Below are 113,458 nucleotides of genomic sequence, written 5' to 3' on the forward strand. Positions count from 1 at the left end.
CGTGGAACGGATATTGCGCCGACTTGGTGAAGGCGCCACCGAGAATGAGCAACAGGATCGGCATGTAATAGGGGTTGGCGCGCAAGAGATCGCCCGATTGCAGCAGCACCGACAGATCGGAGGCGCCTGTCGTGCTCCAGATCATCAGCAGGCCGGCCAGCAACAGCAATCCGCCGCCACCGGTGATGACGAGCGCCTGCAGGGCGGCGCGGCGCGAGGCCTCGCGGCGATGATCGAAGCCGATCAGCAGGAAGGAGGTGATCGACGTCAACTCCCAGAAGACGAAGAGCATCAGGAAATCGTCGGAGACGACGAGGCCGAGCATCGCGCCCATGAACAGGAAGATGAAGGAGAAGAAGCGGCCGAGATCGGGATGGCCCTTGAGATAACCGCCGGCATAAAGCACGACCAGCGCGCCGATCCCCGTGATCAGCAGCGCGAAGGTGGTGGACAGGCCGTCGAGCATCCAGGCGAATTCGAGACCGAGGCTCGGCACCCAGGCATAGCCGCCGCGCACGACCATGCCCGCCGCGATCTCTGGCAGCAGGCCCGCGAAGCGGGCAAAGGACAAAAGCGGCAAGAGCGCCAGCAGCCAGGCGGCATTGTGGCCGAATACACGGACGAGAAACGGCGCGAGGACGGCGCCGAGAAATGGCAGGCACAGTGCCGCAAACGTCAATGCCGCGCCATCGGCCATCCACTCTCCCTTACCCGTTGAAATCCGCGAATCCGAAACAAATCAGATATGCTAAGGGTTTAGAAGAAGAGCGCCGCCATCTCAAGCTTTGATCGGCCAAATGAGGGTTTGGACGCATCGCGCGCGGGGACGGATGGCGGCGCAAAGAGGATTGATCAGCGGGTGCGGCCGAGACGCGGCATCCGCCTCGGCGACAGCACCGCGTGCAGGAAAAACGCGGTCAGCATGAGCGGCCAGAGCGAACAGGCGGCAAGGCCGGCGCCTCGCGCCAGCGTCCAGCCGCCCCTGATGGCCCAGCCTTCGAGCGCGGTCATCAGCATGAACACGGTCGAGATCGCGCAATAGACGCTGACAACAATGGATTCAGTCATTTCAGCATCCCCCGATGCTTGCTTCGCATCCACTATAACCGGGATCCGCGGCGACATTAGCTGTCTCTTATGATGAGCCGGCGCTCATCCGAACGGGCGATGCGGAGAGAAAGACGCGCGGGACATGGCGTTTCGTGATAGCCTCATGACTTTAGCAAATGCCGATCACCATCAAGGGAGGATGAGGCGATGCTGGAAGCGGACAGGATCTTCGCCGGCTCCGTGCCGGAAAACTACGACCGCCACATGGTACCGCTGATTTTCGCGTCCTATGCCGCCGACCTCGCGCGGCGGGCCGCCGCCTTCAAGCCCAGGGCGGTGCTCGAGATCGCCGCCGGCACCGGCGCCGTCACCCGGGCGCTGGCGCCGTTGCTGCCGCCCGGCGCGACCTATATCGCGACCGATCTCAACCAGGCCATGCTCGACTACGCCCGCTCGCGGCAGCCGGCGGAGGACCGCGTCGTCTGGCGGCAGGCGGATGCCATGGCGCTGCCCTTCCAGGATGCGACCTTCGATCTCGCCTGCTGCCAGTTCGGGGCGATGTTCTTTCCGGATCGACCGGCGGCCTATCGCGAGGCACGGCGGGTGCTCAGGCCGAACGGCAGGCTTCTGTTCAGCGTCTGGGACCGGATCGAGGAAAACGTGTTCGCCGACGACGTGACAAAGGCGCTGGCCAGCGTGTTTCCCGACGACCCGCCGCGTTTCGCCGAACGCACGCCGCACGGCTATCACGACCGCGACCAGATCCGCGGCGACCTCGCGCGCGCCGGCTTCAAGGAGATCGACATCGACACGCGCGCCGAGATCAGCCGCGCGCCATCGGCCCGCGAGGTGGCCGTCGCCTACTGCCAGGGGACGCCTTTGCGCGGCGAGATCGAGGCGCGGGACCCCAACAGGCTCGAGGCAGCGACCAAGGCGGCGGAGGCGGCGCTGACAAGCAGGCACGGGAACGGCGAGATCGCCGCCAAGATCCAGGCGCATGTGATTCTGGCGTCGGGGTAGGAATCCCGGTTGCATTTCGGCTGTTCGAAAGGCCGGTCGCGGGGCGTCCGGCGCGGTCGATCGGGCCTTCCAGCTGTGCACAGCCCCTGCCCCACCCTTGATCGTTTGGCCGAACAGCACCACATTCCCGAGGAGATCAAAAACACTCCCCAAACCAGGGACGTGACAAGAAGGGCGTGACCACAAGGGCGCGAAAGGAGCATTCCATGGCCGATACGACGATCGCCAAGGTTCACAAGACGGATGCCGAGTGGAAGGAACAGCTGACCCCCGAGCAGTACCGCATCACCCGCCAGCAGGGCACCGAGCGTGCCTTTACCGGTCCCTACTGGGACTCGTTCGAAACGGGGCTCTACAGCTGCGTTTGCTGCGACGCGCCGCTGTTTCGCTCCGACACCAAGTTCGACGCCGGCTGCGGCTGGCCGAGCTATTTCGAGCCGGTCTCGCCAGAAGCGGTGACGGAATATCGCGACAGCAGCCACGGCATGGTGCGCACCGAAATCCGCTGCGGCAATTGCGACGCCCATCTCGGCCACGTCTTCCCCGACGGCCCGCCGCCGACAGGCCTGCGCTACTGCATCAACGGCCATTCGATGGTGTTCACGCCGGAGAAGTGAGCGGCGATCGGATTGATGACGCCCGCCGCGGGAGACCGTGGCGGGCGTTTTGCGTTTGTGGTGTGGCTCAGCCGGGCACCCGCAGTTCCATGAAGGTCAGGTCCAGCCAGCGGCCGAACTTGATGCCGACTTCATGGAAGGTGCCGCCGTTGCGGAAGCCGAGTTTTTCGTGGAGGGCGATGGAGGCCTGGTTGCCGGCCTCGATGCCGGCGATCATGACGTGGATGCCGTTTTCGCCGGCGCGCCCGATCAGCGCCGTCATCAATTGCTTGCCGATGCCGGCGCCCTGGTGGTCCTTTTCGACGTAGACCGAATGCTCGACCGTGTGACGGAAGCCTTCGAAGGCGCGCCAGTCGCCGTAGGAGGCGTAGCCGGCGATCTTGTCGTCCTTCTCGGCGACCAGAACCGGGAAGCCGCGGGCGCGGCGCATCGCGAACCATTCGCGGCGGTTGTCGAGATCGACCACGGTCTCGTTCCAGATCGCCGTCGTATGCTCCACCGCGTGGTTATAGATATCGCGGATCGCGGGGAGATCGGCCTCGGTGGCGTCGCGTATGAGGGTGACTTGCGTCATGATTATTCATCCACTATAAATTCACTATGTCCACTATATCAGACAATTTCGACCGCTGTCTAGGTGATCGCGTCCGCACCGAGCGGGAATTGCGGGGATGGTCGCTGAGCGACCTTTCAGACCACTCGGGCGTTTCGCGGGCGATGATCCACAAGGTCGAGCGCGGCGAAAGCAGCCCGACGGCCTCGCTTTTGGGCAAGCTCTGCGGCGCCTTCGGGCTGACGGTGTCATCGCTGATCGCGCGCGCCGAGGCGGGAAGCCGGCGGCTGAGCCGGCATGACGACCAGCCGTTGTGGACCGATCCCGAGACCGGCTATACGCGGCGCCACGTTTCGCCCGATGGCAGCCCTTTCGATATCGTCGCGGTCGAGCTGCCATCGGGTGCGCGCGTCGCCTACCCGGCCGCCTCCTTCGTGTTTCTTCGGCAATGCATCTGGGTTATCAGGGGGGCGCTGACCTTCGTCGAGGGCGAGACGGTTCACGCGCTTGAAAGCGGCGACTGCCTGTTGCTCGGGCCGGCGGTGGATTGCGAATTCCGCAACGACAGCGACGAGACCTGCCGCTATGTGGTGGTGCTGACGAAGACCGGGTAGAAACCTTTCGATCTCAGACCGGGCTCATGCTGAGAGAGGTGAGCACCGCAGTATAGTGGACGGCGGCGGCGACGACGACGAAGCCGTGCCAGATGGCGTTCTGGAAGCGCAGCTTTTCCCAGACGTGGAAGATCACCCCGAGCGAATATATGATGCCGCCGATGACGATCAGGAGCATCGAGGCATAGGGGATGCGTTCGGCCACCGGCCCGGCGACCATGACGCCGCTCCAGCCCATGGCGAGATAGAGCAGGATCGCCAGCCGGTCGTAGCGGCCGGGAAAGACGCATTTCAAGAACACGCCCATCAAGGCCACGGCCCAGATGCCGACAAGCATGCCCATAAGCAGCGGATTGTCGGCGCCGCGCTCGAGAAAGGGGGTATAGGTGGCGGCGATCAGGATGAAGATCGAGGAATGGTCGAGCCGGCGCAGGAACCACTTGGTGCGCGAGACCGGCCAGGCATTGTAGGAAAACGAAATGCCGAGGGTCAGCACCAGGCCTATGCTGTATATCCACGCGGCGGCGAGCTCGCCTTGCGAGGACCAGACAGTGGCGTAGAAGATGAGCACGGTGGCGCCCACCAGCGCGAGCGCAAGCCCGACCCCGTGGACGATGCCATCGGCGATCAGCTCGTATTTGTCATAAGCCCAGCGGATGCCGTTGAACTCGCCCATCAGGAAAACGCCCCTTGTTAGACCGGGATCGTGGCATCGAAACGCGTTGCGCGCAACACAAGCGCTGTGTGGGGCGGATAAATCTTCGTGAAGCCGGGTCGATACGGGAGGTCGCGGCGACCTACCGTATCCTCCCCTCCCTTTTGCAAATCGGCGTCACCCCTTGCGACGATCGACCAGCACCGAGCATTTGGCGTGGCGCACGACGCGGTCGGCGGTGGCACCGATGAAGTAGTTGCTGAAATCGGGCATGTGCGAGGACAGGATGATGAGGTCCGCCTTGTTGGCCTCGGCCGAAGCGATGATGCCGCTGGCCGGCCGGCCATGGCTGATCTCGATACGGGCGGGAATGCCGGTGGCGACGATCAGCCTCTGCAGCTTGTCCTCGGCGTCCCTGGCGGCGTTTTCGACAAGATCGACGGGAATATCGACGCCGAGATAGGTCGGCACGTCCTCGACGACATTGAGCAGGATAATCTCGCCATTGCTATCGAGCAGCGAGGCGGCCTTGCGGAAGGTCGCTTCCCCGTTGGCGAGCGCGCCGATTTCGACGGCGACGACGATCTTCCTGTACATGATGCAACTCCTCTATGACTGCATGCAACGGTGACAATATCCTCCCGAAAAACATATGGCGCTTTGATCAGGATCAAGCTCACGCTTTGATCGGGATCAAGTCGGCGCCTTGATCGGGATCAAGCTCACGCCTCGATCGGGATCAAGTCGGCGCCTTGATCGGGATCAAGTCGGCGGCTCGATAGGGATCAAGTCGGCGCGTGGAGGTCGTCAACGAATATCGAACGCTTCATCGTCAAAAACGGGGCTTCTGTGAACAATCGCGATGCGCCATATAGACCAAAGGTACAGTGGCCAGAGGACAGATCACGCGCATGAACCGGCGGACATTCCCTGGCATTGCCATGGGCAGCAATACACCGCCGGCGCCGGTACGCCCTCCATTACCCGGGCAGGAGACCCACAGATGACCACCGAACAGACTTCCTACGCGCTGACGCGCCCCGCCTATGTCGATCACTCGCATCTTGTTGTGACCGACCTGGCGACCGTTTCGGCCTTCTACCAGTCGATGCTCGGGCTTGATGTCATCGAGAAGACGGCGAGCGGCGAAGTGCTTGGCGTCGGCGAAACGCCGCTTCTGACGTTGACGACGGGCAAGGATGTCCGCGCCGCGCCGCGCAATGCCGCCGGCCTGTTCCACACCGCCTTCCTGATGCCATCACGCACCGAGCTGGCGCGCTGGCTGCGCCATGCCGCGCACAACAATGTCGCTCTCGACGGCGCGTCCGACCATCTGGTCAGCGAGGCGATCTACCTCTCCGACCCAGAGGGCAACGGCATCGAGATCTATTCGGACCGCTCGCCGATGCAATGGAAATTCCACCAGGACGGCCAGGTGGAGATGGCGACCCACCGGCTCGACCTGCAGGCGCTCTACGAGAGCGCGCCACAGGATAGCTGGACCGGCATGGCCGAGGGCACGGCGATCGGCCACATCCACCTGCAGGTCGGCAACATTCCCGAGGCCGATCAATTCTATCGCGACGTTCTCGGCCTGACGATCATGGCGCGCTATCCGGGCGCCAGCTTCTTCGCCACCGGCGGCTATCACCACCACGTCGCCGCCAACATCTGGAACAGCCGCGGCGCGGGTGCGCGCACCGAGGCGATGACCGGGCTTTCGGATTACGCGCTGCGCTTCAACGACCGGCAAGCGCTCGACAAGGCCGTGGCAAAGCTCGACGAACTCGAGATCAAGAGCGAAAAGCGCGATGGCGGCGTGTTCCTGCGCGATCCCTGGGGTATCGGGCTGACGCTGTCGGCGTGATTTTCTCTCCGCCAACGTCCTTCCGGCGCCCACCTTGCGGTGGGCGTTCTGCTTTCTGGGGATCATCGGAAAACGCCATCCAACGGCATCTGGCAGGGCCGCGACGGTGCTCCGATCGGGCACGAAACGCAGCGGCCCTGCCTCCCCGCCGTTGCGTGCTGAACAATGCGCCGGAGATGCGGCGAGAATTCGGCATTCCCACTTTGAAACGGAAGGAACCGGAACGAGTTTCGCCGCGTTCTAGCTGCGAAGCAAAAGGGCTTCCGGGGAACGACCATTCATGGGCATTGCCAACGGCATTCGCAAACAGGCGAGCAAGATCGCCATCGGAGAGCGTCGCGTCAGCTCGTGGGCGCAAAACATGACGGCGGCGGAAGAGGCTGCGGCGCAGGCGCCGGTGCGGCGCGTGGAGAAGGATGGCCTGGACATCACCATGGCCTGGGCGATCATCGGCATCTTCGTCATCCTCGGTCTTTCGGCCGTCTACATGATGTCGCTCATCCTGATCCCGCTGACGCTTGCCGTCGTGATCGGCATGATCCTCGGCATGCTGGCGGAGAAGCTGACGAAGCTCGGCGTTCCCCGCATCACCAACGCCGTGATCCTGTCGTCATCCGTGACGCTCGTCATCTTCCTGGTCGCCAATTCGCTGGCCGGGCCGCTGATGACGCTCGCCAACGAGGGGCCGGCCTTCGCCGAGAGGACGATGACCCGGCTGATGCCCTATCTCGAGCGCATCAAGTGGCTGCATATCACGCCGGAAACCTTCCAGAGCGGCCCGATGTCGGCCGACAAGCTGCTTGAGAATACCGGCAACATCCTGCGTCTCGTCACCGCCAACCTCACCCCCGCCCTGATACAGGCGCTGATCTTCTTCGCGGCATTGCTGCTCTTCCTCGTCGGCCGCGTCAGCCTGCGCAAGTCGATCATCATGGTGTTTCGCGAGCGCTCGCAGCGGCTCACCGCCATCCGCGTCATCAGCGGCGTCGAGCAGGTGCTCGGCTTCTACTTCGCCACCGCCTCGGTGATCTATGCCTGCCTCGGCGTCATCATGACCATCATCGCCTATGCCGGTGGGCTGTCGGCGCCGGTTCTGTGGGGGTTCTTCGCGTTTCTCTCGAGCTTCATCCCCTATCTCGGCATCACCCTGATGACCTTCGCGATCGCGGTGGCGGGCATTCTCACCCATGACGGGCTTCTGATCGGGCTTATCCCGGCGGCGGCCTTCTTCACCGTCCACCTCGTCATGGAAAACCTGATCTTCCCGGCGGTGATGGGACGGCGGCTGGAGATCAACGCCTTCGTGGTGTTCCTCGCCATCCTGTTCTGGACCTGGATGTGGGGCGCCGTCGGCGCTATGCTGGCGCTGCCGCTGTCGCTGATCGCCATGACCATCATCGACGAGCTGTTCATCGAAGAAAAGCAGCTGCCGCAACTGCCGAAGTGAGGCCGCCATGTCCGAGATCGAGCTGAAGAGCCTGAGCCAGGATCGATTGACCAGCGGCCTTTCGCCCTGGGGCCATGGCGCGGGACGGCCCATGTTCGCGCCGCTGACCGATCATTTGCAGGTCGACGCGCTCGTCATCGGCGGCGGCGTGACCGGCGCGCTGATGGGCCAGCATCTGGCCGAGCGCGGCCTGTCGGTCGTTATCGTCGATCGCGAGCACCCGGGGCTCGGAAGCACGGCCGCCAGCACCGCGATGCTGCAATGGGAGATCGACAGGACGCTGACGGAACTCGAGCAGTTCTACGGCTTCGAGCGCGCCGCCGGGATCTATCGCCGCAGTGCTGCCGCCGTGTCCGGCCTCGCCAAGCTGATCGCCGCGCACCGCATCGACTGCGCCTTCAGGCCGCGCCGTTCGCTCTATCTAACCCGCAACCATGAGGGCGCGCGCGATCTCGCCGCCGAGGCAGAACTGCGGCAGCGCGTCGGACTGCCGAGCCGTTATCTCGAACATTGCGATCTCTTCACCGAATTCGAGATCGACCGCGACGCCGGCATCCTGTCGCGCGGCTCGGCGGAGGCCGATCCGCTGCTTCTGACATGGGCGCTGCTGCGGCTGGCGGCCAGGGACGGCGCGCGGCTCATCGACGCCTCCGTGACGAGAGTGCACAGCGAGGGCGGCCGCGTGACGGCGGAGACGGATGGCGGCTTCGTGATCGAGGCGAAGACGGCGGTGCTGGCGACCGGCTACAGCCTGCCCGATATCGCGATGCCGAAACTGCACCGCACCACCTCCAGCTGGGCGATGGCGACCGTGCCGCAGGAGCCGGGAACGCTGTGGCGCGACCAGGCGCTGATCTGGGAGGACAGCCACCCCTATCTCTACATGCGCACGACGGATGACGGCCGCATCGTCGTCGGCGGCGAGGACGACCACACGGTCGATCCGGCCAGGCGCGACGCCAAGGCGCCGGAAAAGATCATGACCATCCGCGAAAAGATGAAGCTGATCTGGCCTCGCGCCGACACCCGCGTCGCCACCGCCTGGTGCGGCACCTTCGGCGAGACCGCGGACGGCCTGCCGCTGATCGGCCCGGTGCCATCGCTGCCGCATGTCTACGGCGCCTATGGCTACGGCGGCAACGGGATCACGTTTTCCTATCTCGCGACGCAGGTGATCGGCGCGATGATGTCGGGGACCTATCGCGAGTGGTTCGACGATTTCGCGATGGATCGCGATGGGCCGGGCGGCGGTTTGCGTCGAGATGAGGCGGCGCGGGTGGAGATGGCGGTGCGGTAGAGTGGGTTGGCGCTGGCTTAGCTTGTGCGCGTGGCCCCCTCATCCGCCTGCCGGCACCTTCTCCCCGGTGGGGAGAAGAGACTTGTGGCGAGCCGCTCGCTCCATCTTCCCTTCTCCCCAACGGGGAGAAGGTGGCGGCAGCCGGATGAGGGGGCCACGGGCTCGGCATCTACCGTTACGTCACCACTCGGCACAACGTTCACCGTTATGCCACATGCCTCTCCCTACTCCGTCGTATCGTCATCCCCGCTATCCTCGACATCCTGCAGCCGCACGAACTGCGTGCCCCTGGCCTTCAGGTCGAGGATGGCCCTGGCGACGCCCTCGCCGGCGGAGCGGGTGGGCTGGTTGATGTGGGAGATGACGACGTCGCCGTCCCTGGCTGCGGAGATGCGCTTCTCGGCGGCGGCGGCGGGCAGCAGCGAGCCGCCGTCGCCGTTTACCGAATAGCCGGCGATGCGGTAGCCCATGGCGCGGATCTCGGCGATCGCGGAACGGTCGTACTTGGCTGTCGAGCCGCGAAACCAGCGCGGCGCCGGAATGCCGGAGGCGAGCATGGCGTCGACGCCGCCCTGGACTTCGAGGCGCACGGCCTCGGGAGAGCCCGCCGAGGCGATGCCGTAGATCGACACCGGCTTGTCGACGGCCGGAATATGGTTCTGGCCGTGATTTTCCAGTTCGAACAGATCGGGATTGGCGAGCATGACCTGCAACGCCTGAGGATTGCGCTTCAGCCAGCGGGCGGTGACGAAGATCGTCGCCGGAATGCGTTGCGAGACCAGCACCGAGAGAATGCGTTCGTCCGCCTTGCCCATGCAGGCGTCGAAGGTGAGCGCGACGCGGGCACGGCCCTTGATACCGGAGCGGGCGACGCGCAGCTGCGGCTCGACGAGCTTCGGCGCATCCGCCTTCGGAACGGCCGGCCCACCTGGATACGGCACGGCAGCGACTTCCGGCAATGGAGCGGCCGGAGACGTGGGTGCAGCGGTTGCCGGCGCAGCGAACGGCGACGCGCCCAGGATGGAAAGAAGAAGCACGGGAGCGAGGATAAGGCGATTCATAACAGTGCGATGCCGTTGAAAATTCGAGCGCTGCATAATGCAAAGAGAGGCGACGCGCCAGAGGATTGCCGCCGGGGCCACGGGCTCAATCGTAGAGGTAATACTTGGTCCAGGTGTCGCGCGGAACCTTGTCGCCGATCGTGTAGCTCAGTTCGCGCACATTGATGTGCTGCGGGCCGGTGATGCAGTTGTAGGACAGGTGATACCAGTCGCCCTTGCTGCGGAACACGGCGCCGGGGCTTCCAGCCGGTCGTCGCCGGGAATCGGGTCCTTGAAGGTGTAGGCAATCACCTTGTCGGGCTTGTAGCCGGTATCGTCCTTGTTGATTCGGCTCATCAGCTCGGTGTCGCAGCTCTGTTCCAGGCGGGTCGCGGGGTCGAGCTTTTCGAGCTGCTTCTTGATCGCCGGATCGACGGCGAATGCGGTAGGCACAAAGGCGGATGCGGCAAGGCTGAGAGCGGTCAGAGCGAGGGCGATACGTTTCGGCATTACGGGAGAAGTCCTTTGCAAGCTCATTGCGGAACGCCGCGCGGCGGGAGCGGCCAAGGCCGTCTTCGGGCCAGCCGGCTATGGCGGAATTCCGCAGGATGAGTGCGGACTTTCTTAAATATTGTGGTCACATCAAGGCAAAACGGGCATTCCCCGGGTTTTGCACGGATGCGGTTCGCCAGGGACCGCCCGGGATCGCGCGGCGCCTTCGCATGGCGCTCTCGTGGGCGGCTTTTGGCGCTTGATCGGCGGCGCCGGCGTCTCTATCTCTTCACAACCTGAAATCCGACCCCGGAGCTTTCCTTGTCCGTCTTCAAAGATCTGCCGAACCCGCCCGTCGCACCGAAGAAGCCGCGTTCCGATACGCGTCACGGCATTACCCGCACGGACGATTACGCCTGGCTGCGCGCCGACAACTGGCAGGCGATGTTCAAGGATCCCTCGATCCTCGACCCCGAGATCCGCAAGCATCTGGAGGCGGAAAACGCCTATATGAACGCGGCGATGGAAGACACCAAGCCGCTGCAGAAGACGCTGTTTGCCGAGATGCGCGGGCGTATCAAGGAAGACGACAGCTCGATCCCGATGAAGGACGGGCCTTTCGCCTACGGCACCTTCTTCGTGACCGGCGGCGAGCAGCCGCGCTATTTCCGCATTCCGCGCGACGCCGACATCAAGGATGAGAGCCAGCGCACCGTGCTGCTCGACGGCGACAAGGAAGCCGAGGGCAAGGCCTACTTCCGGCTGGCCGGCATCGACCATTCCACCGACCACGATCGCGGCATCTGGGGCTATGACGACAAGGGCTCGGAGTTCTACACGCTGAAGGTTCGCGACCTCAAGACCGGCGAAGACCTGCCCGATCTGATCGAGAACACCGGCGGCGGCGGCGCCTGGGCGCCCGATGGCAAGAGCTTCTTCTATTCGGCGCTGGACGAGAACCACCGCCCCTCCAAGGTGTTCCACCACATCATCGGCACGCCGCAATCGGAAGATCGGCTGGTCTACGAGGAAGAGGACGCGGGCTTCTTCATGGGCGTCGGCGGTTCCCTGCTCGACGACTTCATCTTCATCGACATTCACGACCACGAGACCTCGGAATATCTCTTGATCCCGACCGGCGACCTGACCGCCAAGCCGAAGCTGGTGGCGGCCCGCGAAGAGGGTATCGAGTACACGCTGACCGAGGGCGGCGATGTGTTCTACATCCTCACCAACGACGGCGAGGCCAAGGATTTCAAGATCGTGGAAGCGCCGGTTGACAATCCCGGCAAGGAAAACTGGCGCGAGGTGGTTCCGCACAAGCCGGGCACGCTGATCATCAGCCACATGGCCTATGCCCGCCACCTGCTGTGGCTGGAGCGCAAGGACGGCCTGCCGCAGATCATGATCCGCGACCGGGCGACCGGCGAGGAGCACGCGATCGGCTTTGCGGAAGAGGCCTATTCGCTCGGCCTGCAGGGTGCCGCCGAATATGACAGCGACGTGATCCGCTTCTCCTACTCCTCGATGACCACGCCATCGCAGCTCTACGACTACAACATGGTGACGCGCGAGCGCACGCTGTTGAAGACGCAGGACGTGCCGTCGGGCCACAATATCGACGACTATGTCACCCGCCGCGTGTTCGCGCCCGGTTGGGACGGCGTCGAAGTGCCGGTGACGTTGCTCTATCGCAAGGACACGCCGCTCGACGGCTCCGCCCCTTGCCTGCTCTACGGCTACGGCGCCTATGGCGTGACCATTCCGGCGAGCTTCAACACCAACTGCCTGTCGCTCGTCGATCGCGGCTTCGTCTATGCCATCGCCCATATCCGCGGCGGCAAGGACCGGGGCTTCGCGTGGTACGAAGATGGCAAGATGGAGAAGAAGACCAACACCTTCAAGGACTTCATCGCGGCGGCCGACTATCTGAATCAACAGAAGTTCACCTCCTACGCAAACATCATCGCCGAGGGCGGCTCGGCCGGCGGCATGCTGATGGGGGCGATCTCGAACATGGCGCCGGAAAAATTCGCCGGCGTCATCGCCGCCGTTCCCTTCGTTGACGTGTTGAACACCATGCTCGACGACACGCTGCCGCTGACCCCGCCGGAATGGCCGGAATGGGGCAACCCGATCGACAGCCGCGAGGAATACGACCAGATCGCAGCTTACTCGCCCTACGACAATGTGGAAGCCAAGCCCTACCCGCCGATCCTGACGCTGAGCGGCCTGACGGACCCGCGCGTGACCTATTGGGAGCCGACCAAATGGGTGGCGAAGCTGCGCGACAAGTCGACCGGCGGCGCGCCGGTGTTGCTGAAGACCAACATGGACGCCGGCCATGGCGGCGCATCCGGGCGCTTCCAGCGGCTGGAGGAGGTTGCGTTCGAGTATGCGTTTGCGGTGAAGGTGGCGGGGAAGATGTAAGGGGGGCGGGTGTGGCTGGGTGGAAACGGCGGCGCTTGTAGCCCCCTCATCCGCCTGCCGGCACCTTCTCCCCGTTGGGGAGAAGAGACTCGTGGTGGACCGCTCGCGCCAACCTCCCCTTCTCCCCCACGGGGAGAAGGTGGCCCGGAGGGTCGGATGAGGGGGCTCCGGGCTCCGTAAGGCGCTGTTTTAATTGCCCAGTACGAACGAGAGAGCACAAATGCCCGTCTACAGCTGCGATGGAAGACGGCTGACCGCACTCAATGCTCGGCGTGCGCTGCCGCCTTGTTGCCGCCGTGGCCGCTGATGTCGGCGCCGGCGGTGCGGGAGAAGCGCAGGTTCCAGAAGGTGGCGGTGAGCGAGACCGCGGTGACGAACAGGAAGGCGGCCGAGAAGTCGCGCAGTTGCGGCGTGTCGCCGCTGCCGGTTACCGTCATCGACACATGCAGCACGAAGGCGCCGACGCAGATGCCGAGCGACAGCATCAGCTGCTGGAAGGTGGTGTAGAAGCTGGTGGCCGCGCTCATCCGGTCGCGCTCGATCGCGTCATAGGCGACGGTATTGTAGGCGGTGAACTGGAACGACATGAAGAAACCGCACATGACGAGCACGGCAAAGATCAGGCCGAGCGGCCAGTCCGGCCGGAAGAAGGCGCAGAGCGCATAGCCGAACGTAGCGGTAAAGCCGTTGAAAATGAGCGCGTTGCGGAATCCGAAGCGGCGCAGGATCCTTGGCGCGAAGGCCTTCATCGCCATCGAGCCGATGGCGGCTGCCGTCACCAGCTGGCCGGCCTTGGCGGCGGAGAGGCCGAAGCCGAGCTGGAAATAGAGCGGCAGAAGGAAGGGTTGCGCGCCCTGCGTGATGCGGGTCAGCGAACCGGCGATAACAGAGGTGCCGAAGCTCGGCACCTTCATCAGCGAGAAATCCATGATCGGCGCGGGGTGCTTTCGCGCGTGCCTGAGATAGGCGATGCCGAAGAGCAGGCCGATCGCGATCAGGAACAGCGCGAACATCCCCTCGCCCGGACGGCTGGAGCTCTCGAAGCCGAAGAGCAGCGAGCCGAGCGCGATGCCAGAGAGGATGAAGCCGACCGTGTCGAAGCGCTTCTTCGTCTCGCCCTTGAAGTTCTCGATGAAGATCGAGACCAGGATGAAGCCGAGGATGCCGATCGGGACGTTGATGTAGAAGATCCAGCGCCAGTCGAGATAGGTGACGATCATGCCGCCGACCGGAGGGCCGAGGATCGGGCCGATCAGCGCCGGCACCAATAGCCACGACATGGCGTTGACCATGTCCTTGCGGGCGACGCTGCGCAGAAGCACGAGACGACCGACCGGCATCATCATGGCGCCGCCGAGCCCCTGCAGCAGGCGGGAAAGAACGAGAGACCAGAGATTGGGCGACAGCGCGCAGCAGATCGAGCCGACGACGAAGACGGCGATGGCCGAGCGGAAGACGGTGCGCGAGCCGAAGCGATCGGCAATCAAGCCACTCGCCGGAATGAAGATGGCGAGGCTGAGCAGATAGGAGGTGAGCGCGATGCTCATCGACGGCGCGGAGACGCCGAAATCGCGCGCCATGGTGGGAAGTGCTGTGGCCAGAACCGTGGCGTCCAGCTGTTCCATGAACATGGCGCTGGCGATGATCATCGCGACGACGCGGAAATTGGGCTGGGGGCGGCCAAGGGCGGCCGCCTGGTAGATCTGATCCGACATCGTCCGGGATCGCTCGCGAATACGCGGCTCAAGCGCAGAGGCAATCGCCGCGGCATGAAATGGCTTGGCGCCAAGGGTGAATGAAGTTTTTATATACGCCCGCAAATGTGGCGGGGTTATGCTTAAATGGCAAGGCTGATGTGACCTCAGCGTATGGGTGTCTCAGCGGTGATCACGCATCAGCGTCTCGTAGTCGCGACCGCCGGAGAAGATGTTGGTGATGACGATCCTGTCGTCCTCGACGCGGTAGAGGATGACGATGCTGCGCTCGAAGACCGCAAGACGCAAATCAGCGCCGAGATCAGGTCGCGCCACGCCGCCGAATGGGGCATCACCTATGCGTCGGCAGCGATCCCGCAATCGCTTGAGATACAACACGCTCGTTTGCCGGCTGCCGCTTCTCTCTAATACATAGTCGAAGATCGTCTTGAGGTCGCGCTGCGCCGCTCCGCGGAACGTGACACCGTAGGTCTTCATCGCGGGCTCGGCTCGACCGCAAGCGTCTCCAGCCAGTCATCGATTTCCTCGAGGCTCAGGCTCGGCCTGGGATCATCGAGCGATTCCCGCACGCGCGCCCTTATGGCGGCGATGCGTTCCTTGTGCTCTTCCTCCTGGCGCATCCAGGCGCGCATGGCGGCGCGGATGACTTCGCTGGTCGAGGCGAAGGCGCCGGCGTCGATCTCGGCATTGATCACATCGACCATTTCAGCCGGCAGGGTGATGCTGAGCTTTTCCATGTTCGTCTCCCGCGTCCTGGCGTCTGGAGGTACGATTTTATCCTACCACCCCGGCCAGCCCGCAGCAATCGGGGCGCGGCCTACCTCCTATGTCCGAATTGCCTTCGCCGCCAAGGCGCTCAAGCTCGCATCGAGGAGCGCCGACGCGCCAGGGCCGCCGGCGAAAACGAGAGCGGGGGCACATGCGTCTATATCTCATCACGGCAACCGCCGTTCTTATCTCGGGCAGCGCGCAAGCCTACCAGAAATGCGGTGGCAGCCCGTCGGTCGACGTCTCCTGGGAGACATCGGTGCTCAGCGTCAACGGCACCTTCTATCAGATGAAAAGCGAGAGGCTGGGCAAGAGGAGTTCGCGGCTTGTCGGCCACGACATGGTGTTCGTGCGAAGCAAGGGCAGCCAGGTCCTGATCCGCAACGGCGGCAGCACGCGCTACGACTGCAAAAAGGCCGAGGGCGAGCTGCAGGCGGCGAACATCGTTCCCTATCGCGCCAACACGATCGTCAAGTCCACGTCGCCGGTCGAATTCCCCGACGACACCGGCACCAGCGCGCAAGCGTCTTCCCGTGACGGCAGCAAGGGTGGCGGTGGTGGCGGCAAGGGCGGCGGCGGCAAGGGCGGCGGTGGTAAGGGCGGAGGCGGTGGCGGCAAGGGCGGCGGCGGTGGCGGCGGCGGCGGTGGTGGCGGCGGTGGTGGTGGCGGTGGTGGTGGCGGTGGTCGCAATCGATAACGCCTGGCGCGCGCAAGGCACTTGGGCGCTTGCGCCGGGCGTGGCCGAGCCCTACCTAATGCCTATGACCATTCTTTCGGATGCACCCACGTCCCGCCCCTTTCCCTTCGACAACAGCTATGCGCGGTTGCCGCGGAACTTCTTCGCGCGGCAGGCGCCGTCCTCGGCCGCCGAACCGTGGCTGATCAAGCTCAACGAACCGCTGGCCGAAGAACTCGGGCTCGACGTCGAGGCTCTGAAGCGCGATGGCGCCGCGATCTTTTCCGGCAATCTCGTGCCTGAGGGCGCCGATCCGCTGGCCATGGCCTATGCCGGGCATCAGTTCGGCAGCTTCGTGCCGCAACTGGGCGACGGGCGGGCGATCCTGCTTGGCGAGGTGATCGACAAACACGGAAAGCGCCGCGACATCCAGCTGAAGGGTGCCGGGGCCACACCGTTTTCGCGGCGGGGCGACGGGCGCGCGGCGCTCGGGCCGGTGCTGCGCGAGTATGTCGTCAGCGAAGCCATGCATGCGCTCGGCGTGCCGGCGACGCGGGCGCTGGCCGCCGTCTCCACGGGCCAGCCGGTCTATCGCGAACAGATCCTGCCGGGCGCCGTCTTCACCCGCGTGGCGGCGAGCCATATCCGGGTCGGCACCTTCCAGTTCTTCGCGGCGCGCGGCGATACCGAAGGCGTGCGGGCGCTCGCCGATTATGTCATCGACCGGCATTATCCGGAGCTGAAGGACGGCGCCAATCCCTACATCGCGCTGTTCGAGGCTATCGCCGAACGGCAGGCGGCGCTGATCGCCAGGTGGCTGCATGTCGGCTTCATCCATGGCGTCATGAACACCGACAACATGACCGTTTCGGGCGAAACCATCGACTTCGGCCCCTGCGCCTTCATGGACGCCTACGATCCCGGCACGGTGTTCTCCTCGATCGACCAGAACGGCCGCTACGCCTATGCAAGCCAGCCCGGCATCGGCCAATGGAACCTGGCGCGGCTCGGCGAAACGCTGCTGCCGCTGATCGACGCCGATCAGGAGAAGGCGGTGGAGATCGCCAATGTGGTCATCAAGGATTATGGCGAGCGCTTCCAGCTGCACTGGATGCGGGGGATGCGCGAGAAGATCGGTCTTGCTGATGTGGAAGACGACGATCTCTCGCTGATCCAGTCGCTGCTTTCCACCATGCAGGCCGGCCAGGCCGATTTCACGCTGACCTTCCGGCGCCTGGCGCATCTGGCCGTCGACGACGGCGCCGAACACGCGTTCCTCAAGACGTTCAGCGACGGCACGGCGGCGAAAGAATGGCTGGTGCGCTGGCGCGAGCGACCTGCGCGCGAGACGACCACCGGCACCGAACGCGGCGTCGCCATGCTTGGCGTCAACCCCGCCGTCATCCCGCGCAATCACCGCATCGAGCAGGCGATCGTTGCCGCTGTCGAGGATGCGGATTTCTCGCTGTTCGAAGCGCTGCTCGACGTGCTCGCCAAACCCTATGAGGAGCGCGCGCAATTCGCCGCCTATATGGAGCCGCCGAAGCCCGAGGAGCAGGTTCTGCAGACATTTTGCGGAACGTGAGTTGTGTCGCAAAATAAAAGCACTCATAAGCAGAGCTCCTGAGGCCAGTATCACAGAACGGCGGAGTGTATTTATGGGTGGGATCGGACGATACGGTCTATTGATAATACACGCCCTCATCTGGGTGATTTTGATGGGCGCGGCCTACGCAAAGGCGGGGCCCTATAAATTCGCAAGCTGTTGGCAAATCATTCCGATTTACTTCCCGCCGTTGGGTATGGTGATGATGGCCATTGGCGCATTTGGCGCTTTTGTCCTTCTCCTCTCGGTCGTCATTAAACCAATCCGCAGCAAAGGATATTTCCGTGCAGCCCGACACGCGGTTATTTTCACGCTCGGCTGGAACGGTTGCAGCCTCGCTGCCTACATGGCCGTTGGCCAGGTGAGCTGTCTTTAAATGTTTACCGCTGGCGAGACCGCGGCCGCGCTCGAGATTGTGGCGGTTGAAAGGCAGATCGGGCCGCTCTATTTCCGCTGATGATGCTTTCGGCCAAGACGATTTTGTCGCCGTTTGCGTGCATTCCTGATCGCTCCCCATCCCCACGGGAGCTCGGTGCATTTCAGTTGGAGACCGGCCTCATGGCGATCGTCTTGACATCCCTCCTTTTCGTTCTGATCGGACTGGCACTCGGCGGCGGCGGGCTCTGGCTCGTGCTGCTCGGCGGCAACTTTTTCTATCTCTTCGCCGGTATCATGTTCCTGCTGACGGCGGCGCTGCTTCTGAAGCGCAAGGCGGCGGCGCTCTGGGTCTATGCGGTGCTTGTGATCGCCGCGCTCGTCTGGGCGATCTACGAGGTCGGCTTCGACTGGTGGCAACTCGGGCCGCGCGGCGGCCTGATCATCCTTCTCGGCCTGTGGCTGCTGACGCCGTGGATCCGCCGGCCGCTCGGCTTTTCCGGCACGACCGGCACGCCCTACCCTGCCAGCCCATGGCCGCTCGCCATTCCTGTTCTCGCCGCGATCGCGGTCGCCGGCTATTCGATGACGACGAACCCGCATGACCAGAACGGCAGCCTGCCGACGGCCATGACCGGCACCCCGACATTCGGCGGCACGGTGACCGACGGCGAGTGGCACCAGTATGGCCGCACACCCTTCGGCCAGCGCTATTCGCCGCTGGATCAGGTCAATGTCAGCAACGTCAAGGAACTGAAGGAGGTCTGGCGCTACCAGACCGGCGACGTGAAGCGACCGGATGACGTCGGCGAGACGACCTACCAAGTCACGCCGCTCAAGGTCGGCGACACGCTCTATCTGTGCACGCCGCATAACTGGGCGATCGCGCTCGACGCCAAGACCGGCAAGGAGAAGTGGAAGTTCGACGCCAATTCCGGCATGAACCCAGACCGGCAGCACCAGACATGCCGCGGCGTCACCTACTATCACGATACGGCGGCGGCCGGCGGCGCGCCATGCGTCGACCGCGTCTACCTGCCGACCTCGGATGCCCGGCTGATCGCGCTCGACGCGCTCGACGGCAAGGTCTGCACGGATTTCGCCGACCAGGGCACGCTGCGCCTCGAAAAGGGCATGAAGTACAATCCGTCGGGATACTACTACTCGACCTCGCCGCCGGTGGCGATCGACGGCAAGCTGATCATCGGCGGCGCGGTCAACGACAACTACTCCACCAAGGAACAATCCGGCGTCATTCGCGCCTTCGACATCCGCACCGGCGAACTGGTGTGGAACTGGGATTCAGGCAACCCCGACGTGACGACGCCACTGCCCGAGGGCCAGACCTACACGACGAATTCACCAAACAGCTGGTCGGTTCTGTCAGCCGACGAGGGCCTCGGGCTGATCTACGTGCCGCTCGGCAACCAGGTGCCCGACCAGCTGGGGATGGGAAGAAGCGCCAATGTCGAGAAATTCTCGTCGTCGGTGGTGGCGCTCGACATGAAGACCGGCCAGCTGAAATGGGTCCAGCAGTTCGTGCACCACGACCTGTGGGACATGGACGTTCCCGCGCAACCGGTTCTCTTCGACATGAAGAAGGCCGATGGCACGGTCGTTCCGGCGCTGGTGGCGCCCACCAAGCAAGGCGACATCTACGTGCTCGACCGGCGCACCGGCGAGGCGATCATTCCGTTCAAGGAAATCCCGGCGCCGCAGGGCACGATCCCCGAGGACCGTGCCGCGCCGACGCAGCCGATCTCCGACCTCACCTTCTCGCCGCCGCCGCTTCAAGAAAAGAACATGTGGGGCGTGTCGCTGTTCGATCAGCTCGCATGCCGCATCCAGTTCCACCGCTACAAATACGAGGGGCGCTATACGCCGCCATCGCTCGAGGGATCGATCATCTATCCGGGCAATTTCGGCACCTTCAACTGGGGCTCGGTCGCGGTCGATCCGGAACGGCAGATCATGTTCGGCATGCCGACCTATCTCGCCTTCACCTCGCGCCTGGTTCCCGCCGCCGACATCCCGCCGAAGGGACAGGACGAAAAGGGCAGCGAACAGGGCCTGAACCGCAATGACGGCGCGCCCTACGGCGTGTTCATGGGCCCGTTCCTCGGGCCGCTCGGCATTCCCTGCCAGGCGCCGCCCTGGGGCTATGTCGCCGGCGTAGACCTCGTAACCGGCAAGACCGCCTACAAGCTGAAGAACGGCACGGTCCGCGACATGACCCCGCTGCCGCTGCCCTTCAAGGTCGGCGTTCCCGGCATCGGCGGACCTGTTATCACCAGGGGAGGCGTCGCCTTCCTCGGGGCCGCCGTCGACAACTACCTGCGCGCCTATGACGTGACCGACGGCAAGGAGCTGTGGCAAGCCCGCCTGCCAGCCGGCGGCCAATCGACGCCGATGACCTACACGACGTCGGACAACAAGCAGTATGTGGTGATGGTGGCCGGCGGGCATGGGTCGATCGGCACCAAGCCGGGTGATTACGTGATCGGATACACGCTGCCGTGAAGCGGTTAGAAGGGCCATGAAGATGGTAGCCTGCTGGCAATCTTGCGTTCCGGCGCGACGGCATCCGAGGGTCGATCGCGTACTATGACGATTATGACAGCGAAAGGCTGGCGCAGGCTTTCGCTGCAATTCTCCCGTGCATTGTCTCAGGAGGAATTTCCATGAAGATCGGCGATAGCATTTCCAGCGCCTATGGCATCGGCGGCCTGTTCCAGCAATCCGGCCAGCGCAACAAGCAACAGCCACTTGTGATCGACGACGTCGTTCGTCAGGGCGGCGCATCGCTCGCGCCCAGCACGACGCCGCCATCCATATCGAACACCATGTGGGCGCTGCAGGCGACCGACGAGAGCCAGACGATGTCGGGCACCGAAGAACCCGGCAAAGCCCGCCGCGACGCCGTCATCAAGGAATTCCGCGACCTCGCCGACATGTCGCTCGCCGAACGCATCCGCCAGCAGATGCTCGACAGCATGGGCCTGACCGAAGGCGACGTGGCGGCGATGTCGACGGACGACCGCATGGCGTTCGAGAAGCAGGTCGCCGAAGAGGTCAGGCGCCAGCTGACCGGCGATGACAGCAAGGACAAGAGTGCGGCCGAGGATATTGCCGCGGCGTGAAGGCGCGGCGGGTCACAGACTCTGCCCTCATTCCTGTCCTTGTGACAGGAATCCAGCCACGGCGCGTCTGCGCCGTGAATGACCTGCTCCCACCATTGGGCCGAAGAAGAATCCCCTCGCCGCGCGGACGCGCGTCGGCTGGATTCCCGCCACAAGGGCGAGAATGAGGGAGAGGATGGGGCCGCTTCGATTGATGGTCAGCCTTGGTGCCCAGGGTTAAGAGATCGATTCAACGCGATGTGAGCAAGATTCATGTTCTTGCCCTATCCTTATGAAATATCTTACCATTTCCGGAAGTCAGGCGGATTCCACGTCCGTCAACGCAAAGTCATTTCCCTTGTAGAGCAAGGGCATCCCGTTCCCTTTCGCACAAGCATAGGCAAAGCAGTCGCCAAAATTCAGTGCTGCCGGATGGCGCGATTTTCCGTAACGCTCAAATGCCTGAATTGCCAAAAAGCGAGTTTCGGCAGGTATCGATACGACCGTGATCGCCGCGAGGGTAACGAAGCCTTCGACAGCCTCGTGAGCAGCATGGACAGGCAGTTTAAGTTCGCGCGCAACGGCGATGACCGTTTCCCATATCGCCATCGGCGAGGTCACGCGATGCGGGTGCCTGTTCAGTCGCACAAGCAAGTCATGGGCGTCACCTTCCTCGACGAGAATTGCCGTGAGCGCCGATGCGTCCACGAACATCGGCTACTCCTCGTATAGGCTGTCGATGAATGCCTTGTCGGCAGGCGGACCTCGATCCGCACCGGCACGTGCCCTCAGTGCCCGACCATAGGCCAGTCCGCGCTCCACGAGTGACACCCCGGCCTCCTCGCGTTCGATCTCGCGCAGGAGAGCTTGCCTTACCACTTCGGTCTTGCTTTGCTTACGGGACGCAGCAAGCTTTTCCGCAAGCTTGTCGATGTCGTCGTTCTTGATGTAAAGCGGCATGGATATCCCTCCATATACTCCAATATAATCTCGGGATATCCCTTCAGCAAGCCGCCCGCCGCCTCACACCATCTCCGCCACGATACGCCCCACCTCGCCGAAGACGGGATTGATCTCGGCGGTCGGGACCGTTGCGTCGGTGATGTAGACGACGATCAGGATGGGGCCGCGGCGTGGGGGCCAGCAGATGGCGATGTCTGCGGCCGAGCCGTTCTTGCCGGTGCCGGTCTTGTCGCCGATCTTCCAGTCCTCGGGCAGGCCGGTGCGCAAGCGTTCGTTGCCCGTGGTGTTGGCAACCATCCATTCGATCAGGGTTTTCTGCGAGGGCTCCGAGAGCACCGAGCCGAGCGCGACGTTGCCGAGCGTGTCGAGCATGGCATCTGGCGTGGTCGTGTCGCGCGGATCGCCCTTGGCGACGTCGTTGAGATCGGGCTCGATGCGGTCGAGCCTGGTCGAACCGTCGCCCAGCGTGCGCAGCCAGTTGGTCAGCTCCTTCGGGCCGCCGAGGCTTTCGAGCAGGAGATTGGCGGCGGTGTTGTCGCTGAGCGTGATCGCCGCCTTGCAGAGATCACCGACGCTCATGCCCTCGCCGCCGACATGCTTCTCGGTCTCGGGCGAGTAGGTGATGAGCTGCTCCTTGTCGTAGACGACGCGGCGTTCGAGATTTTCCTCGCCCTTGTCGACGCGCGACAGCACCATGGCGGCGGCGAGCACCTTGAATGTGCTGAACATCGCGAAGGTCTCGGTTTCGCGATAGCCGAAGGAGACGTTGGTCTCGGTATCGATGACGGAAACGCCGATGCGCCCGCCGATCTTCTTTTCCAGCGCACCGATGCGGCGGTCGATCTCGTCCCCGCCCTCCTCGGCGCGGGCGACAGCCGGCAGGAATAGCGCCGGGGCGAGCAATGCGGAGCCGAGAAGCGCTCGGCGGCGGATCGAAAAACGATGCATGAAAGGACCTCTGCCAGAATCGGTGAAGACAGAGCTAAAGCGGGAATGTGGCCCGCATGCGTCTTCGGCCGGGATCAGCTTTAGCGCGACAAGCGACACAAGGTCCATAATGGACGGCGGGGCGCGCGCGAAAAACGAGGCATGACCGCCGTGCGCCGCGATCGAAACAAATGGCAACGCGGACGGGGCGCTTGACAAGACGAGAATTTGGGAAGATGTATTGCGCCATGATCAAGAACGCGCACATCAACCGCTCTTATTTTTGGCTGTACCTGTAAAGGGCGGCTGGACAGATCTTATTGTCAACAAGCCGCCGTCAGGCGGCTTTGTTGTATCTCAAGCGTCCTGACGGCAGATTACCACGAAACGCCAGACCGGGACGCAAGACATGACCGACATCGAAGACAGCGAAATCTCATTGATCCGCCCGCCCGTGATCAATATCCGCACGGCCAAGCCGCGCGACCTGCCCGAACTCAACGACATGATCGCGCTGCTGGCCAGGCACCACGGCGACGCCGCCGGCTCGACGCCGGAGCAGCTCGAGCGCGACCTTTTCGGCCCCCTGCCCTGGATCACGGCGCTTGTCGCCGAGACCGACGAGGGGCTGATCGGCTACGCCATTCTGGTGCCGCTCTATCGCGCCCAGGAAGGCGCGCGCGGCATGGACCTGCACCATCTCTTCGTGCGCGACGGCCATCGCGGCCACGGCGTCGGCCAGCATCTCGTCAACCGCGCCCGCGACACCGCCCGCAATGCCGGCTGCGGCTACCTCTCGGTCAGCGCCGCGACGGGCAACATACAGGCGCACCGCTTCTACGAACACATGGACTTCATTCCGCGCCCGGTCACCGGCATGCGCTATCTGCAGGCGCTGGCTTAGGCGGCAGTCACCGCTTTATTGCGCCCCTAACCGCTCGGCGGCTGCGCTCGCTAGCGCAGCACCGGTTCGCCATGGAAGCGGCGGCGGGAGGGTTTGGAGACGCCGAAGCCGATCTCCATCATCAGGCGCGGCTTTTCGGTGGCGACGGTTCCCATGTGGAAGCCGAAAGGGTCTTCCACGAAACCCGAGCCGGCCTTGCCGGTCAGCGTCACCGGGCTGTCCTTGCCGTAATAATCGATGATCTCGTCGGCCGGGTGGCCGACCAGCAATGTCAACTGATGCTTCATGCGGCGCTTGTTGTGGCTGCCACGGACGAAGACGTGCGGGCCGGTGCCCTTGTCGACATCCACGAGATAGAAGAAGAACTTCAGCATCCGCCAGTCGTCGAGATCGAAATGATACTTGTCGAGCGAGGCAAGGCTGCGGTCGGCTTCGCTGGCCTTGGTCGGGAAGCTCCACCATGTGCGCGTCGTGATCAGCCGCGCCTGGGCGCCGAGATAGCGGCGGGCGATCTCCGACAGGAGCGGGTCGCGCTGGACGGTGCGCACCGCCGGGCACTCCAGCGCCCGTTCGAAATGGTGGCCGGATAGGATCGGGCGACCGAGCCTGTCCTCGGTGGCGCGGTGGTCCGATGCCGCGAATTCTATCTTCCGGTCGAAATTGCCGAAACATGGGGTCTGGTGCCCGAAGGCGGATATCTCCTCGGTGATATCCGGCGGCAATTGCAGGTCCGGGAAGATGCCGTCGCGCTTCAATGCATCGACGGCGGTTTCGGCGTCCACGCCTGTAAAGATCGTCGGCAGGTTGTCGATCGCGCCGTTGCTCTTTCTTGCCGTCAGCCAGTGGGCGCGACGCCCCGCGATGGTGCGGGCGAGCAGGAACATCGGCAGCCAGGCCGGGTTCTCGCGGATATCGGCCATGTAGGTGGGGATGCGGACCGCCATGCGCTTGAGCTTGCCGCCCTTGCGCGCGACCGCTTCGAGATCGTCGGCGGAGGCGTTGGCGACATCACGGGCGGGAGATACTGATGGGCTGTGCATTTCAGCTGGCCTTTCGCAAGACGTTTGAGGATCGTCATTCGGCGGCGGCGTGGCCGCTGCGGGGCATTCAGTCGAATATGCTAATAAATGCTGCAATGCGGCGATTTTGGGGTATTTCTACCACTGAGACATTCCTAACGCGACGGCACCGCCTTCAGGTAGGCGGCAATCGCCTCCAGATCAGCCTTGGGTAGATGCGCGAGGTTCTGCTGGACCTCGGTCATCGATCCGCCGACCGAATCGAAATCGGGCGTGAAGCCGGTTTCCAGGTAATTGGCGATATCCCCCTCGCTCCATCCGCCGATAGATTTCGAGCCCGGCGTGATGTTGGGAATGGTGCCCTTGCCCTCCGGATTGGGGGCGCCGGCCAGCCACATGTCCGGCTTCAGGCCGCCCAGCGCATCGCGCGGGGTGTGACATTCGCCGCAATGGCCGGGACCCTCGACCAGATACTGGCCGCGCTTGACCTTCTCGTCGGCATTGGCAAGCACGACGCGCGCGCTGTCGTTGAAATAGAGGAACTTCCAGCCGCCGAGCGCCAGCCGGACGTTGAACGGAAAGGGCAGATCATGCGGCGGCGCGACGTTGCCGCTCTTCGGCAGGGTCTTCATGTAGGCGTAGAGGTCGTTGACGTCCTTGTCGCTCATGCGGCTGTAGGAGGCATAGGGGAATGACGGATAGAGGTGCGCGCCATTGGGCGCCACGCCGCGCTTCATGGCATTGCCGAACTCAGCCAGCGTCCAGTTGCCGATGCCCGCCTGCTCGTCCGGCGAGATGTTGGGGGGTAGAAGGTGCCGAAGGGGCTCTTCAGCGCCAGCCCGCCCGAGAGCGTCAGCCTGGCATCGCCTTCGGAACCCGGCGCGGCATGACAGCTGACACAGCCGCCGGCCCAGAAGACCATCTCGCCGTTCTTGGCATCGGGCGCGCCGAGGTTGGCCCAACTGCTTTCGGGCATCGGGTTGGGCGCGGTCACCAGGTAGAAGACGGCGCCACCCAGCACGGCGACGCCGACAAGACAGAGGACAAACCTGACGAACCGACGAACCATGCACCGCTCTCCCATCGCCTTTCCGGCTCTCTGGACATAAAGCGATCCGCCGCGTCGGCAAGGCCACGGCGGATCGCCTGTTCAAAAGAGGAGCGGGACTATTCCTTCTTGACCCGATAGTTCTGGTGACAGCCGCTGCAACTTGCGCCGAGCGTCTTCAGGCCGGCGCCGACGCCGGCGGCATCGGCGGGCAGCTGGGCGAGCAGCATGTCGGCATCGGAACCGAGCTTTGCCGCGCGAGCCTTGAAGTCGTCCATGTTCTCCCAGATCTTCGGGCTTGCTTCAGAATCGGCGGACGCGTTTTCCGTGCCGGCCTTGAACTGATCCGGAAACGCCTTGGCGGTTTCGGAAATGGTGGCGAGCGCCGCCTTCACGGCTTCGGCGTCGTAGGGCTTCTCACCCTTGGCCACCCCCGCCAGCGCACCCGTGGCGCCGCCGATCTTCTTCATCATGGCAACGCGTGCGTCATGCGTACCGTCGGCCGCAAACACGGTCGTGACCCCCATGCCGGCGACCAGCACAGCCGCGACGATTGATTTCATTCTCATATCGCTACTCCTCTTCAATACCGAGATTTTCGAAGCCCGGCGCCTCGTTCTTACCCCGGCATGATGGCAAATTAATCTCGGCTAAAAAGTAACAAGTGGGTGAGACGGCAATCATTTCAGGAATTTGCACTTTTCCTCGCTTTTCATGGACGGCGAGGATTGTTTGGCGCTCAGGACCGGAGCGCCAGCACCCTGCTCTCCTCGCGTCCGAAGCCGCGGATTTCGATACGGTCGCCGTAGAGGTCGACAATGGCGAAGGTGTTTTCGCTCTCGGTATCGACCATGCCCTTGAAATTGACGAAGTGGCAGCCGTCGACCACACCGTAATTGCCGACATGGTTGTGGCCGTTGAAGTAGGCCATGACGTTGGGGCTTTCGGCCAGCAGCGCGATGATGCGCTCGCGGTCCCAGCAGTCGTGCTGGTTGGGCGGATAGACCGGGTAATGGTTCATGACGATGACGCGCTCGCCGCCTTCAGCGGCGTCGGCGATTTCGGTTTTCAGCCAGTCGAACTGGCGGTCGCTGATCATGGCGTTCCAGGCTTCGGCATTGATGGCGCCGGCGGCCTTCAGTTCGGCGAGCTTTTCGGCGGCGATCTCGCGATAGGGATGGCCGACCGGCGGCGCGAAGGTGCTGACTTCGTTGCCATCGAGCACGATGAAGCGCCAGCCATGCTTGGCGAGGCTGTAATAGGGCGCCGGCATGCCGAGGCGGGCCGCGACGCTTTCCAGATGTTCGGGCGCGACGGCGAAATCGTGGTTGCCGAGCAGGAAGAGATTGTCGTGCTTCAGGGCGTCATAGGCATCGAGGATGGCGTCGAAGCTTGCGAAATCGCGGTCGATGAGGTCGCCCAGCGTGATGACGAAGCTCAGATCCTCGGCGTTGAAGACCTCGATCGCGGCTTTGAGCTTGGCGGGGCTGTTTTCATAATAGCGATCCATGCCGGCATGCGGCTTGCGCGCGGCGTATTGCGGATCGGCGACGATGCCGAAGCGGAACAGGGGGAGAGGATGGGTCATGGGCGTCGGATTAGGCGGGGTGGGTGACAGGGATGTGACACAAACAAAAACACCCGGCGTCTCCACCGGGTGTTCTCGTCAGTCTCTAGAAAACCGCTTACTTGGTTGCGGCTTCGTAGCGTTCCAGGACGTAATCCCAGTTGATCAGGCTGTCGACGAAGGCTTCGAGGTACTTCGGACGGGCGTTGCGGTAGTCGATGTAATAGGAGTGTTCCCAGACGTCGACGCCGAGGATCGGGGTGGCGCCGTGGACGAGCGGGTTTTCGCCGTTCGGGGTCTTGGAGATTTCGAGCTTGCCGTTCTTGACGGAAACCCAGGCCCAGCCGGAGCCGAACTGGGTGGTGCCGGCGGCGACGAAATCGGCCTTGAACTTGTCATAGCCGCCGAGATCGGAATTGATGGCCGCTTCGAGCTTGGAAGGCAGCTTGTTGCCGCCGCCGCCCTTCTTCATCCACTTCCAGAAATGGACGTGGTTGTAGTGCTGGGCAGCGTTGTTGAAGAGACCGGCATTGGTGCCGAAGGACTTCTTGACGACTTCTTCGAGCGAGAGGTCGGCGAGACCGGCTTCCGCCGCGAGCTTGTTGCCGTTGTCGACATAAGCCTTGTGGTGCTTGTCGTGGTGGAACTCCAGGGTTTCCTTCGACATGAAGGGCTGCAGCGCTTCGTAGTCGTAGGGAAGTTCAGGCAATTCAAAAGCCATGGTCGTCTCCTTTTGGCAATAGTTTGCGTAATCGGCAGGTGTGCGGGAACATAGGAGCGCAAGCTTGGTGAGGCAACCTGCGAAATGTCAAAAAACACAGGTACGGCGGAAAATTTGCCCGCGCTAAGGGCTTGGCACGCAAGGGGCAAATCGATCATGATGACGGTGCTTGTGACACTGCTTCGAGACAGCGCCTCTAGCGCTTCGCCGCGAGGACTGAAAAGCATGCGAGGGCTTGGCATGAGGCTTGGCATAGGGCTGGGCATGACAGGGAACCCCGTGCTCCACCTGATCGGCGGCGCGGCCATCACCGTCGCGGCCGGCACCGCCTCTGCCTCCTCGGGCGATGCCTGGAAGGATTTCGCAGCCGAGGTGCAGGGAAAATGCGAAATGGCGGCGCGCGCGCAGGTCGAACTGCCGCATGCCGTGGTCGATCCCTTCGGCAGCGAGAATTTCGGCATGGCGCTGGTGACGGGCAAGCCGAAAGGCGCCAACGGCTTCGTCAGCTATTTCTGCATCTACGACAAGAAGACCAAGGCGGTCGAACTCGGCACGGAGCTTGAGACCGAACGGATGGGGATCTTGCCGGACGAGTGAGCCCCCGCGTACGCCGTCGTGCTCAGCCCGCGCGGCCCCGTCGATTGCAATCATTGATTGCAGGCGATTTGTGTACGCACAACCCTTCTTTCGATAGCCTTCCCGGGCCGGCCCATCTTGGCGCGGCATGGGAGGATGTCATGTTTCATTTCAGCAGCGCATCGCTTGCCGCCCTTTCGAAATGCCATCCGCATCTGCAAGCCATCGCCCAGGCGGCGATCCTCGAAATCGATTTCAAGGTGCTCGATTCAACCCGCGGGCGCGATGCGCAGGAGCGAGCCTTCAATGGCGGCTTCTCGAAGGTGCATTTCGGCGATTCAGCCCACAATTACGTTCCGGCGATCGCCTTCGACTTGTTTCCGGCCCCTTATGACTGGAACAACAAGGACGCCTTCATCCGCCTCTCCGAGGTGATCCTGGCGCTACCCAAGAAGCTCAAGCTGAAAGGGCTGGACGGCAAGCCGCTGAAGCTGCGCTGGGGTGGCGACTGGGACATGAACGGCGACATCCGAGACGGCTGGGACATGCCGCATTTCGAGCTGCACCCCTGGCGCGACTGGGCGAAGAAATCGAAGCTTTACGAGGATTGATCGCCGTTGCCGGTCTGAGCAGTGACCGGGCGGACGGTATCGGCCCGACGAATGATACCCTGCCGCCTGTTGCGCAAATCCCACATGATCCCGGGCAAACAATTGCCGGCCGCAACAAGACTGTTGATTGTCATCATCCGTCTTTTGACAAAAACATATAGCCCTTTCACGATGCAACTCAGGGCATCGTTTTTATGAGCTATTCGCAATCTTCGATAGAGATCGCTTGATTAGTCGAGAGGCATATTTCGGATGCGCCCGTGGTGTGGTGTTTGGGGACACGAGATATGGTCATGAGCTTTTTTCGTCGCGGGGAAGACGGCAGGGTGGTGCCGGCTTCGGGGCAGCAACAGGCGTCGATCGCCGACAGCAGACCGGGCACGGTGGAGCGGCCCGGCTATGCGATGCCCGACATACAGGATCTGTCGGCCTTCGGCTCGGCGATCGAGGAAAACCAGCGCAGTTCCGACGACCTGCTGTCCAGCCTGACCGCGCTGCAGGACCGCGTGGCGACGCTGATCGGCACGCATAGCCAATCGCTGAACGAGACCGGCTCGCTTCGCGCCGAATGCGCGCGCATCGCCTCGCTGCTCGACTATGAAAGCAGCGCCCGCGAGAAGGCCGACCAGGAAAACGTGCGGCTTGCCGGCGAGAACAAGACGTTTCGCGCCGACAACGGGCAATTGCGCACCGAAAGTGCGGCGCTGCGCGAGGAACTGACCACGCTGCAGGGGCTGCACGAGATCGCGCTCGAGGAATTCACCATCGTCGAGACACGGCTGCTCGATGCCGAACGCGAACTGAACGACCGGACGATCCAGTTCGACGAGGCATCGACCCTGCTGAAGCGGGCGCAGCAGGATGTGGATCAGCGCGGCCGCGAGCTGGCGGCGACCAAGGCGCGCCTCGACAGCGAGACGACCGCGCATGAGCTTCTGATCGAGACCTCGCGGCGCGACAACGGCGTCCACAGCCGCGAGATGGCGCGGCTGACCGAGGAGCGCGGCCACCTGAAGCGCGGCCTGACGGAACAGGAGGCGCTGGTGCGCAACCTGCAGACCGCGTCGGCGGGGATGAAGCAGGAGCTGCTGCTGATCGAGGAACGCCACAAGCGGCTCGAGGTCGAGTTCGAGACGCTGCAATCCTCCTCGGCACTGGAGATCGCGCATCTGACCACGCGCCATGACGCCATCGGCTCCAAGGCCGAGCTGATGGAAAAGCTGCTGGTGACGGCGAATGGCCGCAACCGGATGACCGACGAGGAGCTGCAGGCGGCGCGCAACGAGACCAAGCGCGTGAAATCGGAGCTGGTGACCGCCCTTTCGCGGGCCGAGCGGCTGGACGAGGAGCTGCAGCGGGCCCGCGCCACGGGCACCGAGAGCGAGACGGCGCGGCGCGAGCTCGCCACCGAGAACAACGAGCTGACGATGAAGCTCCGGGAAAGCGACAGCCTGCGGATCCGCCGCGACCGGGATGCCGATGCACTGCGCCGCGACATGGATACGCGGCTGGATTCAGACCGTCACGAAATCAGCCAGCTGCGCACCAGCCTGGAGATCGCCAAGTCGGAAATCCGGCAGCTGCGCGCCGAACGCGCCATCATGAACGGCCAGCTGGAAGCCGCGCGCGGCGAACGCGGCGCCGCGATCACCCTCGAGACGAGAGACGACAGAGCGGGCGAGGTGCGGATGCCGGCCGCCACCTATTCGCCGCTGATCGACATTTCCGAAGCGTCGCTGCTGCAGGCAAGGACGGGTGGTGGTTCGGACAATGGCGAGATCGTGCGCATTCCACCCGCGGAGTGACATGATCGCGGCGGCCCGGTGCATGAGGTGCCGGGCCGCTTTCGGACAAAGCCGATGTTCACGGCTTCGGCCGGCCGGCGCCATCTTGGCAGGCGGCCCGCCGATTGTTCGCCGATAGAGGTCCACCGGCGGGGCCATGACCAGAACCTCAACGCACGGGCAGCGCCTGTTTCAGACCGCAGCACCGAGGCACCCCTCCCGCAGTCCGCGACGCCCCCGCCCGTCGCGACGCTCACGTTTGCGTGCACCCCGTTGACGACCGACCAACTAGTCGGTAGATATCGGCTCATGGCATCGGATACATACACACGCATTCTCGACAGCGCGCAGTCGCTGATCGTCAGCCGCGGCTACAACGCCTTCAGCTATGCGGATATCTCCGCGGTGGTCGGCGTCGGCAAGGCGACGATCCATCACCACTTTCCCGGCAAGGCCGACCTCGTTGTCGCGGTGATCGCCCGTTACCGGCAAGCGACGGAGGATGGAATGGCGGCGATGGCGGCGCATGAGCCGCGCGCCGACCGGCGGCTTGCCGGCTATGTCGGCTTCTGGGAACAATGCATCCGAGACAATAGCGCACCCTTCTGCATCGCGGCCCTTCTGGCCGCCGAGCTGCCGAGCCTGCCGCCGGAGGTCGCCGCGCAGGTGAAGGCGCATTTCGACGAGTTGACCGCGAGGCTCGCCGGCTTCATCGACGAGGGGCAGAGCAAAGGCGAGTTGGCGAGCGCCGAGGACGCCCAGCTCGGCGCCCGCATTCTCGTCGCCACCGTGCACGGCGCCATGCTGGCGGCACGGGTCGCGGGCGGCGACGCGGAAGTCTACGCAAGCATCACCCGGCCCGCGCTCCGGAGGCTGACCGGTTAGATCGCCTTTCCAACAGACGTGCATGCGCATTTCTTTGCCCCAAAAACCGACCGACTAGTCGGTTCACAAAAGGAAACAGACATGGCCAATCCGCTTTCGCTTCTCGGCGAGATCCACACCGCCATCAGCATCGTCCCGGCCATCGCCGGGCTCTACAGCTTCGCCAAATATCGCTCCATCCGCCCGGAAACATCGGTCGGCAAGGTCTATCTGGCGACGCTGGCGCTTTCCGCGATCAGCGCCTTCGGGCTCTCGTCCACCGGCGGCTTCAACCCCGGCCATGCGCTTGCCATCATCGTGCTTGTCGTTTCCGCCATCTGTCTCGTGCTGCCGAAGCTCGGCTTTCTCGGGCGGCTGATCCCGTATCTCAGGAACCTCGGCTTCTCCTTCACCTATTTCCTGCTCTGGGTGCCCGGGATCAACGAAACCCTGTCGCGGCTGCCACCCTCCAACCCGATCGGCAACGGCCCGGATTCGCCGCCGGTGCAAACGGCGCTCCTGATCTGGGTGGTGCTGTTTTCGGCGGGAAGCCTGGCGCAGGCCTTCCTGGTGTCGCGCGGACAGGCGCGGCGCGTGGCGGCCTAGTCGGGCGCCTGAAGCCTCAGGCCTCGCGGCCAAAATAGACCTCGACGGCGGCAAGCCTGTCGCCCCTGAAGCGGAGCGTCTCGATGTTGCGGAACGCTCCGCCCTCACGCTTGACCGCGCGATAGCGCACCACCGCCTCGTCATCGGCAAGGCCGAGATACTCGATCTCCATGTGTTCGAAGGGCGGCGGTGTCGGCCAGCACCTGTCGAAATAGGCGTCGCGGTCGATATGGTCGTCGCGCGGGCTGGAGAAGGTGAAATCCTCCGTCAGCATGGCGGCGACGATATCCTTGCGGCCGTCGATATAGGCGGCGTAGAGGGCGCGGACCGTTCCGGCCCGCCGGGCGTCGTTTTCGTCGGTCATGGTGTTTAGCCTCCTCTTATGGAAACTGCCGCCCGTCCGGCAAAAGGCCAGCTCCGCGAGGCGGAATCCGACGTCGAGCGAACCGAATGGCCCCCTATCCGTCCTTGATGGCCCATCGACGGCGGGACTATATCAATGGTTCGCCACCGGAAACGGAACGCCCTCCTGTCCCTCCTCACCTCCCCGCCCCGGCTTTCGCCCGGGCCTGAGCGGTCTTGATCGACTTCAGCGCCGCCTTTCGTTCCTATGGGGAGGTTCGATGATGAAGAAGGCCATGACATGAGCGACAAGACCGAGGATGCCGGCGCGGCCGCGCCAGGTTCGATCTACTGGAAGCGCAATCTGGCCGTTTCGCTTGTCGGCTCGTTCACGACGATCGTGGCGATGACGCTGCTTCTCCCCTTCCTGCCGCTCTATGTCGAGGAACTCGGCGTCAACGACCCCGCGGCGATCGTGCAGTGGTCGGGGATCGCCTATGGCGCCACCTTCTTCGCCGCCGCCTTCGTCGCGCCGCTCTGGGGGCGGCTCGGCGACATCTACGGGCGCAAGCTGATGCTGGTGCGCGCGAGCCTCGGAATGACGGTGGCGATCTCGCTGATGGGCATGGCCGGAAACGTCTGGCAGCTGGTGGCACTGAGGCTCTTCGTCGGACTGGCGGGCGGCTATTCGTCCGGCTCGATGGTGCTGGTGGCGACGCAGACGCCGAAGGACCGCTCGGCCTGGGCGCTGGGCACGCTCGCATCCGGGATCATGGCGGGCAATCTGGTCGGGCCGCTGATCGGCGGCGTGCTACCGGCGTTGATCGGCATTCGAGGCACGTTTCTCGCGGCCGGCGCGATGATCTTCCTCGCCTTTCTCGCCACGCTCTTCCTGATCAAGGAGGAGAAGTCCCCTGCCCGCAAGCAGGCCGCCAAAGAAAGCGGCGGCTGGGCTTCGATACCGGACAAGGGACCCGTCATCGCCATGCTCTTCACCGGCATGCTGCTGATGCTCGCCAACATGTCGATCGAGCCGATCATCACCGTCTATGTCGCGCAGCTGGTCGAGGACCCGGCGCGGGTGACCATCGTCGCCGGCATCGTCATGTCGGCGGCTGCCCTCGGCAGCATCCTTTCGGCCTCGCGGCTGGGCAAGCTGGCGGACAGGATCGGCCACTGGCCCGTGATAGCTGGCGCGCTCGGCATCGCCGGCCTACTCCTGATCCCGCAGGCCTTCGTCACCTCGTCATGGCAGCTGATCGTGCTCCGCTTCCTGATGGGCGTGGCGCTCGGCGGGCTGCTTCCCTGCATCTCCGCCGTCATCCGCCACAGCGTTCCCGACAGCGCGGCCGGCAGCATTCTCGGATGGTCGGTGTCGTCGCAATATGTCGGCCAGGTCGCCGGCCCGATCCTCGGCGGCTTCATCGGCGGGCATGTCGGCATGCGGGCGGTGTTTCTGGGCACCTGCGTGCTGCTCATCGCCGGGGCGGCTTATTCGTGGATGGTGCGGCCGAGGGCGGCCGCGGCGGAGCGTTGAACGCAGGGAACCACGGGCACCCTCTCTCCTGGGCGAGAGGAGAATCGGTGACGCCGCGGCGATCCGCATTCTCCGCCTCGATCCAAACTCAGCTGTCGCCCGTGCTGCGACCGAAGGCCCAATTCATGTAGAGTTCCAGCGCCTTGCGGGTCACCGGGCCTTCGTGCAGTTCGCGGCTGTCGAGGCGGTTGACACCGACGACCTTGGAGTAGTTGCCCGAGGTGAAGATCTCGTCGGCCGCCATGAAATCGTCGACCGAGAGCGTCTCCTCGCGAACCTCGAAGCCGGCCTGGCGCAAAAGGCCGATGACGCGGGCGCGGGTGATGCCGGCGAGGAAGGTGCGGTTGGCGACAGGCGTCTTGACGATGCCGTCCTTGACGAGAAACACGTTGGAGGATGCGGTCTCGGCGACGTTGCCGTTCATGTCGCGCATCAGGGCGTTGTCGAAGCCTCGGCCTTTCGCTTCGGCGATGGCGCGGCCGCTGTTGGGATAAAGCGAACCGGCCTTGGCGTCCGTCATCGCGGTCTCCGGCGACGGGCGGCGGAAGGGCGAAACGGTGAGCGAGTTCGTCTTGCCGTTGCCGAGCGGGGCTTCGAACAGGCAGAGCGCGAAGCGCGTGCTGTCGCCATCGACGGCGACGACGCTGAAGGGCGAACCATGCTCGCCCCAGTACATCGGCTTGATGTAGATCGGCGTCTTGCCGTCGAACTTGCCGATGCCTTCCCAGGCGAGCGCCTCGATCTCTTCCGATGTCTTCGTCGGCTTCAGGCCCATGTTGACGGCAGAGCGGTTGATGCGCTGGCAATGCAGGTCGAGATCCGGCGCGATGCCATCGAACCAGCGGGCGCCGTCGAAGACGGTGGAGGCCAGCCACATAGCATGCGAGGTCGGCCCGATCAGTGGCGGGTTGCCGGTCAGCCACTCTCCCTCGACATAGGTCCAGGTGCTCGAACGGGGCGATGTATCGACGGCCATGCGTTTCTCCTTGAAGACGATGCAGGGAGAGAAAAGCCCGCGCGCGGGCCGGGTCAAGCGGAAATATGCCACGCAAGGGGCTAAGCAAGAAACGGGATGTGGCCGCCGTCCCAACGGCAATATTCATGCGCGACCGATGCAGCGCGCGCGATCGATACATCAGCGAAAATCATGGGTGGAACGGTTGGAGGCGATCGCGACCGCGTGCCATTATACGGCAAAGACGACGCCCGGGACCGGGGCGCGACCAGCAGGAGCGAGACCAATGAAAGCCATGTTCTACGACGCCTTCGAAAAGGCTCCCGAGATCGCCACCCTGCCCGATCCGACGCCCACCGAAGACGGCGTGGTGATCGCCGTCGGCGCAACCGGGCTTTGCCGCAGCGACTGGCATGGCTGGATGGGGCATGATCCCGACATCAAGCTGCCGCACGTGCCGGGCCACGAGCTTGCCGGCAAGGTGGTGGCGACAGGCAAGGGCGTGATGCGCTACAAGGTGGGCGACCGGGTGACGGTGCCCTTCGTTTCCGGCTGCGGCCGCTGCGGCGAGTGCCATTCCGGCAACCAACAGGTCTGCCCGGACCAGTTCCAGCCGGGCTTCACCCATTGGGGCTCGTTCGCCGAATATGTCGCGATCGATTACGCCGACACCAATCTCGTGCACCTGCCAGAAAACGTCGACGACGCGACGGCCGCCAGCCTCGGCTGCCGCTTCGCGACCTCGTTTCGCGCCGTGGCCGACCAGGCCCGCACGGGACCCGGCGAATGGATCGCCGTGCATGGCTGCGGCGGCGTCGGGCTTTCGGCGATCATGATCGCCACCGCGCTGGGAGCGAATGCGATCGCCATCGACGTGTCGGACGAGAAACTGGCCTTCGCGCGGGAATGCGGAGCGGTGGCGACGATCAACGCGACAGCGGTCGCCGATGTGCCCGAGGCGGTCCGCGAGATCACCAAGGGTGGCGCGCATGTCTCGATCGACGCGCTCGGTCATCCCGTCACCTGCTTCAATTCGATCAGGAACCTGCGCCGCCGGGGGCGGCATGTGCAGGTGGGGCTGATGCTGGGCGAGCATTCGACACCCGCGATCCCGATGGCGCAGGTGATCGGCCATGAGCTGGAGATCTACGGCAGCCACGGCATGCAGGCCTGGCGCTACGACGCGATGCTGTCGATGCTTGCCGCCGGCAAGATCGCGCCGCAGAAACTGATTTCGCGCAGGATCGGGCTTGCCGAGGCGATCCCGGCGCTGATGACGCTCGACAGGGCGGAGACAACAGGGATCAGCGTGATCACCAGCTTCTAGGCGCGCGCAACCGGCTTCAACCAGGGCGCGCTTTTCAGTTTGTTGCAATCCTTGGTTTAAACACCATACTCCCCTCAACCGGATGAACCGGCATGGAGGGGAGCATGGCAAAGCGTTTTATTCTTTCGATCGACGGCGGCGGCATTCGCGGGATCATCCCGGCGGCCATCCTGGTGAACCTCGCCGCGCGGCTGGACGGGCTGCCGCTTCACAAGGCGTTCGACATGATCGTCGGCACATCGACCGGCGGCATCATCGCCGCCGGGCTGACCTGCCCGCATCCGGATGATGCGAAGAAAGCGGCGTGCACGCCGGCCGATCTTCTCAAGCTTTACGTCGATTACGGCGCCGAGATCTTCAAGAAGCCAACCGGGGCCGCGGTGTTCAATCCGTTCGGGATAAACGATCCGCGCTATAAGCCCGACGTGCTCGAAAACAGGCTGCAAGAGAAGCTCGGCAAAGCCACGCTCGACCAGGGTCTGTCGAAAGTGGTGATCACGGCCTACGACATCGAGAGCCGGGCTGCTCTCTTCATGTCGAATGCCGACGCCGAGAACAGCAAGTTCCGTTTCTGGGAAGCGGCGCGGGCGACCTCGGCCGCGCCCACCTATTTTCCGCCGGCGCTGATCGAACGGATCGGTGAGACAGATCGCCAGGCGCAGCACGTCGCCCTCATCGATGGCGGTGTCTTCGCCAACGATCCCATTCTTGCCGCCTATGTCGAGGCGCGCAAGCAGGCGTGGCAGGATGATGAGCTCGTCTTCCTGTCGCTCGGCACCGGCCAGCAGAACCGACCCGTTCCCTATCAGGAGGCCAAGGAATGGGGTATCGTCGGCTGGATGCAGGTGTCGAACCACACACCCCTGATCTCGATCCTCATGCAGGGACAGGCAAGCACAGCATCCTACCAGGCCAACAAGCTGCTCAACCCGCCCGGAACGAAACTCAACTTCTCCACCGTCGTCACCAAGGAAAACGCGGCGACGCTCAGCTATTTCCGGCTCGATCAACAACTGACGAACGCACAGAACGATGCGCTGGACGACGCCGAGAAAAAGAATATCAAGCAGCTCCAAGCAATCGCCGCGTCGATCATCAAGGATAACGCGCCGGCGCTCGACGAAGTCGCCAAGCGCATCCTGGCCAACAAATAACGGCCAAACACGATGCGGTGATCACGCCGCCGAAAACCCGCTGACTGCGTGGGTTCCGATATGTGCATCGGAGCCTTGCATTTTAGCGGGTTGCCATTCTCCGGCTAAAGGTCTATCGCGCTCGCCGCTAAGAAAAAGAAAAGCGAGACATCATGTCCAACTCATTTGTGAACACCCATGCGCCCGATGGCGCACAGGCCGGCTTCGTGCCGGAAGGCCAGCTCGAGCGGCATACGCGGCTCGAGGGAACATGGCTGAACGTCTTCGACGTAACCGTACCCGCGGGCGGCCGCACGCCGCTGCATCGCCACGCCAGCCCCGAGATCCTGCGCATCATCGAAGGCTGTCTGATCATCCGCCGGATGACGGACCAGGGCCTGGAAGAGTTCGAAGCCACGGCCGGCGATATCGTCCGCATCGATGCCGATCAGGCGCATGGCTACTCCAATCGCGGCCCCGACGTCGCCCGGTTTTCGGCGACCATCGACAGCGACATGTCGGACTTCTTCGAAGCCGCGGAAGCGCGCACCCGCGATTTGCTGACTGTTGTCGCCAACAGCGACAGCACACGCATCCTGGCGGCCTGATCAGGCCGCGACGGCGCGGGTCAAGCCCGGGCCGTCAGTCTCTTATGACCTCGGGAAGCCGCAGCTCCTCGGGCGTGAATACCGAGCCATTGGGCCGGATAAGCGTCGAATGTCCCGGATTGCCGGCCGGACGCGGAACCCCTTCAGGAAGAACGAACCTGACCTGGTGCGCACCGTTAAGGCCGGCGGGGAAGCGGGCGATCGGCTTGTCGATCGTATAGAGCCCCGGCTGCTGCGTCCGCAGTGATCCGCTCATCAGCAATTGCAACAATCCTGCCTCCTGCGGCAGGACTTCGTAGCGTTGCGCCTTGCCATCGGAGACCACGTCGGCGGGATCGATCCTGATCAGGCCGGAGGGACTAAAGCGCATGAAGGAGCGATATGTATCGGCATCGACATTCTCCAAGCCTCCCGCCGAAAATGCGACGGTCGAGCGCAACGCCGCGTTTCGCCCCGGCTTCAGATCGCGCGGCGCGACGCCATCCGACGGAAGCACCGCCTTCGGCAACGTATAGGCGTCGATGATCGCGTCCACCGGCTTGCCGAGTACCTTGCCCAGCGCGGCCAACTGCTGGCTTCCCGACGCGACGGCTGCCGACTGATAGCGCAGGCAGCCCTGCGAGCGGATGGACGTCACCTTCTCCTTCGGCAAGCCGACGGCACCGGCGCCGGCCGGAGAGGACACGACGATGCGGCTGACGCGCCCCACATGACCCGTCACGCGCCAGATCATCGCCGTGTAGGAGGATGCGACGATGTAAAGCGGCGTATCGCCGGCCTCGATGTTGAGCTCGCTGGTCTCGGTGACGCCGTCCTGCCCGGCGACGGTGACATCGGAAAGAGCGCCGGCCTCATAACTGCGAACATTGAGAATGGTATCGGCAGCGCCGGCACGCGGAAGGCTGCATGACGCCAACAGTTCTTCGGCCGCGCGCTCGCGAAAGCTGTCGGTCCTGGCGGTCGCCAGCGCCCGCGTTTCGGTTGCCGACAGCGCGCCGTCGCCATCTCTATCGTAGTAGGCAAAGGCCGCGCGGGCCTGCTTTTCCAGTTCGTCGGCCGTCAGCTTCCCATCCTTGTCGAGATCGAGAGCAAGCAGGCCGATCAGTATCGCACCGACGCCGTAATCCCGTGCCTGCGCAGGGCCGATCCTTGCAGCCGCATTCGCCTCCTCGAGGGTGACGACGCCGTCATCAAGGGCGCCCACGACATCGAACGGTGACACTCCCGGCCGGTTCCGATTGACCGCCGCCATTTCCTCGAGGGTGACACGGCCGTCGTCGTTGAGGTCGGCGGCAAAGAATTCCTTCATCACGCCTGCGCGCGCGGCCGCCGCCCCAATGTTACGCGCCTTTTCGATATCCTCGGCCGTCAGGATCTGGTCCGGGCCGCTATAAGTGCGAAACGCAGAGAAGACCTGCGCGAGGTAGGCTTCGCGAGAAGCACGAATGCTTTCGATAAGCACGCTGGGCGGCATCGTTGGCGGCGTCGTCGTTTGGGCCGCGGCATCGGCAAGGCCTCCCAGGGCGGTGCCGACCAACGACACGATCGCGGAAGCTTTCCGCAGAGAGGGCTGATAACGTCGGGTCATTGCAATCCTCGCACGATGTTCTCCATGTTTTGTAACTACCGATAGATGAAATTTCCCTTGCGCAAATCGCTAGGAATTCGGTGAAATCGCTTAAAAAGAGCCCGGGGAAGATAGGCATGGGCATCGTCGGCGGCCATGCATCTCCACTGTTTCGGGCGATAATTTCCGGCGAGGCCTCTTGCGCTTGGTCACGTTAGCCTTCAAAACTGAAGAATGCCCGACAGCGACCCTTCCAGTACCAGTTCCGCCCCGTCTTCCCGCGACATATCCGCGAACGACGATGGGGATGGTTGTAGACGGTGCACCGTTTACAGCGTCGGCGCCAAGCCTGACATAGCCGCGTTCAGGGCGGCTCTTCTCTTGTCCATCGCGGAAATCGATCGCCGGCCGTCTGTCGCCGTCGCCGTCCGCCTTTCCTATTTTCATCGCAGAAGGAGCGGTCCCGTCGACGTGGCCGCATTACAGCATTGATGTTTTTCGACTGGATGTCCGACCCCTCCGCCTGGGTGGGTCTCGCAACCCTTATCGTGCTCGAGATCGTTCTCGGCATCGACAACCTCGTCTTCATCGCCATTCTCGCCGACAAGCTGCCGCCGCACCAGCGTGATCGCGCGCGCCTGATCGGCCTGGCGCTAGCCCTCATCATCCGCCTGGCGCTGCTCGCCTCGATCGCCTGGATCGTGACGCTGACGACGCCGCTCTTCTCGGTCATGGAGTTCAGCTTCTCCGGCCGCGACATCATCCTGCTCGTCGGCGGCATGTTCCTGCTCTTCAAGGGCACAATGGAGCTGCACGAGCGGCTCGAGGGCCATGTCGAGACCTCCGAGAAGAAGGTGGTGCATGCGGTCTTCTGGCAGGTGATCGTGCAGATCGTCGTACTCGACGCGATCTTCTCGCTCGACAGCGTGATCACCGCCGTCGGCATGGTGCAGCACCTTCCGGTCATGATGATCGCCGTCGTCATCGCCATCGGCGTCATGCTGCTCTTGTCGAAGCCGCTGACGAGTTTCGTCAACAAGCACCCGACGGTCGTCATCCTCTGCCTCGGCTTCCTGATGATGATCGGCTTCTCGCTGATCATCGAAGGCTTCGGCGTGCATCTGCCCAAGGGCTATCTCTACGCCGCGATCGGCTTCTCGGTCATCATCAGATCGCTGAACCAGCTGGCGCGGCACAATCGCGAACGGCTGATCACGCCCACCAACATCCGCGAGCGCACCGCCGACGCCGTGCTCGGCCTTTTGGGCGGCAAGAGATCGCAGGTGACGCTCGGCCCGACCGCCGACCATATCGCCGAACAGGTGGCCGAGGAGGCGGTGTTCTCCAACGAGGAGAAGGACATGATCCACGGCGTGCTGACACTGGCCGACCGCTCCGCCAAGTCGATCATGACGCCGCGCATCGATATCGACTGGCTCGACCTCGACGCGCCGCAGGACGAGTTGCAGCGGCGCATCGTCGACGTCGGCCATTCGCGCTTCCCGGTGGCGCGGGGCAGCCTCGACAATTTCATCGGCGTCGCCAGCGCCCGCGATCTCCTGCGCGACCTGATCGTTGATGGCTCGATCAATGTCGAGCGCTCGATCCGCGAGCCCTTCGTGGTGCATGAGAGCATCAGCGCGCTGAAGCTGATGGAACAGCTGCGCCATTCCAGCGAAGCGGTCGCCATCGTGCTCGACGAGTACGGCGCTCTCGAGGGCATGGTGACGCCCACCGACCTGCTCGAAGCTATCGCGGGCGAGTTTCCCGACGAGGACGAGGAGAAGCTTTCGATCGAGCGCGGCGAGGACGGCTCGCTGACGGTCGACGGCTGGATCGATATTCGCCATGCCTCCAAGCTTGTCGACGTCGATCTGGTCGACGAGACCGACCGCTTCTCGACACTGGCGGGCTTCATCCTGTGGCGGCTCGGGCATCTGCCGCAAAAGGGCGAGACGATCCGCTTCGAGGAACTGACATTCGAGGTGGTATCGCTCGATGGCCGCAACATCGACAAGATCAGGATCAAGCGTATCGAAGACGCGGATTGAAAGAGGAGCGAGAACCAACATGGCATGGTCGGCAAGCCAATATGTGAAATTCGAGGACGAGCGGACACGCCCGGCGCGTGATCTTCTGGCGCAGGTGCCGATGGAGCGCATCGAACGCGCCGTCGATCTCGGCTGCGGCCCGGGGAACTCGACCGAGCTGATCATCGACCGCTACGGCGCCGCCGGCGTCAGCGGGCTCGACAGCGATCTCAACATGCTGCAGGCGGCGCGCAAGCGGTTGCCCGGCACCGATTTCGTCGAGGCCGATCTTTCCACCTGGCAGCCGAGGCAGCCGGTCGATCTGCTCTTCGCCAACGCCGTCTTCCAGTGGCTGCCCAATCATCTCGATATCTTCGAGCGGCTGATGGATGGCCTGACGCCCGGTGGCGCGCTTGCCGTGCAGATGCCCGACAACCTCACCGAGCCGACGCATCTCCTGATGGAAGAGACCGCCCATGCCGGCCCCTGGAAGGCCGCCTTCGAGGCCAAGGGCGTGCGCCGCGCGCCCCTGCCCGCACCCTCCAGTTATTATTCCCGGCTGATCGGCAAGGCCAAGCGGGTCGATATCTGGCACACCGCCTACAACCACCCGATGGCGGACGCGGCTGACATCGTCGAATGGGTCAAGGGCACCGGCCTTCGCCCGTATCTCGACCATGCCGGCGAGGCGCACCGCGAGGCGTTTCTGGCGGATTACCTGGCGCGGGTGGAGAAGGCCTATCCGAAGATGTCCGACGGACGGGTCTTGCTGCGGTTTCCGCGGATATTCGTGGTGGCGGTGAAGGGGTAGAGTTGGGAGATGTCCGAGGCGACTTAGGCCACGGCATTTCAATGGGTTACCGGCGATCGCCGACACTTCGACGTCATCCTCGGGCTCGTCCCGAGGATCTAAGCACGTCTTCACAAGTTCAACGGCGCCGGTGCTTTCGACGACCACCAAGCGATGCCCGCCCGCGCTTTGGTCGATCCATCCACGTCGAGCGCGTTGCTGCGTGATTAGATCCTCGGGACGAGCCCGAGGATGACGGCGAGAGAGTGGATACCTTTTTATTCCAATGATTTACGGGCGGCAGACCAGCTCTCCGGCGTTATTCTCGGCCTTGTGCCGGGGATCTAAGCACGTCTTCACAAATCCAACGGTGCCCGTGCTTTCGCCGACCTCCCGTTCCTCTGTTTAGCCGCCCACGTCGGATGCATTGCGAAGTCACGACTGCCATTATATCGTCTGCACACAGATGGAGGTGACCGTGCCCAAGGATACCATCGCCACGCCTGAGATCGGGCCTTCCCCGCCGGGATATGTTGAATTTCTCGAAGCCAAGGTCGCGTTAGCCAGGCAATCCGTGGCATCCGGCGAGGGGCGCTCCAACGACGACGTCGAGGCCTCGTTCGGCGCGCTTCGCAGGCAAATCGAAGAGGCCAATCGTTGATGCTGGCGGTGGTGCGACCGATTGTACATCGCACCAAATCCATATCGACGCACCGCACTGACCTCCCCACCCCCGCTTGGCACCCCATCCACCCGCTCTATCTTCCCCCTCCCATATCAAGGAGATCATCATGGACGCAGCTCCCAGCCCGCCGGTCACGCTTGTCATCTTCGGGGCCACCGGAGACCTCACGCGGCGGCTGCTTGTTCCCGCGATCATCAACCTGACGCAGAGCGGGCTGACCGGCGAGGATCTCGGTATTCTCGGCGTCGGCATCGAACCCGGCGACGATCAGATGCTGGTGACGCGGCTCGACGATTTCCTGAAGACGCTCGACGATGGCGGGGCGCATGCCGAAAGCGACGGCTGGAAGAGCCTTCGCCAGCGGATCGCCTACACGTCGGGCGATTTCACCAGGGACGAGATCTATCTCGACATCAAGGCGCGGCTCGAGAAGGCGCCTGGTGGCAATGCCGCCTTCTATCTCGCCGTGCCGCCGCAATTCTTCGGGACGATCGTGGAGAAGCTCGCCGAACACGGGCTGACGAAGGAGACCGGCAGCGCGTTTCGCCGGATCGCCATCGAAAAGCCGTTCGGGACGGATCTTGCATCGGCCAAGGCGCTCAATGCGCGCATCCTCTCCAAGGTCGCGGAAAGCCAAGTCTACCGGCTCGATCATTTTCTCGGCAAGGAGACGGTGCAGAATATCCTGACCACGCGCTTCGCCAACATGATGATCGAGGCGCTGTGGAACAACAATTATATCGACCACGTACAGATCACCGCCGCCGAGACCGTCGATGTCGGCAGCCGGGGAAAGTTCTACGACGCGACGGGCGCGCTGCGCGACATGGTGCCGAACCATCTGTTCCAGCTGCTGGCGATGATCGCCATGGAGGCGCCGAACGGTTTCGGGGCCGAGGCGATCCGCAGCGAGAAGAGCAAGGCGCTCAGCGCGCTCAGGATCTACACGCCCGACGAGGCAGCCGAGCATGGGGTGCGCGGCGTCTATACGGGCGGGCCGCTCAACGGCAATCCGGTCACCGCCTTCCGCGAAACCAAGGATGTGTCGCCCGACACAAGGACGGAGACGTTCGTGGCGCTGAAGCTCTATGTCGATACATGGCGCTGGGCGGGCGTGCCCTTTTATCTCCGAACCGGCAAGGCGATGAAGGCGCGCGACACGGAGATCGTCGTCACCTTCCGGCAGGTGCCCTTCGCGCAGTTTCGCGAGACCGACATCAAGCGCAGCCTGCCGCCGAACCGGCTGGTCATCCAGGTGCAGCCTGATGAGGGGCTGAGCGTCGAGCTGTCGATCAAGTCGCCGGGGCTTTCCGTCGACACCGTGCCCGTGTCGCTCGACTTCCGCTATGCCGACAAATTCGATATCGGCAAGATGACCGGCTACGAGTCCCTGCTCTACGATCTCTTCATCGGCGACCAGACGCTGTTCCAGCGCGCCGACGGCATCGAGGCCGGCTGGGCCGCCGTGCAGCCCTTCCTCGATCTCTGGGGCAAGAGCGACGAGCAGCCGGAACCCTACCTGCCTGGAAGCATGGGACCGACCTGCGCCGACGAGCTGATCGCGCGGGATGGCCGGCAATGGCACGAGCTGGGCGTCATTCTCCACAACCAAAAAAGCGCACGCCAATAAAAATACACTCTTATGTTAGTATATCCTTGTTCATGGAGCGCCTTCATCGCACTGCGAAAATAAACCCATAATAACTTACGGGTAAACGCTCGCTTCGCCGCTGAAAGGCGGTACCAAGTACAAAAAAGGTAGAAGTTGACCGGTTACTTGCCTCCATCCAAGCTTTTACTGCTGACGGCGTTGCTTTTCCAGTGCGACAAAGAAGGCGGGGGCCCGTCACACCCCGACGGGCCCTTCTCGCCTTCCTAGTTGTTTTTTTGCTCATGTCAGGCAAAAAAAGCGAATTGTTAATGAGCGATTAACATATTTACTTGCGCTCTTCAGCGGCCTTGCTAAATCTACCCTCTAATCTGGGGTATTGATGATGACGGATATTCAGTCTTCCAAGAATCGATCCAATTCAGACCAGCGAATGGAGACCTGCCGGTCCGAATTCGAGCCCATGCTCTTCGAACTGATCCGTGACGGGGAAAAGAGAGGGTGGAAAGCCGCCGAAATCGCCATGGCTCTCGCCGACGCGGCTGACGACGTCATCCTGAAGCTTGCACGCGAAACGAAAAGCAAGCACTGACCCCCATCCGGTCCGATTGCGCCAGGATCGATTTTCCGAGCCGAAACCCACTTTCGGCGAGCGGCGATAACACATACATTCACAGCTGATTTGGCCCGAGGTGATTCATCGTGCGATGCATCTTTCCGGCCGTGTTGTCGCGCAACGAAGGAGGCGATATTGCAGTGGTTTGCCGCGGCACTTCTGGCTTGTGGATGCGTCAATCTGGCCGCATTCGCCAACTTCCCGCCAGCCCGGGATTATCTCGCCACGACTTCGTGCAGCCTCAGCGCCACGCCCGCTGCCTGCCGCAACACCCGGGCCGCCTGGGTGGCGACCTATGCGAGCGCGGTGGGCGGCGCCTATGACAGCCAGAAGGCGGTGGCGCAGTGCTTCAGCACCGGATGCGACAAGGCGATCGTCGAAGAGCGGGTTCTCGGCTGCGCGTGGCGGCATGTGATCGTGGGTTCCAAACACGCAACGACCGCCGATGCCGACCGTGCGTCGGTGGAAACGTTCTGCGGCGGTAACGCACTCGACGAGGCCGACCGGCAGACGGCGCGCGATCAGGCGGCTGTGTGGATGCAGTTGGTTGGCGTGACGCAGTAGGGATTGTTTGTGGTTTGGGTGGTGGCTGGCATTTGCGCGTGTGGCCCCCTCATCCCCGGTGCAGCAAGCTGCACCTGAATCCTTCGGGCCACCTTCTCCCCGTTGGGGCGAAGGGAAGATGGAGCGAGCGGCCCGCCACGAGTCTCTTCTCCCCAACGGGAGAAGGTGCCGGCAGGTCAGGTGCAACTTGTTGCACCGGGGATGAGGGGGCCGCCAGCACACCACCCACCCGACAGCAAAACGGGCGGAAATTCCGCCCGTTGTCGTCACTCGTCAAACCAAGCCGATCAAACGAACTGGCTGAGACCCGGCACCGAGGCCACGACCTCGTCGACGACTTCCTTGCCGGCATATTGTTCGGCGATCGCGATGGTTTCCTTGGCGAGCGCGGTGATCTCGCCCATGCCGAGACCTTCCGACATGAGCTGCTGGCCGAGCGCCATGATGCCGCCGCCGCCGAGCGCGCCCATGAGGCTGCCGAGAAGGCCGCCGCCACCGCCTTCGCCGGCGCCGTTATACTGGGCCACCAGATCGGATGCGCCGGGAATGGCTTCGATCATCTTGGCGACCGGGCCATCGGCCGCTTCGCGCTGGAGAAAGCCAAGCATCATGCCGAGCGACTTTTCGGCCACTTCCGACGGAATGCCGACCCGCGCGGCGATCTGATCCACGATTTCATTCATCGTCATCCTCCTGGTTTTATTGACGTTAACGTCAACGTTAATCGACTTTGTGTGGCAACTCAAGGCGTCCGCGACGCGATGATCGCTTATCCAGTTTTCCTTTTAATGCAGACAGTTGTCGGCATTGCGGTCCCTGCTTATAACAGTCAAAGCATATTACAATGAACATGCGGATGATACGCACCGCATTTCGACGCAATCGGCTTTGGTCGCCGGCAGGGAGACATTTCGCATGCTCGAGGATGGCAAGATCTACATCGGTACCAGCCGCAACCCTGATGACAGCATCAACACCCCCGAATATCTGGAGCTCAAATACGGCAACCGCCACGGGCTGGTGACCGGCGCCACCGGCACCGGCAAGACGGTGACGCTGCAGGTGCTGGCCGAAGGCTTCGCGAGAGCCGGCGTTCCGGTCTTCTGCGCCGATATCAAGGGCGATCTCTCCGGCATTGCCATGAAGGGCCAGCCGCAGGACTGGATGACCAAGCGCGCCGAGCAGATCGGCTTCGGCGATTACGAAGCGGACCAGTTTCCCGTCATCTTCTGGGATCTGTTCGGCGAAAAAGGCCACCGGGTGCGCACCACCATCGCCGAGATGGGACCGCTGCTGCTGGCGCGGCTGATGGATGCGTCGGAGCCGCAGGAAGGCGTGATCAACATCGCCTTCAAGATCGCCGACAAGGGCGGCCTGCCGCTGCTCGACCTCAAGGATTTCTCGGCGCTGCTCAACTACATGGGCGAGAACGCCACCGAGCTTTCCAGCCAGTACGGGCTGATCTCCAAGGCCTCGGTCGGCTCGATCCAGCGCGCGCTGCTGGTGCTCGAGCAGCAGGGCGCCGAGCAGTTCTTCGGCGAGCCGGCGCTGAAGATCACCGACATCATGCGCACCAACGATCGCGGCTACGGCCAGATATCGGTGCTGGCCGCCGACAAGCTGATGATGAACCCGCGTCTCTACGCCACCTTCCTGCTCTGGCTGCTGTCGGAACTCTTCGAGGAACTGCCAGAAGTGGGCGATCCGGAGAAGCCGAAGCTGGTGTTCTTCTTCGACGAGGCGCATCTGCTCTTCAACGACGCGCCGAAGGTGCTGACCGAGCGTGTCGAGCAGGTGGTGCGCCTGATCCGCTCCAAGGGCGTCGGTGTCTATTTCGTCACCCAGAATCCGCTCGACGTGCCGGAAACGGTGCTGGCGCAGCTCGGCAACCGCGTGCAGCACGCCCTGCGCGCCTATTCGCCGCGCGAGCAGAAAGCGGTGAAGACGGCGGCCGATACGTTCCGTCCCAACCCGGCCTTCGACTGCGCCACCGTGATCACCACGCTCGGGACCGGCGAGGCGCTGGTTTCGACGCTGGAGGCCAAGGGCGCGCCATCGATCGTCGAGCGTACGCTGATCCGGCCGCCATCCGGCCGTGTCGGGCCGCTGACGGATCAGGAGCGCCAGCAGGTGATGGACAAGAGCCCGGTGCTCGGCCTCTACGACGAGGATATCGACCGCGAATCCGCCTTCGAGATCCTGGCGGCGCGGGCGCAGAAGGCGTCGGATTCGGATGCCGCCAAGCAGGCGCAGCCGACACAGCCGACGGAAGGAAGCGCATCCGGCCGCTGGACGCTGCCCGGCTTCGGCGATGACAGCAAGGACGAGAAGCAGGCGCAAGCGCGCCCCCGCTCCGGCGGCTACCAGCGCGAGACGGTGGTGGAAGCGGCGATGAAGAGCGTGGCCCGCACCGTGGCGACCCAGGTCGGGCGGGCGCTGGTGCGCGGCATCCTCGGCAGCCTGAAACGGTGACCGTAACCCCCCAACTCTTTTCGGAAGCGACCGCGTGACGTTGATTTGGAGAGAGTTGAACCCCGCGGAAAAGCAGATCATCCAGCGACTGGCGCGACACGCCGCGCGCGGCGAGGTGCCGCCAGCCTGGGACTGCGACCACTACCGCGCCGCCGAGATCGACGCATCCGGCTCGCTGCGGCTTCGCCCGCGCGACAGGCTTGAAGCGGCCACCGAACTGCCGGCGCACCCCGTCGCTTCGGGCTATTTCGACGACAAGGAGGTCGCCGATCCCTATGGGCCGCTTGTCGATATCATCCTGTTTTCGGCCAACGGGATGCTCTGCGAGCTGCAGATCTACCGCAGCGACGGCGGCGCGATCCTGAAGGCGATCGAGGCCGACGCGATCTTCCTGATCACGGTGCACGAGCATCACGGTTGAATTTTCGTACAGCAATCTGTCAGCGCCTAAAATTGGCGCCCGAAATACGCCGGTGAAAAGCTTTGGATGGACTGAACAAACTTAGCGCCTTCATATCCTGGATCGCCTCGATACCCACGGAAGTTTGGGTGGGTTTTGGCGGCGTATTGCTAACCGCAGTTCTGACCGCGATCACGAGTGCCCATTTCGCAGGACGTGAGTTTCGGAAGCAACGGAGAAGCGAAGCGATTGCTGTGGCACTGAAGGTGTCCTTGATTGCCAATGACTTCGCGGAGAAGCATCGGGCATACCAAGATGCGCGAAATAAGCATAAAGCTCACAACGATCCGCGTCGTCCTTTTTGGAGCTTCATCGGGGTTAAAGCCGGGCGACATGAGCGGATCACTATCGAGCCGAACGAGCTGCTAGTCTTCATCGAAGCGCGTGAATACGAGATAGTAAGGCAACTTGCCGTTCTCGATATGCGTCACAAAGCTGTGTGTGATGCACTCAACGAGTTCGCCGACCTTAAGCGTGAACTTCGTTCGCGCATGACAGGGCCAACATCGATCGGCGATCACGTGCTGAACATCGCGGACGTTTTCGATGAACCCACGCAAATTATACTCGTTCAAATGGGGGCCCTGAGCCAGTCGACAGCGGACCTTTTACCAACCTTCTCTGCCGAAGCGCTTGCGTTGTGCAGTAGCATCACCCCAGCGCTCCGACGACACCTGAAAGACAACAAAATCCCGTTCTTCGCAAAGCCGCCCAGCTGAGTTGGACGATCACCTGATCTGGGCGGAGCCATTGAGCGAACCTATTTCCTCGACCGAGCATCACGGTTGAATTTTCGCGGCCGCAATGCTATCGCTGGGATACTTGAGAAAGGAGGGTTGCGCGTGACGATATATTTCCGATTCAATCGCCAGCGTGGCCCCGTCAACGCCCTGCAGATGCGTTTGCAGGGCTGACCAGAGACCGTTTCTCGACACCTCTTCCTGGTCCGCCCCTCGTGGCACTGCAAGTGTGAGCATTTTGCTCGCCTGCATGTTTCTAGATCCCCGAGCTTGAGCATACGCGCGCGATGAAGGCTGATGCCCGCGACGCGCCTGTGCCTGCTCGCAAGACCAGAGCAAGATCATGACGACAATCCATATCCGCAATCTCGGCATCACTCTCGGCAACCCGCTGTTTTCCAACCTCACGCTTGCCATCGGCGCGGGCGACCGTATCGGCCTTGTCGCCGCGAACGGGCGCGGCAAGTCCACGCTGCTGCGCTGCCTTGCAGGCACTATCGAGCCGAGCGAGGGCGACATCATCCGCTCGCGCGGGCTCACCATCGGCCATGTCGAGCAGGACGTGCCGCCTGCCCTGCTTTCGCTGCCGCTGCACGAGGCGGTGCTGAAGGCGCTGCCGGAGGACCAGCAGCTCAACGAGAGCTGGCGGGTCGATATGGTGCTGGCCGGTCTCGACATGCCGGAAGAGATGCGCGAGCGGCCGGTGGGCCAGCTCAGCGGCGGCTGGCAGCGGCTGGCGATGCTGGCGCGGGTCTCGGTGACCGAGCCGGACGTGCTTCTGCTCGACGAGCCGACCAACCATCTCGACCTCGGCAAGATCGCCCGGCTGGAAGCGTGGCTCGACGCGCTGCCGCGCGACATGCCCGTCATCATCTCCAGCCACGACCGCGCCTTTCTCGACGCCACGACGAACCGGACGCTGTTTTTGAGACCCGAGCAATCGGCGCTCTATTCCCTGCCGTACTCCGAGGCGCGGGCAGCGCTCGACGACAGCGACGCGGCCGATGCGCGGCGTTACCAGCGCGACATGAAGACGGCGGAGAAGCTGCGCCAGCAGGCCGCCAAGCTCAACAATATCGGCATCAACTCCGGCAGCGACCTGCTCGTCGTCAAGACCAAGCAGCTGAAGCAGCGGGCGGAGAAGCTGGAGGACGCGGCCAAGCCCGCGCATCTGGAGCGCTCCTCCGGCGCGATCCGGCTCGCCAATCGCGGCACCCACGCCAAGGTGCTGGTGACGCTCGACGACGCAATGGTGGCGCGGCCCGACGGCACGCCGCTCTTCAGGACCGGCAGGCAGTTCATCTGCCAGGGGGACCGCATCGTCCTCCTCGGCGCCAACGGCATGGGCAAGAGCCGGATGGTGACGATGCTGCGCCGCGCGATTCTGGAAGCAGACGGCGCCGTCGAGGGCATCAAGACAACGCCGTCGCTGGTGCTCGGCTATGGCGACCAGGCGCTCAACGAGCTGATCGACGAGGAGACGCCGATGCGGATGATGCTGAGGCGCTTCGATGTCGGCGACGCGAGGGCGCGGGCGCTGCTTGCCGGCGCCGGCATGACGATCGAGATGCAGGGCAAGCCGATCGGCCGGCTCTCGGGCGGGCAGAAGGCACGATTGGGGATGCTGGCGCTGCGGCTGACCAACCCGAACTTCTACCTGCTGGACGAGCCGACCAACCATCTCGACATCGAGGGTCAGGAAGCGCTGGAGAGCGAACTGATGGCACGGCAGGCAAGCTGCCTGCTGGTCTCGCACGACCGCGACTTCATCCGCAATGTCGGCAACCGCTTCTGGCTGATCGACGGCAAGCGACTGGTGGAAGTGGAAAGCCCGGAATCGTTCTTCGCCGCGGCCGCGTCGGCGGGCTGAACGGGACGCGGGGCAGGCATCGGAACGAGGACGGCGTCAGAACGAGGCGGGCGCGGTGGCGAGCACGTTGATCTTGCCGCCGCCGATGGCATAGAGGCTCAGGCGCCGCTCGACCTGGCCCGATGGCGACAGGCGAAACAGTCCGGTGACGCCGCGGAAGCCGACCTTGCTGGTCAGCGTCTCGGCATTGAGGCCCGTGGCGCCCTTGCTGCGGATGATGCCGGATGCGATCGCGATGGCGTCGTAGCCATAGGCGGCGTCGGTGGAGAGCGGGCGCTTGTAATGGCGCTGGTAGCGGTCCGCGATCAGCGTCGCCGCTTCCGGTTCCACCATGGCGATCAGCGTGCCGTTGGCGGTCGGCTCGCGATAGGTCTGCGGCGGCCAGGCGCTGGTGCCGACGAAATTGAGGCCGGTCTGACCGCCCGCCTTGATCGCCCCCTCGATGGTGGTGGTGATGGCGGTGCGGCCGAGGATGAGCACGGTGTCGGCGGTCTGCAGCTGCGGCTTGGCCGTCTGCACGGCGGCGGCCGCGGCGGCATCGGTGAGATCGTAGCGGGCGATGCCGACGAAGGTGCCGCCCGAGGCGCGGATGGCGTCGGCCAGCCTTTGATCGCTTGCCGGCGGCAGATCGCGCTGGGCGAAGACGAAGACCTTCTTGCGGCCGCTGGCAAAGGCGGCGCGCACGCCTTCCAGCGCGCTATCGATCTCGCCGGAAGCGAGATTGTAGACGTTGCCGGACGTGGCGGGCACGGCCGCGCCGAGATTGAGGAGCGGCGGGCGCTGATCCGACGGCATGGCGGCCACGGCGGCGGTGGTCGCCGGCGGCAGGTAGCTGACGAGAAGCGCCGAGCTTCTGGACTTGGCGGCGGCGACGGCGGCGGATGCCGCGGCCGGGCTCGTCACATCGACGACCTTGACGAAGGCCTGGTTGGCGCCGAGCTCGCCGATGCCAAGGGCGGCGGCATCCCTGATATCGCGCGACGGCCCTTCGAACAGCCCGCTCGATCCCTTCTGCATCAGCAGCGTGATCTCAGCGCCGTTTTCGCCAAAGCTCTCCTCCACCTCGCTGGAGGGCGGCTTGATGTCGTTGGTCTTGACGTTCTTGGCAATGCCATCGACGCCGGACTGGCAGGCGGCCAGCGCGGAGCAGGAAAGAACGACGGAGAGAAGCAGAAACGACCGCGCGGCGCGCGCGCCGTTGCAGACCCCGCGAAAGGCGCCACGTAAACCATGCGCGCCACGCGCCTCATCCCTGTCCTTCACGATCACTGCTTCCCCCAAACTCCATAGGCCGTCTGCAGCGGCCATTTCGCGGCCTCATATCTGCATAGGCACTTCGCGAAAGCAAACCCTTCCCCCAAACTTGGTTGACGGAAAAGCTAAAATTTTCAGCTTTTTTGAGTGGATAACTTTGTTCAAACTTATCCACGCTTCCAAACCCGATGTTTATGGCTGGCGTGTAGTTTTCTCTCAACAAGTGGAGAAACTAAGCCCGTGACCCAAAGAACAAAAACAAACAAAATCGCTTTCATTGCACTTCTTTCGGCATTTTCTTCTTTTTCTTACAATGGCGCACTCGCATCTGCTCCTTACAATACACAGAGCATCGGCACTTCTTACTCCATCTTTACTTCAGCAGGCATAGCCGGGCAGGCAGCGAACGCTGTCAGCGCTGGCGGCGTGGCGCGGCTGCTCAATCTGGCCGGACGCGGTATCGCGCAGGCCGTCGGCTCGATCGATCTTGCCGCGCTGAAGGCCACGGCACCGGTCGCGGCGCCCGCGTGGAGCCCGGAGACCACCGCATCCATCAAGCCGGCGACCCGCCCTTCGATCGCCGCGCGTCCCGACAATAACGGCGTGTTCGGCTCCGTCGCCATCCCCTTCAAGCGCCTTGCCGCGCTGAAGAAACTGGCGCCTTCCATCGACGAGATGACCAGTGGCACCGCCATTTCCTGCGGCGCCGGCAAGTGCACGGACACCGTCACCACGATCAAGGCGGCGCTCGCCAAGACGTCGGAAGCATCGCTGCGCGACAAGATGAACACGGTCAACGCCACGATCAACCGCACGATCCGCTATGTTGGCGACACCGAAAACTCCAGCGAAGCGGATTACTGGGCGACCCCTTCGGAAACGCTGAAGCGCCAGGAAGGCGATTGCGAGGACTTCGCGATCCTGAAGATGGCTGCGCTCTATGCCCAGGGCGTCGATCCGAAGGACATGGCGATCGTCGTTCTGTACGACCAGAAGCGCAAGTTCTACCATGCCATTCTCTCGGTTTCGGCCGGTGGCAACCGTTATGTGCTCGACAACATGCGTGACACGGTTCTCACCGACAGCCGTCTGCCGGACTACAAGCCGCTCTATTCCATTGCCAACGGCAAGGGATATCTGCATGGTTCGCGCGCCGGCAACAACCAGATGGCATCGGCCATGCCGCTCGAGAAGATTGCTCCGGGCGAAGGTGTTGCCTTCTGACAGGAAGGCAATGGCGAGGGCGGGACCAACCACCCTCGCATCCCGCTTCGATACCGAAGCGAAGCCGCCGGCCCTGCATTGCCGGTGGCTTTTTCTTTGACCTCACCGCAGTCAGCCAAGACGGGTTGAGAGTTCTCAGGAGTTGCGATCCAGCCTAAACTCGATCGAGTGGAGCTCAGGAAGGGAATCTGGCCGCCCGCCCCGAAACCTTCGCGCGGCGCCGTCGTTTTGGCTGCGACGTTTCATGACGGAGGAGATGCCCGATGACCGAGTTTACCGGAGGATGCCTATGCGGCCGCGTTCGCTTCGCGGCATCCGGCGCGCCTTATCGGGTCGGCATCTGTCATTGCCTGGATTGTCGCAAGCATCATGGGGCGCTGTTTCATGCTTCGGCGATCTTCCCCAAGGATGCGGTGCGGGTTGAGGGGGAGACGGGTGAATACAAAGGACGATGCTTTTGCCCGCGCTGCGGCTCGCCGGTTTTCGGGTTGAGCGGCGACGAGGTCGAGATCAATCTCGGATCGCTCGACGAGCCCAACCGGTTGCAGCCGACCTATGAGCTGTGGACCATACGCCGCGAGGCCTGGCTTCCCGAATTTCCGTTGAAACACCGATACGAGCGCGATCGCGACGCGGCGGGCCGTTTCGAGGACTGAGGCGGCGGCCGGCACGAGCCGGGCCTTTTTTTCAGTAGCGGGAGATATAGCCGATCAGCATCGACTTCTCGTGCGTCGGCGCCAGCGCCAGGTTGATCTGGCCCTTCATGCTCTGGGTGCCGACGGTGATGGTGAAGCCTGTCGCGAGCGTCTTGCCCTTGTTGCGCGACAAGGTGGCGATGGCTTCCTCGATCTGGGTATCGATTGAGAAACGCAGGCTCTTGGTCAGCTGCGCGAGATCGCCGAGCGGCAGGCGCTGGCGCAGCATCGACAGGAAGGCGTCGTTGAAGAGCTGTACCTTCTTCTCATGCGTCAAAAGGATGGCCGGCGACGGCGAGGCCTGGATGATGGCGTTGACATTGGCGAGCGACGAGATGTCCTCGACCGTATCCAGCCGGCGCAGCGCCCATTTGAGGCTGAGCACGCGCAGCAGCGAGGCGAGATTGCCGGATTCCGGCATCTGCGAGGCGGTGTAATGCACGAGATCGGCGGTCGACATCTTGCCCGAGGCGGACATGCGGCCAAGGCCGTCCCAATAGATGCGCTCCAGCCGGATGCCGCGACGCTCGCCGCCACGACCCGCCACTGCCCGGAAACGCGGCTCGATCTCCTCGGCGTCGATGGCGGGCAGTTGCTCGTCGGTCGGCTCCAGATCGGATGCGTCGTTGGCGCCGGGCTTGACGATCAGCATGGTCAGCGCTCCGTCAGCGCTTCGGTGCGCGCCTTGTTGATCGGCTTCATCAGATAGCTGAGGACCGTCTTGCTGCCTGTCATGATCTCGACCGAGGAGACCATGCCCGGGATGATCGGAAAGGTCTTGCCGTTGCGCGTCAGCTCCGACTTGTCGGTTTTGACCTGGACGAGATAGTAGGTCTCGCCCTTCTCCTTCTCCACCAGACTGTCGGCCGAGATGTTTTCGACCACGCCCTCGAGCCCGCCATAGACCGAAAAGTCGTAAGCGGTGATCTTGACGATGGCCGGCTGGCCGCGGCGGATGAAGGCGACGTCGCGCGGCGAGATCTTGGCTTCGACGAGCAGCGTATCGGCGGTCGGGACGATGCCGGCGATGACGCGGCCGGGATCGACATAGGCGCCGATGGTGTTGACCTCGAGCGTGTTGACGATGCCATCGACAGGCGAGCGGATATCGGTGCGCTTGACGCGATCGGACGCGCCGCGCACGGTCTCGTCGACGACCGACAGCTCGGCCAGCGCCTGGGCCTTGTCCGTCAGCGCCTGCTGGCGCAGCCCGAGCGCGAGGTCGCCGAGCTGCAGGCTGGCTTCCTGCACGGCCGCCTGAAGACGATCGATGCTTTCCTGATAGACCCTGAGCTGGCCCTTCTGGTCGGTGAGCTCGCGCTCGGTCTTCAGCACCTCGGTCTCGGCGATGAGCTTCTTCCTGGCGAGCGGGCTGATGAGATCGTACTGGCGCTGGGCGCCATCGATGTTCTGCGTCAGACGGTCGATATTGGCGCGCGCCTCGCTGAGCTCGTTTTCACGCTGGCGCACGCGCTCCTTGAGCACGCCGAGCTTGTTCTCATAGCTGGCGCGACCGGCGGCGAAGAGCTGGGCTTCGTTGGCGCAGACGTCCTTGGCGACGGCCAGGATATCCTCGGGACAGGCGTAGGGCACGTCATACTTGCCCTCTTCCTCGAGCTTCAGGCGGGCAACCTTGGCGCCCAGAGCGCGGGCCTTGGCGACCGATTCGCCGAGTGTCGAGGTGGTGGTGGTGTTGTCGAGCTGGACGATCAGCTGGCCCTTGCGCACGACCTGGCCGAGAACGACGGCGATCTGCTGGACGACGCCGGGTTCGGACGACTGGATGATCTGCGTCTTCGAGACGGGAATGACCTTGCCCTCGCCGCGGGCGACCTCGTTGATCTTGGCGATCGCGGCCCAGGCGACGAAGCTGGCGATGACCAGAGCCACGAGGCCCAATATGGCGCGGGCGAGAAAGGGCGGGTTGTCGTACTGGTTGCTCATGACGCCTTCACCGTGTGATTGAGCGGGGTCACATTGGCGACGGGCGCCGGATCAGTGACGACCTGCGCCACCGGCATTGCCGAGGAGCCCGCGGGGGCCGGCGCGACCGAGGTGACGGGTGCTACGGACATGGCGACGGGCGTGACCGGCACGGGGCCCGGGGCGACGGCGACAGGAGCGCCGACGACCGGCACCACCGGAGCCTGTCCGGGGGCCGGCGTGCCCGGCTTGCGCTGCATGGCCTCAATGACGGCCTGCTTCGGACCATCGGCGATGATGCGGCCCTTGTCGATGACGATCAGGCGGTCGACCAGTTCCAGCATGCTGTAGCGGTGCGTGGCGATGAGCAGCGTCGTCTTGCGGTCGAAGGCCTTGGACAGGCGCAGGATCAGATTGCGCTCGGTCGCGAGGTCCATGGCGCCGGAGGGCTCGTCGAGGAACACGACCTTGGGGCGGGTGAGCAGCAGTCGGGCGATGGTGAGCGCCTGCTTCTGGCCGCTCGACAGATTGCTGCCGCGCTCGCCGACCGGCATGTCGAAGCCGCGCGGATGATTGCCGACGAATTCGTCGACCCCGGTCATGCGGGCGACCTCGAGCAACTCCTCGTCGGTGGCGTCGGCGCGGCCGAGCAGCAGATTTTCCTTCACCGTTCCCGAGAACAGGTCGGAGGACTGGCCGGCGACGGCGACGCTGGCGCGCACTTCGGCCATGTGATACTGGCGGATATCGACGCCGTCGATCAGGACACGGCCGCCAGAGGGCGTAAAGAGACCATCGAGCAGGCGCCCGAGCGTCGTCTTGCCGGAGCCGATGCGGCCAATGATGCCGATGCGCTCGCCGGGCGTGACGTTGAAGGACAGCTTGTTGATGACGGGATAGTCGGAACCCGGATACTGGAACGAGACATCCTGGAAGCTGAAGGCGCCGCGGGTGATCTCGCGATTGACGAAGCCGACCGTCGAGGGGCGATCGTCGGGCTGCTCCATGATCTTGTCGAGGATGCGCAGCGACATGGTGGCCTGGCGGAAGCGCGCCAGCGTCATGGCGATCTGGCCGAGCGGCGCGCCGGCGCGGCTGGCCAGCATCACGGTGGCGACGATCGCGCCCATGGCGATGCGGCCCTCGGAGAACTCGTAGGTGCCGGCGATGACGATGAGCACGCTCACCATCTGCTGCACGAACATCGTCATGTTGATGGCGTTGGTGGAGACCTGCTTGATCTCTTCGCTGGTGCGGCTCGAATACTTGCTGAGTTCCTGCCAGCGGCGCAGCATGGTGGCTTCGGCGCGAAGGCTCTTCAATGTCTCGATGGTCGAAATCGTTTCGACCAGCAGCGACTGGCGGCGCGCCGCCTCGTTGGCGGCGGTCGTCATGCGCTTGCCGATCGCGGCCTGGGCGTAAAGACCGATGGCGACCGAGAGCACGAAGGCGACGGCGGGGATGACCACCAGCCAGCCGGCGATCAGGTAGATGACGGCAAGGAAGATGAACAGGAACAGGCTGTCGATGATGACGCCGATGGTGTTCGAGGTGAAGAACTCGCGCACGAATTCATACTGCGTGACGCGGTTGGCATATTCGCCCGTCGACATCGGGCGCGAGGCCAGCGTCGAATTCAGCACCTTGTCGAAGAGCATCTGCGACAGGCGCAGATCGGCCTTGCGGCCGGCGTAGTCGATCAGCGAGGAGCGCGCGGTCTTCAGGAGGAAATCGAAGAGATAGGCGAGCGTGATGCCGGCGGCGAGAACCCACAGCGTCGGGATCGCCTTGTTGGGCAGCACGCGGTCATAGACGTTCATGGTGAAGAGCGGCGAGCCGAGCGCGATCAGATTGATGAACAGCGCGGCCACCATGACGCGGACATAGGTGCGCCAGTAAGGCGCCAGCGTCGTCGCCAGCCAGTGGCGCTTCTCGATCTCGACGGCGCTGCCGACCAGCGCTTCCTCGGAGGCGTTCTGATAATAGAGCGTGAAGGCGAAGGCCATGCGCGGCTTCAGCGCCACGAGCTGCTCGCGCGTCAGGCGCGCGGTCGCGCCCGCGACAGGAACGATGTCGGTGACGTAAGAGCCGTCCTCGGCCATCTCCAGCAGGGGGAGCACGCCGCCATCGAACGCGACGATGGCAGGGCAATCGAAATTGCCCAGCCGGCAATCGCGCTCGGGATGCTTGATCACCTGAAGGCCGATGCGCTCGGCCATCTGCTCGACGTCATCACCCTCGAGCGATTCGGTGATCTCATCCGGAAGGCCGGAGAAGAGCACCGTATCGGAGCTTGGTCGACCATAGAACGCTGCCACGGACTTGAACGCGGCCTTGAATGTTTGAAGCGGCATGCTGCCGTTCGTCTCAGATGCAACGTTCCGCATGTTCCATGGTCACCTGGTTACTGCTGCCTGATCGGCGCCAGCAGATCCATCGGCATGCCAGCCTTCTGACGAGAGTCGACTTCGACATATCCGGGATTCTGCGCGGTCGCGGGGATAGCAAACTCTTCCCGCGCATAAGGCTTGGCCTGCTCGACCGGCCGCAGCTTCATGGTCTGAAGCAGATTGCCGGAGGCGGCGAGGATCTTGTACTCCGCAAACAGCGAAGCGACGCGCGCCGTGTCGGCCAGGACCTTGGTGTTGAAGCGGGTGTTCTGCGCATCGAGCACGTCGAGCAGCGAGCGCTGACCGACCTTGAACTGCTCGCGGTAGGAGCTGACCAGCTGGTTGTTGATCGACGACTGCTTGGCAAGGATGCCCGACAGTTCGCCGCGGCTGGCGCGCTCGTTCCAGGCGGAGCTCACCGATTCCTTGACCTCGCGCTGGACCTGGGACAGCACATAGCGCTGCTCGCCGGCACGGCGGATCTGCTCCTGCTCGCGGGCCACATCGATGCCGCCGCGATACAGGTTCCAGCGGGCGACGACGCGCACCTGGTAATCGTTGGTGTTGCCGAGATTGGCGTCGATATCGTCGCCGACGCGGGCCGTGCCCTCAAGATTGACCTTCGGCAGGTAGTTGGCGCGGGCGCCACGCACACCGGCGTCGGCCGCATCGATATCCGCATTGGCGGAGAAGATGCGCGGGCTGTTCTTGTTGGCGACGAAGAGCGCGTCATCGAGCGTCTTCGGGATATACTTGGCGACCGAAGGCGGGGTCTGCGGATTGACGATCGGCTGGCCGACGGCCTTCATGAAGCGGATCTTGGTCGCTTCGAGCTCTTCGAGCGCCTCGCGCTGGCGGGCCTTGGCGGCCTGCAGGCGTTCGCTGCCCTGAAGACGATCGGCATCGGTGAGCGCGCCGCCCTTGATGCTTTCATTGATGTCGCCGACCATCGCCGTGTGGAAGGAGACGTTTTCCTTCGCGGCGGCAACGATCTGAACCTGCAGCATATATTCCAGATAGCTCTGGGTTACTTCGAGGGCGAGCGCTTCCGAGCGTTCGAGGACCCGAAAGGAGGCGCCATCGACGCGCGATGCCTGCTGATCGACCTGCGACTTGCGCGCGCCGCCGTCAAACAGCGTCTGCGTGATCGTCACTCCGACATCGCCGGGAGACAGGTAGTCGCTATCCGACGTCAGCGTGCCGGTCGAGGAATTCGACAAGCGGCGGCGGCCGACACCGGCCTCGAGATCCACCGACGGCAAGTATAGCCCGCGCGCCTGACGAAGCTCGAATTCGATCGCTTCTTTGTTTCTTGCGGCCTGAAGTATCTGCGGATTGGTTTTCATCGTCGTTTCGATGGCCTGCTGCAAGGACATCGCATTGGCGTCGACGAACAACGAGAAATTCAGAGCAACAGTGGCAGACAATGCTGCAATAATGCTTTTGGTTTTAAACAAGACGGATGCCCCTCAACATCTAAAATTCACCGAGTGAACCCGTATACCGAACGCTTTCATTCGGCAAACAAGTAACACCAATTTTTCCACATTCCAATTGCGGCACAGGTCTTTCCTGCGGAGACGGTTAATTCCCAAGTATCACTAGCTAAAGCTAGAATTTTACAGGGTTTTTTAACGCCAACTTTTCCCGTCCGTGTTTATCTGCCGTTACTTCCACAGGGACCTGCCCCGCGATGAAATTCCGCCAGCGTTACCAATCCGCAACAAACCTTTCCGCTCTTCGCATCGCCGCGATCGTGTCGATCTGCTTCGCGGCCTGCTCGGTCGGTTTTTTACTTATCTTAAACCTTCTGATGCCGGAGCGACCATTTTTGGTAGGGTTCGTCGGGGCCGCCGCAATTTCGCTGTTTGTTGCATTTCCGCTGCTGATGATGCTGCAGCTCAAGAACAACGAGCTGAAGAAACTGCAGGAAGCCGTCAACTATTCTCAACGGCACGACAGCGTTACCAAGACGCTCAACGGAACCGCCTTCGCGGCAGCCGTCGAACACTATATCGACCGCCGCAAGCGGATCTCCACCGACGCGGGCGGTGTGATGATCGCCGTGGTCATCGACACGCTCGACGCCATCAGCCGCCGCTACGGGCCGCAATGGGCCGACACGGTGATGCAGTCGCTGGCCGCGATCACCCAGTCCTCGGTGCGCTCGGGCGATCTCGTCGCACGGCTTGCGACCAACGAACTCGGCGTGTTCCTGCCAGGCGCCACGATCGAGAACGCCCAGGATGTCGGCATGCGTATCCGCCGCCGCTGCGAACAGGCGGCCTTCACGGCCGGCGACGCGCCGCTTTCGCTGGACATCCGCCTCGGCGGCGCGGTCTTCGACGGCCCGACCGACTTCAACCATATCCGCCAGCTCGCCGATGAAATGGCCATGGACCGCGGCGGCGGCGAAGCGGAAGACGTGCCGATTTCACGGCTGCCGGCGGCCTGAGCGCCACACGGACAAAGCGACAGTCACGACATGGATTTGGAGGCGCCCCGGGCGCCTCTTTTCGTTTTGATGATCGCGGGACTGGAGAGTCGCGGTTCGCTCACCGCGACACCTTAGGCGGAGGCGGTGGAGCGGTCGCTCGAGAGCCAGGTGATGGATCCGCAATGCCCTGGATGCCACCGCCTCCCCCGGCAAGATGCGCGCACCCGCCCGCATCGCCTCACATCCGTCCTCAAGAAAGCAAACAGTCCACGCGGCTGGATCGGCCGACCGCCGGCCGTTCGCGTGGAGCGCGCCGCCAAACTCGCGGAGGTGCTCCGGGCCATGGATCGCGTGGGGGGCACCTGCTCCCTCGCCTGCCCGACATGTCCTTCAGAACGCGAAAAAGGCGCTCGCGCGCCTTTTTCCCTGTCATCGGCGGAGCGGTCCGCCTGTCCCTGATCGCTTAGCCGACATGCGGCGCGGTGGTGCTGTCCTGCTTGTCGCCGAACAGGATCTTGACGGCTTCCTGCGTGTTCTGGAGCACCGCCACATCCTGCCAGCCGCCATTGGCGTTGACGCTGACCACGGTGTCTGCGCCCGACGTCATCGTCCGGACGCTGGCGAGCGCCTCGGCTTCGGTCGCCTGGTGGCCGAGCAGGCTGTCGAGCAGCTTCGACACGTCGAGCGTATCGCCCTCGCCGGCCTTATAGTCGGTGATGACGTCGGCCATCTTGACATCCGACAGCGCGCCGGCATCGAGCACGAAGGTATCGGCGCCCGCGCCACCCGTCATGGTCACCATGCCGCCGGCGCCCGACAGCGTGTCGTTGCCGTCACCGCCGACCAGCGAATAGGCATGGCTATCGTTGCCGGTGGTGCTGCTGCCGCCGAGCGTCGTGTCGAAGGCGACTTCGAGGAACTGGCCGGTGGAACCGTCCGTCAGCGTGTAGCTGCCTTCCGCCAGGACCGACTGACCGTTGATCGCGCCGTCCAATGCCTGGGCATCGAGCGACAGGCTGGCGATCTGATGATCGGCGAGGCTCGAAAGCTCGCCGGCATCGCTGATGCCATTGTGGTTCAGGTCCTGCCAGATGGAGAGCTTCGCGAAGGCCTCGTCATTGGCATCGATCTTGCCATCCTGGTTGCTGTCGAGCGTCGCCAGCGCCTGCAGGCCATCGGCATAGCTGCCACCGGCGAACTTCGGCGAGAAGATCTCGGTGCCATTTTCGATCTTGCCGTTTCCATCGACATCATAGGCCAGGATACCATCGGTGCCCGCCGTCCAGGCGATCTTGTCCTGAATGCCATCGGCGTTGATGTCGAAAGAGACACCATTGTCGAGGGTGGTCAGCGCGACGCCGTTGCGATCGAGGTCGAGGATGATCGGGTCGATGGCGTTCTGTGTCCACGCCGCCTGGGCGATCGCATGGTCCGCGCCACCGAAGTAGACGTTGACGGAGGCAACGCCGCCGGCCGCGGCACCCAGCAGCTTGTAGGCTTCGACATAGCTGTCTCCGCCGCCATTCTGATCGATCCGCACGCTCAGATCGTTGCCGACGACGACGACCTTGACGTAGCCCGCCAGCGACTGAACGTTGCCAAGCAGGCTCGAAACATCGATCCGCTCGTTGGTCGCGTAGTCCCTGATCGTATCGGCATTGCCCGAGGTCAACAGCTCCGATCCCCACTTATAGGTATCGTTTCCGGCACCGCCGAAGAGGATGTCGTTGCCCGCACCGCCGACAAGCGTGTCGGCGCCCTTCGAGCCGATGAGGATGTCGTTTCCGCCGAGGCCGTTCATTTCAATACCGCCATCGGCGGCGTAGTGCGTGGTCGTAACCGTCGGTGCGGCCTGATCAGTCGGCAGATGGCCGACCTGCGTCGTCGCGATAGCGCCGGTCGTATCGCTGGACGTGGATGTCGCGGTGATCGTCGCCGCGAAATCCGTCTTTATCGTGAATGTGTGGCTTGTGACACTGTAGCTCGCGTCAACACCAGCAACATTATTGAGGGTCTTGACCAGTTCCTTTGCAGCGTTGTCGAAGTTCGTGTCGCTGTTTCCGCCCTGCGCACCAGATTGTGCGTAAGGAACACCGTTGATTGTGATGGTGATATTTTCACCGGGGCCGCGGAAAGAATTGTCGAGGTAGGTATCGAACGAAACCGTTTTGATCCATTTATCGCCCGCGCCATTATCGACCGCAGCGGTAATCGCAAAAGCCTTGGCGGCACCGGCATCGCCGGAGAGCGTGACCGAATTATTGGTCAGATTGTCCGCCCAGGTGACGCCTACGGCTGAAAGGCTGCCAGCAAGCGTGGTGCCCCCGACCTTGACCGCCTTAAGCCCATCATAGACCTGCTCCGCCGTCTGGCCTCCAGCGGCCACCGTGTAGCTGTAGGTCGTTCCGTTGACGGTGACCGATACCTTGTCACCGGCATCGTAACCTTCGGAAGCGAAGGTCAGCGTCGTGACCTGCCCGCTGCCGGAAGCAACCTGCGAGGTGTTGACTGCCGGCGCGGCCTGGTCCGTCGGCGAGGTTCCCAGTGTCACCACCGTGCTGGAGACGACCGAACCGGCGTTTCCATTGATGACGATGCGACCACTGACGGCGGCGCTGTCCGTCGTCGTGATGTCAAAGGCATCCGTGCCGGTGTCCAGGTTGACCTTGAAGCCGGCGGCTGTCAGGACCTGGGCCAGCTTTTCTTGCGCACTATCGAAACGCCGTGAGCTCGACGAGCCATCGTTGAAGCCGCTGCTCGAATACTCGGTGCCGTTGATCGTGATCTTGACGACATCGTTGTTGTCAAAGTTGTTCGGGCTGCTGAAGTCGACTCGATATGTCCAGGGCTTGCCGACGTCGGAACCGTTGTCGACCGCCGTGGCGATATCGAAGGCGTTGTTCACACCGGGGGCGCTCGTGAGCGTGACGGTATTGCTGCCATCCAGATCTTTCGCCCAGGTGACACCTTCGGCCGCGAGGCTGCTCGCCAAGGTTACGCCACCGACACTGACTGCCTTAAGCCCATCATAGACCTGCTCCGCCGTCTGGCCACCGGCGGCGACCGTGTAGCTGTAGGTCTTGCCGTTGACGGTGACCGATACCTTGTCACCAGCGTCATAGCTAGCGGCGAAGGTCAGCGTGGTGATCTGAGGCGCAACGACGGGGGCAGCGATCAGGATATCGGCGTTGCCGGTGCCATCGAGGCTTCCTGTCGTGTCCTGCGTGACCGACACGGAGCCCGTCCCAGTCGTGCTTCCGTCCGAAACGGTGTAGTTGAAGTTTCCGCCGCTTGGAACGCCATCCGTTACGGTCACCGAGCCCGGGTTTGGAAGCAAACTCGTCGTCATGCTGCTGTTGGATGTGGTCGCCGTGACATCAAGCGTGGAGCTGTCGACGTCCCGGTCGTTGGCCAGCAGCGCCCATTCTGGAACGATGAAGGTTCCACCCGTTCCGGCATTGGTGATGATGCTGTCGGCACCGGCCACGGGAGCGTCGTTGACCGCCACGACGGCAACTGTCGCGGTGACCGTGTTGGAGTTTGCCAGGCCGTCGTTGACCGTGATCTCGAACGTGCGGTTCGAGACGTCGGGATCTTCCGACGTGTTGGCGAAGCGGATGGCTGCGATGGCGGCTTCGTAGGCGCCGCGGGATGCATTGCCGGCAAAGGCAATGGTGTCGCCGGTAATGGTGAAGGAGATGGTGCCGATATAACCGCTGGAACCGCTCTTGCCGTTGACCGACAGAACGTCGCCCGCCTTCCAATTGGTCAGGACGACCTTGGCAGCCTGCATGTTCGCATCGCTATCGGCGATGGAGGCGTTCATCGTGATCGCGGTCTCCGCACCACCTTCGGTGAAGGTGGGCGTCGTCGAGTAGGAGACCTTGACGTTGTCGATGTAGACCTTGTCATCTCCGTCCAAATTGTCATTCGCCAGGAAGCGGATGGTGGTGTTGGGCGAGATATAGCCTTCAAGGTCGAGGGTCATGGTCGTGTAGCCGGAATCCGACGTGCCGTAATGGTCGGTTCCCTTGATCGTCTCGAGATCCACCCACTTGTTGCCGTCCAGAACCTGGACCTTGATGTAATTGTCGCTCTCGAAATCGGCGCGACGATAATCGAAGGTCAGCGTCGCCTTTGTCGCCCCGGTGAGATCGACACTACGCTGCGCGGCATCGCCGTTGTCGATGTCAACGCCATCGGTGAGCACCATGGCGTAGCCATTGCCAATGCTGACAACCTTGATGTCGCCGTCCTTGGGGTTCGTCGGCTCGCCGGTTTCCGTCCAGCCGGTCTTCCAGTTGGCCGTGCCGTCGTTGCCGTTGTAGCCCTGCTGATTGAACTGGTCGAGAACATAGGCGTCGTTCGACAAAGTGAGCACCGGTGCGACGTTGTCGTCGGCGCCGTTGATCGTGAAGGTCACCTGCTGCGTCGTACCGTCAACGGACTGGATCGCGAAGGTTTCGAGCTTCGACTGTCCGCTGTTCAGGTACTGAACGGCGGCGTTGGAAACCGAGTAGGTATAGGTGCCATCGGAGCCGAGCGTCAGGGTGCCGAGATTCTGGCCGACGTCGGTCACCGTGGTCTTGAACGCGCCCTGTCCCGCATCGGCATCGCTGATGGCGATCTGGCCGGTGGCCGTAAGGTTGCCGCCCGTTGTGACATTCTGGTCCTCAGTCACCGAGGAGGTTCCGAGCGGGCCGATGACAGCCGCATCATTGGTGCCGGTAACCGTGATCGTCACGACGTGGGAGGCTGATCCGTCCTTGGACCAAACAGTGAAGTCCTCCGTCTTGTGTTCGTTGGCGGCAAGCGATTGCAGCTTGCTGTTGTCGGCGACGTAGCTCCAGGTACCGTCAGTGCCGATGGAGAACTTGCCGTAAGTGCCGGCGCTGTCGGTCTGCGCCGCGAACGCCTGCTGGCCGTTATCGAGATCGACGATATCGAGCTTGCCGCCGGCGAACTTGTCGCTCTCTTCGGTCACCGAGAGATCGGCCCCGGAGGCCGCCGTGATCACGGCGACATCATTCGTGCCGGTGATCGTGACGGTCACGTCCTTGCTGATCACGCCGCCCTGGCCGTCGCTAATCGAGACCGTGTAGGTCTCGGTGCGGGTCTCGCCTTCGGCAAGCGCATGCGCGGCGCTGTTCAGCGTGTAGGTCCAGCCGACGCTGCCGCCCGCCGTCGTGGCGGATTCGCTGACGGCGCCGGGCGTGAAGGTGCCAAGCGTCGCACCCTGAGGACCGGTGACGCTCACCGTGTGGGTGTCGATCAGGTCGGCGTCGGTGAAGTTGATCGTGCCCGTTGCCGTGGCGTTCGTGTCTTCGGTGACCTCGGTCGCGACGTTTCCGACGATATCGAAGACAGGCGTGTCGTTGGTCCCGACGAGATTGACGGTGATCTCGCGCGTCGTCGACGTGCCATGGCCGTCATCGACGGTGACGCGGAAGACTTCCGTGCGTGTCTCGCCCGCTGCGAGCTGGTTCAGCGTCGCGTCGTTGACGCGGTACTTCCAGTCGACCCAGCCGACACCGTCGTTGACGGTCTCTTCGCTGACAACGGCCGCCAAGGTGCCGAAATAGTTGCTACCCATCGGGGTGACCGTCACCGAGTGCTTGTCGCCCTGGTCGTCGTAGATGTAGAAGCCGCCGCCATTGGGACCGGCATAGCCCTTGGGCGCGTCGAACTCCGTGCGGTCGGTCGTCGAACCGGAGCGGGCGTCGGTCTCCTGATACTCGGTGATCGTTCCCTTCTCCGGGAAGCCTTCGGAGCTCCTGATGGCGTCGTTCTTGCCGGTGACGGTCAGCTGGTAGACGGCGGACTTGCTGTCGCCGTCACCATCGGTGACGCTGAACGGAACGGTGATCGTCGCGACTTCGCCCTCGCTCAGACCATCGAACTTGTAGCCGGGGTTGATCGTGAAGACGCCGGTCGCGCTGTCGTATTTATAGGCGGACGGGTCGAGGGTGATCGTCGTGCCCGAGGGGGTCGAGATCGTGACATGCGACGCGTCGAAGCTGACGCTGCCCTTCGTGTCGGCGCCGAAGGAGAAGTCCTTGCCTTCCGACAGGTTGAACGTGACCACGCCGCTGTCTTCGACGGCCGTACCGGTGAAGACGGGAACGGCCGCGCCGTGCGTCAGGCTGATATTGGCGAGATAGGTGCCGGTGTTGTCGTTGGCATTGCCAACTTCCTTGAAGGTCAGCGTGTTGTTGCCGCTGCCCGCGATCACATCGAGGGTGACGGTCTTCATCGCGCCGGTCACCGGGATGGTGTAGACCTCGTTGTTCCAGCGAACCTCAAGCGACGACGAGTTCGGATCGTAGGAGCCGACTTCGAAGCTGATCGTGTACTTGTCGCCAGCCGTGAGGCCGGCAACGTTCTGCGAGATCGCGATGTTGCCCGGCGAGGCGCCGAGGTCGACCATCGGATGGCCGTTGGACGAAGCGAGACCGAAATAAGTTCCGACGATCTTTTCCAGCTGCACGCCGGTCTGGCCGGGAGCGGTGCCCTCGATCTTCCAGCCGGTCGATTCCGTCGCCCATGCGCCCCAGCTTGCGGTATTCGCCCAGGTGCCGCCGGTGAAATCACCGTTGGACAGGAGGTTCACGTTCTGGGCCGTGCCGTTGATGGTCGGGCCGCCATCGTTGATGTCGATCTGGACGCTGCCGTTGGCGGTGTCGCCATCGGCGTCGGTCACGGTGTAGACGATCTTCATGCGAAGGCCGTCGGCGGCACCGGTGTTGGCGCCATCGGGATGGTCGATCGGGCCGAACTGCGTGAACTTGTAGGCGCCCGTCGCCGCGTTGGTGACTTCGATCTTGAAGATCGGCGTGCCGTCGGCGAGCTTGCCGACGAGGGTCAGCGCGTCGAGCTGCTGGATCTGGATCGGCTTGTCACCGGAGGTCAGCGCGACAGTCGTGAACTTGGTCTCGTTGGCATCGGAGATGACTGGGGCCGCCGGAGCGCCGCTCAGGCCGTAGGCGATCGCGGTGATCTTCGCGCCGTCCGCGCCGGCGTGGAAGCTCATCGTGCCGGTGGCGGAGGTCTCCTTGAAGGAACCGTCGGTGTTGACGGCTTCCTGGACGGTGACGCGTCCGGCGTAACCCGCCGTCGGCTGGTCGTCACGGATGTCTACCTGCACGGCGTCGGTCGCCGTGTCACCATCCTTGTCGGTGACGACGAAGTCGAAGACCATGCGCAGCGGATCGGCGGCGCCGGCCTCGCCCTTGTCCGGATGATCGATCGGGCCGGACTGGGTGAAGGTGTAGGCGCCCGTCTTGGCGTCGGTGACCTGCAGCGAGAAGATCTCGACATTGCCGACCTTGCCGATGACCGTCAGGCCGTCGGTGGAGGTGGTGACCGTGATCGGCTGGCCGTTCGAGGTGAAGGCCGGGAAGGTGATCTTTCCGTCCGACGTCTCCGGCATTTCCATGATCGCATTGCCGAAGCGGTAGGCAATGCCGGTGACCTGGGCGCCATCGGCGCCGCCGTCGAAGAGCAGCTTGCCGTTTACGCTCTGCTGGATGAACTGGCCGTTGTCGGTGCCGGCTTCCGTCACGGTGACGGTGCTGGAGAAGTAGGCCTTCGGGCCATCGTCATTGACGGCGATCTGCAGGCTGCTGGTCGACGTATCGCCATCGCCATCGGTGACGGTGAAGCCGATCTTCAGCACGATGCCGTCCTTGCCGCCGGTTTCGTTCTTGTCCGGCTGGTCGAAAGGCAGGGACTGCGTGAACTTGTATTCACCGGTCGCCGCGTTGGTGACCTGAACCACGAAGACGGTCAGGCCGTCGGCGCGAACGCCGGTCAAGGTCAGGTGATCGTTGGATTCGACGATACGAACCGCCTGGCCGCCGGATGTCATCGCCTTCGCCGTAAAGGAGTCGGCATCTTCGTCCGCGACCGTGGGGGCCGCGTTGGTGCCGAGCCCGTAGGCGATCGCGGTCACCTTGGCGCCATCGGCGCCGGCAACGAACTTCATGGTGCCGGTGGCAGAGGTTTCGTGGAAGGAGCCGTCGGTGTTGGCCGTTTCCTGAACCGTGATGCGGCCGGAATAGCTGGCCGTCGGAACGTCGTCCTTGATGGTGACGTCGAATTTGCCGGTGATGGCGTCGCCGTCCCCGTCGGTCGCGGTGTAGGTCACGGCGATCTTCAGATTTTCGGCGCTGGCGCCGGTATGAGCCGTGTTGCTCATGAGCGTGAAGGTGTACTTGCCGTCGTTGCCGAGCGTGACCTTCCAGGAGCTGTCATCGGCCGTCAGGGTCTTGCTCGCATCGTCCCACTTGGCGCCGTCGGCCGCCAGAACGACCTTGCCGCCATCCGCGCCGAGCGAGATGTCGAGGTCGCCCTTGACGGAGAGATGGGCGCTGTCGGGCGACGAGCCGTTGGCGAGATCGTCCTCGCTGAGGCTGACGCTGCTGACGGACTTCAGAACCGGCGCATCGTCGCGGAACTGGATCTGCTTGCCGATGTCGATCAACTTGGTGGCCGTGTCGCCATCGTAATCGGTGGCGGTGACGACGGCGGAAACCTTGCCCTTCAGATCGACCAGATCGTTGGCGTTGCCGCCATCGGCGTGCTTGATCGCCTGGTACTGGGCGACGCTGACGCGGCCCCCGCTGTCGAGGCTGATCGCGAAGACGGCCTTGTTGTCGCTGTCGCGGCCGATGACGAGACCATTGCTCATCGAAAGCGTGATCGCCTTGCCGTCGGCCGTGAACAGGCCGGAGTCCGAGCTCGTGATGCTGAGGGTCAGCGAGACCTTGCCCTGTCCATCGGTGCCGATGCTGGAGCCGTAGTCGACGATCGCACCCGCGTCGCGGGCATAGCCGAGCGCGGTGATGCCCGAATTACCGTTCTCGAACGCGGAGAAGATCGACTTCACGGTCTGCGACGTCGTGTCGTCGCTGCCGAGGTTGTCGTTGGCGCTTTCGTCATGGGTGACGATGCGGCCGGTCAGCGAGATCGAGACCGTGGGGACGTCGTCGGTGATCTTGACGACGAGCTTGCCGGCCAGGTTGATGCTGTCGCCGTCGCCATCGGTGGCCTTGATGACCGAGCCGAAGTCGATGCCGGCGACCGTGCCGTTGCCGGCCTTCAGGTCGGAGTTGGCGCCATTGCCGGCGGCGTGGTCGAGCTGGTCGTACTGCTGGAACTTGAAGCTGCCGTCGGCATTCAGCGTCAGCGACAGAACCGGGCGGTCGAACAGCGCGTCGTAGCCCTGACCCAGGACGTTGACGTAACCGATGACCGTGTTGCCGACCACGGCGTAGGAGAGCTGGCTGCCCTGCGACGACAGGCCGAGAGCCGTCAGTGTCGCGGCTGCATTGTCGGTCAACGAGAAGGCGCCATTCTTGGCGGCACCATCGGCGCCGAAGGACACGGTCGATGCGATCGAACCGGAGACCGTGGCGGCAAGGCCGAGGCCAAGCACCGACAAGTCCGACGACGAGCCGTCGGCCGTGCCGTCACTGGGGCTGTTGCCCTGCGACAGGACGTTGAAGATATCGCCTTCGTCGGCGGTGACACTGACGGACGAACCGGAAAGGACAGGCGCGTCGTCGCGGAACTGGATCTGGCCGCCGATATCGATCGACTTGGTGGCCGTGTCGCCATCATAGTCGGTGGCGCTGACCACGGCCGAAATCTTGCCGGCGAGGCTGACCAGGTCGTTGGCATTGCCGCCATCGGGATGCTTGATCGCCTGATACTGGGCAACGCTGACGCGGCCGTCGCTGTCGAGGCTGATCGCGAAGACCGCCTTGCCATAGCTGTCGCTGCCGATGACGAGACCATTGCTCATCGAGAGCGTGATCGCTTTGCCGTCGTTCGTGAACAGGCCGGAGTTCGAGCTGGTGATGTCGAGGGTGAGCGAGACCTTGCCCTGCCCATCGGCGCCAATGCTGGAGCCGTAGTCGACGATCGCACCCGCTTCACGGGCATAGCCGAGCGCGGTGATGTTCTTGCCGTTCTCGAAAGTGGAGAAGATCAACCGGACGTCGCGCGACGTCGTATCGTCGCTGTTCGAGTCCCTGCCCGCTGTCTCGTCATGCGTCACGATGCGGCCGGTCAGCGAGATCGAGACGGTGGGGACGTCGTCGGTGATCTTGACGACGAGCTTGTCGGTCAAGGTAACGCTGTCGCCGTCACCGTCGGTGGCCTTGATGACCGCGCCGAAGTCGATGCCGGAGACCGTGCCGTTGCCGGCCTTCAGGTCGGTGTTGGCGCCATTGCCGGCGGCGTGGTCGAGCTGGTCGTACTGCTGGTACTTGAAGCTGCCGTCGCTGTTCAGCGTGAACGACAGGACCGGGCGGTCGACGAGCGGGTTGTAGCCCTGACCCAGGACGTTGACGTAGCCGATGACCGTGTTGCCGACCACGGCGTAGGAGAGCTGGTGGCCCTGCGACGACAGGCCGAGAGCCGTCAGTGTCGCGGCTGCATTGTCGGTAAACGAGAAGGCGCCACTCTTGGCGGCACCGTCGGCGCCGAAGGAGACCGTTGCGGCAACCGAGCCGGAGACAGTGGCGGCGAGGCCGAGGCCGAGCGCCGACCAATCGGACGACGAGCCGTCGGCCGTGCCGTCACTAGGGCTGTTGCCCTGCGACAGGACGTTGAAGATATCGCCTTCGTCGGCGGTGACACTGACGGACGAACCGGAGAGAACCGGCGCATCGTCGCGGAACTGGATCTGGCCGCCGATATCGATCGACTTGGTGGCCGTGTCGCCATCGTAGTCGGTGGCGCTGACCACGGCCGAGATCTTGCCAGCGAGGCTGACCAGATCGTTGGCGTTGCCGCCATCGGCGTGCTGGATCGCCTGATACTGGGCAACGCTGACGCGGCCCTCGCTGTCGAGGCTGATCGCGAAGACCGGCTTGCCGTGGCTGTCGCTGCCGATCACGAGGCCGTTGTTCATCGAGAGCGTGATCGCTTCACCGTCGGTCGTGAACAGGCCGGAGTTCGAGCTGGTGATGCTGAGGGTGAGCGAGACCTTGCTCGGCTCGTCGGCGCCGACGCTGGAGCCGTAGTCGACGATCGCACCCGCGTCACGAGCATAGCCAAGCGCGGTGATGTTCTTGTTGTGCTCGAAAGCAGAGAAGATCGACCGGACGTCGCGCGACGTCGTGTCGTCGCTGTTCGAGTCCCTGCCGGCTGTCTCGTCATGGGTGACGCTGCGGCCGGTGAGCGAGATCGAGACCGTGGGGACGTCGTCGGTGATCTTGACGACGAGCTTGCCGCCGATCACGACGCTGTCGCCATCGCCGTCGGTCGCCTTGATGACCGAGCCGAAGTCGATGCCGGCAAGCGGGCCCGACGCGGTCTTCAGATCGGTGTTGGCGCCGTTGCCGGCGACGTGGTCGAGCTGGTCGTACTGCTGGTACTTGAAGCTGCCGTCGCTGTTCAGCGTGAAGGACAGGACCGGACGGTCGACGAGCGGGTTGTAACCCTGACCCAGGACGTTGACGTAGCCGATGATCGTGTTGCCGACCACGGCGTAGGAGAGCTGGTGACCCTGCGACGACAGGCCGAGGCCCGTGAGCGTGCTTGCGGCATTGGCCGTGAACGAGAAGCCGCCAGTGGCAGCGGAGCCATCCGCGCCAAAGGAGACCGTAGCGGCAACCGAGCCGGAAACCGTGGCGCCGTAGTTGTGGCGAGACACCCACTCGGTGGACGAGCCGTCGGCGGTGCCATCGAACGGCGAATTGCCCTGCGACAGCGAGGTCGCGATGTCGCCTTCGTCGGCGGTCACGGCAACGACCGTTCCCGTGGTGACGGGCACGTCGTCATTGACGTTGATGGTCAGCGAACCGTTGGCGGTGTCGCCGTCGCCGTCCTTGACCTGGAAGCCGATGGTGACAGGCAGGTTGTCTTCCGTCGCACCCTTGGTGGCATGCACCAGCGGAGCGGACAGGTCGAAGGTGTAGCTGCCGTCTGCCTTGACCGTCAGCGTGAACACGACGTCGCCGCTGTCCTTGCCGGTCGCCGTCAGGATGGTCAAACCGCCCTTTTCCGTCGTGGTGGTGTAGACCAGCGCTTCGGCAACGCCATTGCCGTTGACGTCGCGTATCGCCTGAATGCCCGTCGGCGCCGTGAAGGACACGGACTGGACGCCATCGGCGCCGGCCTTGAAGAGGGTGCCGGCTTCGCCGGAGACCGACTTGGCGTCGGCAACGTCACCCTTGCCGCCTTCATTGCCGGGGAAGAGCGTCTGCGCGTCGTCGTCGAGTTTGGTCGCGACAGTCACGGTGCTTGCCGTGGGGGCGTCATCGTTGATGGTGACATCGAGCCAGCCTCTCGACGTGTCGCCATCGCCGTCGGTGACGATGAAGTTGACCGTCAGGCCGAAATTGTCCTGGCCGCTGCCGCTGTGGACGATCGGCGCGTTGGCGGTGAACTCATAAGAGCCATCGGCGTGAACGACAAAGGTCGCGACGGTCTGCAGGCTGTCTTTGCCGATCGCCGTGAAGGTGGTTTCACCGCCGTTGACAACGCCCTCGCTCCAGCTGACGCTTTCCTTGCTGGCGAAGCCGTACGCATCCTTGTAGATGGCCGAGAAGCTCATCTGTTCGCCGCCGAGGACGATGCTCTTGAAGCCGTCCGCCCCCGTCGTGAACAGCGCACCGGCGCCGCCGCTGACGCTTGTCACGCCAACATTGCTGTTGCCCGGGAAGATCGTCTGCAGGTCGTCCTGCATGGGGGTCTCGTTGGTGACTTCATTGGCATCCGGCACGTCGTCGTTGATGGTGACGGTGAAGTCGGCCGGCGTGGTGTCGCCGTCGGCGTCCTTGGCGGTGATGGCGAATGTCAGGTCGATCTGCTTGTCTTGCGACGGCGCAACTTCGAGCGGCATCATCTCGCCGCCGGGGCCCGACCGCGGATGATCGATGCTGGTCAGAAGCTGGAAGCTGTAGGCGCCGTTCGCGGCGGTCGGATCGAGCGTCACCACGAAGACGTCGGTGGTCTTGACCACGGCCTCCGAGCCTTCGCCGATAACGGTCTCGGTGTAGCCGGTCAGCGTGTGGCCATCGGCGGAGATTCTATAGAGAATGTCCTGGCCCTGCGACTGCAGGCCCTCCGGCGCGCTCTGCGCGTCGAATGTCAGGTCGCGGCCGCTGCCATTGTCGGCGCCCCACTGCACGCCGAGCGAGATGCTGCCGGTGACAGCCGGGCTTTCGGCGCCGCGCAGGCCGCCTTCGCTGACGACGCTGTCGTCGCTCTCGCCCTTGAGGTCGATCACCGGCGCGTCATCGCGGATGTCCACCGAGGCGATGCCGGTGACCTGGTCGTTGTTCTTGTCGGTGACGGTGTAGCTGAACTGCAGGCGCAGCACGTCGTCGGCGCCCGTCTGGCCCCGGTCGGGATGATCGAGCGGGCCGAACTGCGTGAAGGTGTAGGCGCCGGTCTGAATGTTGGTGACCGTCAGCGTGAAGACCGGCTGGCCGTCGACCGTGCCGGTGATGGTCAGGCCGTTGACGGTCACGGTGACCGCCTGGCCGTTGGAGGTCAGCGCGACGGAGGTGCCGCTCTGCGTGCCTTCCTGCATGTCGAGCGAATCGGAGAGGCCGACGGCGGTGATGACGCCGAGGTCCTTGCCGGGGATGAAGCCGAACTGGCCGTTGACGACCTGGGTGGCGAAACCGCCATTGCCGTCGCTTGCTTCCGTGATCAGCGAGATGCTGCTTGCCGTGAGGAGCGGAACGCCGTTCTGCAGATCCGGCGTGCGGCCCGGCGTCGCATCGGGCTGCTGCGTGTCGGCGAGCAGCGAGGCGAGCTGCGTCGGATCGCCGAAGTTGCCCTGGACCGAGTCCTGGAAGTTGGCGCCGGAGCTCGAAGGCGAGGAGCTCGCGGAATAGGAGCCGTCGGGGCCGGCGGCGACGTTGATGTTGCTCTGCTCGAGCGCCGCGATGACGGCCTGCTGCGGCAGCTCGACTTCACCGAGCAGGAAGGTCGGGACGTTCACCGCGCCGTTGACGATGACGATCTCGGTGCCATCGGCCTGGACGAGGATGAGATCGTTGCCGCGGACGCGGATGTCGTCGATCGCGGTGCCTTCCGGCAGGCGGGCGATGTTGTTCTGATCCGGTACAATCTGGCCGGCGGGCGCGGCTGCCGTCGCTTCTTGAGCGGCGGGCAAGCGGTCGGTCGTTTCAGTCGACTGGGGCGCCTGCTGGTCGATCGGCGGAGTGCTTTGAGCCTGCGCGACCTCGACGCCGCCACGGGCGGAAGTGCGCAGGAGAGCGTCCTGCTGAATATCGGAGATCAAGTCATGCGATGCGGTTTCATTGTCAACGGCAGAGATGCGAGAATCTTCGATAGACATACAAAATACCCCAATGAGAAACTGAGGCCAAATAATTCCGCCGAAGATACAAAAGCAATACTGCCCGATAGGCGCCGATATAGCCGGTTATGCATCCACCCAGAAATGTTTAGGAACGGTTAACCGCAAAAGCCTTTAGCCGGTAAAATTATAATAAAAATAGAACGATAGAGGCTATTTCGCCACAGCGAGACGGCCCCGTTGCCGGGGCCGATTCGTGGTCGTTCCAGATGCTTGATCGGGGTCCGCCGGTCGCTCAGCGGGCCGGCGCGACAAGGCAGAAGAAGGCGCCCTGCGGGTCGATCGCCTGCACCACCCAGCTGCCGCCGGGCACCTCCATCGGGCCGTTGACGACCTGGCCGCTGCCGGCCTTGACCCGCTCGATGGCGGCATCGATGGCGGGAACGTTGAAGTAATAGACCCAGGCCGGCATCGGCACATTCTCAGGCTTCGTCATCATGCCGCCGACAGGTGTCCCGTGCTCGGCGAAGATGCGGTAGACGCCCATCGGGCCCATGTCGAAATCGTGGTCCCTGGTCCAGCCGAAGAGCTTCTCGTAGAAGGTGAAGGCCTGACTGCCATCGCCGGCATAGAGTTCGCTCCAGCCGAGCGTGCCGGGCGCGCCCATCGCCGCTTCGGGCGGCGGGCTGTCCATCGGCGCCGGGGTCATGATGCAGATGACGGCGCCATGCGGGTCGGCGACCACGGCGAAGCGGCCGATTTCCGGAATATCCTCCGGCGGGCGGCGGACCGAGCCGCCATTGGCGGCGAAATCGCGGGCGCTCTGATCGACATCGTCGACCGCGACATAGCCGGTCCAGTTCGGCGGGACGCCGGTGCCTTCGAGCTCGGCGGGAAACACCATCATGCCGGCGCGGCCCACGCCATCTGCCTCGAAGATGGTATAGGGCGGCTGGCCGGGCACGGTCATTTCGCTGGTCGTCCAGCCGACGACCTTTGTGTAGAAATCCCTGGCGCCCTTGGTATCGGGCGTCATCAACTCGCACCAGATGAACTTGCCGTGGGTCTCCGACATCGTGATCTCCCTTCACGTTCTTCGTTGCGTCGATATGGGTGCTGATTATCTCAGTCGATGATCTCAGCCGTCAGTGGCAGCAGGATGACGTCTTGGGCGCGTCGGCATACTCGTCGTGGCGCTTGACGAAGTTCATCGTCGAATCCTCGTTGCGGCCTTTCGGCGCGCGGTCGAGGATCATCAGCGTGCCGATCAGCTCTTCCGGACCACGGGCGTAGCTGGAGTATGTGTGGAAGATCTCGCCCTTGTCGTTCCTGTAAAAGGCGCTCAATCCTGGTAGTTCGTCATTGGCTTCTTCGGGCGGGATCGAAGTAAAGTTGTAGAATACCTTGTCCCCGCCGAGATCTTCCGGGCTGAAGGAGACGTGATAGTCGAAGTTGAAGTCGCTCGATGCCGAGGATACCCATGGGAATTTCCAGCCCATCCTGTTCTTGTAGGCCTCGATCTTGGCGACGGGGGCGCGCGAAACGGCGACCCAGGTGACATCGTGATTGTTCAGATGCGGCAACGCCCCATCGACATGGTCGGAGAGGAAGGAGCAGCCGGGGCAGCCGGCCTCCCAATCGGGACCGAGCATGAAATGATAGACGATCAACTGGCTGCGGCCATCGAAGAGATCGCTAAGCGACCTCCGGCCATCGGGCGTGTCGAAAACGTAATCCTTCTCGACCCTGACCCAGGGAAGCGCCATGCGCTCGGCATTGACCCTGTCCCTCAGATGCGTTGCTTCCTTCTCCTTGAGAAGCAGCGCGCGGCGGGCTTCGAGCCATTCTTCACGGGAAACGACTTGGTTCTGCATCGTGTGCGCCCTCCTCCGGCGCGACCGAGACGGTCCATTCTCCTTTTCCTTGACTAGATATATTGATATCAATAGAAATTAGACATGTCAAACGCTACCGAGATTCCTTTCGCGACGACGCTTCTGGTGCGCGACACGTGCCTGTGCCTGCACGCGCAGCGGGCCGCGCGGGCCCTGGCGCGGCTTTTCGACGATGCGCTCAGGCCGGCGGGGCTGACCAATGGGCAGTTCTCGCTGCTGATGTCGCTGAACCGGCCGGAGCCGCCGCCGATGGGGCCGGTCGCCAGACTGCTCGCCATGGACCAGACGACGCTGACGGCGGCGCTGAAGCCGTTGCAGCGGCGCGGCTGGGTCGAGGTCATCACCAATCCGAAGGACAAGCGCGCGCGGCTGCTGCGCCTCACGCCCGAGGGCATGGGCGTGCTTGTGGCGGCGCTGCCGATCTGGGAAAGCACGCATGCGGCGCTGGAAAAGAACCTGCCCGAGGGCAATGCCGAGCGGTTGCGGCAGGATCTGCAGGCCCTGGCCTAGTCAGGCTCCTTGAGCGATGCGTGGGTCGCTTCCGAAATCGGCGCGGCTAAAGCCTATCCTGGCTTTCGGAAATTCGCACAGCGCCTGGACGCCCGTCGCGGACAGGCGCAGGCGCCATGTCTGGCGCTCGACGGGATCGCGCGCGGCAAAGGCCGAGGCGGTGAGCAGCGCGATATTGCGGCGATGGCCGGGATCGCGCACCGAGGCGTAGAGGATCGCCTGGCAACCGGCCTCGCGCGCGGCATCTGCCAGCGTCTGGCAGGGCTCGTAGTGCTGGGGATCGCTCCATATCGCATGATCGCGATCGAGCGGCGGCGTGGTGAGGTCGATCGCGCGCGGCGTCTCGATGGCTGCCGCGAACGCGGTGTATTCGGCGGCGTTGGCGGGAAGCGGCGTATCAGGGGAATCGGCAAAGAACAGCAGCCGGTAGAAGGCCATCTCCGATATCGCGGTCTCGACCGCTTCCGACGCATAGTAGACGCCGAGGGTCCGCCCCGCCCGGCGGAAGCGCGAACCGTGCGGGTAGACGGCGCCGTAGCGGAAGGGCGTCGCCAAGAGGTAATCGAGCCCCCTGCACTCCGGCGGCAGGACCGGCTTGCTTTCTTCCAGCAGCGTTTCGAGCAAGGCCTGCTCTTCCAGCGTGTCGACGATCTTCAAGGTCGAGATCTGATGCTGCGCCTCCACCAGCCGCCAGAAGCGGCCGGAAACGGGTCGCGCTTCAGACGATAGCGCGGCGGGCGTCCAGATAGGCGAGGACATCGGTCAATCCCGGTATGGTGACGATCTTTTCGAGCGGGGTGGCGCCGAGCGCTGTGTTGGCGTTGCGCAGCCACGCACGCGCGACGGCTTCATCGCCGCCGACGATGGCGTCCAGCGAGCGGAACAGGCGCACCAGCAGGATGGCAAGTTCGAAGGATTTGGAGCCGCGCTCCAGCAGGTAGTCCTGCCGCTTCATGCGCGATACCGTGGCTTCCGACAGGCCAAGCACGGAAGACAGCGTGCGGGCGCTGATGCCGAGCCGCTCGGCGGCGGCGACGGCCGCCTTGGTGATGACGACGGCTTCCGAGGGGTGCGTACCCGATAGCGGATGGGCGATGGCCATGGCAGCGATCCTTTCCTTGGAAATAATATAGCGACTTTATTTCTTATGGAAAGATGGCTAACGAAAATTCCTCTTTCATGGAAACAACCCGGCCTGCCATGCAGACCGGGTTGCCATAGTCGTGACGATCGAAGCTTACTTCGCCGACGGGTCCTTGATGGTCTTGCCGATCGAGAAGGCAAGCAGCGCCGAGATCAGCATCAGGCCACCGACGATGAACATCGGCATCTCGTAGAGACCGGTGGCATCCTTGACGGCACCGGTGATGTAGGGCGCGGCGAAGCCGGCAAGATTGCCCACGGTGTTGATGAGCGCGATGCCGGCGGCAGCCGCGGCACCCGTCAGGAAGCGCGACGGGAAGGACCAGAAGTTCGGCAGCGCGGAGAAGATCGCGCAGGCGGTCAGCGTGATCGCGATGACCGTTGCCTCGGGCGACGACATCAGCAGGGCGAGCGGGATGCTGATCGCGCCGACCAGGGCCGGGATGCCGACGTGCCAGGCGCGGACGCCACGCTTGGACGCATCACGGCTCCAGAAGAACAGCGCGATGGCGGCCGGCAGGTACGGGATCGCCGTGATCAGGCCCTTGTCGAAGACGTTGAACTTGGTGCCGAACTTGGTCTCGAAGCCCGCGATGATCGTCGGCAGGAAGAAGGCCAGTGCGTAGAGACCATAGATCAGGCCGAAGTAGATGAACGACAGCAGCCAGACGCGCTTGTCCTTCAGCGCCTGCATGGTCATTGAGCCATGGCCGGAAAGCTTGCCTGCTTCTTCCTTGGCGAGTTCCCGGTTCAGCCAGTCACGCTCGTTCGGCGTCAGCCACTTGGCGGCGGTCGGCGTATCGGGCAGGTAGAACCAGGTGATGATGCCGACGACGACGGCCGGTACGGACACGCCGAGGAACATGATGCGCCAGCCTTCGTAACCGAACAGGCCATGTGCCTGGATCAGCAGCGAGGCGATCGGCGCGCCGATGACCGTGGTCAGCGGCTGGGCCAGATAGAAGAGCGCCAGGATCTTGGCGCGGTGGCGGCCGGGAACCCAGGTGCTGAGATAGAGGATGGCGCCGGGGAAGAAGCCGGCTTCGGCGATGCCGAGCAGGAAGCGCAGCGTATACAGGCCATTGATGCTGCTCACCCAGGTGAAGAGCATCGAGACGACGCCCCAGGTCACCATGATGCGCGAGAGCCAGCGGCGCGCGCCATATTTATGGAGCGCAAGATTGCTGGGAATTTCCAGAATGATGTAGCCGAAGAAGAAGATGCCAGCGGCAAAGCCGAACTGGGCGGCGGTCATGCCGAGGTCCTGCGTCATCCCGTTCGGGCCGGCAAAGGAAATTGCCGTGCGATCGAGGAAGTTGATGAAGAACATCAAGGCAATGAAGGGCACCAGACGAATGGAGATCTTGCGGATCGCCGATTTTTCGACCTGCTGTTCCTGTTCTGATAGATTTAACGTCGCGTTCACATAGTCCTCCCGACAAGACCGCTGCGGCCTGTCTCGGTCCACGCGTGCGACTTGTTCTATGCAGCCCCGCTCTGTCGGGAATGCTGGATGTTGATCTCTAGCCCAACTCCGAAAGGCGGCCTCTCATGTCCGACAAGCTGTTCGCGCCTTGCTGCACGAGCGCCCCGACGGACATGCCTCCTCCCCTAGCGAGCCACACGCTTCTTTCAAATTCACCACCAGTCGTCAACTGGTATGATGAGATAGTGAGCACTCTTTAACAGAATCTTAGAACATGCCTCAAACCCGGCAACGCTGAATCGCGTCGTGAAAACAGCAAAACGCGCCGTCCTCGGCGAGAACGGCGCGTTTTTTCGACAGGTTCATCCGGCCTTGTCAGGCGACGGTGACCGGCACTTCCGTCGAGGTGCGCATGGCGTGGCTATAGGGGCAGACGATGTGAGCGGCGGCGGCCAGCTTTTCGGCGGTCGGCTTGTCGAGACCCGGAATATGAACGGTCAGCGCCACTTCGATGCCGAAGCCGCCGCCATCTTCACGCGGGCCGATGCCGACCGTGGCCGATACGGTCGTGTCCTCGGGAATCTTGACCTTCTGCTGGCCCGCGACAAATTTCAGGGCACCGAGGAAGCAGGCCGAGTAGCCTGCCGCGAAGAGCTGTTCCGGGTTGGTGCCGGTGGCGCCGTCGCCGCCAAGTTCCTTCGGAACCGTCAGCGTTACATCGAGAACGCCGTTTTCGGAAACGGCGCGGCCCGCGCGGCCACCGGTGGCGGAAGCTTTGGTCGTGTAGAGGATCGGCATGTGAGTCTCCTTCGTTGGGGTTGGATTTTGTATATCGCGCAATTAAATTGTACGCAAGTGAATTTTGCAAATTGCATTCGAAATCCGAAAGGACGACAATGCGGTATCGGGGAAAGACGATGACGAAAGCGCAGACGAGCAAGACGACGACAAAGACGATGACAATTCCGGAAGAGGAAAAGCGGCTGGAACGACAGCTTTGCTTCGCGGTCTATTCGACGGCGCACGCGTTTACGCGCGCCTACAAGCCGATCCTCGACAAGGTCGGCCTGACCTATCCGCAATATCTCGTCATGCTGGTTCTATGGGAGCGAACGGCACTGCCGGTGAAGACGATCGGCGAGCAGCTCGATCTCGATTCCGGCACGCTGTCGCCGCTCTTGAAGCGCCTCGAGCAGAGCGGCCTGATCGTGCGCACGCGCGATCCCAGAGACGAGCGACAGGTGATCGTGTCGCTGACCGCCGAGGGCGACGCGATGCGCGGCGAGGTCGACACGATCATGACCTCGATCGGCCAGTCGATCGGCTGTACATTGGAGGAGATGGCCGATATCCGCGAGAAGCTGCAGGGCCTGCGCGGCAACCTGACCGAGACACGCTGACCCCGCCGACCGCCGTACGGGTAGAGTTTGACGCGGCCGTCGATCTTCACATGGGGATATAGAGGGATGGCGCCCGAATACGACGGGCTTGCGCCCTGGGCGCGGAACGTCCCTCCCCGCGACGGGGAGAGACGAGGATTTCAATCCTACTGCTTGACGACGACCGGCGCCTTGTTCGGCACGCGATCGTAGAGGTCGATGACATCCTGGTTCAGCAGGCGGACGCAGCCCGACGATACGGCCTTGCCGATCGAGCGCCAGTCCGGATTGCCGTGCAGGCGGTACAGCGTGTCCTCGCCGCCCGAGAAGATGTAGAGCGCGCGGGCGCCGAGCGGGTTCTTCAGCCCGCCCTCCATGCCGCCGTTCTCGATCGAATACTTGACGAGTTCCGGCTGGCGGGCGACCATCTCATTCGGTGGCTTCCAGCGCGGCCACTTCTGACGCCACTGGATGACGCCGGTGCCCTGCCACGCGAAACCTTCGCGGCCGATGCCGACGCCGTAGCGCATCGCGGTACCACCCGGCTGCACCAGATAGAGCAGGCGCGAGGGCGTATCGACGACGATCGTGCCGGGACGCTCGCCGGTGGGGTCGATGACCTGCTGGCGATAGAAGCGCGGATCGATCTGCTGGTACGGGACCGCCGGGATCAGGAAACCGCCGTCCTCGACCGGGCCGTACATGACGGCGAGCTCGGCATCCGTCGGCGCCGGCGTGGTCTGGAAAGCACGGATGGGGTTCGGGAACGACACTGGCTGACCCGCCATCGGGCTGGTGCCCGACGTGGAGGCACATCCTGCCAGCGTCGATGCCGCGGTTACCGCTGAAAGCGATAGAAATGTGCGGCGGGATATTGTTTTTTCAAAGCTCATAACGCGGGTCTGTTTTCCTTTAGCGCGGAGACGACGAACGCCGTCTCCTGGGGGGCTTCAACGCTGGTTACAGTTGAGGAACCTATCTCGTTATGCCGAATAAACCAGAACCTCACGAAGACGTGTGGCTGCTCGAGGCGACGTTCTCATGCCGCCTGTTGCGCGGCTACATCACCACGATCTCCGCCTTGGCCGGAACGCGCTCGTAAAGGTCCATCACATCCTGGTTCATCATGCGCACGCAGCCCGACGACACGGCCTTGCCGATCGACTGCCAGTCGGGCGTTCCGTGGACGCGGTAGAGCGTATCCTCGCCATTCTTGAAGATGTAGAGAGCCCGCGCGCCGAGCGGATTTCCAAGACCTGGATTCATGCCTCCATTGGCGGCCGAGAAGGCGCGGACTTCGGGCTGGCGCTTGACCATGTCGTCGGGCGGCGTCCAGCGCGGCCACTTCTGCTTCCACTGGATGACGCCGCGGCCGGACCAGGCATAGCCATCGCGTCCGAGCCCGACGCCATAGCGAATGGCCTTGCCGCCCGCCTGGATCAGGTAGAGATGCTTGGTCCTGGTGTCGACGATGATGGTGCCGGGCTTTTCGCTGGAGGGGTAATTGACCTCCTGGCGCATATATTCGGGATCGACGCGGCTGATCGGGATGGCCGGCAGGGTGAAATCATTGTCCCTGACCTCCCCGTACATCGCGGCACTGACGGGATTGACCACCGGCATGCCGTAGGTCCGCATCTGGGTCGCGCCAGGGATGCCATAGGTCTGGTTGTAGATCGTCGCCGGAACGCCGGGCCGCTGCGGGATCGGCGCGTTGACCGGGCGGACACGATCGGGATCGATGCCCGGCGGCTTGTAGAAGACGGGATAGGTTTCCTGGACGAAACGGGCCGGATCGGTCGCGCCGGTATCGGGAATGAGAATGTTGCAGCCGGAAAGCGACAGGGCCGCCAACACGAGCCCCGACATGGCCGACAACCGGCTTAGACCATTCATGAAACCACCCTCATCGATAACAGCGACATTTACAGCTGTCGCGAGGATGGCATGCGCGGCTGGCGCGAAGCTGGCGACGACGGCCGGCCACCGCCCCGGAGCGATCGACCGTTAAGCCGCCACGCCGCGGAAGAAGCGGATGCTCTGCTCGATTTCCTCGGGGAGCGCCGACGTGTGTCCGCCCTTGACCGTATCCGTCTCGATGCGAAGTCCGGCGGCGCGCGCGCGGCTGGCGAGCAGGCCGGCGCGGTCGTTGAAATGCGATTCGTCGGTGCCGTGGACGACACGCACCGGGCACTTGAAGCTCTGGGCGTAGCACAGCGCCGTGCGCACCTCGAACTCGCGGGTGTTGTCGTCGTCGAAGCGGATATCCTGCGGATAGCGGTTGAAGAAGCGGAATGCGTCGGGATTGCCCGAGATCGGGGCCGCCGCGCGGAACTTGTGGGTCGACATCGAGGTCAGCATGGTGAGCGTGCCGCCGATGCTGTGGCCGGCGATGAAAAGCCTGTCGGCGTCGACACCCGGCAGATGCGCCAGGCGGTCGGCCGCCGAGAGCACATCGTCCACCTCGTCGTAGAAGCCGGAGAAATTGCCCGCCTGGCCGTTTTCGCCGCGCAGCGACGGCATCAGCACCACGAAGCCGGCGTCGATATAGGGTCCCATCAGGTTCCAGTGGCCGACCCCCATCGCGTTGCCGCCATGCAGGAAGAGAATGCCGGGCTTGGACTTGCGCTCGCGCTTGTACTTCGAAACCCATGCCGCCAGCTCCAGCTCGCCGCCATAGCCGGAGCGATAGAAGATCTTGTCGGCGTTAGCGGGCGCGTCGAGCGGCTCATACGTGTCGGGCGCCGGGCCCTTCTCGAGCAGCCGGGTGCGGAAACGCTTGCGCACCTTGGCGTAATCGCGGGTGATCAGGCGCGGCTCGGCGGGGACGTCGAAGGCGCTGGCGACGCCCGGAAGGGCCGGAAGAGCAAGGGCGCCGGCGAGCCCCTTCAGAAGCAGCCGGCGCTGGCGCGAAAAGGAATGGTCGTCGTCTGTCATCTCGTTCTTCCGTCTTCCCCGGCAATTCAAATGCTTGCACCCTTGGCGCGCCGACGCCAAGACACATTGTCTTGAGGATGCACAGTCGGATGTATTTTGCATCAGGAAAATGCGAGATGGGCGGGATTGGCGGTTGGCTAGGGCCGGCGATTGCGGAAAAGCTGAGAAAGCGCACCAATTCTTTTGAGAATAATTCACGGGGCGCATCCTAGGGTAGATAGCACCACAGGAGCGTATCCATGATCTTTGCCAAACTGACGTCACTCACCGCCGTTCTTCTCGCACTTGGCACGACTGGCGCTTTCGCCTCGTCGCAAGATACCGTCGACCTCGTCTCCCGGCAGATGATGAAATGCCTGAAGATCCCGGCAGACGCGCCAGAGGCCTACAGCGTGAATGCGGTGGTAGTGTTGAAGAATGGCTCGGCGGATGCGGTTTCCATCAACTTTCGACAAATGCCGTCACCCTGGGAACAAGTCGCGGCGCCCATGATCGCCGACGCGATCACGCGGTGCGAGCCATATGGTTCGATCTCCGAGAGAATCGAGCTCTCCGTCACGCCCGAACTCGTCAACGCAGGAGCAGGCCGCTAGGCGGCATTTGAAATCTGACGCGTCCCATCACAATACCCGACGCACCGCGACGCCTTCAGCAATCGGCGGCGCCCGGCGCTTTGCGCCCATCTGTAACCGCCTTGCCCAGGCGTCGTTCGCGGCGCTTTTCATCAAGCCGTTCACGAACGTCTTCGGGAAGCTCCGCGCGCAGCGCCGTCCAGTCAGTGCTCACGGTCTTTCTCCATCAACATACCGCGCCCATCATCATGCCGAATATTATCTAACGATATAGCTCGGCTCAACAGAGCCCTACCCCGCCTTCGCATCAATCATCGCCACCAGTGTACTCAACCTGTCTGCTTCCGCCGTCGGCTTGTCCTGTCTCAGGCGTGAGATGCGCGGGAAGCGCATGGCGACGCCTGACTTGTGGCGGTTGGAGCGGTTGATGCCTTCGAAGGCGACTTCCACCACGAAGCCGAAATCCTTGTCGGCGCGCACGGCGCGCACCGGGCCGAAGCGTTCGGTGGTGTTGTTGCGCACGAACTTGTCGAGGATTTCAAGCTCGGCGTCGGTGAAGCCGAAGTAGGCCTTGCCGACGGGCACCAGCTGCTCGCCATCGGGCGTTTCCGCCCAGACGCCGAAGGTGAAATCGGAATAGTAGCTCGAGCGCTTGCCGTGGCCGCGCTGCGCGTACATGAGAACGGCGTCGACATTATAGGGGTTGCGCTTCCACTTGAACCACGGCCCCTTCAGCCGCCCGGCCTGGTAGACGCTGTCGCGGCGCTTGATCATGACGCCCTCGATGACGGGATCGGGCGGGGTCGAGCGCAGGTCGTCGAGTTCTTCCCACGAGGAGAATTGAACCAGCGCGGAAAGGTCGAAGCGCTCGTGCGGGGCTTGCTCGACGATCTCGGCCAGGCGCGCGCGGCGTTCGAGATAGGTTTTGGCGCGGACATCCTCCTCGCCGTCGAAGAGGAGATCGTAAGCTCTTATGAAGGCAGGGTAATCGTCCTGCATCTTCTGCGTCACGGTCTTGCGGTTGAGGCGCTGCTGCAGGTCGGAGAAGGTGCGGGTCGGGCTGTTCGACCGGGCGGTGCCGCCGACGAGAAGCTCGCCGTCGATGACGCCGTCGAAGCTGATGGATTGGGCGATATCGGGGAATGCCGCGGAGATGTCGTCTCCGGAGCGGGAGTAGATCTTGCGGGTTTCGCCGGCGCGCGACAGCTGCACGCGGATGCCGTCCCATTTCCACTCGGCGGCATAGTCCGAAGGGTCGAGCTGAGCGAGATCGCCCTCCTCCACCGGGTTCGCCAGCATCACCGAATGGAAGATCGCCGGCGTCGCAAGCACCGGCTTGCCACCCTTGCCCTCCAGCCAGGCAAACAGGCTCTCATAGGGCGGCTGCAGGCCATGCCACAGCGTCTCGATCTCGGTCACGTCGGGTTCACCGAGATCGGCGAGCGCCTGCTTGGCGAGCCTGGCCGAGACGCCGATACGCAGCGCGCCGGTCGCGAGCTTGATGAAGGCGAAGCGGCCGGAGGCGTCGAGGCGATCGAGCAGGTCGCGGACATAGCCGCGCACCTCGGTGCGGCCGAGCGTGTTCATCTCGGCCACCACCTCGCCCAGCCTCGGCTGCGCCAGCGCCGAGCGCTCTATGTCGCGCTCGTTGTCCCAGACCAGCGAGATGGTCTCGGCAAGATCGCCGACGTAGTCGTAGGAGTAGCGGAAAAGCACCTCGTCGATGCGCTCCAGCGCCAGTTCGCGCAGCATGGCGGGCTTGACGTTGCGGACATCGAGCGTGCCGGCGATGGCCGCGAGACCATAGCCGCGATCGGGATCGGGCGTGTCGCGGAAGTAATCCGCCAGCAGCTTGAGCTTGCCGTTGCGGGATGGCGTGAGGACCAGGCGGTCGAGGAGGTCGGCGAAGGCTTTCATGGCGCGCTTCCCGCTTGTGGCAAAGTCCCTCCCCAACCCCTCCCCACAAGGGGGGAGGGACTAAGCTGGGGATTCCTCTCGGGAAGAGCCGTAACCGTTCCGCAAGTCGAGATGTCACGATTTGCGCCAGCGGCGCCACGCATAAGCCCCTCCCCCTTGTGGGGAGGGGGTTGGGGAGGGGTTTTCGTGATCGCACACCATCATCACTCCGCCTCATCCTCATACCCCACCAGATGCAGCGGCCTGGCCTTGATGCCCTGCAATTCGCACCAGCGCACCAGTGCCTCCTCGCGCCCATGCGTCACCCAGACTTCCGCCGGATGAAGCTCGGAGATCGTGTCGGTGAGTTCCGGCCAGTCGCAATGGTCGGAAATCACGAGCGGTAGTTCGACGCCCCCCTGCTTGGCGCGCTGGCGCACCATCATCCAGCCGGAAGCAAAGGCGGGGAGCGGGTCGTTGAAGCGGCGGGCCCAGCGGTCGGCGAAGGCGGATGACGGGCCGACGACGACGGAGCCCTTGAACAGAGACTTGTCGCGTCCCTCGACGGTTGCCGGGCGCAACTCGCCGAGGTCGATGCCTTGGCTGACGTAATAGTCGCAGAGCCGCTCCATGGCGCCGTGGATATAGATGGGTTCGTCGTAGCCGGTGTCGCGCAACAGGCGGATGACGCGCTGCGCCTTGCCGAGCGCGTAGGCGCCGATCATGTGGGTGCGCTCGGGAAACTGGCGCAGCGAGGCGTAGAGCTTGGCCATTTCGCCGGCAGGGTCCGGATGATGGAACACAGGCAGGCCGAAGGTCGCCTCGGTGATGAAGACGTCGCAGGCAACCGGCTCATAGGGCGCGCAGGTCGGGTCGGGGCGGCGCTTGTAATCGCCCGAGACGACGATGCGGGTCGCGTCCTTCTCGATGGCGATCTGGGCGGAGCCGAGCACATGGCCGGCCGGATGGAAGCTCACCGTCACGCCGTTGACGACGATTTCCTCGCCGAAGGCTGCCGCCTGTTCCGATCCGCAGAAATCCTCGCCATAGCGGATGCGCATGATATCGAGCGTCTGGCGGGTGGCGAGTACATGGCCGTGGCCGGAGCGGGCGTGGTCGGAATGGCCATGAGTGATCAGCGCGCGCTCAACGGGCCTGACCGGATCGACATAAAATCGGCCCAGCGGGCAGTAGAGCCCCTCGGGCGCGGGATAAAGCAGCGCGTCAAATCTCATCGCCATAGAGATAGCGGCAAATGGCGGAAGAACCAGAGGCGATGGCGGGATCGGTCGCGCGCATCGGTCCGCGCGCCACTGGCGATGACGGCGAGGTCCAGCGGCGGCGGCAGCGAGATGGCGGCAAGACGGATGACAGGCATCGTCGATCTTTAACAAATCACCACGGCCGCGATCCTCGATGTGCCAAAACGATACGATCGCCGCGGCACGGTTCCTGCATGGCGAAGAGCATGAACAAACAAACGCCGCTCTCGTCCCGCCGCAACCTGTTGCGCCTTGCCGCCTGCTCGACCGTCGCGATGCTGGCGCCGCCCGTCTTCGCGGCAAGCCGGCAGCCCGATCTGCGCGGCTCGATCGACGCGGTGAAATACAAGGCGGCACCCGATCCCGGCGATCGCAGGAGCAGCAGCCTGCAGAAGATGATCGACGACGCGTCGGCGGAGAACGTGCCGGTATTCCTGCCGCCGGGCGTCTACAGAGTGTCGAACCTGACCTTGCCCGAGAACACCCGTATCACCGGCGTCCCGGGCGCGTCGCGGATCGTCTATACCGGCGACGGACGCCTGTTTTCCGCCGTAGACGTCAAGCGCATCGAGCTCTCCAACATCGTGATCGACGGGCAGAACCGCTGGCTTGGCGACGACACCTCCGCTCTGGTTCAGTTCACCGGCATCGACGAGGTGGTGATCGACAATTGCGAGATCTCGGGCAGCCGCAAGCACGCGCTGCAGCTGGAGCGCTGCGGCGGACGGATCGAGCGCAGCCGCATATCGGGGGCCGCGCAATCCGGGCTCTACGCGGTGGAATCCTCCGGCCTTTCGGTGACCGGAAACGAGGTCTTCGACTGCGGCAATGGCGGCATCCTGATCCATCGCTGGAAGAAGGCGGCCGACGACAGCATCGTCAGCGGCAACCGGATCTACCGGATCGGCGCCACGGATGGCGGCACCGGGCAGAACGGCAACGGCATCAACCTGTTTCGCGCCGACAATGTCATGGTCGCCAACAACCATATCTCCGACTGCGCCTTCACCGCGATCCGCGCCAACTCGGCCTCCGACGTGCAGATCGCGGGCAACCAGTGCCGGCGCTCGGGCGAGACGGCCATCTATGTCGAATTCGAGTTCGAAGGGGCCGTCGTCGCCAACAACATGATCGACGGTGCGGCCAACGGCATCTCGATCGCCAATTTCGACAAGGGCGGCAGGCTCGCCAGCGTCACCGGCAACGTCGTGCGCAACCTCAAGCTCGACGGCCCCTACAAGCCGGATGTCAGCTTCGGCATCGGCATCGCCGCCGAGGCCGATACGCTGGTTTCGAACAACATCATCGAGGGCGCGCCCAGATGGGGCATGCAGCTCGGCTGGGGTCCCTACATGCGCAACCTCGTAGTAACCGGCAATGTGGTGCGAAAGACGCCGGTCGGCTGCGCGGTCTCGGTTGTCGATGGGGCAGGCACCGCCGTCATCACCGACAACGTGTTTCAGGATACGGCCGAGGGCGCGGTCGTCGGCCTCGCGTGGGACAAGAAGATGTCGGGAGAACTGGCTGAAGGTGCTGGCGGATACGCGCATCTCACCGTCGAGCGCAATCGTGTCTCATAGGCCACGCCATCAAAAGCTTTGATTGACCCATCAGCCATGGAAGCTTCCGCTTCACCGCCCTAACCTCTAGGCTCGCGGCGCATTTGCAGAAGGGCACATCATCATGCTGACAATCTACGGCGTTTACCGCTCGCGCGCCTCGCGCGTCTACTGGATGGCGGAGGAGCTTGGGCTGGAATTCACCTCCGTGCCGGTGCTGCAGGCGCGGCGCCTCGACAACCCGCTGGCAGCGGATGCGCCGTTCAACACGCTGTCGTCCGACTTTACCGCCATCAATCCGATGGCCATGATCCCCGCCATCAAAGACGGCGATCTCGTGATGCACGAATCGCTAGCGATCACGCTCTATCTCGCCCGCAAGCATGGCGGCTCGCTCGCCGGCCAGAGCGTGCAGGAAGACGGGCTGCTGACCATGTGGACGATGTGGGCGGCGACCGAGGTCGAGATCCACACGATCAAGCTCGTGCTGACCTACGACAACGGCAAGGAAGACACCGAGGAAGGCCGGGCGACCATCACGGTGGCCAACCGCTCGCTGAAGCGCCCGCTGGCGATGCTCGAGACGCACCTTGCCGCGACCGACTATCTCGTCGGCAACCGCTTCACCGCCGCCGATCTCAACCTCGCCGAAGTGCTGCGCTATGCCCAGTCGGAACGCTCGCTGTTCGACGCGCATCCCAAGGTCGATGCCTGGATCAAGCGCTGCCAGGCCCGCCCGGCCTATATCGCCATGCAGGCGGCACGGACCAAGGAAGCGGTCTGATCAGATAAGGAGCTTGCAGGACCAGTGCTGGCGCGGCTCAGGCCTTTTCGCGGGCAAGCGCGCGCTGCACGGCGGGGCGCTCGAGCATGCGGGCATAGTGGTCGGCAACCCTCGGGAAGCGCGCCGGGTCGACATCGTCGCTCGGCAGCCAGCCGGTCATGACGAACAGATAGGGATCGGCGACGGAGTAACGCTCGCCCATCACCCAGGGACCGGCAAACATGCCGTCTTCGATCAGCGCGAAGCTCTCGGCCATGGTCTCCGGCACCTTGGCCTTCATCGCCTCATGCGCCGCGGGGTCATCGGCCCAGCGGGCGCCGCGCCGGCCATGGGCGTGATTCACATGCACGGTCGAGCAGATGTAGCTGCTGAATGCCTGCAGGCGGGCGAATTCGAAGGGGTCGTCGAGTGGCGCCAGTGCGGCCGCGGGCGCGATCGCCGCGATATAGGCCAGGATCGCTGGCGTTTCGGTGAGCACGCCCTTTTCCGTCGCAAGCGCCGGAACGCGGCCCTTGGAGTTGATCTTCAGATAAGCCTCGGAGCGCTGTTCGCCACTGGCGGTATCGATCCGCTTCGCCTCGAAGGAAAGGCCCGATTCCTCGAGCGCGATGAGGCTGGCGCGGGAACATGTGCCGGGCGCGAAATACAATGTCAGCATGACGACTCCTGTTTTCAGGAAAGCATAGCGCGCGCGCGTGGGATTGCGAGAGAGAAAGCGAGGCCGCGACGCAATGCGCGGAGCCTCAATGGCGCGACCCTTTCAGCATGAAAGGTGTCGTCAGGCGGGCACGCAGATCCTCGATGCGGAGGCCGAACAGGCTTGCCGCCAGGGCGAGCGCGAAGACAACAAAAGCCAGATAGGCCATGCGGTCATCCGATGCACCGAGCGTGAGGGCCGTCTCGAACTTCGGCTGCCAGGTGGCCAGCAGGACCGAGAGCCAGGGCATGCCGAGCAGCCGACCGGGCATCCAGGCGAAAGAGGGTGTCTGCGCGAGCGCTGCCATCGCGCCATACAGGGCCGAGAGCCGGATCGCGACCCGCAGCCAGCGCCAGGGGCCGAGCGGCCTGCCCGCGCCATCCTCGAAGGACCAGCCGATATAGGTGCAGAACACCACCAGGAAGGGGAAGGCCACCGGCAGGTTCTGCATGACCATTTCCGAGTTCATCTGGCCGGTCCAGACATTGGCGAGCAGCAGCGGGAACGGCGCCGAGGCGACGAAGAGGACCAGCACGAAGAGGCACCAGAGCCAGCTCAGGCCGATGTGGTGAATGCGGGCGAAGGTGACGACGAGGATGATGCTGCCGGCGATGTAATAGCCGACCGGCTTGATCGTGCCGGTCATCATGAGGATCAGCGGCCCGCAGGAGCCGGCGACGCGCGCGCAGCTCGATGTCGCGACAGTTGCCCAGGTGACGTAATCGAAGCTCATGGCGAAGAACAGGAAGACCGCCAGAGCGATCAGCATCCACCAGAGATAGCGGCCTGCAAACATATCCTGCCCTCATGGCAATCGATGTACTGCGCCAAGAGTAGCTTAACCGGATGAAAGCGCACGCGCCGTCATCCGGTTCAGTTTCGCATATATTAGATTTGGCTATCTTTTATGTTTGGAATGTATCGTTCCGGCACGCTTTAATCGGAGAGTACCGCCGCCGCGCGAATGTCGCCGACGTGAATACCATTCCAGTTGTGCATGCTCGATGTCGCTAGATCGGTGAGACCGACGCCGATGGCGCTGTCCTTGTCGAAGAAGCGGGCAAGCGCTGCCGCAACCATGCTTTCGGCGGCGCGCGCGTGGCCGTCGTCGCATTTGACGGCGATCGAGATGCCCTGATCGGGAATGGCGGCGCAGAAGACGCCCTCGGCACCCGTCTTGGCGAAGATGCGGCCGGACGCCAGCTGCATCAGCTTCGTGCAGAAGCGGCCGGTGCCGGCGACATAGAAGGGCTCGGCCATGCAGGCATCGAACAGCCGGCGCGAGGCTTTCGCGCGCAATGGTTCAAGGCCGTTGCCGGTCGCCATCCTGGCGAAGCCGTGCGCCAGCCCCTTGAGCGGCACGGCATAGGTCGGGATCGAGCAGCCGTCGGTGCCGCAATTGTCATGACCGAGCACGGCGCCGGTCAGGCTTTCCATGGTGGCGCGGATCTCGCGCTGCAGCGGGTGGTCGTAGCCGATATAGCCCTTGGGATCGACGCCCTGGTGGACGCAGGTGCAGACGAAGCCGGAATGCTTGCCGGAGCAATTGTTATGGAGCGCCGTCGGGCTTTCCATCGTGCGGGCCTGGTGGATCAGCACCTTCTGGCTCGACGACCAGTGGCCGCCGCATTCGAGCGTCTCGACATCGCGGCCGGCGCGCGCCAGCATCGAGGCTGCGACCGCGACATGCTCGTCCTCGCCATTGTGCGAGGAGCAGGCGAGCGCCAGCTCCCTGTCGCCGAAACCATAAGCATCGGCGGCGCCGCTTTCGACCAGCGGCAGCGCCTGCATCGCCTTGCAGGCCGAACGCGGAAACGTAGCCGCCTCGACATCGCCCAGCGAAAAGACGACCTTGCCATCGCCATCGACCGCGATGACGGCGCCGCGATGCCGGCTTTCGACGCGCGCGCCGCGGGTGACTTCAACGGTGACGGGATTGGCCATGGATCGATCCTGATGTTCTGAACAGGCTGTCACGCATAAATGATGGGCGCGATAAAGCAATCGGGGTCATGGTGAAAAAGAGCGGCGTAATTGCGCCATCATGCTCGTTACATCCTTGGCCGCAACCGCACGTCAGCAAAGGTCCCCGGCGTTTCATGCGTCATCTCAAACGGCTCCTTCTTCTCATCCTAGTCGTCTATCTGCTGCCGGCCCTGGCGTCGGCCGGGTGGTGGTCGCTGCAAAGCCATCCGAGCTCATGGCGTGAGGCCGAATGGGGCACATCGGGCGTGCTGCCGAAGGCTGACGCCAGCGGGGACGCCAAGATCTACATCATGTCGGCCAGCACCGGCGGGCTGAAGGGCGCGGTTGCCAGCCACTCGTGGATCGTCACCAAGGCCGAGGGCGACGCGACCTACAATCGCTACGACAAGGTCGGCTGGGGTTCGCCGATCCGCCGCAACAACTATGTCGCCGACGCCTACTGGTATTCCAACACACCTCGAATCGTGAAGGAAATCTCGGGCGGCGAGGCCCAAAGGCTCATTCCGGCCGTAGAGGCGGCGATCCAGTCCTATCCTTATGCCGGCGTCGGCGACTACCGGATCTATCCGGGCCCGAATTCCAACAGCTTCGTCGCGCATGTGCTGCGCACGGTGCCCGATCTCGACACGGTGTTACCGCCTGACGCGGTCGGGCGCGACTACCTCAGCGGCGGGCGGATGTTTGCGATCGATTCCGACGGGCGCGACATGCATGCGACGCTCTACGGCCTGATCGGCATCGCCGCCGGCCAGCGCAGCGGCTTCGAGGTGCATTTCATGGGGCTGGTCGCCGGCATCGATGTCGCCAATCCCGGGCTGAAGATCCCGGCGATCGGGCGGATCGGGCTTTAGCGGACGGCCCCACCAATCCGATACGCACAACGCCGCGCACCGTGAAGGATGTGTTCCTCGCGCTCGACATCGGCGCCGAGGATGGTTCGGAAGGTTTCGAGTTCGGAGCGGCAGAAGCCGGCGCAGGCGGTGGCTGCGGCGCAGATCGGGCAGTGGTTTTCGACCAGCAGCAGCGAGCCGTCCTCTTCCTGCCAGCTATCGGCCATGTAGCCTTCGTCGGTGCGGACGCCGGCGAGCTGGCGGACGCGGGTGGGCAGATCCCCGGCGGTGATCTCGCGTCTGTAGCGGGCCAGCGTTTCGGCTTCGCGGGCGGCGATGACGGTGTCGAGCGCCTGGGGGCCGAGGCTTGTGACCATGGTCGCGAGAAGTGCCGAGGTCAGCTCGGCGTGGCGATCGGGGAAGCGGGCGTTGCCTGACGCGGTCAGGTGCCAGAGCTGGCGCGGGCGGCCCCTGCCCGGCGCGGGCTCGGAAACGGCCTCGACCAGCCCCTCGTCCGCCATCCTCGCCAATTGCTGGCGCGCGGCTTCGCCGGAGATGGACAGCGCCTCGCCGATGGCCGATAGACGTTGCGGCCCCTCGGTCTTGAGCAGCATCAGGATTCGGTTGGCCGGTGATTGTCGCATTTTATTTTTCCAAGTCTTCACTTGCTTTAATAACCCGGCCATGCAATTTTTCAAGCAATAACTTGTAAAAATAATCGCATCGACCCAAGGCGCATCGCATGACCAGTACCGAAGCCTCTCCCGCCGATACCGCGTCCGTTTTCCAGCTCTTCGCCCGACCGGTCCTGCCGGCGACTTTGATGCTGGGTGGCGGGGTGACGCTCTATGCCGTGGAGACCTACATCATGGCGACGATCGCGCCGTCGATCGTCAGGGATATCGGCGGCCTGCCGCTGTTGTTCTGGGTAACGACGCTTTATGTGGCGGCGGCGGTTCTGGGCTCGATCTTCGTGGCCATGCGGCCGCGCGGCACGGGCCTGCGCACGGTCTATGTGGCGGGCGCCGTGATGTTCGCCGCCGGCAGCCTGATCTGCGGGCTGGCGCCATCCATGCCGGTCGTGCTTGTCGGCCGCGCCGTTCAGGGGTTCGGCGCGGGCGCGCTCGCGGCCCTCTCCTATGCCTTCATCCGCTTCGTCTATCCGGAACCGCTCTGGCGCAAGGCCTCGACGCTCTACGCGGCGATCTGGGGCGTCTCGACGCTGCTCGGTCCGAGCCTCGGCGGCCTGTTTTCCGATGGAAGCGACTGGCGGCATGCCTTCATGCTGATCGTGCCCGTCGGTGCCATCATGGCGCTGCTCGGCCCGCTGCTTCTGCCCGCCGCCACCGACGACCGCGCCGCCGGCAAGACACCGGTGCCGCAGATCGCGCTGCTGATCGCCGCCGTGATACTGGTCAGCCTTGCCGGCACGGTCGAGGCGACGCGGACCAAGGCACTTCTGATCGGCGCATCGATCATCGCCGCGGGCCTCATGCTGGCGATCGAAAAGCGCAGCGAAAACAGGCTGCTGCCGACAGGCGCCGTGACGCTCGGCAACCCGCTGGCGCGTGTCTATCTGATCATCTTCACGCTGATGCTGGTGCTGACCAGCGACATCTACATTCCCTATTTCCTGCAGACGCTGCACCGCATCACGCCGCTGGAATCAGGATATCTGACGGCGCTGGTCGCGCTCGGATGGACGCTCGCGGCATTCCTGAGCGGAACGTTTTCCGGGCGGCGGGCAAGCCGGGCGATCGTCGCCGGCTGCGTGCTGGAAACCATAGCGGCGGCATCGCTGGCGGTGTTTCTGGCGCGGGACAATCAGGGCGGCAGCCTTGCCATTCTCTCGCCGGCCGTCGCCGGCATGTTCCTGATGGGCTTCGGCGTCGGCATGGCCTGGGCGCATCTGATCACCAGGATCCTGCGCATCGTCGAGAAGGCGGAGCAGGACAAGGCGTCGGCGGCGATCACCACGGTGCAATCGCTCGGCAGCGCATTCGGAGCAGCGCTTGCCGGAGTGATCGTCAACAGCACGGGTCTCGTCACGCCGGGCGGGATCGAGGGCGGCGTTTCGGCCGCCCACTGGCTGTTCGCGCTGATGGCGCTGCCGGGTATCCTGACGGTCGTCGTGTCGCTGTCGATCCGGGCGTCCGGCGACCAGGCCGAGGCGCGGCAGGCGGCCGCCTAAAACACAGGGCCAAGCCTCAGAGGCGCAGCATGATCTTGCCGATATGGCTGCTGGTTTCCATCAGCCTGTGGGCTTCGATCACGTCCTCGAAGGCGAAGGTCTTGTGGATCACGGGGGCAAGCTTGCCCTCGTCGAGCAGCGGCCAGACCTGCGACAGGAGATCATCGCGGATGGCGCGCTTTTCCTCCGGCGTGCGCGGGCGCAGCGTGGAGCCAGTCACCGTCAGCCGCTTGACCATGATCGGCGAGAGGTTGACCTTTTCGGCGACCGCGCCGCCGAGGAAGGCGATGATCGCGAGGCATCCGTCCTTCGCCAGCGAGGCAAGGTTCTTCTCGAAGTAGGCGGCGCCGATCATATCGAGGATCATGTCGACGCCCTGGCCGGTCTCGGCCTTGATCACCTCGGCGAAATCCTCGGTCTTGTAGTTGATCGCGCGCTTCGCGCCGAGCCTGACGCAGGCATCGCATTTCTCCTGCGAGCCCGCCGTGGCGTAGACCTCGGCGCCGAAGACGCGGGCAAGCTGGATCGCCGTGGTGCCGATGCCGCTCGTGCCGCCATGGACGAGCACCTTTTCACCCTCGGTGAGGCCCGCCATCTGGAACATGTTGGCCCAGACGGTGAAGTAGTTTTCCGGAAGGGCGGCCGCCTTGATGGCGTCGTAGCCTTTCGGGAACGGCAAGGCCTGGCCTGAGGGGATCACGCAATATTCGGCATAAGCGCCGCCATTGGTCAGGCCGCAGACCTTGTCACCCACCGCGTAACCGCTGACGCCGGGGCCGATCGCGACCACTTCGCCCGATATCTCGAGGCCGAGAACCGGGCTTGCGTCCTTCGGTGGCGGATAGGTGCCCTGGCGCTGCGCGACATCCGGGCGGTTGACGCCGATCGCCTGCGTGCGCACGAGGATCTGCCCCTCGCCCGTCACGGGCAGCGGCCCGCTCGATATGGTCATCACGTCAGGCGCACCGAAGTGCTGCATATCGACAAAACGCATCAGCGCAGGCAGGGACATTACCGCTCTCCTCATTCGGTTAGCAGTGAGATAGTCCAGCCATTCCTGATTGAGAAGAGCCGAAACGCCAGAGCGTCAATTCGCCTCGCCCAACCGATGGAAGACCAGACCTTCCTCGCTCTCCTTCGCCATGGCCTTGATATGGGCGATGGCGGCGGAGACACGGTTGATATCGTCAATGACGAGACCCTTGGGGAGCTCCAGAACGCCGATCGAGCAGCGCATCAGCGGGAAGAAGGCTTCGACGCCGGCGCGGTCGTGGCCGCGAATGCGGCCGGCGGCACGGTCGATCTCCGAATAGAGATCCTGGGCATCGTCGTGAAAATCGCCGATCAGCCGATCGAGAATTTCCGCCAGCTCGTCCTTGGTCCAGCCCTGCACGCCGATGAAGAAATCGTCGCCGCCGACATGGCCGAGAAAATGGCGCTCGGCGAAGAAGTAGCGGCGCATCAGGGCGGCGAAGAGCGAGATCGCGTGGTCGCCGAGGTGGAAGCCATAGGCATCGTTGAAGGGCTTGAAGTTGTCGAAATCGCAATAGCAGAAATGGCGCGTCTCGTCGCTGTCGCGGCTCGCCTCGCGCATGAAATCGCGAATGGCGTGGTTGCCGGGAATGCCGGTCAGCGGGTTCTGGTCCTGCGCGGTCTTCAGCTTCTTCTCGTTCATCACCTTGATCAGCGCGGCGGCGGAGACGACGCCGGCATAGCGCATGTTCTCGGTCAGCAGCAGGCAGTTTGCGCCTTCCATGTTGGCGAAGATCGTCATCAGCTGCTCGGCATCGGTATCGAGGCCGACGATCGGGGCCATCTCGACGAAGTGCGAGATGGTGCGCTCATAGACCTTGTTCTTCAGGAGATCGCGGCCGAAGGGGTGGTAGATGTATTCCTTGAGATGGCGCTCGTGCAGGATGCCGCGCGGCTCGCCATTGGCGTTCAAGACCGGGAAGAAGGCGTTGTGGGGATGGCGGCGGAAGACCTCGAAGACACTGTCGATCGTATCGTTTTCATAGACCGTCGGCAGGACTTCGATCTGCTTGCGGATGAGGATCTCGTCGAGAGACTGGTTGTTGCGCTTGCTTTTGCCAAGTTCCTGCAGATGCGGGAATGACTGCACCAGTTCGGAGACATGCGTGGTCGGGCGAGAGATGAACCAGCCCTGCACGAGATCGACGCCGTACTCGCGGCAGGTGATGAACTCGGCCTCGGTCTCGATGCCCTCGGCGATGACGCGGGTGCCGAGCACATGGGCGATGTGGACGATGTTCTTCAACAGGTGACGCTTGCGCGGATGCCGGTCGATATCGGCGACGAAGTAGCGATCGATCTTCAGGTAATCCACCGGATGATCGCAGAGCAGTTTCATCTCGCCATGGCCGACGCCGAAGTCGTCGATCGCCAGCTTGAAGCCACGCTTGCGCAGCAGCGACACCAGCGAGGCGAATTCGGGAACCGAGGTGTTGTCGAAGCGCTCGGAGAATTCGAAGCAGATCGAGGACGGGGGGATGTTGGCGAGCTTGAGATGCTGCAGCAGGTTTTCCACCAGCCGCTCGCCATGCGGTATCAGGCGAACGTCGAGATTGAGGAAAAGCGTCGCGGTGGAGAAATTCGGCAGCGACGCGAATTTCGCGAGCGCCCGGCTCGCCACCATCTGCTCCAGCTGCAGCAGCTGGTCGCCGCGATGGGCCTCGTCCAGAATTTCCACCGGGGAATTGAAGCCCAGGCGTTCCTGGCCTCGCATCAGCGATTCATAGCCGAAGGCAACGCCGGTGCTGGCTTCGACGATCGGCTGGAAGGCGTTTTCGATGACGAGTTTTGCGAGGGTGATGATCTGATCGCTGGTATAGCGACGAATAAGGGCGGGTTCCAAGGTGGCAGCCAAAGACATGCCATTCTCCACTGTGCGGCATTGTTTTGTCGTTTTTTCGCGCGGAGACTAGTGCCGAAGCGTCAACGAACACTTTCGCCAATGTGAAGCTTTTGTGAAACTTGGCGTTTTATCGCCAGCCCATGTCACAACCGCCGCGCCAGACGGCGGCCATATACGCCCGCCTTCAGGCGGAGCGGCGATGCTCGTGGTCGGCGAACATGTCGGCGACGCATTTGGCATCGGCGGGCGCGCAATCGCGCTGGCCCGGCAGACCATCAACCTTGCGGGCGGCATCCCACAGCCGGAGCGCCTCGCGCACCACCTCGCTGCTGGACACATACGTGCCATCGTCGATCGCCGCGCGGATATCGGCCGCCTGCAGCGGAGAGATGGAAACGGTTACCATCGGCATGACATTTCTCCCATTGCCTCGTGGGCCTCCCATTGCCTTATAGGCCTCCCGTCGCCACGCCGGACGGATGCTTGCCCGACCGGCGGACGGATACGCACTCGCTTTCGGCCGCCCTTCCGATCGCGGGTGTCGGGGCCGTGGCCAGCGTCGCTTTCGCATGTTTGCGACGTCCACCACGATGTGAATTTTAGTCTCCGCTCACATTCTTGTCAAAAAAGAAACAGTGCGTGATGAACGGGCTGTGAATAGCGGGCACAATCAGCGACGGATCGCGAGGCCGAAGGCCAGCATCGACCAGCCCTGGAGCAGCAGGTCGCAGGCCAGGAACAAGCCGAGGATCCACAGGCTGTTGACCGGCCAGCCGAGCACGATGACGAAGCCCGCGAGCGCCGTGATCAGGCCGCTTGCAAGCACCCAGCCCCAGCCTTTCGACGGGCGCATGCGCCAGCCGACGAAGACGCGGAAGATGCCCGCCACCAGCAATGCCATGGCCAGAAACAGCGTCAGCGCCGCCGATGCCAGAATGGGATTCATGAAGGCGAAGACGCCGGCCAGCACGTAAAGCACGCCGCTCAGCGCCCAGAACAACAAGTGCTCCCACTCGCGCACCTGAAAGGCATGGGCGAGATAGACGATGCCGCCGACCAGCATGAGCAGGCCGACGTAATAGACGGACACGACGGTGGCGAGGACGACGTTGGCGGCGGCGATGGCGCCGAAGACGATCAGCAGCGCACCGAGGACGACGAACCAGACCCATTTCGACCGTAGCGAGGAAGACGAAGGCATTTCATCGGACATGTCTGTCATCATGCACCTCCCGGTTGTTCATTGAGTATGGCGCAGAAACGGCGGATGAAAAGAGACATCTTGCGGAAAAGACGATCGGATTTTTATTGATTGATCAGTCAATCAAAATTATGCTGGCCCTATTGCAGGAGAAAGACCGTGCCGAAAGTCGGAATGGAACCGATGCGCCGCAAGGCGCTCGTCGATGCAGCGCTGCGCGTGATCGGGGATCACGGCTCGCTCAGCGTCACCATGTCCGAAATCGCCAGGAAGGCGGGGGTTTCTTCCGCTCTGGCGCACCATTATTTCGGCAGCAAGGAACAGCTGCTGATCGAGACGATCCGCTCGCTTCTAAAGCAATTGCGCGACGACGCGGTGACGGCCCTGAAGGCGGCACCCACGCCGCGCGCGCGGCTTTCGGCGGTGATCAGCGTCAGCTTCCATGCCGACCAGTTCGCGCCGCAGACGATCGCCGCCTGGCTCGCCTTCTATGCCGAGGCGCAGCGCTCGGAAGAGACGCGTCGCTTCCTCGTGATCTACGCAAGGCGCCTGCGTTCCAACCTTCTCGCCAACCTGAAGCCGCTCTGTCCCGTTGATGTCGCGGAACACATCGCCGAAGGCGTGGCCGCGATGATCGATGGGCTCTACATCCGCCAGAGTCTCGGCTCGACACGGGTTGGTGCCGAAGCCTCGATCGCGCTGACGGAGGATTATGTGACGATACAGCTCGGGAGAGTGGGAGTATGACGTATAACACAATCTCCCTCATTCCTGTGCTTGTCACAGGAATCCAGCGAGCCCAAGTCCTTGGGCTCGGAAGACCCATTTTTCCGCAGGCCATTCATTCACCGCGCAGACGCGCGGTGGCTGGATCCCTGTGACAAGCACAGGGATGAGGGAGTGCTGCATTTGCCGCCACTCGTCCGTCGCAACGAACATATGAGGATAGACCCATGAGAGCCCAGCCCACAGCATCGCACTTCATCGATGGCGAGTATGTCGAGGACGATGCCGGCACCGTGATCGAAAGCCTTTATCCGGCGACCGGCGAAGTCATCGCGCGGCTCCATGCCGCCACGCCCGCCATCGTCGAAAAGGCGATCGCGGCGGCCAAGCGCGCCCAGCCGGAATGGGCGGCGATGAGCCCGACGGCGCGCGGCCGCATCCTGAAGCGGGCCGCCGACATCATGCGCGAGCGCAACCGCGAACTCTCCGAGCTCGAAACACTCGACACCGGCAAGCCGATCCAGGAGACGATCGTCGCCGACCCGACGTCTGGCGCCGACAGCTTCGAGTTCTTCGGTGGCGTGATCGCGGCCGGCCTCAACGGCTCCTACATCCCGCTCGGCGGCGATTTCGCCTATACCAAGCGCGTGCCGCTCGGCGTCTGCGTCGGCATCGGCGCCTGGAACTATCCGCAGCAGATCGCCTGCTGGAAGGCGGCACCGGCGCTCGCCGCCGGCAACGCCATGGTGTTCAAGCCCTCCGAAAACACGCCGCTCGGCGCACTGAAGATCGCCGAGATCCTGATCGAGGCGGGTCTTCCGAAGGGGCTCTTCAACGTCATCCAGGGTGACCGCGATACCGGCCCGCTGCTCGTCAACCATCCCGATGTCGCCAAGGTGTCGCTGACGGGTTCGGTGCCGACGGGCCGCAGGGTGGCGGCGGCCGCCGCCGGCAATCTCAAGCATGTGACGATGGAGCTTGGCGGGAAATCGCCGCTGATCGTCTTCGACGACGCCGATATCGACAGCGCGGTGGGCGGCGCCATGCTCGGCAATTTCTACTCGACCGGCCAGGTCTGCTCCAACGGCACCCGCGTCTTCGTGCAGAAGGCGATCAAAAGCGAATTCCTGAAGCGGCTGAAGGCGCGCACCGAGACGATGGCGATCGGCGATCCCATGAATGAGGCGACGCAGATCGGCCCGATGGTCTCCTGGGCGCAGCGCGAGAAGGTGCTCGACTACATCGAGAAGGGCAAGGCCGAGGGCGCGACGCTCGTGGTCGGCGGCGGCATTCCGAACAATGTGTCGGGCGAAGGCTATTATGTGCAGCCGACGGTGTTTTCGGACGTGACCGACGAGATGACCATCGCCCGCGAGGAGATCTTCGGGCCCGTCATGTGCGTGCTCGATTTCGAGGACGAGGCGGAAGTCATCGCGCGCGGCAACGCCACGGAATTCGGCCTGGCGGCCGGCGTCTTCACCTCCGACATGAGCCGCGCCCACCGTGTGGTCGATCTGCTGGAGGCCGGCACGTTGTGGATCAACACCTACAACCTCTGCCCGGTCGAAATCCCCTTCGGCGGCTCCAAGCAATCCGGCTTCGGCCGCGAGAACTCGATTGCCGCACTGGAGCACTATTCCGAGCTGAAGACGGTTTATGTCGGCATGGGGCCGGTTCAGGCGCCTTATTGATATGAACTCAGCCGACAACGAGATCGTCGAGATCGACATTCAGGGCCGACGCGATGCGCTTCAGCACATCGACGGACCCCGTCTTCTTGCCGGTCTCGATTTCGGAGAGGTAGGGCTGCGAGATGCCGGCGGCGGAGGCAAGCTCGGAAATCGTCAAGCCACGGTAGTTGCGAAAGCTGCGGATGCGGCTGTCGCTTTCCGTGATTTCCTTGACGAACTCATAGGGCCAAGTTTCCTCGCCGGCGGCGACGCGCGCCATTATGGCGTCGGCCTGCAAGCCATCGACCAAGTCCTCATAGTCTTCTTCAGTCAGAAGGACGTAGTTCTTCCCATCGATCGTCAGCTTCTGGATATCGCCCATCGCGTCCTATTCCTTGTAGATACTGCCGCGCGGGCCTGCCTCGATGACCATGACGACCCTGCCCTGATCGTCGATGATCACGCGGTCCCGACCAACGCGGATGCGATAGTAGTCCCTGCCCTGCAACTTCTTTATGTCGACCGGTTGCCCAAGGGCATAGGCGTCGAGCTTCGCATAGATCGCGGCCCGGCGCTTCGGTTGCATGAGGCTCAGGCTCTTTTGCGCCTCGCGGGTGATGACAATCTGCTTCATCGCAATATAGCTCTCAGCGATAAATTCGACCAGCATAAAAATAGCATTCCGCAATACACCCACTAGTAGCAAAGTTCCAGAGATATGGGAATGACCATGCAGGCAGATTTCGTCATCATCGGTTCCGGCTCGGCGGGCTCGGCGCTTGCCTATCGTCTGTCGGAAGACGGCAAGAACAGCGTTATCGTCATCGAGGCCGGCGGGTCGGATTTCGGGCCGTTTATCCAGATGCCGGCGGCTCTTGCCTGGCCGATGAGCATGAAGCGCTACAATTGGGGCTATCTTTCCGAGCCAGAACCGAACCTCAACAACCGGCGCATCACCGCGCCGCGCGGCAAGGTGATCGGCGGGTCGTCGTCGATCAACGGCATGGTCTATGTGCGCGGGCATGCGGAGGATTACAACCGCTGGGAGGCGCTCGGCGCCAATGGCTGGGCCTATGCCGACGTGCTCCCCTACTTCAAGCGGATGGAACACAGCCATGGCGGCGAAGAGGGCTGGCGCGGAACCGACGGGCCGCTGCATGTACAGCGCGGCGGCTTCCGCAACCCGCTGTTCCACGCCTTCATCGAGGCGGGAAAGCAGGCGGGCTTCGAGGCGACGGACGACTATAACGGCTCGAAGCAGGAAGGCTTCGGGCTGATGGAGCAGACGATCTTTCAGGGGCGGCGCTGGTCGGCCGCGTCGGCCTATCTCAAGCCGGCGCTGAAGCGGGCGAATGTCGATCTCGTCCATGGCCTTGCCCGCAAGGTGGTGATCGAGAACGGCCGGGCTGTTGGCGTGGAGATCGAGCGCGGCGGCAAGGTGGAAATCGTCAAGGCCAATCGCGAGGTGATCGTCTCGGCCTCGTCCTTCAACTCGCCGAAGCTGCTGATGCTCTCGGGCATCGGCCCGGCGGCGCATCTGAAGGAGATGGGGATCGAGGTGAAGGCGGACCGGCCCGGTGTCGGCGCCAACCTGCAGGACCATATGGAGTTCTATTTCCAGCAGGTCTCGACCAAGCCGGTGTCGCTCTATTCCTGGCTTCCGTGGTTCTGGCAGGGCGTTGCCGGCGCGCAGTGGATGTTCACCAAATCGGGGCTGGGCACCTCCAACCAGTTCGAGGCCTGCGCCTTCCTGCGCTCGGGCCCCGGCGTCAAGCAGCCGGATATCCAGTATCACTTCCTGCCGGTGGCGATCAGCTACGACGGCAAGGCGGCGGCCAAGAGCCACGGCTTCCAGGTGCATGTCGGCTATAACCTGTCGAAATCGCGCGGGAACGTGACGCTCGCCTCCGCCGACCCGAAGGCCGACCCCTTGATCCGCTTCAACTATATGAGCCATCCCGAGGACTGGGAGAAGTTCCGCCACTGCGTGCGGCTAACCCGCGAGATCTTCGGCCAGCAGGCCTTCGACCAGTATCGCGGCGCCGAGATCCAGCCAGGTGACAACATCCAGACGGACGACCAGATCGACGCCTTCCTGCGCGAGCACCTGGAAAGCGCCTATCACCCCTGCGGCACCTGTAAGATGGGCGCCAAGGACGATCCGATGGCGGTGGTCGATCCGGAAACGCGGGTGATCGGCGTGGATGGCCTGCGCGTCGCCGACAGTTCGATCTTCCCGCATGTGACCTATGGCAACCTCAACGGCCCGTCGATCATGACCGGCGAGAAAGCCGCCGACCACATCCTCGGCAAGCAGCCGCTGCCGCGCTCCAACCAGGAGCCGTGGATCAATCCGCGCTGGGAAGTGAGTGATCGGTAGGGGTTAGTGGTAGTCGTCTTCGCGCTGGTGGCGGACGGCGAGGATGGTCACGGTTGTGCTGTCTTCGATTTCATACAGCGCGACGTAGCCTGAATTGCTGAAAGGGATCACAAGTTCTCGTATTCGTGGGAGGTTCCCTCGGGCCTTTCGAGACGAGAACGGAAAATCCGCGAGGTTCCCGATTGCCTTTTCGATCACATTGATTGCCTTTTCGGCCACGACTGGATCGCGATCCAATAGAAATCTATAGAGGCGCCGGATATCCAATCTTGCTGCGGGGGGAATAGCGCAGCTCGAAACTCACTTGCGAAGCTCGGCTTTCTTATCAGCCAACATCTGCCGAAGCTCGGCGTGCACTTCCTCCGCGCTATAGTAGACACCGGTTCTCTTAGCCTCATCGCGGGCGGCCAGTCCACGCGCGATGAACTCGTCCTGCGTCCGTCGAAAATGAACTTGGGCTCGCACCGAATTCTCGACGAACGCGGATAGCGTCTCGCCTTCCTCAAGCACGCTTTCAGCGGCGGCACGCAGCTCTGGATCGACACGCAGAGACGGAAGCGTTGCGGATTTCATGACGGACCTCGCGCGTTGCAATTGCGATGCATCATACGGCAGCGGGCCACAGGTGGCAAGTTGCGGCTCGGCGGGCGATCAGCCGACCGTCAGACGAAATAGGACATCCGCAAGCTCCCCCCGCATATTCGCCGGGGCTTGCAAACGCCGGCCACGGGGCAGATAAGACCGGTGCCCCCTATCCTGCCCCCCACCGCAAGTGACCGACATGCCCCCACTCTACCGCAAATCCAAGCTGCTCCGCCGTTCGCGCGTGTTTCGGGGCTCGTTCTCGCTCTGGCGTCCGCGGCTGGTCTTCTGGTGTGGTGCGCTGGCGATCGGGTTGATCAGCGTCGCCTTCGCGGAACTCGCCGACATCTCGCAGAAGGCATTCGCGGCGGTGACGACATCGGGGCGGTGGTCGTTCCTGCTGCCGCTAGTGATCACGCCGGCCGCCTTCGTGCTGTCAGCCTACCTGGCGGCGAAGCTGTTTCCGAATTCGCAGGGGAGCGGCATTCCGCAGGCGATCGCGGCCCGTCACCTGCATGACGAAGCCGATCGCACGCGGCTGCTGTCGCTCCGGATCGCCGGCGGAAAGATCCTGCTGACCGTGCTCGGCCTCTTCTCCGGCGCATCGATCGGCCGTGAGGGGCCGACGGTGCAGGTGGGCGCGTCGATCATGCTGGCCGTCGCCCGTTTCGGCGGTATGGCGCAGGCGCGAGGGCTGATCCTGGCGGGCTCGGCGGCCGGTATCGCTGCCGCCTTCAACACGCCGCTTGCCGGCATCGTGTTTGCGATCGAGGAGATGAGCCGCACCTACGAGTCGCGGTCGAACGGGCTGGTGCTGACGGCGGTGATCCTCTCCGGTCTCGCAGCGCTGGGGCTGTCGGGCAGCTACAACTACTTCGGCTCCACCTCGGTGGCGCCCATGAACATGGCCGATTGGAGCCTCGTTCTCATCTGCGGCGTCGGCGGCGGGGCGCTGGGGGCCGGCTTCAGTGGCCTTGCGCTCCATATCGGCCAGCGTGTGCGCCGCTGGGCGCAGCCCCAGCCCTTGAAGCGCATGCTCTGCCTCGCGGGCGGCTGCGGCCTGGCGATCGCCGTCATCGGCATCGCCTCTGGCGGCAACACCTTCGGCACGGGCTACGAGCAGGCGAGAGGTGCTGTCGAGGGGCAGGCGCTGCCGCTGTTCTTCTTCGCGGAAAAGCTGCTCGCCAGCTTCCTGTCGATGATGTCGGGCATTCCTGGCGGCATCTTCGCGCCTTCGCTTGCCGTCGGCGCCGGTTTCGGCAGCACGATCGGCACGCTGATCGGCAGCAGCATCGCGCTTTCTGCCATCCTCGGCATGACCGGCTATTTCGCCGGCGTCGTACAGGCACCGATGACGGCTTTCGTGATCATCTTCGAGATGACCGGCGATCATGAGGCGATGATCCCGATCATGGCGGTGTCGATGATCGGCTACGTGACGTCACGTTTCCTGTCGCGCGAACCGCTCTATCACGGCCTGTCGCGCGTGTTCATCGCGGCGGCGATCCGGGCGCGGCGCGCGGCGGAGAAGGCTTCACACCAGGAAGAGCCGGCCCATTAGGACCAGTGGCGTGCCTTAGGCCAGCATCCGCGTGACCTCGGCGCCGCGCGCCGGCGCGACCGCGTCGGCGATCGTCGTCGAGAACAGCACCTTGCGGGTGGCGTCGGCGACCTTGGCGAAGACGTGGCGGATCTGGCAGTTCTGCTCGCCGTCACAGTCGTCGCATTTGCGGTAGGCGGTGATCGACAGGCAGGGAAGCGGGGCGATCGGGCCGTCGATGATGCGCAGCACTTCGCCGAAGGTGATCATGTCGGCCGGCTTCAGGAGCAGATATCCGCCCTGCTTGCCACGCCGGCTGACGACGATGCCCTGGTGCTTGAGGTCGAGAAGGATCTGCTCGAGGAACTTCTTCGGGATCTTCTGCTGCGCCGCGATATCGGAGATCATCACAGGTTCGCCGTCATCGGCCTCGGCCAGAACGGTGAGCGCCCTAAGCGCGTATTTCGCCTTCTGCGTAATCATTTTCAGCCATCGACACACAAGCGGCGGACACTCACGGCGTCCGGCCGGACTCTTCATCTTCCTTCTATCTCACGCGCTGGATGAACATAGTTTGAACAAACGCACGAAAGCGTTGAGATACAGGCTTTTCCGCCTTGTTTTCCATCTCAATTCAGCAATCGCGAATTTACCCGAAAAAGCCGCTCCGCAGGCATCAAATCAGATTTCCGATTGACAGGCGGCGTGTAACTCTACTAAATTAATAGAGATTATAGCGCGACGTCGGCTGCGCATGCCGGTGCGGCGGCTTTTCTGCGTTGCAGCGGCCGGGGAGAGATATTTGCTCCTTTCCAGCCCGCTTTCGAAACGCCTGTTTCTGTCCTGTCCATCGCCAAGCTGCGATACTCCAGTCAACATCTAGGACAGGATTTCCATGACTGTTGCCCATACAATCGAAGAAGCGGAAACGCTGAACGCGACACTTGCAAGCCTATCTCTGGCGGAGCGCCTGTCGTTCGTCGCCGGCCTTGGCGGGCGGGTCGTGTTCACGACGTCGCTTGGTATCGAAGACCAGGTCATCACCGCCGAGATCGGCAATCACCGACTGCCGATCGACGTCGTGACGCTGCAGACCGGCCGCCTCTTTGCCGAGACGCTGAACTTGATCGACGAGACGGAAAAGCAGTACGACATCCACATCAGCCGCTACGAGCCCGAGCAGGCCGATATCGATGCCTATGCGGCGCAATACGGCCTGAACGGCTTCTACGAGAGCGTCGAAGCCCGGCATGCCTGTTGTGGCGTGCGCAAGCTGAAGCCGCTTGCGCGCGCACTCAATGGGGCAACCATCTGGATCACCGGCCTGCGCCGCGGCCAATCGGCCAATCGCTCCGAGACCCCGTTCGCCGAATATGACGCAGACCGCCATCTCCTGAAGGTCAATCCGCTGGCCGATTGGGACATCGACGTCATCAAGGCCTACGTCGCCGACAACAGCGTGCCGATCAATCCGCTGCATGCGCGCGGCTACCCGTCGATCGGCTGCGAGCCGTGTACCCGCGCCATCAAGCCCGGCGAGCCCGAGCGCGCCGGGCGCTGGTGGTGGGAACAGGACCAGACGCGCGAATGCGGCCTGCACGTGGCTGAAGAGGCTTCGGCGGTGACGATCGCGCAGTAGAATTGACGATGGTGGGCTTCGTGCTCGGAGCCCCCTCATCCGCCTGCCGGCACCTTCTCCCCGTTGGGGAGAAGAGACAAGCGGCGAGCGCCCCAGCCCTTCTCCGACAGTTGTTGGGACGAAAACGCGAGCGACACGTCCCTTCTCCCCAGCGGGGAGAAGTGCCGGAGCGCCAGCGAGGCGATGAGGGGGCCGCACGGTAGAAGGCCAGTGAAGACCAAAACGAAATCAGGGTGAGGCCCGCCTCCCCCGCCAAGGAATTGGAAGTCTGGAGTAAGACATGCCCGATAGCCGTCCGGATACGGAACTCAGCAATCCGCAGAGCACCAAGCCGCCGCTCGACCCTCATCTGAAGGCGCTCGAAAACGAATCCATCCACATCTTCCGCGAAGTGGCGGCCGAGTTCGAGCGTCCCGTGATGCTCTACTCGATCGGCAAGGACAGTTCCGTGCTGCTGCATCTGGCGCGCAAGGCCTTCTATCCCGGCCGCGTCCCCTTCCCGCTGCTCCACGTCAACACCGGCTGGAAGTTCGCGGAGATGATCACCTTCCGCGACAAGATCGTGAAGGAATATGATCTCGACCTGATCGAGCATATCAATCCGCGCGGTGCCGCCGAAAACATCACGCCGTTCACCTTTGGCTCGGCGCGCTACACCGACATCATGAAGACGGAAGCGCTGCGCAATGCGCTCGACGCCGGCAAGTTCGACGCGGCCTTCGGCGGCGCGCGGCGCGACGAGGAAGCATCCCGCGCCAAGGAGCGCATCTATTCCTTCCGTACGCCCGACCACCGCTGGGACCCGCGCAACCAGCGCCCCGAGCTCTGGAACATCTATAACGGCCAGATCCGCAGCGGCGAGAGCGTGCGCGCCTTCCCGCTGTCGAACTGGACCGAGGTCGATATCTGGCGCTACATCCAGGCCGAGAATATCCCGATCGTGCCGCTCTATTTCGCCGCCAAGCGTCCCTTCGTCGAACGCGACGGCATGATGATCGATGCGACCGATCCGCGCCTGGAGTTGCTGCCCGGTGAGACCAAGCAGGAAGACTTCATCCGCTTCCGCACGCTCGGCTGCTTCCCGCTGACGGGCGCGATCAAGTCCACCGCCACGACGATGGACGACATTATCGCCGAACTTGAAATTGCCACTGTCTCCGAACGCCAGGGCCGCGCCATCGACCGCGACCAGTCCGGCTCCATGGAAAAAAGAAGCGTGAAGGATATTTCTGAGATGACTGCAGCAGCAACAGCAAGCGCCATCGCCGCTCCCCTCGCCGAGCCTCAGCAGGCCGCGCGCGACACGCGACCCTTGCGCCTCATCACCTGCGGCAGCGTCGATGACGGAAAGTCCACGCTGATCGGCCGCCTGCTCTGGGACACCAAGGCCGTCAAGGAAGACCAGGCGGCGACGCTGCGCCGCGATTCCACCGGCAAGCAGAACGATCTCGGCCTGCCCGACTTCGCGCTGCTTCTGGACGGCCTGCAGGCCGAGCGCGAACAGGGCATCACCATCGACGTCGCCTATCGCTATTTCGCGACCGACAAGCGCTCGTTCATCGTTGCCGACACGCCCGGCCACGAGCAGTACACCCGCAACATGGCGACCGGCGCATCCACGGCCGATCTCGCCATTCTCTTGGTCGACGCCCGCGCCGGCATTCTCGAGCAGACGCGCCGTCACGCGACGATCGCCTCGCTGCTCGGGATCAAGCAGTTCGTGCTCGCGGTCAACAAGATCGACCTCACGAACTACGACCGCGCCGGCTTCGAGAAGATCGTCCACGAATTCCGCGAATTCGCGCTGTCGCTCGGCGTCAAGCAGATCACCGCGATCCCGATGTCGGCGCTGAAGGGCGAAAACGTCGTCTATTCCGGCGAGGCTTCGATGCCGTGGTATGCCGGCCCGACGCTGGTTGAAACGCTGGAACTCGCCACCGTGCGCTCGTCGCAGACGGTCGGCTTCCGCCTCTCCGTGCAGCGCGTGTCGCGCCCGGGCGAGAGTTTTCGCGGTTATCAGGGCACGGTTGCCGGCGGCTCCGTGAAGCCGGGTGACAGCGTGATGATCCTGCCGTCGGGCATGGTCGCCAACGTCACCAAGATCGTCACCTTCGACCTCGTGCGCAATGCCGCGGTCGCGGGCGACGCGATCACGCTGGTGCTCGACCGCCAGGTGGACGTGGCGCGCGGCGACATGATCGTCTCGATCGACAGCCAGCCGCAGGTGGGCCTGTCCTTCGACGCGCAGATCGTCGCCTTGCAGCCCGAGGGCATCGAGTCCGGCAAGCGCTACTGGCTGAAGAGCGGCAGCCGCCGCCAGCGCGTTCAGGTCCAGCCGGTGGCACAGCTGCAGCTGAAGACCGGCACCTGGACCTCGGCCGAGACGCTCTACATGAACGCCATCGGCAAGGTGCACCTGACCTTCGACGAAGCGGCGATCTTCGACCCATACGAGCTGAACCGCTCGTCGGGCGCCTTCATCCTGATCGATCCGGAAACCAACAACACGGTGGCCGGCGGCATGGTGACGGGCAAGCGCTCGGAGCTCAGCGGCCTGCGCAGTGGCGACGGCCGCGTGCTGCTGTCGCTGCCGGCCGATCTTGCCGACCAGATCATGGCAAGCGAGCTGTTTTCCAGCCGCCGCGACGAGGCGGAGGTGCGCCGGATGACGGCGGCGGAGGCCGCCAACCTCTGGTCCAACGCCGGCGGCGATATCTGACATGCGACTTGAGACGGGGCCGATCGGCCCCGTTTTCCCTTGCGGAGGCGGTCGCGAACCGCTTAGAACAACGGCATGTGCCGGTTGACGTCCTTGTAGAGCAGGTAGCGGAAGCGGCCGGGACCGCCGGCGTAGCAGGCCTGCGGGCAGAAGGCGCGCAGCCACATGTAGTCGCCGGCCTCGACCTCGACCCAATCCTTGTTGAGACGATAGACCGCCCTGCCCTCGAGCACGTAGAGGCCGTGCTCCATGACATGGGTTTCCATGAAGGGAATGACGCCGCCGGGCTCGAGCGTGACGATCGTCACGTGCATGTCGTAGCGCAGGTCGGCCGGGTCGATGAAGCGGGTGGTCGCCCAGACGCCGCCGGTATCGGGCATGGCCTGCGGCGGGTTCTGGTCTTCATGAGTGAAGAGCGCCGGCGGCGGCTCGAGGCCTTCGACCGGCTGGAAGGCCTTGCGGATCCAGTGGAACTTGGCTGTAACCGCGCCCTTGTTCCACAGCGTCCATTTCGAGCCGGCCGGCAGGAAGGCGAAGGCGCCGGGGCGCAGCACATGCGTGGCGCCCTCGTGATCGACCGTGACCTCGCCATCGACGACGAAGAGCACGCCTTCGG

101 protein-coding genes and 4 pseudogenes (2 of these 105 running past the window's edge) are annotated in these 113,458 nt (G+C 63.5%); 48 read left to right on the forward strand and 57 right to left on the reverse strand.

The window, feature by feature from the left end; translation table 11 throughout:
• Together P3R82_RS19765 and P3R82_RS19770 are read right to left on the reverse strand one after the other, a co-directional pair.
• Positions 1–697, reverse strand: partial view of a putative monovalent cation/H+ antiporter subunit A gene (locus tag P3R82_RS19765; protein ID WP_283194996.1) — the 5' end (the start) only. It extends 1,682 nt beyond the left edge of the window; the window shows 697 of its 2,379 coding nt (coding positions 1–697); it begins with the start codon at positions 695–697; its stop codon lies beyond the left edge, outside the window.
• Between the two features lie 155 nt (positions 698–852).
• Complete coding sequence (locus P3R82_RS19770) at positions 853–1,068, reverse strand: hypothetical protein (RefSeq protein WP_283194997.1); 216 nt, start codon at positions 1,066–1,068, stop codon at positions 853–855.
• 189 nt (positions 1,069–1,257) lie between these two features.
• On the opposite strand from P3R82_RS19770, the gene P3R82_RS19775 reads away from it, so the two are divergent.
• Together P3R82_RS19775 and msrB are read left to right on the forward strand one after the other, a co-directional pair.
• Positions 1,258–2,070, forward strand: coding sequence for a class I SAM-dependent methyltransferase (locus P3R82_RS19775; RefSeq protein ID WP_283194998.1), 813 nt, complete (start codon positions 1,258–1,260; stop codon positions 2,068–2,070).
• Between the two features lie 206 nt (positions 2,071–2,276).
• Positions 2,277–2,687, forward strand: coding sequence for a peptide-methionine (R)-S-oxide reductase MsrB (msrB, locus tag P3R82_RS19780; protein WP_183901127.1), 411 nt, complete (start codon positions 2,277–2,279; stop codon positions 2,685–2,687).
• Between the two features lie 67 nt (positions 2,688–2,754).
• On the opposite strand, the gene P3R82_RS19785 is transcribed toward msrB, so the two are convergent.
• Positions 2,755–3,261, reverse strand: a complete 507-nt coding sequence (locus tag P3R82_RS19785; protein ID WP_283194999.1) for a GNAT family N-acetyltransferase — start codon at positions 3,259–3,261, stop codon at positions 2,755–2,757.
• Between the two features lie 26 nt (positions 3,262–3,287).
• On the opposite strand from P3R82_RS19785, the gene P3R82_RS19790 reads away from it, so the two are divergent.
• The gene (locus tag P3R82_RS19790) at positions 3,288–3,854 is read left to right on the forward strand and encodes an XRE family transcriptional regulator (RefSeq protein WP_283195000.1); all 567 of its coding nucleotides are present in this window, start codon (positions 3,288–3,290) and stop codon (positions 3,852–3,854) included.
• A 13-nt stretch (positions 3,855–3,867) separates the two neighbouring features.
• Here P3R82_RS19790 and P3R82_RS19795 read toward each other — a convergent pair whose 3' ends face one another.
• On the reverse strand, positions 3,868–4,530 hold the full coding sequence (locus P3R82_RS19795) for a hemolysin III family protein (protein WP_283195001.1): 663 nt from the start codon (positions 4,528–4,530) through the stop codon (positions 3,868–3,870).
• A 156-nt stretch (positions 4,531–4,686) separates the two neighbouring features.
• Positions 4,687–5,106, reverse strand: a complete 420-nt coding sequence (locus P3R82_RS19800) for a universal stress protein (protein WP_183901123.1) — start codon at positions 5,104–5,106, stop codon at positions 4,687–4,689.
• A 406-nt stretch (positions 5,107–5,512) separates the two neighbouring features.
• On the opposite strand from P3R82_RS19800, the gene P3R82_RS19805 reads away from it, so the two are divergent.
• The 3 genes from P3R82_RS19805 to P3R82_RS19815 all read left to right on the forward strand — a co-directional run bounded on the left by P3R82_RS19805 (position 5,513) and on the right by P3R82_RS19815 (position 9,120).
• Entirely contained in the window at positions 5,513–6,376 is an 864-nt protein-coding gene (locus P3R82_RS19805; RefSeq protein WP_283195002.1) for a VOC family protein, read from the forward strand.
• A gap of 280 nt (positions 6,377–6,656) precedes the next feature.
• Positions 6,657–7,823, forward strand: coding sequence for an AI-2E family transporter (locus P3R82_RS19810; RefSeq protein WP_283195003.1), 1,167 nt, complete (start codon positions 6,657–6,659; stop codon positions 7,821–7,823).
• A gap of 7 nt (positions 7,824–7,830) precedes the next feature.
• A complete protein-coding gene (locus P3R82_RS19815; RefSeq protein ID WP_283195004.1) occupies positions 7,831–9,120 on the forward strand; it encodes an FAD-dependent oxidoreductase in 1,290 nt (429 codons plus the stop codon).
• Between the two features lie 224 nt (positions 9,121–9,344).
• On the opposite strand, the gene P3R82_RS19820 is transcribed toward P3R82_RS19815, so the two are convergent.
• A complete protein-coding gene (locus P3R82_RS19820) occupies positions 9,345–10,181 on the reverse strand; it encodes a polysaccharide deacetylase family protein (RefSeq protein WP_283195005.1) in 837 nt (278 codons plus the stop codon).
• Between the two features lie 85 nt (positions 10,182–10,266).
• Positions 10,267–10,670 (reverse strand): annotated as a pseudogene (locus P3R82_RS19825) (DUF930 domain-containing protein).
• A gap of 303 nt (positions 10,671–10,973) precedes the next feature.
• Here P3R82_RS19825 and P3R82_RS19830 point away from each other — a divergent pair.
• Entirely contained in the window at positions 10,974–13,082 is a 2,109-nt protein-coding gene (locus P3R82_RS19830; protein ID WP_283195006.1) for a S9 family peptidase, read from the forward strand.
• A 39-nt stretch (positions 13,083–13,121) separates the two neighbouring features.
• Here the strand turns inward: P3R82_RS19830 and P3R82_RS30305 are convergent.
• The 4 genes and pseudogenes from P3R82_RS30305 to P3R82_RS19845 form a co-directional block, all read right to left on the reverse strand.
• Positions 13,122–13,302, reverse strand: a pseudogene (locus tag P3R82_RS30305) (hypothetical protein); the annotation flags it as partial.
• Between the two features lie 40 nt (positions 13,303–13,342).
• A complete protein-coding gene (locus P3R82_RS19835) occupies positions 13,343–14,797 on the reverse strand; it encodes a DHA2 family efflux MFS transporter permease subunit (protein ID WP_283195007.1) in 1,455 nt (484 codons plus the stop codon).
• A 162-nt stretch (positions 14,798–14,959) separates the two neighbouring features.
• On the reverse strand, positions 14,960–15,274 hold the full coding sequence (locus tag P3R82_RS19840; protein WP_283195008.1) for a type II toxin-antitoxin system RelE/ParE family toxin: 315 nt from the start codon (positions 15,272–15,274) through the stop codon (positions 14,960–14,962).
• Positions 15,271–15,534, reverse strand: coding sequence for a type II toxin-antitoxin system ParD family antitoxin (locus P3R82_RS19845; RefSeq protein WP_283195009.1), 264 nt, complete (start codon positions 15,532–15,534; stop codon positions 15,271–15,273). The genes P3R82_RS19840 and P3R82_RS19845 overlap by 4 nt, the downstream gene beginning before the upstream one ends.
• 182 nt (positions 15,535–15,716) lie before the next feature.
• Between P3R82_RS19845 and P3R82_RS19850 the strand changes: the two genes are divergently transcribed.
• The 5 genes from P3R82_RS19850 to P3R82_RS19870 all read left to right on the forward strand — a co-directional run bounded on the left by P3R82_RS19850 (position 15,717) and on the right by P3R82_RS19870 (position 21,362).
• Positions 15,717–16,262, forward strand: a complete 546-nt coding sequence (locus tag P3R82_RS19850) for a hypothetical protein (RefSeq protein WP_283195010.1) — start codon at positions 15,717–15,719, stop codon at positions 16,260–16,262.
• A gap of 64 nt (positions 16,263–16,326) precedes the next feature.
• Positions 16,327–17,826, forward strand: a complete 1,500-nt coding sequence (locus tag P3R82_RS19855; protein WP_283196385.1) for a protein adenylyltransferase SelO — start codon at positions 16,327–16,329, stop codon at positions 17,824–17,826.
• A 73-nt stretch (positions 17,827–17,899) separates the two neighbouring features.
• Entirely contained in the window at positions 17,900–18,223 is a 324-nt protein-coding gene (locus P3R82_RS19860) for a hypothetical protein (protein WP_283195011.1), read from the forward strand.
• 182 nt (positions 18,224–18,405) lie between these two features.
• Positions 18,406–20,742, forward strand: a complete 2,337-nt coding sequence (locus tag P3R82_RS19865; protein ID WP_283195012.1) for a glucose/quinate/shikimate family membrane-bound PQQ-dependent dehydrogenase — start codon at positions 18,406–18,408, stop codon at positions 20,740–20,742.
• Positions 20,743–20,903: 161 nt separating this feature from the next.
• Entirely contained in the window at positions 20,904–21,362 is a 459-nt protein-coding gene (locus P3R82_RS19870; RefSeq protein ID WP_283195013.1) for a hypothetical protein, read from the forward strand.
• Between the two features lie 297 nt (positions 21,363–21,659).
• On the opposite strand, the gene P3R82_RS19875 is transcribed toward P3R82_RS19870, so the two are convergent.
• The 3 genes from P3R82_RS19875 to bla form a co-directional block, all read right to left on the reverse strand.
• Complete coding sequence (locus P3R82_RS19875) at positions 21,660–22,055, reverse strand: type II toxin-antitoxin system VapC family toxin (protein ID WP_183901110.1); 396 nt, start codon at positions 22,053–22,055, stop codon at positions 21,660–21,662.
• 3 nt (positions 22,056–22,058) lie between these two features.
• Positions 22,059–22,301 (reverse strand): type II toxin-antitoxin system VapB family antitoxin, encoded by a 243-nt coding sequence (locus P3R82_RS19880; RefSeq protein WP_183901109.1) that lies wholly within the window; start codon positions 22,299–22,301, stop codon positions 22,059–22,061.
• A gap of 63 nt (positions 22,302–22,364) precedes the next feature.
• Positions 22,365–23,252: a class A beta-lactamase gene (gene bla / locus P3R82_RS19885; RefSeq protein WP_283195014.1), complete on the reverse strand. Its 888-nt coding sequence runs from the start codon at positions 23,250–23,252 to the stop codon at positions 22,365–22,367.
• 388 nt (positions 23,253–23,640) lie between these two features.
• Between bla and P3R82_RS19890 the strand changes: the two genes are divergently transcribed.
• Positions 23,641–24,135 carry a GNAT family N-acetyltransferase gene (locus P3R82_RS19890; protein WP_183901107.1) on the forward strand — a complete coding sequence of 165 codons (495 nt, stop codon included), beginning with the start codon at positions 23,641–23,643 and terminating at the stop codon, positions 24,133–24,135.
• Positions 24,136–24,185: 50 nt separating this feature from the next.
• Here the strand turns inward: P3R82_RS19890 and P3R82_RS19895 are convergent, their stop codons facing one another.
• The 5 genes and pseudogenes from P3R82_RS19895 to P3R82_RS19915 all read right to left on the reverse strand — a co-directional run bounded on the left by P3R82_RS19895 (position 24,186) and on the right by P3R82_RS19915 (position 28,490).
• The gene (locus P3R82_RS19895; RefSeq protein ID WP_283195015.1) at positions 24,186–25,175 is read right to left on the reverse strand and encodes a phytanoyl-CoA dioxygenase family protein; all 990 of its coding nucleotides are present in this window, start codon (positions 25,173–25,175) and stop codon (positions 24,186–24,188) included.
• A 134-nt stretch (positions 25,176–25,309) separates the two neighbouring features.
• Positions 25,310–26,223: pseudogene (locus tag P3R82_RS19900) on the reverse strand (cytochrome c).
• A 98-nt stretch (positions 26,224–26,321) separates the two neighbouring features.
• Positions 26,322–26,771, reverse strand: a complete 450-nt coding sequence (locus tag P3R82_RS19905) for a cytochrome c (protein WP_283195016.1) — start codon at positions 26,769–26,771, stop codon at positions 26,322–26,324.
• Positions 26,772–26,941: 170 nt separating this feature from the next.
• Complete coding sequence (locus P3R82_RS19910) at positions 26,942–27,790, reverse strand: metallophosphoesterase (RefSeq protein ID WP_283195017.1); 849 nt, start codon at positions 27,788–27,790, stop codon at positions 26,942–26,944.
• Between the two features lie 97 nt (positions 27,791–27,887).
• Entirely contained in the window at positions 27,888–28,490 is a 603-nt protein-coding gene (locus P3R82_RS19915; RefSeq protein ID WP_037180608.1) for a superoxide dismutase, read from the reverse strand.
• A 264-nt stretch (positions 28,491–28,754) separates the two neighbouring features.
• Here P3R82_RS19915 and P3R82_RS19920 point away from each other — a divergent pair, with 264 nt between their 5' ends.
• The 5 genes from P3R82_RS19920 to P3R82_RS19940 all read left to right on the forward strand — a co-directional run bounded on the left by P3R82_RS19920 (position 28,755) and on the right by P3R82_RS19940 (position 32,931).
• Complete coding sequence (locus P3R82_RS19920; RefSeq protein WP_183901103.1) at positions 28,755–29,087, forward strand: hypothetical protein; 333 nt, start codon at positions 28,755–28,757, stop codon at positions 29,085–29,087.
• A 140-nt stretch (positions 29,088–29,227) separates the two neighbouring features.
• Entirely contained in the window at positions 29,228–29,677 is a 450-nt protein-coding gene (locus P3R82_RS19925; RefSeq protein ID WP_283195018.1) for a hypothetical protein, read from the forward strand.
• 293 nt (positions 29,678–29,970) lie between these two features.
• Positions 29,971–31,482 (forward strand): hypothetical protein, encoded by a 1,512-nt coding sequence (locus P3R82_RS19930; protein ID WP_349294075.1) that lies wholly within the window; start codon positions 29,971–29,973, stop codon positions 31,480–31,482.
• Between the two features lie 288 nt (positions 31,483–31,770).
• A complete protein-coding gene (locus tag P3R82_RS19935) occupies positions 31,771–32,346 on the forward strand; it encodes a TetR/AcrR family transcriptional regulator (RefSeq protein ID WP_283195020.1) in 576 nt (191 codons plus the stop codon).
• A gap of 81 nt (positions 32,347–32,427) precedes the next feature.
• The gene (locus P3R82_RS19940) at positions 32,428–32,931 is read left to right on the forward strand and encodes a hypothetical protein (protein ID WP_283195021.1); all 504 of its coding nucleotides are present in this window, start codon (positions 32,428–32,430) and stop codon (positions 32,929–32,931) included.
• 16 nt (positions 32,932–32,947) lie between these two features.
• On the opposite strand, the gene P3R82_RS19945 is transcribed toward P3R82_RS19940, so the two are convergent.
• Positions 32,948–33,295 (reverse strand): nuclear transport factor 2 family protein, encoded by a 348-nt coding sequence (locus P3R82_RS19945; RefSeq protein ID WP_283195022.1) that lies wholly within the window; start codon positions 33,293–33,295, stop codon positions 32,948–32,950.
• 279 nt (positions 33,296–33,574) lie between these two features.
• Here P3R82_RS19945 and P3R82_RS19950 point away from each other — a divergent pair, with 279 nt between their 5' ends.
• Complete coding sequence (locus tag P3R82_RS19950; protein ID WP_283195023.1) at positions 33,575–34,810, forward strand: MFS transporter; 1,236 nt, start codon at positions 33,575–33,577, stop codon at positions 34,808–34,810.
• Positions 34,811–34,898: 88 nt separating this feature from the next.
• Here P3R82_RS19950 and P3R82_RS19955 read toward each other — a convergent pair whose 3' ends face one another.
• Complete coding sequence (locus P3R82_RS19955) at positions 34,899–35,786, reverse strand: branched-chain amino acid aminotransferase (protein WP_283195024.1); 888 nt, start codon at positions 35,784–35,786, stop codon at positions 34,899–34,901.
• Between the two features lie 265 nt (positions 35,787–36,051).
• Between P3R82_RS19955 and P3R82_RS19960 the strand changes: the two genes are divergently transcribed.
• The 3 genes from P3R82_RS19960 to P3R82_RS19970 all read left to right on the forward strand — a co-directional run bounded on the left by P3R82_RS19960 (position 36,052) and on the right by P3R82_RS19970 (position 38,833).
• Positions 36,052–37,092 carry a zinc-dependent alcohol dehydrogenase family protein gene (locus P3R82_RS19960; RefSeq protein WP_283195025.1) on the forward strand — a complete coding sequence of 347 codons (1,041 nt, stop codon included), beginning with the start codon at positions 36,052–36,054 and terminating at the stop codon, positions 37,090–37,092.
• A 104-nt stretch (positions 37,093–37,196) separates the two neighbouring features.
• Complete coding sequence (locus tag P3R82_RS19965; RefSeq protein ID WP_283195026.1) at positions 37,197–38,246, forward strand: patatin-like phospholipase family protein; 1,050 nt, start codon at positions 37,197–37,199, stop codon at positions 38,244–38,246.
• Positions 38,247–38,398: 152 nt separating this feature from the next.
• Entirely contained in the window at positions 38,399–38,833 is a 435-nt protein-coding gene (locus tag P3R82_RS19970; RefSeq protein WP_283195027.1) for a cupin domain-containing protein, read from the forward strand.
• A gap of 34 nt (positions 38,834–38,867) precedes the next feature.
• Here the strand turns inward: P3R82_RS19970 and P3R82_RS19975 are convergent, their stop codons facing one another.
• Complete coding sequence (locus P3R82_RS19975) at positions 38,868–40,421, reverse strand: hypothetical protein (RefSeq protein WP_283195028.1); 1,554 nt, start codon at positions 40,419–40,421, stop codon at positions 38,868–38,870.
• A 470-nt stretch (positions 40,422–40,891) separates the two neighbouring features.
• On the opposite strand from P3R82_RS19975, the gene P3R82_RS19980 reads away from it, so the two are divergent.
• The 4 genes from P3R82_RS19980 (at position 40,892) to zwf (ending at position 45,535) form a co-directional block, all read left to right on the forward strand.
• Positions 40,892–42,451, forward strand: coding sequence for a TerC family protein (locus tag P3R82_RS19980; protein ID WP_283195029.1), 1,560 nt, complete (start codon positions 40,892–40,894; stop codon positions 42,449–42,451).
• A 19-nt stretch (positions 42,452–42,470) separates the two neighbouring features.
• Complete coding sequence (gene tam, locus P3R82_RS19985) at positions 42,471–43,241, forward strand: trans-aconitate 2-methyltransferase (protein ID WP_283195030.1); 771 nt, start codon at positions 42,471–42,473, stop codon at positions 43,239–43,241.
• Positions 43,242–43,698: 457 nt separating this feature from the next.
• A complete protein-coding gene (locus P3R82_RS19990; protein WP_283195031.1) occupies positions 43,699–43,881 on the forward strand; it encodes a hypothetical protein in 183 nt (60 codons plus the stop codon).
• Between the two features lie 130 nt (positions 43,882–44,011).
• Positions 44,012–45,535: a glucose-6-phosphate dehydrogenase gene (gene zwf / locus P3R82_RS19995; RefSeq protein ID WP_283195032.1), complete on the forward strand. Its 1,524-nt coding sequence runs from the start codon at positions 44,012–44,014 to the stop codon at positions 45,533–45,535.
• Positions 45,536–45,935: 400 nt separating this feature from the next.
• Here the strand turns inward: zwf and P3R82_RS20000 are convergent, their stop codons facing one another.
• A complete protein-coding gene (locus P3R82_RS20000) occupies positions 45,936–46,103 on the reverse strand; it encodes a hypothetical protein (protein WP_283195033.1) in 168 nt (55 codons plus the stop codon).
• Between the two features lie 162 nt (positions 46,104–46,265).
• Between P3R82_RS20000 and P3R82_RS20005 the strand changes: the two genes are divergently transcribed.
• The gene (locus tag P3R82_RS20005) at positions 46,266–46,694 is read left to right on the forward strand and encodes a hypothetical protein (RefSeq protein WP_283195034.1); all 429 of its coding nucleotides are present in this window, start codon (positions 46,266–46,268) and stop codon (positions 46,692–46,694) included.
• A gap of 287 nt (positions 46,695–46,981) precedes the next feature.
• Here P3R82_RS20005 and P3R82_RS20010 read toward each other — a convergent pair whose 3' ends face one another.
• A complete protein-coding gene (locus P3R82_RS20010; protein WP_283195035.1) occupies positions 46,982–47,377 on the reverse strand; it encodes a hypothetical protein in 396 nt (131 codons plus the stop codon).
• 232 nt (positions 47,378–47,609) lie between these two features.
• On the opposite strand from P3R82_RS20010, the gene P3R82_RS20015 reads away from it, so the two are divergent.
• The 4 genes from P3R82_RS20015 to P3R82_RS20030 all read left to right on the forward strand — a co-directional run bounded on the left by P3R82_RS20015 (position 47,610) and on the right by P3R82_RS20030 (position 52,236).
• Positions 47,610–49,166, forward strand: a complete 1,557-nt coding sequence (locus P3R82_RS20015) for a helicase HerA-like C-terminal domain-containing protein (protein WP_283195036.1) — start codon at positions 47,610–47,612, stop codon at positions 49,164–49,166.
• 34 nt (positions 49,167–49,200) lie between these two features.
• On the forward strand, positions 49,201–49,587 hold the full coding sequence (locus P3R82_RS20020; protein WP_283195037.1) for a hypothetical protein: 387 nt from the start codon (positions 49,201–49,203) through the stop codon (positions 49,585–49,587).
• A 62-nt stretch (positions 49,588–49,649) separates the two neighbouring features.
• Positions 49,650–50,345: a hypothetical protein gene (locus P3R82_RS20025; protein ID WP_283195038.1), complete on the forward strand. Its 696-nt coding sequence runs from the start codon at positions 49,650–49,652 to the stop codon at positions 50,343–50,345.
• A 364-nt stretch (positions 50,346–50,709) separates the two neighbouring features.
• Positions 50,710–52,236 (forward strand): ABC-F family ATP-binding cassette domain-containing protein, encoded by a 1,527-nt coding sequence (locus tag P3R82_RS20030; protein WP_283195039.1) that lies wholly within the window; start codon positions 50,710–50,712, stop codon positions 52,234–52,236.
• A 36-nt stretch (positions 52,237–52,272) separates the two neighbouring features.
• On the opposite strand, the gene P3R82_RS20035 is transcribed toward P3R82_RS20030, so the two are convergent.
• On the reverse strand, positions 52,273–53,499 hold the full coding sequence (locus P3R82_RS20035; RefSeq protein WP_283195040.1) for a hypothetical protein: 1,227 nt from the start codon (positions 53,497–53,499) through the stop codon (positions 52,273–52,275).
• Positions 53,500–53,916: 417 nt separating this feature from the next.
• On the opposite strand from P3R82_RS20035, the gene P3R82_RS20040 reads away from it, so the two are divergent.
• Positions 53,917–54,714 (forward strand): transglutaminase-like cysteine peptidase, encoded by a 798-nt coding sequence (locus P3R82_RS20040; protein WP_283195041.1) that lies wholly within the window; start codon positions 53,917–53,919, stop codon positions 54,712–54,714.
• Between the two features lie 263 nt (positions 54,715–54,977).
• The gene (locus P3R82_RS20045; RefSeq protein WP_283195042.1) at positions 54,978–55,370 is read left to right on the forward strand and encodes a GFA family protein; all 393 of its coding nucleotides are present in this window, start codon (positions 54,978–54,980) and stop codon (positions 55,368–55,370) included.
• Positions 55,371–55,401: 31 nt separating this feature from the next.
• On the opposite strand, the gene P3R82_RS20050 is transcribed toward P3R82_RS20045, so the two are convergent.
• The 4 genes from P3R82_RS20050 to P3R82_RS20065 are packed head-to-tail and all read right to left on the reverse strand — an operon-like array spanning position 55,402 to position 61,098.
• The gene (locus P3R82_RS20050) at positions 55,402–56,061 is read right to left on the reverse strand and encodes a ribbon-helix-helix domain-containing protein (protein WP_283195043.1); all 660 of its coding nucleotides are present in this window, start codon (positions 56,059–56,061) and stop codon (positions 55,402–55,404) included.
• A gap of 2 nt (positions 56,062–56,063) precedes the next feature.
• Positions 56,064–57,353: an HlyD family type I secretion periplasmic adaptor subunit gene (locus tag P3R82_RS20055; RefSeq protein ID WP_183901079.1), complete on the reverse strand. Its 1,290-nt coding sequence runs from the start codon at positions 57,351–57,353 to the stop codon at positions 56,064–56,066.
• Positions 57,350–59,719, reverse strand: coding sequence for a type I secretion system permease/ATPase (locus tag P3R82_RS20060; protein WP_283195044.1), 2,370 nt, complete (start codon positions 59,717–59,719; stop codon positions 57,350–57,352). Before P3R82_RS20060 ends, P3R82_RS20055 begins: the two co-directional genes overlap by 4 nt.
• A 17-nt stretch (positions 59,720–59,736) precedes the next feature.
• Positions 59,737–61,098: a TolC family outer membrane protein gene (locus tag P3R82_RS20065; RefSeq protein ID WP_183901154.1), complete on the reverse strand. Its 1,362-nt coding sequence runs from the start codon at positions 61,096–61,098 to the stop codon at positions 59,737–59,739.
• A gap of 455 nt (positions 61,099–61,553) precedes the next feature.
• On the opposite strand from P3R82_RS20065, the gene P3R82_RS20070 reads away from it, so the two are divergent.
• Positions 61,554–62,177, forward strand: a complete 624-nt coding sequence (locus P3R82_RS20070) for a GGDEF domain-containing protein (protein ID WP_246400200.1) — start codon at positions 61,554–61,556, stop codon at positions 62,175–62,177.
• 445 nt (positions 62,178–62,622) lie between these two features.
• Here P3R82_RS20070 and P3R82_RS20075 read toward each other — a convergent pair whose 3' ends face one another.
• The 3 genes from P3R82_RS20075 to P3R82_RS20085 all read right to left on the reverse strand — a co-directional run bounded on the left by P3R82_RS20075 (position 62,623) and on the right by P3R82_RS20085 (position 78,317).
• Positions 62,623–76,425 (reverse strand): DUF5801 repeats-in-toxin domain-containing protein, encoded by a 13,803-nt coding sequence (locus tag P3R82_RS20075; protein WP_283195045.1) that lies wholly within the window; start codon positions 76,423–76,425, stop codon positions 62,623–62,625.
• A gap of 313 nt (positions 76,426–76,738) precedes the next feature.
• Positions 76,739–77,518, reverse strand: a complete 780-nt coding sequence (locus P3R82_RS20080; protein ID WP_283195046.1) for a VOC family protein — start codon at positions 77,516–77,518, stop codon at positions 76,739–76,741.
• A gap of 70 nt (positions 77,519–77,588) precedes the next feature.
• Positions 77,589–78,317, reverse strand: coding sequence for a thioredoxin family protein (locus P3R82_RS20085; protein ID WP_283195047.1), 729 nt, complete (start codon positions 78,315–78,317; stop codon positions 77,589–77,591).
• 84 nt (positions 78,318–78,401) lie between these two features.
• On the opposite strand from P3R82_RS20085, the gene P3R82_RS20090 reads away from it, so the two are divergent.
• Positions 78,402–78,848, forward strand: coding sequence for a MarR family transcriptional regulator (locus tag P3R82_RS20090; protein ID WP_183901073.1), 447 nt, complete (start codon positions 78,402–78,404; stop codon positions 78,846–78,848).
• Here the strand turns inward: P3R82_RS20090 and P3R82_RS20095 are convergent, their stop codons facing one another.
• From P3R82_RS20095 to P3R82_RS20110, 4 genes are all read right to left on the reverse strand, one after another.
• Complete coding sequence (locus P3R82_RS20095) at positions 78,849–79,607, reverse strand: RES family NAD+ phosphorylase (RefSeq protein WP_283195048.1); 759 nt, start codon at positions 79,605–79,607, stop codon at positions 78,849–78,851.
• Positions 79,567–79,950, reverse strand: a complete 384-nt coding sequence (locus P3R82_RS20100) for an MbcA/ParS/Xre antitoxin family protein (protein WP_183901071.1) — start codon at positions 79,948–79,950, stop codon at positions 79,567–79,569. The genes P3R82_RS20095 and P3R82_RS20100 overlap by 41 nt, the downstream gene beginning before the upstream one ends.
• Positions 79,951–80,085: 135 nt before the next feature.
• Complete coding sequence (locus P3R82_RS20105) at positions 80,086–81,417, reverse strand: MFS transporter (RefSeq protein ID WP_283195049.1); 1,332 nt, start codon at positions 81,415–81,417, stop codon at positions 80,086–80,088.
• A gap of 375 nt (positions 81,418–81,792) precedes the next feature.
• Positions 81,793–82,215 carry an organic hydroperoxide resistance protein gene (locus tag P3R82_RS20110; RefSeq protein WP_112944451.1) on the reverse strand — a complete coding sequence of 141 codons (423 nt, stop codon included), beginning with the start codon at positions 82,213–82,215 and terminating at the stop codon, positions 81,793–81,795.
• A gap of 119 nt (positions 82,216–82,334) precedes the next feature.
• Between P3R82_RS20110 and P3R82_RS20115 the strand changes: the two genes are divergently transcribed.
• Positions 82,335–82,817: a MarR family transcriptional regulator gene (locus P3R82_RS20115; protein WP_283195050.1), complete on the forward strand. Its 483-nt coding sequence runs from the start codon at positions 82,335–82,337 to the stop codon at positions 82,815–82,817.
• Positions 82,818–82,963: 146 nt separating this feature from the next.
• Here the strand turns inward: P3R82_RS20115 and P3R82_RS20120 are convergent, their stop codons facing one another.
• The 3 genes from P3R82_RS20120 to P3R82_RS20130 form a co-directional block, all read right to left on the reverse strand.
• Entirely contained in the window at positions 82,964–83,689 is a 726-nt protein-coding gene (locus P3R82_RS20120) for a L,D-transpeptidase (protein WP_283195051.1), read from the reverse strand.
• 166 nt (positions 83,690–83,855) lie between these two features.
• Positions 83,856–84,692, reverse strand: a complete 837-nt coding sequence (locus P3R82_RS20125; protein ID WP_283195052.1) for a L,D-transpeptidase — start codon at positions 84,690–84,692, stop codon at positions 83,856–83,858.
• A gap of 111 nt (positions 84,693–84,803) precedes the next feature.
• Positions 84,804–85,733, reverse strand: a complete 930-nt coding sequence (locus P3R82_RS20130) for an alpha/beta fold hydrolase (protein WP_183901066.1) — start codon at positions 85,731–85,733, stop codon at positions 84,804–84,806.
• 239 nt (positions 85,734–85,972) lie between these two features.
• Here P3R82_RS20130 and P3R82_RS20135 point away from each other — a divergent pair, with 239 nt between their 5' ends.
• Entirely contained in the window at positions 85,973–86,326 is a 354-nt protein-coding gene (locus P3R82_RS20135) for a hypothetical protein (RefSeq protein ID WP_283195053.1), read from the forward strand.
• 55 nt (positions 86,327–86,381) lie between these two features.
• Here P3R82_RS20135 and P3R82_RS20140 read toward each other — a convergent pair whose 3' ends face one another.
• The 4 genes from P3R82_RS20140 to P3R82_RS20155 all read right to left on the reverse strand — a co-directional run bounded on the left by P3R82_RS20140 (position 86,382) and on the right by P3R82_RS20155 (position 89,579).
• Positions 86,382–86,519: a hypothetical protein gene (locus P3R82_RS20140; RefSeq protein WP_283195054.1), complete on the reverse strand. Its 138-nt coding sequence runs from the start codon at positions 86,517–86,519 to the stop codon at positions 86,382–86,384.
• Between the two features lie 77 nt (positions 86,520–86,596).
• Positions 86,597–88,222, reverse strand: a complete 1,626-nt coding sequence (locus P3R82_RS20145; RefSeq protein ID WP_283195055.1) for a cisplatin damage response ATP-dependent DNA ligase — start codon at positions 88,220–88,222, stop codon at positions 86,597–86,599.
• 203 nt (positions 88,223–88,425) lie between these two features.
• Positions 88,426–89,436 carry a ligase-associated DNA damage response exonuclease gene (locus tag P3R82_RS20150; RefSeq protein ID WP_283196386.1) on the reverse strand — a complete coding sequence of 337 codons (1,011 nt, stop codon included), beginning with the start codon at positions 89,434–89,436 and terminating at the stop codon, positions 88,426–88,428.
• On the reverse strand, positions 89,433–89,579 hold the full coding sequence (locus P3R82_RS20155; protein ID WP_283195056.1) for a hypothetical protein: 147 nt from the start codon (positions 89,577–89,579) through the stop codon (positions 89,433–89,435). Before P3R82_RS20155 ends, P3R82_RS20150 begins: the two co-directional genes overlap by 4 nt.
• Positions 89,580–89,669: 90 nt before the next feature.
• Between P3R82_RS20155 and P3R82_RS20160 the strand changes: the two genes are divergently transcribed.
• Both P3R82_RS20160 and P3R82_RS20165 read left to right on the forward strand, forming a co-directional pair.
• Positions 89,670–91,043 carry a TIGR03808 family TAT-translocated repetitive protein gene (locus tag P3R82_RS20160; protein ID WP_283195057.1) on the forward strand — a complete coding sequence of 458 codons (1,374 nt, stop codon included), beginning with the start codon at positions 89,670–89,672 and terminating at the stop codon, positions 91,041–91,043.
• A 103-nt stretch (positions 91,044–91,146) separates the two neighbouring features.
• Positions 91,147–91,806: a glutathione S-transferase family protein gene (locus P3R82_RS20165; RefSeq protein ID WP_283195058.1), complete on the forward strand. Its 660-nt coding sequence runs from the start codon at positions 91,147–91,149 to the stop codon at positions 91,804–91,806.
• Between the two features lie 37 nt (positions 91,807–91,843).
• Here the strand turns inward: P3R82_RS20165 and P3R82_RS20170 are convergent, their stop codons facing one another.
• The 3 genes from P3R82_RS20170 to P3R82_RS20180 all read right to left on the reverse strand — a co-directional run bounded on the left by P3R82_RS20170 (position 91,844) and on the right by P3R82_RS20180 (position 94,447).
• Positions 91,844–92,464, reverse strand: a complete 621-nt coding sequence (locus P3R82_RS20170) for a glutathione S-transferase (RefSeq protein WP_283195059.1) — start codon at positions 92,462–92,464, stop codon at positions 91,844–91,846.
• Positions 92,465–92,549: 85 nt separating this feature from the next.
• Entirely contained in the window at positions 92,550–93,299 is a 750-nt protein-coding gene (locus P3R82_RS20175) for a hypothetical protein (RefSeq protein WP_283195060.1), read from the reverse strand.
• A gap of 140 nt (positions 93,300–93,439) precedes the next feature.
• Positions 93,440–94,447, reverse strand: a complete 1,008-nt coding sequence (locus P3R82_RS20180; protein WP_283195061.1) for an asparaginase — start codon at positions 94,445–94,447, stop codon at positions 93,440–93,442.
• A 155-nt stretch (positions 94,448–94,602) separates the two neighbouring features.
• On the opposite strand from P3R82_RS20180, the gene P3R82_RS20185 reads away from it, so the two are divergent.
• Complete coding sequence (locus tag P3R82_RS20185; protein ID WP_283195062.1) at positions 94,603–95,340, forward strand: DUF3750 domain-containing protein; 738 nt, start codon at positions 94,603–94,605, stop codon at positions 95,338–95,340.
• On the opposite strand, the gene P3R82_RS20190 is transcribed toward P3R82_RS20185, so the two are convergent.
• Positions 95,337–95,963, reverse strand: coding sequence for a metalloregulator ArsR/SmtB family transcription factor (locus P3R82_RS20190; RefSeq protein WP_283195063.1), 627 nt, complete (start codon positions 95,961–95,963; stop codon positions 95,337–95,339). The genes P3R82_RS20185 and P3R82_RS20190 overlap by 4 nt on opposite strands.
• Positions 95,964–96,061: 98 nt before the next feature.
• Here P3R82_RS20190 and P3R82_RS20195 point away from each other — a divergent pair, with 98 nt between their 5' ends.
• Complete coding sequence (locus P3R82_RS20195) at positions 96,062–97,510, forward strand: MFS transporter (protein ID WP_283195064.1); 1,449 nt, start codon at positions 96,062–96,064, stop codon at positions 97,508–97,510.
• Between the two features lie 16 nt (positions 97,511–97,526).
• Here P3R82_RS20195 and P3R82_RS20200 read toward each other — a convergent pair whose 3' ends face one another.
• The 4 genes from P3R82_RS20200 to P3R82_RS20215 all read right to left on the reverse strand — a co-directional run bounded on the left by P3R82_RS20200 (position 97,527) and on the right by P3R82_RS20215 (position 101,607).
• Complete coding sequence (locus tag P3R82_RS20200; RefSeq protein WP_283195065.1) at positions 97,527–98,522, reverse strand: NAD(P)H-quinone oxidoreductase; 996 nt, start codon at positions 98,520–98,522, stop codon at positions 97,527–97,529.
• A 75-nt stretch (positions 98,523–98,597) separates the two neighbouring features.
• Complete coding sequence (locus P3R82_RS20205; RefSeq protein ID WP_283195066.1) at positions 98,598–100,403, reverse strand: GGDEF domain-containing protein; 1,806 nt, start codon at positions 100,401–100,403, stop codon at positions 98,598–98,600.
• A 166-nt stretch (positions 100,404–100,569) separates the two neighbouring features.
• The gene (locus P3R82_RS20210) at positions 100,570–100,797 is read right to left on the reverse strand and encodes a type II toxin-antitoxin system ParD family antitoxin (protein WP_283195067.1); all 228 of its coding nucleotides are present in this window, start codon (positions 100,795–100,797) and stop codon (positions 100,570–100,572) included.
• Positions 100,798–101,055: 258 nt separating this feature from the next.
• Entirely contained in the window at positions 101,056–101,607 is a 552-nt protein-coding gene (locus P3R82_RS20215; protein ID WP_283195068.1) for an HdeD family acid-resistance protein, read from the reverse strand.
• A gap of 138 nt (positions 101,608–101,745) precedes the next feature.
• On the opposite strand from P3R82_RS20215, the gene betI reads away from it, so the two are divergent.
• Together betI and betB are read left to right on the forward strand one after the other, a co-directional pair.
• Positions 101,746–102,333, forward strand: a complete 588-nt coding sequence (gene betI, locus P3R82_RS20220) for a transcriptional regulator BetI (RefSeq protein ID WP_283195069.1) — start codon at positions 101,746–101,748, stop codon at positions 102,331–102,333.
• 206 nt (positions 102,334–102,539) lie between these two features.
• Positions 102,540–104,003, forward strand: a complete 1,464-nt coding sequence (gene betB / locus P3R82_RS20225) for a betaine-aldehyde dehydrogenase (protein ID WP_283195070.1) — start codon at positions 102,540–102,542, stop codon at positions 104,001–104,003.
• A 7-nt stretch (positions 104,004–104,010) separates the two neighbouring features.
• Here the strand turns inward: betB and P3R82_RS20230 are convergent, their stop codons facing one another.
• Both P3R82_RS20230 and P3R82_RS20235 read right to left on the reverse strand, forming a co-directional pair.
• Positions 104,011–104,364, reverse strand: coding sequence for a helix-turn-helix transcriptional regulator (locus P3R82_RS20230; RefSeq protein ID WP_283195071.1), 354 nt, complete (start codon positions 104,362–104,364; stop codon positions 104,011–104,013).
• A gap of 6 nt (positions 104,365–104,370) precedes the next feature.
• Positions 104,371–104,652, reverse strand: coding sequence for a cytotoxic translational repressor of toxin-antitoxin stability system (locus tag P3R82_RS20235; RefSeq protein WP_283195072.1), 282 nt, complete (start codon positions 104,650–104,652; stop codon positions 104,371–104,373).
• A gap of 60 nt (positions 104,653–104,712) precedes the next feature.
• On the opposite strand from P3R82_RS20235, the gene betA reads away from it, so the two are divergent.
• Positions 104,713–106,362, forward strand: a complete 1,650-nt coding sequence (gene betA, locus P3R82_RS20240; RefSeq protein WP_283196387.1) for a choline dehydrogenase — start codon at positions 104,713–104,715, stop codon at positions 106,360–106,362.
• 3 nt (positions 106,363–106,365) lie between these two features.
• Here betA and P3R82_RS20245 read toward each other — a convergent pair whose 3' ends face one another.
• Together P3R82_RS20245 and P3R82_RS20250 are read right to left on the reverse strand one after the other, a co-directional pair.
• Entirely contained in the window at positions 106,366–106,581 is a 216-nt protein-coding gene (locus P3R82_RS20245; protein ID WP_283195073.1) for a type II toxin-antitoxin system RelE/ParE family toxin, read from the reverse strand.
• Between the two features lie 81 nt (positions 106,582–106,662).
• Complete coding sequence (locus P3R82_RS20250) at positions 106,663–106,935, reverse strand: YlcI/YnfO family protein (protein ID WP_112823111.1); 273 nt, start codon at positions 106,933–106,935, stop codon at positions 106,663–106,665.
• Positions 106,936–107,143: 208 nt separating this feature from the next.
• On the opposite strand from P3R82_RS20250, the gene P3R82_RS20255 reads away from it, so the two are divergent.
• Positions 107,144–108,505, forward strand: coding sequence for a chloride channel protein (locus P3R82_RS20255; RefSeq protein WP_283195074.1), 1,362 nt, complete (start codon positions 107,144–107,146; stop codon positions 108,503–108,505).
• 15 nt (positions 108,506–108,520) lie between these two features.
• Here the strand turns inward: P3R82_RS20255 and P3R82_RS20260 are convergent, their stop codons facing one another.
• Complete coding sequence (locus P3R82_RS20260) at positions 108,521–108,967, reverse strand: Rrf2 family transcriptional regulator (RefSeq protein WP_283195075.1); 447 nt, start codon at positions 108,965–108,967, stop codon at positions 108,521–108,523.
• Positions 108,968–109,379: 412 nt separating this feature from the next.
• On the opposite strand from P3R82_RS20260, the gene P3R82_RS20265 reads away from it, so the two are divergent.
• The 3 genes and pseudogenes from P3R82_RS20265 (at position 109,380) to cysN (ending at position 112,842) form a co-directional block, all read left to right on the forward strand.
• Positions 109,380–110,123 (forward strand): phosphoadenylyl-sulfate reductase, encoded by a 744-nt coding sequence (locus P3R82_RS20265; protein ID WP_283195076.1) that lies wholly within the window; start codon positions 109,380–109,382, stop codon positions 110,121–110,123.
• 280 nt (positions 110,124–110,403) lie between these two features.
• Positions 110,404–111,356, forward strand: a pseudogene (gene cysD, locus P3R82_RS20270) (sulfate adenylyltransferase subunit CysD).
• Position 111,357: 1 nt separating this feature from the next.
• The gene (gene cysN, locus P3R82_RS20275; protein ID WP_183901041.1) at positions 111,358–112,842 is read left to right on the forward strand and encodes a sulfate adenylyltransferase subunit CysN; all 1,485 of its coding nucleotides are present in this window, start codon (positions 111,358–111,360) and stop codon (positions 112,840–112,842) included.
• A 62-nt stretch (positions 112,843–112,904) separates the two neighbouring features.
• On the opposite strand, the gene P3R82_RS20280 is transcribed toward cysN, so the two are convergent.
• On the reverse strand, positions 112,905–113,458 hold the 3' portion of the coding sequence (locus tag P3R82_RS20280; protein WP_183901040.1) for a bifunctional allantoicase/(S)-ureidoglycine aminohydrolase. It continues 265 nt past the right edge of the window; 554 of the gene's 819 nt are visible here — the last part of the coding sequence; its start codon lies off the right edge, out of view — the gene reads right to left on this strand; its stop codon occupies positions 112,905–112,907.

This window comes from Rhizobium sp. AN80A, from assembly GCF_030053015.1.
GTDB classification, from domain to species: domain Bacteria; phylum Pseudomonadota; class Alphaproteobacteria; order Rhizobiales; family Rhizobiaceae; genus Rhizobium; species Rhizobium metallidurans.

Coding starts and splice junctions, on each gene's coding strand:
- P3R82_RS19770 (WP_283194997.1), bottom strand. CDS start 1,068: ATGACTGAATCCATTGTTGTCAGCGTCTATTGCGCGATCTCGACCGTG.
- P3R82_RS19775 (WP_283194998.1), top strand. CDS start 1,258: ATGCTGGAAGCGGACAGGATCTTCGCCGGCTCCGTGCCGGAAAACTAC.
- msrB (WP_183901127.1), top strand. CDS start 2,277: ATGGCCGATACGACGATCGCCAAGGTTCACAAGACGGATGCCGAGTGG.
- P3R82_RS19785 (WP_283194999.1), bottom strand. CDS start 3,261: ATGACGCAAGTCACCCTCATACGCGACGCCACCGAGGCCGATCTCCCC.
- P3R82_RS19790 (WP_283195000.1), top strand. CDS start 3,288: ATGTCCACTATATCAGACAATTTCGACCGCTGTCTAGGTGATCGCGTC.
- P3R82_RS19795 (WP_283195001.1), bottom strand. CDS start 4,530: ATGGGCGAGTTCAACGGCATCCGCTGGGCTTATGACAAATACGAGCTG.
- P3R82_RS19800 (WP_183901123.1), bottom strand. CDS start 5,106: ATGTACAGGAAGATCGTCGTCGCCGTCGAAATCGGCGCGCTCGCCAAC.
- P3R82_RS19805 (WP_283195002.1), top strand. CDS start 5,513: ATGACCACCGAACAGACTTCCTACGCGCTGACGCGCCCCGCCTATGTC.
- P3R82_RS19810 (WP_283195003.1), top strand. CDS start 6,657: ATGGGCATTGCCAACGGCATTCGCAAACAGGCGAGCAAGATCGCCATC.
- P3R82_RS19815 (WP_283195004.1), top strand. CDS start 7,831: ATGTCCGAGATCGAGCTGAAGAGCCTGAGCCAGGATCGATTGACCAGC.
- P3R82_RS19820 (WP_283195005.1), bottom strand. CDS start 10,181: ATGAATCGCCTTATCCTCGCTCCCGTGCTTCTTCTTTCCATCCTGGGC.
- P3R82_RS19835 (WP_283195007.1), bottom strand. CDS start 14,797: ATGTCGGATCAGATCTACCAGGCGGCCGCCCTTGGCCGCCCCCAGCCC.
- P3R82_RS19840 (WP_283195008.1), bottom strand. CDS start 15,274: ATGAAGACCTACGGTGTCACGTTCCGCGGAGCGGCGCAGCGCGACCTC.
- P3R82_RS19845 (WP_283195009.1), bottom strand. CDS start 15,534: ATGGAAAAGCTCAGCATCACCCTGCCGGCTGAAATGGTCGATGTGATC.
- P3R82_RS19850 (WP_283195010.1), top strand. CDS start 15,717: ATGCGTCTATATCTCATCACGGCAACCGCCGTTCTTATCTCGGGCAGC.
- P3R82_RS19855 (WP_283196385.1), top strand. CDS start 16,327: ATGACCATTCTTTCGGATGCACCCACGTCCCGCCCCTTTCCCTTCGAC.
- P3R82_RS19860 (WP_283195011.1), top strand. CDS start 17,900: ATGGGTGGGATCGGACGATACGGTCTATTGATAATACACGCCCTCATC.
- P3R82_RS19865 (WP_283195012.1), top strand. CDS start 18,406: ATGGCGATCGTCTTGACATCCCTCCTTTTCGTTCTGATCGGACTGGCA.
- P3R82_RS19870 (WP_283195013.1), top strand. CDS start 20,904: ATGAAGATCGGCGATAGCATTTCCAGCGCCTATGGCATCGGCGGCCTG.
- P3R82_RS19875 (WP_183901110.1), bottom strand. CDS start 22,055: ATGTTCGTGGACGCATCGGCGCTCACGGCAATTCTCGTCGAGGAAGGT.
- P3R82_RS19880 (WP_183901109.1), bottom strand. CDS start 22,301: ATGCCGCTTTACATCAAGAACGACGACATCGACAAGCTTGCGGAAAAG.
- bla (WP_283195014.1), bottom strand. CDS start 23,252: ATGCATCGTTTTTCGATCCGCCGCCGAGCGCTTCTCGGCTCCGCATTG.
- P3R82_RS19890 (WP_183901107.1), top strand. CDS start 23,641: ATGACCGACATCGAAGACAGCGAAATCTCATTGATCCGCCCGCCCGTG.
- P3R82_RS19895 (WP_283195015.1), bottom strand. CDS start 25,175: ATGCACAGCCCATCAGTATCTCCCGCCCGTGATGTCGCCAACGCCTCC.
- P3R82_RS19905 (WP_283195016.1), bottom strand. CDS start 26,771: ATGAGAATGAAATCAATCGTCGCGGCTGTGCTGGTCGCCGGCATGGGG.
- P3R82_RS19910 (WP_283195017.1), bottom strand. CDS start 27,790: ATGACCCATCCTCTCCCCCTGTTCCGCTTCGGCATCGTCGCCGATCCG.
- P3R82_RS19915 (WP_037180608.1), bottom strand. CDS start 28,490: ATGGCTTTTGAATTGCCTGAACTTCCCTACGACTACGAAGCGCTGCAG.
- P3R82_RS19920 (WP_183901103.1), top strand. CDS start 28,755: ATGACAGGGAACCCCGTGCTCCACCTGATCGGCGGCGCGGCCATCACC.
- P3R82_RS19925 (WP_283195018.1), top strand. CDS start 29,228: ATGTTTCATTTCAGCAGCGCATCGCTTGCCGCCCTTTCGAAATGCCAT.
- P3R82_RS19930 (WP_349294075.1), top strand. CDS start 29,971: ATGAGCTTTTTTCGTCGCGGGGAAGACGGCAGGGTGGTGCCGGCTTCG.
- P3R82_RS19935 (WP_283195020.1), top strand. CDS start 31,771: ATGGCATCGGATACATACACACGCATTCTCGACAGCGCGCAGTCGCTG.
- P3R82_RS19940 (WP_283195021.1), top strand. CDS start 32,428: ATGGCCAATCCGCTTTCGCTTCTCGGCGAGATCCACACCGCCATCAGC.
- P3R82_RS19945 (WP_283195022.1), bottom strand. CDS start 33,295: ATGACCGACGAAAACGACGCCCGGCGGGCCGGAACGGTCCGCGCCCTC.
- P3R82_RS19950 (WP_283195023.1), top strand. CDS start 33,575: ATGAGCGACAAGACCGAGGATGCCGGCGCGGCCGCGCCAGGTTCGATC.
- P3R82_RS19955 (WP_283195024.1), bottom strand. CDS start 35,786: ATGGCCGTCGATACATCGCCCCGTTCGAGCACCTGGACCTATGTCGAG.
- P3R82_RS19960 (WP_283195025.1), top strand. CDS start 36,052: ATGAAAGCCATGTTCTACGACGCCTTCGAAAAGGCTCCCGAGATCGCC.
- P3R82_RS19965 (WP_283195026.1), top strand. CDS start 37,197: ATGGCAAAGCGTTTTATTCTTTCGATCGACGGCGGCGGCATTCGCGGG.
- P3R82_RS19970 (WP_283195027.1), top strand. CDS start 38,399: ATGTCCAACTCATTTGTGAACACCCATGCGCCCGATGGCGCACAGGCC.
- P3R82_RS19975 (WP_283195028.1), bottom strand. CDS start 40,421: ATGACCCGACGTTATCAGCCCTCTCTGCGGAAAGCTTCCGCGATCGTG.
- P3R82_RS19980 (WP_283195029.1), top strand. CDS start 40,892: ATGTTTTTCGACTGGATGTCCGACCCCTCCGCCTGGGTGGGTCTCGCA.
- tam (WP_283195030.1), top strand. CDS start 42,471: ATGGCATGGTCGGCAAGCCAATATGTGAAATTCGAGGACGAGCGGACA.
- zwf (WP_283195032.1), top strand. CDS start 44,012: ATGGACGCAGCTCCCAGCCCGCCGGTCACGCTTGTCATCTTCGGGGCC.
- P3R82_RS20010 (WP_283195035.1), bottom strand. CDS start 47,377: ATGAATGAAATCGTGGATCAGATCGCCGCGCGGGTCGGCATTCCGTCG.
- P3R82_RS20015 (WP_283195036.1), top strand. CDS start 47,610: ATGCTCGAGGATGGCAAGATCTACATCGGTACCAGCCGCAACCCTGAT.
- P3R82_RS20030 (WP_283195039.1), top strand. CDS start 50,710: ATGACGACAATCCATATCCGCAATCTCGGCATCACTCTCGGCAACCCG.
- P3R82_RS20045 (WP_283195042.1), top strand. CDS start 54,978: ATGACCGAGTTTACCGGAGGATGCCTATGCGGCCGCGTTCGCTTCGCG.
- P3R82_RS20050 (WP_283195043.1), bottom strand. CDS start 56,061: ATGCTGATCGTCAAGCCCGGCGCCAACGACGCATCCGATCTGGAGCCG.
- P3R82_RS20055 (WP_183901079.1), bottom strand. CDS start 57,353: ATGAGCAACCAGTACGACAACCCGCCCTTTCTCGCCCGCGCCATATTG.
- P3R82_RS20060 (WP_283195044.1), bottom strand. CDS start 59,719: ATGCGGAACGTTGCATCTGAGACGAACGGCAGCATGCCGCTTCAAACA.
- P3R82_RS20065 (WP_183901154.1), bottom strand. CDS start 61,098: ATGTCCTTGCAGCAGGCCATCGAAACGACGATGAAAACCAATCCGCAG.
- P3R82_RS20080 (WP_283195046.1), bottom strand. CDS start 77,518: ATGTCGGAGACCCACGGCAAGTTCATCTGGTGCGAGTTGATGACGCCC.
- P3R82_RS20085 (WP_283195047.1), bottom strand. CDS start 78,317: ATGCAGAACCAAGTCGTTTCCCGTGAAGAATGGCTCGAAGCCCGCCGC.
- P3R82_RS20090 (WP_183901073.1), top strand. CDS start 78,402: ATGTCAAACGCTACCGAGATTCCTTTCGCGACGACGCTTCTGGTGCGC.
- P3R82_RS20095 (WP_283195048.1), bottom strand. CDS start 79,607: ATGTCCTCGCCTATCTGGACGCCCGCCGCGCTATCGTCTGAAGCGCGA.
- P3R82_RS20100 (WP_183901071.1), bottom strand. CDS start 79,950: ATGGCCATCGCCCATCCGCTATCGGGTACGCACCCCTCGGAAGCCGTC.
- P3R82_RS20110 (WP_112944451.1), bottom strand. CDS start 82,215: ATGCCGATCCTCTACACGACCAAAGCTTCCGCCACCGGTGGCCGCGCG.
- P3R82_RS20115 (WP_283195050.1), top strand. CDS start 82,335: ATGACGAAAGCGCAGACGAGCAAGACGACGACAAAGACGATGACAATT.
- P3R82_RS20120 (WP_283195051.1), bottom strand. CDS start 83,689: ATGAGCTTTGAAAAAACAATATCCCGCCGCACATTTCTATCGCTTTCA.
- P3R82_RS20125 (WP_283195052.1), bottom strand. CDS start 84,692: ATGAATGGTCTAAGCCGGTTGTCGGCCATGTCGGGGCTCGTGTTGGCG.
- P3R82_RS20130 (WP_183901066.1), bottom strand. CDS start 85,733: ATGACAGACGACGACCATTCCTTTTCGCGCCAGCGCCGGCTGCTTCTG.
- P3R82_RS20135 (WP_283195053.1), top strand. CDS start 85,973: ATGATCTTTGCCAAACTGACGTCACTCACCGCCGTTCTTCTCGCACTT.
- P3R82_RS20145 (WP_283195055.1), bottom strand. CDS start 88,222: ATGAAAGCCTTCGCCGACCTCCTCGACCGCCTGGTCCTCACGCCATCC.
- P3R82_RS20150 (WP_283196386.1), bottom strand. CDS start 89,436: ATGAGATTTGACGCGCTGCTTTATCCCGCGCCCGAGGGGCTCTACTGC.
- P3R82_RS20155 (WP_283195056.1), bottom strand. CDS start 89,579: ATGCCTGTCATCCGTCTTGCCGCCATCTCGCTGCCGCCGCCGCTGGAC.
- P3R82_RS20160 (WP_283195057.1), top strand. CDS start 89,670: ATGAACAAACAAACGCCGCTCTCGTCCCGCCGCAACCTGTTGCGCCTT.
- P3R82_RS20165 (WP_283195058.1), top strand. CDS start 91,147: ATGCTGACAATCTACGGCGTTTACCGCTCGCGCGCCTCGCGCGTCTAC.
- P3R82_RS20170 (WP_283195059.1), bottom strand. CDS start 92,464: ATGCTGACATTGTATTTCGCGCCCGGCACATGTTCCCGCGCCAGCCTC.
- P3R82_RS20175 (WP_283195060.1), bottom strand. CDS start 93,299: ATGTTTGCAGGCCGCTATCTCTGGTGGATGCTGATCGCTCTGGCGGTC.
- P3R82_RS20180 (WP_283195061.1), bottom strand. CDS start 94,447: ATGGCCAATCCCGTCACCGTTGAAGTCACCCGCGGCGCGCGCGTCGAA.
- P3R82_RS20185 (WP_283195062.1), top strand. CDS start 94,603: ATGCGTCATCTCAAACGGCTCCTTCTTCTCATCCTAGTCGTCTATCTG.
- P3R82_RS20190 (WP_283195063.1), bottom strand. CDS start 95,963: ATGCGACAATCACCGGCCAACCGAATCCTGATGCTGCTCAAGACCGAG.
- P3R82_RS20195 (WP_283195064.1), top strand. CDS start 96,062: ATGACCAGTACCGAAGCCTCTCCCGCCGATACCGCGTCCGTTTTCCAG.
- P3R82_RS20200 (WP_283195065.1), bottom strand. CDS start 98,522: ATGTCCCTGCCTGCGCTGATGCGTTTTGTCGATATGCAGCACTTCGGT.
- P3R82_RS20205 (WP_283195066.1), bottom strand. CDS start 100,403: ATGTCTTTGGCTGCCACCTTGGAACCCGCCCTTATTCGTCGCTATACC.
- P3R82_RS20210 (WP_283195067.1), bottom strand. CDS start 100,797: ATGCCGATGGTAACCGTTTCCATCTCTCCGCTGCAGGCGGCCGATATC.
- P3R82_RS20215 (WP_283195068.1), bottom strand. CDS start 101,607: ATGACAGACATGTCCGATGAAATGCCTTCGTCTTCCTCGCTACGGTCG.
- betB (WP_283195070.1), top strand. CDS start 102,540: ATGAGAGCCCAGCCCACAGCATCGCACTTCATCGATGGCGAGTATGTC.
- P3R82_RS20230 (WP_283195071.1), bottom strand. CDS start 104,364: ATGGGCGATATCCAGAAGCTGACGATCGATGGGAAGAACTACGTCCTT.
- P3R82_RS20235 (WP_283195072.1), bottom strand. CDS start 104,652: ATGCTGGTCGAATTTATCGCTGAGAGCTATATTGCGATGAAGCAGATT.
- betA (WP_283196387.1), top strand. CDS start 104,713: ATGCAGGCAGATTTCGTCATCATCGGTTCCGGCTCGGCGGGCTCGGCG.
- P3R82_RS20250 (WP_112823111.1), bottom strand. CDS start 106,935: ATGAAATCCGCAACGCTTCCGTCTCTGCGTGTCGATCCAGAGCTGCGT.
- P3R82_RS20255 (WP_283195074.1), top strand. CDS start 107,144: ATGCCCCCACTCTACCGCAAATCCAAGCTGCTCCGCCGTTCGCGCGTG.
- P3R82_RS20260 (WP_283195075.1), bottom strand. CDS start 108,967: ATGATTACGCAGAAGGCGAAATACGCGCTTAGGGCGCTCACCGTTCTG.
- P3R82_RS20265 (WP_283195076.1), top strand. CDS start 109,380: ATGACTGTTGCCCATACAATCGAAGAAGCGGAAACGCTGAACGCGACA.
- cysN (WP_183901041.1), top strand. CDS start 111,358: ATGACTGCAGCAGCAACAGCAAGCGCCATCGCCGCTCCCCTCGCCGAG.